General features: G+C 48.9%; 117 protein-coding genes, 16 pseudogenes, 1 riboswitch and 1 other annotated feature (1 of these 135 cut by a window edge). Of the genes and pseudogenes, 14 read left to right on the top strand and 119 right to left on the bottom strand.

Features of this window, described 5'->3' with window-relative positions:
- Window positions 1–157 precede the first annotated feature (157 nt).
- The 8 genes from JCM10914_RS03285 to JCM10914_RS03250 all read left to right on the top strand — a co-directional run bounded on the left by JCM10914_RS03285 (window position 158) and on the right by JCM10914_RS03250 (window position 7,934).
- Window positions 158–1,351, top strand: a complete 1,194-nt coding sequence (locus tag JCM10914_RS03285) for a pyridoxal phosphate-dependent aminotransferase (protein WP_036716829.1) — start codon at window positions 158–160, stop codon at window positions 1,349–1,351.
- Between the two features lie 345 nt (window positions 1,352–1,696).
- Window positions 1,697–2,800 carry a glutamate 5-kinase gene (gene proB / locus JCM10914_RS03280; protein ID WP_036716828.1) on the top strand — a complete coding sequence of 368 codons (1,104 nt, stop codon included), beginning with the start codon at window positions 1,697–1,699 and terminating at the stop codon, window positions 2,798–2,800.
- A gap of 12 nt (window positions 2,801–2,812) precedes the next feature.
- The gene (locus JCM10914_RS03275; protein WP_023957359.1) at window positions 2,813–4,060 is read left to right on the top strand and encodes a glutamate-5-semialdehyde dehydrogenase; all 1,248 of its coding nucleotides are present in this window, start codon (window positions 2,813–2,815) and stop codon (window positions 4,058–4,060) included.
- Between the two features lie 31 nt (window positions 4,061–4,091).
- The gene (proC, locus tag JCM10914_RS03270; RefSeq protein ID WP_023957357.1) at window positions 4,092–4,961 is read left to right on the top strand and encodes a pyrroline-5-carboxylate reductase; all 870 of its coding nucleotides are present in this window, start codon (window positions 4,092–4,094) and stop codon (window positions 4,959–4,961) included.
- On the top strand, window positions 4,958–6,172 hold the full coding sequence (locus tag JCM10914_RS03265) for a 2,3-diketo-5-methylthiopentyl-1-phosphate enolase (protein WP_023957355.1): 1,215 nt from the start codon (window positions 4,958–4,960) through the stop codon (window positions 6,170–6,172). Before proC ends, JCM10914_RS03265 begins: the two co-directional genes overlap by 4 nt.
- Window positions 6,169–6,849 carry a 2-hydroxy-3-keto-5-methylthiopentenyl-1-phosphate phosphatase gene (locus JCM10914_RS03260; protein WP_023957353.1) on the top strand — a complete coding sequence of 227 codons (681 nt, stop codon included), beginning with the start codon at window positions 6,169–6,171 and terminating at the stop codon, window positions 6,847–6,849. The genes JCM10914_RS03265 and JCM10914_RS03260 overlap by 4 nt, the downstream gene beginning before the upstream one ends.
- 1 nt (window position 6,850) lies before the next feature.
- Window positions 6,851–7,519 carry a methylthioribulose 1-phosphate dehydratase gene (locus tag JCM10914_RS03255; protein WP_023957351.1) on the top strand — a complete coding sequence of 223 codons (669 nt, stop codon included), beginning with the start codon at window positions 6,851–6,853 and terminating at the stop codon, window positions 7,517–7,519.
- Window positions 7,520–7,640: 121 nt separating this feature from the next.
- Window positions 7,641–7,934 (top strand): SdpI family protein, encoded by a 294-nt coding sequence (locus tag JCM10914_RS03250; protein WP_023957348.1) that lies wholly within the window; start codon window positions 7,641–7,643, stop codon window positions 7,932–7,934.
- A gap of 33 nt (window positions 7,935–7,967) precedes the next feature.
- Here JCM10914_RS03250 and JCM10914_RS29165 read toward each other — a convergent pair whose 3' ends face one another.
- The 30 genes and pseudogenes from JCM10914_RS29165 to JCM10914_RS03105 form a co-directional block, all read right to left on the bottom strand.
- Window positions 7,968–8,123, bottom strand: coding sequence for a hypothetical protein (locus JCM10914_RS29165; RefSeq protein ID WP_023957346.1), 156 nt, complete (start codon window positions 8,121–8,123; stop codon window positions 7,968–7,970).
- A gap of 48 nt (window positions 8,124–8,171) precedes the next feature.
- The gene (locus tag JCM10914_RS03245; RefSeq protein ID WP_023957344.1) at window positions 8,172–9,248 is read right to left on the bottom strand and encodes a hypothetical protein; all 1,077 of its coding nucleotides are present in this window, start codon (window positions 9,246–9,248) and stop codon (window positions 8,172–8,174) included.
- 32 nt (window positions 9,249–9,280) lie between these two features.
- A complete protein-coding gene (locus JCM10914_RS03240) occupies window positions 9,281–9,739 on the bottom strand; it encodes a hypothetical protein (RefSeq protein ID WP_023957342.1) in 459 nt (152 codons plus the stop codon).
- Window positions 9,736–10,311 carry an RNA polymerase sigma factor gene (locus JCM10914_RS03235; protein WP_023957341.1) on the bottom strand — a complete coding sequence of 192 codons (576 nt, stop codon included), beginning with the start codon at window positions 10,309–10,311 and terminating at the stop codon, window positions 9,736–9,738. The genes JCM10914_RS03240 and JCM10914_RS03235 overlap by 4 nt, the downstream gene beginning before the upstream one ends.
- A gap of 266 nt (window positions 10,312–10,577) precedes the next feature.
- A complete protein-coding gene (locus JCM10914_RS03230) occupies window positions 10,578–11,612 on the bottom strand; it encodes a phosphotransferase enzyme family protein (RefSeq protein ID WP_036716907.1) in 1,035 nt (344 codons plus the stop codon).
- A 196-nt stretch (window positions 11,613–11,808) separates the two neighbouring features.
- On the bottom strand, window positions 11,809–12,078 hold the full coding sequence (locus JCM10914_RS03225) for a CD3324 family protein (RefSeq protein ID WP_023957336.1): 270 nt from the start codon (window positions 12,076–12,078) through the stop codon (window positions 11,809–11,811).
- Window positions 12,079–12,371: 293 nt separating this feature from the next.
- Entirely contained in the window at window positions 12,372–13,028 is a 657-nt protein-coding gene (locus JCM10914_RS03220; RefSeq protein WP_023957334.1) for an HAD family hydrolase, read from the bottom strand.
- Between the two features lie 37 nt (window positions 13,029–13,065).
- Window positions 13,066–13,752, bottom strand: coding sequence for an HAD family hydrolase (locus JCM10914_RS03215; RefSeq protein WP_023957332.1), 687 nt, complete (start codon window positions 13,750–13,752; stop codon window positions 13,066–13,068).
- Between the two features lie 158 nt (window positions 13,753–13,910).
- A pseudogene (locus tag JCM10914_RS03210) lies at window positions 13,911–14,644 on the bottom strand (DnaD domain-containing protein).
- A 24-nt stretch (window positions 14,645–14,668) separates the two neighbouring features.
- Entirely contained in the window at window positions 14,669–15,964 is a 1,296-nt protein-coding gene (gene asnS / locus JCM10914_RS03205; protein ID WP_023957327.1) for an asparagine--tRNA ligase, read from the bottom strand.
- Window positions 15,965–15,993: 29 nt separating this feature from the next.
- On the bottom strand, window positions 15,994–17,202 hold the full coding sequence (locus tag JCM10914_RS03200) for an acetate/propionate family kinase (protein ID WP_023957325.1): 1,209 nt from the start codon (window positions 17,200–17,202) through the stop codon (window positions 15,994–15,996).
- Window positions 17,199–18,071 carry a 3-hydroxyacyl-CoA dehydrogenase family protein gene (locus JCM10914_RS03195; protein WP_023957323.1) on the bottom strand — a complete coding sequence of 291 codons (873 nt, stop codon included), beginning with the start codon at window positions 18,069–18,071 and terminating at the stop codon, window positions 17,199–17,201. Before JCM10914_RS03195 ends, JCM10914_RS03200 begins: the two co-directional genes overlap by 4 nt.
- A gap of 134 nt (window positions 18,072–18,205) precedes the next feature.
- The gene (locus tag JCM10914_RS03190; RefSeq protein ID WP_023957321.1) at window positions 18,206–19,708 is read right to left on the bottom strand and encodes an AAA family ATPase; all 1,503 of its coding nucleotides are present in this window, start codon (window positions 19,706–19,708) and stop codon (window positions 18,206–18,208) included.
- The gene (locus JCM10914_RS03185) at window positions 19,701–20,234 is read right to left on the bottom strand and encodes a hypothetical protein (RefSeq protein WP_023957319.1); all 534 of its coding nucleotides are present in this window, start codon (window positions 20,232–20,234) and stop codon (window positions 19,701–19,703) included. Before JCM10914_RS03185 ends, JCM10914_RS03190 begins: the two co-directional genes overlap by 8 nt.
- A 341-nt stretch (window positions 20,235–20,575) precedes the next feature.
- A complete protein-coding gene (locus JCM10914_RS03180) occupies window positions 20,576–21,094 on the bottom strand; it encodes a DUF5590 domain-containing protein (protein ID WP_036716823.1) in 519 nt (172 codons plus the stop codon).
- A gap of 40 nt (window positions 21,095–21,134) precedes the next feature.
- A pseudogene (locus JCM10914_RS03175) lies at window positions 21,135–22,419 on the bottom strand (amidohydrolase); the annotation flags it as partial.
- The gene (locus JCM10914_RS03170) at window positions 22,397–23,059 is read right to left on the bottom strand and encodes a redox-sensing transcriptional repressor Rex (protein ID WP_023957309.1); all 663 of its coding nucleotides are present in this window, start codon (window positions 23,057–23,059) and stop codon (window positions 22,397–22,399) included. The gene JCM10914_RS03170 and the pseudogene JCM10914_RS03175, both read right to left, overlap by 23 nt.
- A gap of 37 nt (window positions 23,060–23,096) precedes the next feature.
- Complete coding sequence (gene dinG / locus JCM10914_RS03165; protein WP_036716906.1) at window positions 23,097–25,958, bottom strand: ATP-dependent DNA helicase DinG; 2,862 nt, start codon at window positions 25,956–25,958, stop codon at window positions 23,097–23,099.
- A gap of 163 nt (window positions 25,959–26,121) precedes the next feature.
- Complete coding sequence (locus JCM10914_RS03160) at window positions 26,122–26,751, bottom strand: tetratricopeptide repeat protein (protein WP_023957305.1); 630 nt, start codon at window positions 26,749–26,751, stop codon at window positions 26,122–26,124.
- A gap of 110 nt (window positions 26,752–26,861) precedes the next feature.
- A complete protein-coding gene (panD, locus tag JCM10914_RS03155; RefSeq protein ID WP_023957302.1) occupies window positions 26,862–27,245 on the bottom strand; it encodes an aspartate 1-decarboxylase in 384 nt (127 codons plus the stop codon).
- Entirely contained in the window at window positions 27,238–28,128 is an 891-nt protein-coding gene (gene panC / locus JCM10914_RS03150; protein ID WP_023957300.1) for a pantoate--beta-alanine ligase, read from the bottom strand. Before panC ends, panD begins: the two co-directional genes overlap by 8 nt.
- Window positions 28,128–29,003, bottom strand: a complete 876-nt coding sequence (panB, locus tag JCM10914_RS03145) for a 3-methyl-2-oxobutanoate hydroxymethyltransferase (protein WP_023957298.1) — start codon at window positions 29,001–29,003, stop codon at window positions 28,128–28,130. The genes panC and panB overlap by 1 nt, the downstream gene beginning before the upstream one ends.
- A gap of 286 nt (window positions 29,004–29,289) precedes the next feature.
- The gene (locus JCM10914_RS03140) at window positions 29,290–30,276 is read right to left on the bottom strand and encodes a biotin--[acetyl-CoA-carboxylase] ligase (RefSeq protein WP_023957296.1); all 987 of its coding nucleotides are present in this window, start codon (window positions 30,274–30,276) and stop codon (window positions 29,290–29,292) included.
- Window positions 30,263–31,558 (bottom strand): CCA tRNA nucleotidyltransferase, encoded by a 1,296-nt coding sequence (locus JCM10914_RS03135; protein WP_023957294.1) that lies wholly within the window; start codon window positions 31,556–31,558, stop codon window positions 30,263–30,265. The genes JCM10914_RS03140 and JCM10914_RS03135 overlap by 14 nt, the downstream gene beginning before the upstream one ends.
- A gap of 43 nt (window positions 31,559–31,601) precedes the next feature.
- Window positions 31,602–32,765, bottom strand: a complete 1,164-nt coding sequence (gene bshA, locus JCM10914_RS03130) for an N-acetyl-alpha-D-glucosaminyl L-malate synthase BshA (RefSeq protein WP_023957286.1) — start codon at window positions 32,763–32,765, stop codon at window positions 31,602–31,604.
- A gap of 32 nt (window positions 32,766–32,797) precedes the next feature.
- Window positions 32,798–33,508, bottom strand: a complete 711-nt coding sequence (gene bshB1, locus JCM10914_RS03125) for a bacillithiol biosynthesis deacetylase BshB1 (RefSeq protein WP_023957284.1) — start codon at window positions 33,506–33,508, stop codon at window positions 32,798–32,800.
- Window positions 33,508–33,927: a methylglyoxal synthase gene (gene mgsA, locus JCM10914_RS03120; protein WP_023957282.1), complete on the bottom strand. Its 420-nt coding sequence runs from the start codon at window positions 33,925–33,927 to the stop codon at window positions 33,508–33,510. Before mgsA ends, bshB1 begins: the two co-directional genes overlap by 1 nt.
- 17 nt (window positions 33,928–33,944) lie before the next feature.
- The gene (dapB, locus tag JCM10914_RS03115) at window positions 33,945–34,748 is read right to left on the bottom strand and encodes a 4-hydroxy-tetrahydrodipicolinate reductase (protein WP_023957279.1); all 804 of its coding nucleotides are present in this window, start codon (window positions 34,746–34,748) and stop codon (window positions 33,945–33,947) included.
- A gap of 29 nt (window positions 34,749–34,777) precedes the next feature.
- Entirely contained in the window at window positions 34,778–35,305 is a 528-nt protein-coding gene (locus JCM10914_RS03110; RefSeq protein WP_023957277.1) for a tetratricopeptide repeat protein, read from the bottom strand.
- Window positions 35,306–35,355: 50 nt separating this feature from the next.
- Window positions 35,356–35,685 carry a nucleotide pyrophosphohydrolase gene (locus tag JCM10914_RS03105; RefSeq protein ID WP_036716820.1) on the bottom strand — a complete coding sequence of 110 codons (330 nt, stop codon included), beginning with the start codon at window positions 35,683–35,685 and terminating at the stop codon, window positions 35,356–35,358.
- Between the two features lie 195 nt (window positions 35,686–35,880).
- On the opposite strand from JCM10914_RS03105, the gene JCM10914_RS03100 reads away from it, so the two are divergent.
- Window positions 35,881–36,750, top strand: coding sequence for a YitT family protein (locus JCM10914_RS03100; RefSeq protein ID WP_023957273.1), 870 nt, complete (start codon window positions 35,881–35,883; stop codon window positions 36,748–36,750).
- A 90-nt stretch (window positions 36,751–36,840) separates the two neighbouring features.
- Here the strand turns inward: JCM10914_RS03100 and JCM10914_RS31225 are convergent, their stop codons facing one another.
- The 52 genes and pseudogenes from JCM10914_RS31225 to JCM10914_RS02850 form a co-directional block, all read right to left on the bottom strand.
- Window positions 36,841–36,942 carry a sporulation protein YpjB gene (locus tag JCM10914_RS31225; RefSeq protein ID WP_269433827.1) on the bottom strand — a complete coding sequence of 34 codons (102 nt, stop codon included), beginning with the start codon at window positions 36,940–36,942 and terminating at the stop codon, window positions 36,841–36,843.
- The gene (locus JCM10914_RS03095) at window positions 36,939–37,697 is read right to left on the bottom strand and encodes a sporulation protein YpjB (protein WP_023957271.1); all 759 of its coding nucleotides are present in this window, start codon (window positions 37,695–37,697) and stop codon (window positions 36,939–36,941) included. The genes JCM10914_RS31225 and JCM10914_RS03095 overlap by 4 nt, the downstream gene beginning before the upstream one ends.
- Window positions 37,698–37,760: 63 nt before the next feature.
- The gene (locus tag JCM10914_RS03090; protein WP_023957268.1) at window positions 37,761–38,393 is read right to left on the bottom strand and encodes a DUF1405 domain-containing protein; all 633 of its coding nucleotides are present in this window, start codon (window positions 38,391–38,393) and stop codon (window positions 37,761–37,763) included.
- Window positions 38,394–38,468: 75 nt separating this feature from the next.
- The gene (locus JCM10914_RS03085) at window positions 38,469–39,356 is read right to left on the bottom strand and encodes a menaquinol-cytochrome c reductase cytochrome b/c subunit (protein ID WP_023957266.1); all 888 of its coding nucleotides are present in this window, start codon (window positions 39,354–39,356) and stop codon (window positions 38,469–38,471) included.
- 21 nt (window positions 39,357–39,377) lie between these two features.
- Window positions 39,378–40,049, bottom strand: a complete 672-nt coding sequence (gene qcrB, locus JCM10914_RS03080) for a menaquinol-cytochrome c reductase cytochrome b subunit (RefSeq protein WP_023957264.1) — start codon at window positions 40,047–40,049, stop codon at window positions 39,378–39,380.
- Window positions 40,050–40,067: 18 nt separating this feature from the next.
- Window positions 40,068–40,610, bottom strand: a complete 543-nt coding sequence (locus JCM10914_RS03075; RefSeq protein ID WP_036716817.1) for a ubiquinol-cytochrome c reductase iron-sulfur subunit — start codon at window positions 40,608–40,610, stop codon at window positions 40,068–40,070.
- A 169-nt stretch (window positions 40,611–40,779) separates the two neighbouring features.
- Window positions 40,780–41,217, bottom strand: coding sequence for a DUF2487 family protein (locus tag JCM10914_RS03070; RefSeq protein ID WP_023957260.1), 438 nt, complete (start codon window positions 41,215–41,217; stop codon window positions 40,780–40,782).
- 105 nt (window positions 41,218–41,322) lie between these two features.
- Window positions 41,323–41,502 (bottom strand): IDEAL domain-containing protein, encoded by a 180-nt coding sequence (locus JCM10914_RS03065; RefSeq protein WP_006209497.1) that lies wholly within the window; start codon window positions 41,500–41,502, stop codon window positions 41,323–41,325.
- 78 nt (window positions 41,503–41,580) lie between these two features.
- On the bottom strand, window positions 41,581–42,732 hold the full coding sequence (locus JCM10914_RS03060) for a hypothetical protein (protein ID WP_023957258.1): 1,152 nt from the start codon (window positions 42,730–42,732) through the stop codon (window positions 41,581–41,583).
- Window positions 42,733–42,943: 211 nt separating this feature from the next.
- Window positions 42,944–43,527, bottom strand: a pseudogene (locus JCM10914_RS03055) (histidine phosphatase family protein).
- A 37-nt stretch (window positions 43,528–43,564) separates the two neighbouring features.
- Entirely contained in the window at window positions 43,565–44,167 is a 603-nt protein-coding gene (locus JCM10914_RS03050) for an anti-sigma factor (protein ID WP_023957254.1), read from the bottom strand.
- Window positions 44,164–44,757, bottom strand: coding sequence for an RNA polymerase sigma factor (locus tag JCM10914_RS03045; RefSeq protein WP_036716815.1), 594 nt, complete (start codon window positions 44,755–44,757; stop codon window positions 44,164–44,166). The genes JCM10914_RS03050 and JCM10914_RS03045 overlap by 4 nt, the downstream gene beginning before the upstream one ends.
- Before the next feature lie 408 nt (window positions 44,758–45,165).
- A pseudogene (locus JCM10914_RS03040) lies at window positions 45,166–46,272 on the bottom strand (prephenate dehydrogenase); the annotation flags it as partial.
- 36 nt (window positions 46,273–46,308) lie between these two features.
- Window positions 46,309–47,406, bottom strand: a complete 1,098-nt coding sequence (hisC, locus tag JCM10914_RS03035) for a histidinol-phosphate transaminase (protein ID WP_023957248.1) — start codon at window positions 47,404–47,406, stop codon at window positions 46,309–46,311.
- Window positions 47,407–47,441: 35 nt separating this feature from the next.
- Window positions 47,442–48,248, bottom strand: a complete 807-nt coding sequence (trpA, locus tag JCM10914_RS03030; RefSeq protein ID WP_023957246.1) for a tryptophan synthase subunit alpha — start codon at window positions 48,246–48,248, stop codon at window positions 47,442–47,444.
- The gene (gene trpB / locus JCM10914_RS03025) at window positions 48,245–49,441 is read right to left on the bottom strand and encodes a tryptophan synthase subunit beta (protein ID WP_023957244.1); all 1,197 of its coding nucleotides are present in this window, start codon (window positions 49,439–49,441) and stop codon (window positions 48,245–48,247) included. The genes trpA and trpB overlap by 4 nt, the downstream gene beginning before the upstream one ends.
- Window positions 49,438–50,112 carry a phosphoribosylanthranilate isomerase gene (locus JCM10914_RS03020; RefSeq protein ID WP_023957242.1) on the bottom strand — a complete coding sequence of 225 codons (675 nt, stop codon included), beginning with the start codon at window positions 50,110–50,112 and terminating at the stop codon, window positions 49,438–49,440. The genes trpB and JCM10914_RS03020 overlap by 4 nt, the downstream gene beginning before the upstream one ends.
- 13 nt (window positions 50,113–50,125) lie before the next feature.
- The gene (trpC, locus tag JCM10914_RS03015) at window positions 50,126–50,935 is read right to left on the bottom strand and encodes an indole-3-glycerol phosphate synthase TrpC (protein WP_023957240.1); all 810 of its coding nucleotides are present in this window, start codon (window positions 50,933–50,935) and stop codon (window positions 50,126–50,128) included.
- Window positions 50,925–51,965, bottom strand: a complete 1,041-nt coding sequence (trpD, locus tag JCM10914_RS03010) for an anthranilate phosphoribosyltransferase (RefSeq protein ID WP_023957238.1) — start codon at window positions 51,963–51,965, stop codon at window positions 50,925–50,927. The genes trpC and trpD overlap by 11 nt, the downstream gene beginning before the upstream one ends.
- A gap of 21 nt (window positions 51,966–51,986) precedes the next feature.
- A complete protein-coding gene (gene trpE, locus JCM10914_RS03005; RefSeq protein ID WP_023957236.1) occupies window positions 51,987–53,540 on the bottom strand; it encodes an anthranilate synthase component I in 1,554 nt (517 codons plus the stop codon).
- 377 nt (window positions 53,541–53,917) lie between these two features.
- Window positions 53,918–54,294 (bottom strand): annotated as a pseudogene (gene aroH / locus JCM10914_RS03000) (chorismate mutase).
- A gap of 3 nt (window positions 54,295–54,297) precedes the next feature.
- Window positions 54,298–55,392 (bottom strand): 3-dehydroquinate synthase, encoded by a 1,095-nt coding sequence (gene aroB / locus JCM10914_RS02995; RefSeq protein WP_023957232.1) that lies wholly within the window; start codon window positions 55,390–55,392, stop codon window positions 54,298–54,300.
- 1 nt (window position 55,393) lies between these two features.
- Complete coding sequence (gene aroC / locus JCM10914_RS02990; RefSeq protein ID WP_023957230.1) at window positions 55,394–56,563, bottom strand: chorismate synthase; 1,170 nt, start codon at window positions 56,561–56,563, stop codon at window positions 55,394–55,396.
- A gap of 168 nt (window positions 56,564–56,731) precedes the next feature.
- Window positions 56,732–57,538, bottom strand: a complete 807-nt coding sequence (locus tag JCM10914_RS02985; RefSeq protein ID WP_023957228.1) for a protein-glutamate O-methyltransferase CheR — start codon at window positions 57,536–57,538, stop codon at window positions 56,732–56,734.
- 4 nt (window positions 57,539–57,542) lie between these two features.
- Window positions 57,543–57,986, bottom strand: a complete 444-nt coding sequence (gene ndk, locus JCM10914_RS02980; RefSeq protein ID WP_023957226.1) for a nucleoside-diphosphate kinase — start codon at window positions 57,984–57,986, stop codon at window positions 57,543–57,545.
- 112 nt (window positions 57,987–58,098) lie between these two features.
- Entirely contained in the window at window positions 58,099–59,073 is a 975-nt protein-coding gene (locus tag JCM10914_RS02975) for a polyprenyl synthetase family protein (protein WP_036716905.1), read from the bottom strand.
- Between the two features lie 177 nt (window positions 59,074–59,250).
- Window positions 59,251–59,853, bottom strand: a complete 603-nt coding sequence (locus JCM10914_RS02970) for a UbiX family flavin prenyltransferase (RefSeq protein WP_023957220.1) — start codon at window positions 59,851–59,853, stop codon at window positions 59,251–59,253.
- The gene (locus JCM10914_RS02965; RefSeq protein WP_023957218.1) at window positions 59,853–60,725 is read right to left on the bottom strand and encodes a UbiA-like polyprenyltransferase; all 873 of its coding nucleotides are present in this window, start codon (window positions 60,723–60,725) and stop codon (window positions 59,853–59,855) included. Before JCM10914_RS02965 ends, JCM10914_RS02970 begins: the two co-directional genes overlap by 1 nt.
- Window positions 60,718–61,473 carry a demethylmenaquinone methyltransferase gene (locus JCM10914_RS02960; protein ID WP_023957216.1) on the bottom strand — a complete coding sequence of 252 codons (756 nt, stop codon included), beginning with the start codon at window positions 61,471–61,473 and terminating at the stop codon, window positions 60,718–60,720. Before JCM10914_RS02960 ends, JCM10914_RS02965 begins: the two co-directional genes overlap by 8 nt.
- A 10-nt stretch (window positions 61,474–61,483) precedes the next feature.
- On the bottom strand, window positions 61,484–62,344 hold the full coding sequence (locus JCM10914_RS02955; protein ID WP_023957213.1) for a heptaprenyl diphosphate synthase component 1: 861 nt from the start codon (window positions 62,342–62,344) through the stop codon (window positions 61,484–61,486).
- Between the two features lie 112 nt (window positions 62,345–62,456).
- Window positions 62,457–62,990, bottom strand: coding sequence for a hypothetical protein (locus tag JCM10914_RS02950; RefSeq protein ID WP_023957211.1), 534 nt, complete (start codon window positions 62,988–62,990; stop codon window positions 62,457–62,459).
- A 106-nt stretch (window positions 62,991–63,096) separates the two neighbouring features.
- The gene (gene mtrB / locus JCM10914_RS02945) at window positions 63,097–63,321 is read right to left on the bottom strand and encodes a trp RNA-binding attenuation protein MtrB (RefSeq protein ID WP_023957209.1); all 225 of its coding nucleotides are present in this window, start codon (window positions 63,319–63,321) and stop codon (window positions 63,097–63,099) included.
- Window positions 63,322–63,405: 84 nt separating this feature from the next.
- On the bottom strand, window positions 63,406–63,678 hold the full coding sequence (locus JCM10914_RS02940; protein WP_023957207.1) for an HU family DNA-binding protein: 273 nt from the start codon (window positions 63,676–63,678) through the stop codon (window positions 63,406–63,408).
- A 258-nt stretch (window positions 63,679–63,936) separates the two neighbouring features.
- Window positions 63,937–65,415 (bottom strand): stage IV sporulation protein A, encoded by a 1,479-nt coding sequence (gene spoIVA / locus JCM10914_RS02935; RefSeq protein WP_023957205.1) that lies wholly within the window; start codon window positions 65,413–65,415, stop codon window positions 63,937–63,939.
- Window positions 65,416–65,898: 483 nt separating this feature from the next.
- Window positions 65,899–66,645 (bottom strand): hypothetical protein, encoded by a 747-nt coding sequence (locus tag JCM10914_RS02930; RefSeq protein ID WP_148300175.1) that lies wholly within the window; start codon window positions 66,643–66,645, stop codon window positions 65,899–65,901.
- 25 nt (window positions 66,646–66,670) lie between these two features.
- Window positions 66,671–67,033 carry a 2Fe-2S iron-sulfur cluster-binding protein gene (locus tag JCM10914_RS02925; RefSeq protein ID WP_036716810.1) on the bottom strand — a complete coding sequence of 121 codons (363 nt, stop codon included), beginning with the start codon at window positions 67,031–67,033 and terminating at the stop codon, window positions 66,671–66,673.
- A 22-nt stretch (window positions 67,034–67,055) separates the two neighbouring features.
- Window positions 67,056–67,646: a hypothetical protein gene (locus JCM10914_RS02920; protein WP_023957199.1), complete on the bottom strand. Its 591-nt coding sequence runs from the start codon at window positions 67,644–67,646 to the stop codon at window positions 67,056–67,058.
- 44 nt (window positions 67,647–67,690) lie between these two features.
- On the bottom strand, window positions 67,691–67,870 hold the full coding sequence (locus tag JCM10914_RS02915) for a DUF2768 family protein (protein WP_023957197.1): 180 nt from the start codon (window positions 67,868–67,870) through the stop codon (window positions 67,691–67,693).
- Window positions 67,871–68,016: 146 nt separating this feature from the next.
- Complete coding sequence (locus tag JCM10914_RS02910) at window positions 68,017–68,292, bottom strand: stage VI sporulation protein F (RefSeq protein ID WP_023957195.1); 276 nt, start codon at window positions 68,290–68,292, stop codon at window positions 68,017–68,019.
- A 64-nt stretch (window positions 68,293–68,356) separates the two neighbouring features.
- On the bottom strand, window positions 68,357–69,397 hold the full coding sequence (locus JCM10914_RS02905; protein WP_023957193.1) for an NAD(P)H-dependent glycerol-3-phosphate dehydrogenase: 1,041 nt from the start codon (window positions 69,395–69,397) through the stop codon (window positions 68,357–68,359).
- Entirely contained in the window at window positions 69,390–70,016 is a 627-nt protein-coding gene (gene plsY, locus JCM10914_RS02900) for a glycerol-3-phosphate 1-O-acyltransferase PlsY (protein ID WP_023957191.1), read from the bottom strand. Before plsY ends, JCM10914_RS02905 begins: the two co-directional genes overlap by 8 nt.
- An 11-nt stretch (window positions 70,017–70,027) precedes the next feature.
- Window positions 70,028–71,350: a ribosome biogenesis GTPase Der gene (der, locus tag JCM10914_RS02895; protein ID WP_023957189.1), complete on the bottom strand. Its 1,323-nt coding sequence runs from the start codon at window positions 71,348–71,350 to the stop codon at window positions 70,028–70,030.
- A gap of 209 nt (window positions 71,351–71,559) precedes the next feature.
- The gene (gene rpsA / locus JCM10914_RS02890; protein ID WP_023957187.1) at window positions 71,560–72,783 is read right to left on the bottom strand and encodes a 30S ribosomal protein S1; all 1,224 of its coding nucleotides are present in this window, start codon (window positions 72,781–72,783) and stop codon (window positions 71,560–71,562) included.
- Window positions 72,784–72,896: 113 nt separating this feature from the next.
- Entirely contained in the window at window positions 72,897–73,490 is a 594-nt protein-coding gene (locus JCM10914_RS02885) for a 1-acyl-sn-glycerol-3-phosphate acyltransferase (RefSeq protein ID WP_023957185.1), read from the bottom strand.
- 21 nt (window positions 73,491–73,511) lie between these two features.
- The gene (cmk, locus tag JCM10914_RS02880; protein WP_023957183.1) at window positions 73,512–74,192 is read right to left on the bottom strand and encodes a (d)CMP kinase; all 681 of its coding nucleotides are present in this window, start codon (window positions 74,190–74,192) and stop codon (window positions 73,512–73,514) included.
- 97 nt (window positions 74,193–74,289) lie between these two features.
- Complete coding sequence (locus tag JCM10914_RS02875) at window positions 74,290–74,541, bottom strand: DUF5359 family protein (RefSeq protein ID WP_023957181.1); 252 nt, start codon at window positions 74,539–74,541, stop codon at window positions 74,290–74,292.
- A 75-nt stretch (window positions 74,542–74,616) separates the two neighbouring features.
- Window positions 74,617–75,270: a flagellar brake protein gene (locus JCM10914_RS02870; RefSeq protein WP_023957179.1), complete on the bottom strand. Its 654-nt coding sequence runs from the start codon at window positions 75,268–75,270 to the stop codon at window positions 74,617–74,619.
- Window positions 75,271–75,420: 150 nt separating this feature from the next.
- Window positions 75,421–76,769 (bottom strand): annotated as a pseudogene (gene ypeB, locus JCM10914_RS02865) (germination protein YpeB).
- Window positions 76,770–76,868: 99 nt separating this feature from the next.
- The gene (locus tag JCM10914_RS29160) at window positions 76,869–77,015 is read right to left on the bottom strand and encodes a hypothetical protein (protein WP_162834827.1); all 147 of its coding nucleotides are present in this window, start codon (window positions 77,013–77,015) and stop codon (window positions 76,869–76,871) included.
- Between the two features lie 65 nt (window positions 77,016–77,080).
- Window positions 77,081–77,779 carry a glutamic-type intramembrane protease PrsW gene (gene prsW, locus JCM10914_RS02860; RefSeq protein WP_023957174.1) on the bottom strand — a complete coding sequence of 233 codons (699 nt, stop codon included), beginning with the start codon at window positions 77,777–77,779 and terminating at the stop codon, window positions 77,081–77,083.
- A 57-nt stretch (window positions 77,780–77,836) separates the two neighbouring features.
- The gene (locus tag JCM10914_RS02855) at window positions 77,837–78,445 is read right to left on the bottom strand and encodes a genetic competence negative regulator (RefSeq protein WP_023957172.1); all 609 of its coding nucleotides are present in this window, start codon (window positions 78,443–78,445) and stop codon (window positions 77,837–77,839) included.
- 202 nt (window positions 78,446–78,647) lie between these two features.
- Entirely contained in the window at window positions 78,648–79,016 is a 369-nt protein-coding gene (locus tag JCM10914_RS02850) for a hypothetical protein (protein ID WP_036716804.1), read from the bottom strand.
- 93 nt (window positions 79,017–79,109) lie between these two features.
- Here JCM10914_RS02850 and JCM10914_RS02845 point away from each other — a divergent pair.
- A pseudogene (locus JCM10914_RS02845) lies at window positions 79,110–80,002 on the top strand (polysaccharide deacetylase family protein).
- Window positions 80,003–80,060: 58 nt separating this feature from the next.
- On the opposite strand, the gene JCM10914_RS02840 reads toward JCM10914_RS02845, so the two are convergent.
- Genes JCM10914_RS02840 through JCM10914_RS02830 form a run of 3 tightly spaced genes read right to left on the bottom strand, consistent with a single transcriptional unit; the run spans window position 80,061 to window position 81,872 of the window.
- Window positions 80,061–80,882: a metallophosphoesterase gene (locus tag JCM10914_RS02840; protein WP_023957164.1), complete on the bottom strand. Its 822-nt coding sequence runs from the start codon at window positions 80,880–80,882 to the stop codon at window positions 80,061–80,063.
- Entirely contained in the window at window positions 80,879–81,286 is a 408-nt protein-coding gene (locus tag JCM10914_RS02835; RefSeq protein ID WP_036716801.1) for a hypothetical protein, read from the bottom strand. The genes JCM10914_RS02840 and JCM10914_RS02835 overlap by 4 nt, the downstream gene beginning before the upstream one ends.
- Window positions 81,273–81,872, bottom strand: a complete 600-nt coding sequence (locus JCM10914_RS02830) for a CPBP family intramembrane glutamic endopeptidase (RefSeq protein ID WP_023957162.1) — start codon at window positions 81,870–81,872, stop codon at window positions 81,273–81,275. Before JCM10914_RS02830 ends, JCM10914_RS02835 begins: the two co-directional genes overlap by 14 nt.
- A gap of 228 nt (window positions 81,873–82,100) precedes the next feature.
- Window positions 82,101–82,329 (top strand) — a binding site (T-box leader).
- Window positions 82,330–82,520: 191 nt separating this feature from the next.
- Between JCM10914_RS02830 and serA the strand changes: the two genes are divergently transcribed.
- Complete coding sequence (gene serA / locus JCM10914_RS02825) at window positions 82,521–84,116, top strand: phosphoglycerate dehydrogenase (protein ID WP_023957160.1); 1,596 nt, start codon at window positions 82,521–82,523, stop codon at window positions 84,114–84,116.
- Window positions 84,117–84,225: 109 nt separating this feature from the next.
- On the opposite strand, the pseudogene JCM10914_RS02820 reads toward serA, so the two are convergent.
- The 18 genes and pseudogenes from JCM10914_RS02820 to ribD all read right to left on the bottom strand — a co-directional run bounded on the left by JCM10914_RS02820 (window position 84,226) and on the right by ribD (window position 100,419).
- Window positions 84,226–85,657: pseudogene (locus tag JCM10914_RS02820) on the bottom strand (ATP-binding protein).
- A gap of 1 nt (window position 85,658) precedes the next feature.
- Entirely contained in the window at window positions 85,659–86,375 is a 717-nt protein-coding gene (locus JCM10914_RS02815; protein ID WP_023957156.1) for a response regulator transcription factor, read from the bottom strand.
- Between the two features lie 99 nt (window positions 86,376–86,474).
- Window positions 86,475–87,733 (bottom strand): annotated as a pseudogene (gene ccsB / locus JCM10914_RS02810) (c-type cytochrome biogenesis protein CcsB).
- A 2-nt stretch (window positions 87,734–87,735) separates the two neighbouring features.
- Window positions 87,736–89,423 (bottom strand): annotated as a pseudogene (locus JCM10914_RS02805) (cytochrome c biogenesis protein ResB).
- Window positions 89,420–89,947, bottom strand: coding sequence for a redoxin domain-containing protein (locus tag JCM10914_RS02800; RefSeq protein WP_023957148.1), 528 nt, complete (start codon window positions 89,945–89,947; stop codon window positions 89,420–89,422). Before JCM10914_RS02800 ends, JCM10914_RS02805 begins: the two are co-directional and overlap by 4 nt.
- Before the next feature lie 125 nt (window positions 89,948–90,072).
- Window positions 90,073–90,827, bottom strand: a pseudogene (locus JCM10914_RS02795) (pseudouridine synthase).
- 21 nt (window positions 90,828–90,848) lie between these two features.
- Complete coding sequence (locus JCM10914_RS02790; protein WP_023957142.1) at window positions 90,849–91,190, bottom strand: hypothetical protein; 342 nt, start codon at window positions 91,188–91,190, stop codon at window positions 90,849–90,851.
- A gap of 124 nt (window positions 91,191–91,314) precedes the next feature.
- A complete protein-coding gene (locus JCM10914_RS02785) occupies window positions 91,315–91,848 on the bottom strand; it encodes a spore maturation protein (protein ID WP_023957140.1) in 534 nt (177 codons plus the stop codon).
- 6 nt (window positions 91,849–91,854) lie between these two features.
- Window positions 91,855–92,489, bottom strand: a pseudogene (locus tag JCM10914_RS02780) (nucleoside recognition domain-containing protein).
- 69 nt (window positions 92,490–92,558) lie between these two features.
- The gene (locus tag JCM10914_RS02775; RefSeq protein ID WP_023957135.1) at window positions 92,559–93,740 is read right to left on the bottom strand and encodes a D-alanyl-D-alanine carboxypeptidase family protein; all 1,182 of its coding nucleotides are present in this window, start codon (window positions 93,738–93,740) and stop codon (window positions 92,559–92,561) included.
- A gap of 123 nt (window positions 93,741–93,863) precedes the next feature.
- Complete coding sequence (ytfJ, locus tag JCM10914_RS02770) at window positions 93,864–94,322, bottom strand: GerW family sporulation protein (protein WP_023957133.1); 459 nt, start codon at window positions 94,320–94,322, stop codon at window positions 93,864–93,866.
- Entirely contained in the window at window positions 94,295–94,972 is a 678-nt protein-coding gene (locus JCM10914_RS02765) for a DUF2953 domain-containing protein (protein ID WP_023957130.1), read from the bottom strand. The genes ytfJ and JCM10914_RS02765 overlap by 28 nt, the downstream gene beginning before the upstream one ends.
- A gap of 198 nt (window positions 94,973–95,170) precedes the next feature.
- Complete coding sequence (scpB, locus tag JCM10914_RS02760; protein WP_023957128.1) at window positions 95,171–95,770, bottom strand: SMC-Scp complex subunit ScpB; 600 nt, start codon at window positions 95,768–95,770, stop codon at window positions 95,171–95,173.
- Window positions 95,739–96,530: a ScpA family protein gene (locus JCM10914_RS02755; RefSeq protein WP_023957126.1), complete on the bottom strand. Its 792-nt coding sequence runs from the start codon at window positions 96,528–96,530 to the stop codon at window positions 95,739–95,741. The genes scpB and JCM10914_RS02755 overlap by 32 nt, the downstream gene beginning before the upstream one ends.
- Before the next feature lie 65 nt (window positions 96,531–96,595).
- Window positions 96,596–97,062: pseudogene (gene ribE / locus JCM10914_RS02750) on the bottom strand (6,7-dimethyl-8-ribityllumazine synthase).
- Between the two features lie 252 nt (window positions 97,063–97,314).
- A pseudogene (locus JCM10914_RS02745) lies at window positions 97,315–98,561 on the bottom strand (bifunctional 3,4-dihydroxy-2-butanone-4-phosphate synthase/GTP cyclohydrolase II).
- A 53-nt stretch (window positions 98,562–98,614) separates the two neighbouring features.
- Complete coding sequence (gene ribE / locus JCM10914_RS02740; protein ID WP_023957116.1) at window positions 98,615–99,283, bottom strand: riboflavin synthase; 669 nt, start codon at window positions 99,281–99,283, stop codon at window positions 98,615–98,617.
- A gap of 32 nt (window positions 99,284–99,315) precedes the next feature.
- Window positions 99,316–100,419 (bottom strand): annotated as a pseudogene (ribD, locus tag JCM10914_RS02735) (bifunctional diaminohydroxyphosphoribosylaminopyrimidine deaminase/5-amino-6-(5-phosphoribosylamino)uracil reductase RibD).
- A gap of 307 nt (window positions 100,420–100,726) precedes the next feature.
- Window positions 100,727–100,904, bottom strand: a riboswitch (FMN riboswitch).
- A 204-nt stretch (window positions 100,905–101,108) separates the two neighbouring features.
- Between ribD and JCM10914_RS02730 the strand changes: the two are divergent.
- The gene (locus JCM10914_RS02730) at window positions 101,109–101,510 is read left to right on the top strand and encodes a thioesterase family protein (protein WP_023957109.1); all 402 of its coding nucleotides are present in this window, start codon (window positions 101,109–101,111) and stop codon (window positions 101,508–101,510) included.
- A 72-nt stretch (window positions 101,511–101,582) separates the two neighbouring features.
- Here JCM10914_RS02730 and JCM10914_RS02725 read toward each other — a convergent pair whose 3' ends face one another.
- The 16 genes and pseudogenes from JCM10914_RS02725 to JCM10914_RS02650 form a co-directional block, all read right to left on the bottom strand.
- Window positions 101,583–102,014, bottom strand: a complete 432-nt coding sequence (locus tag JCM10914_RS02725) for a peptidylprolyl isomerase (RefSeq protein WP_023957107.1) — start codon at window positions 102,012–102,014, stop codon at window positions 101,583–101,585.
- Between the two features lie 171 nt (window positions 102,015–102,185).
- Window positions 102,186–103,502 carry a diaminopimelate decarboxylase gene (gene lysA / locus JCM10914_RS02720; protein WP_023957105.1) on the bottom strand — a complete coding sequence of 439 codons (1,317 nt, stop codon included), beginning with the start codon at window positions 103,500–103,502 and terminating at the stop codon, window positions 102,186–102,188.
- A 118-nt stretch (window positions 103,503–103,620) separates the two neighbouring features.
- The gene (locus JCM10914_RS02715) at window positions 103,621–105,255 is read right to left on the bottom strand and encodes a spore germination protein (RefSeq protein WP_023957103.1); all 1,635 of its coding nucleotides are present in this window, start codon (window positions 105,253–105,255) and stop codon (window positions 103,621–103,623) included.
- A 19-nt stretch (window positions 105,256–105,274) separates the two neighbouring features.
- A complete protein-coding gene (locus JCM10914_RS02710; RefSeq protein WP_036716795.1) occupies window positions 105,275–105,703 on the bottom strand; it encodes a stage V sporulation protein AB in 429 nt (142 codons plus the stop codon).
- Window positions 105,700–106,344 carry a stage V sporulation protein AA gene (locus tag JCM10914_RS02705; protein ID WP_023957099.1) on the bottom strand — a complete coding sequence of 215 codons (645 nt, stop codon included), beginning with the start codon at window positions 106,342–106,344 and terminating at the stop codon, window positions 105,700–105,702. The genes JCM10914_RS02710 and JCM10914_RS02705 overlap by 4 nt, the downstream gene beginning before the upstream one ends.
- A gap of 158 nt (window positions 106,345–106,502) precedes the next feature.
- Window positions 106,503–107,258, bottom strand: a complete 756-nt coding sequence (gene sigF, locus JCM10914_RS02700; RefSeq protein WP_023957096.1) for an RNA polymerase sporulation sigma factor SigF — start codon at window positions 107,256–107,258, stop codon at window positions 106,503–106,505.
- 11 nt (window positions 107,259–107,269) lie between these two features.
- Window positions 107,270–107,728 carry an anti-sigma F factor gene (gene spoIIAB, locus JCM10914_RS02695; protein ID WP_023957094.1) on the bottom strand — a complete coding sequence of 153 codons (459 nt, stop codon included), beginning with the start codon at window positions 107,726–107,728 and terminating at the stop codon, window positions 107,270–107,272.
- Entirely contained in the window at window positions 107,725–108,078 is a 354-nt protein-coding gene (gene spoIIAA, locus JCM10914_RS02690; RefSeq protein WP_023957093.1) for an anti-sigma F factor antagonist, read from the bottom strand. The genes spoIIAB and spoIIAA overlap by 4 nt, the downstream gene beginning before the upstream one ends.
- A 90-nt stretch (window positions 108,079–108,168) precedes the next feature.
- Window positions 108,169–109,365, bottom strand: coding sequence for a D-alanyl-D-alanine carboxypeptidase family protein (locus JCM10914_RS02685; RefSeq protein WP_023957092.1), 1,197 nt, complete (start codon window positions 109,363–109,365; stop codon window positions 108,169–108,171).
- Window positions 109,366–109,530: 165 nt separating this feature from the next.
- On the bottom strand, window positions 109,531–110,361 hold the full coding sequence (locus tag JCM10914_RS02680; protein ID WP_036716794.1) for a purine-nucleoside phosphorylase: 831 nt from the start codon (window positions 110,359–110,361) through the stop codon (window positions 109,531–109,533).
- 48 nt (window positions 110,362–110,409) lie between these two features.
- Complete coding sequence (locus tag JCM10914_RS02675; protein WP_023957090.1) at window positions 110,410–111,294, bottom strand: tyrosine recombinase; 885 nt, start codon at window positions 111,292–111,294, stop codon at window positions 110,410–110,412.
- A 41-nt stretch (window positions 111,295–111,335) separates the two neighbouring features.
- Window positions 111,336–111,569, bottom strand: a complete 234-nt coding sequence (locus JCM10914_RS02670) for a DUF4227 family protein (protein WP_023957089.1) — start codon at window positions 111,567–111,569, stop codon at window positions 111,336–111,338.
- Window positions 111,570–111,791: 222 nt separating this feature from the next.
- Complete coding sequence (locus tag JCM10914_RS02665) at window positions 111,792–112,256, bottom strand: Fur family transcriptional regulator (protein WP_023957088.1); 465 nt, start codon at window positions 112,254–112,256, stop codon at window positions 111,792–111,794.
- Between the two features lie 88 nt (window positions 112,257–112,344).
- Window positions 112,345–112,989, bottom strand: a complete 645-nt coding sequence (gene spoIIM / locus JCM10914_RS02660; RefSeq protein WP_023957087.1) for a stage II sporulation protein M — start codon at window positions 112,987–112,989, stop codon at window positions 112,345–112,347.
- A 109-nt stretch (window positions 112,990–113,098) separates the two neighbouring features.
- Window positions 113,099–114,303, bottom strand: a pseudogene (locus JCM10914_RS02655) (endonuclease Q family protein).
- Entirely contained in the window at window positions 114,296–114,889 is a 594-nt protein-coding gene (locus JCM10914_RS02650) for an NUDIX domain-containing protein (RefSeq protein WP_023957084.1), read from the bottom strand. Before JCM10914_RS02650 ends, JCM10914_RS02655 begins: the two are co-directional and overlap by 8 nt.
- Before the next feature lie 93 nt (window positions 114,890–114,982).
- On the opposite strand from JCM10914_RS02650, the gene mciZ reads away from it, so the two are divergent.
- Together mciZ and JCM10914_RS02645 are read left to right on the top strand one after the other, a co-directional pair.
- Window positions 114,983–115,147: a Z-ring formation inhibitor MciZ gene (gene mciZ, locus JCM10914_RS28225; protein ID WP_023957083.1), complete on the top strand. Its 165-nt coding sequence runs from the start codon at window positions 114,983–114,985 to the stop codon at window positions 115,145–115,147.
- Between the two features lie 86 nt (window positions 115,148–115,233).
- On the top strand, window positions 115,234–115,343 hold the 5' end (the start) of the coding sequence (locus JCM10914_RS02645; RefSeq protein WP_023957082.1) for a hypothetical protein. 1,099 nt of this gene lie beyond the right edge of the window; the window shows 110 of its 1,209 coding nt (coding positions 1–110); the start codon lies at window positions 115,234–115,236; its stop codon lies off the right edge, out of view.

Raw genomic sequence — 115,343 nt, 5'->3', positions numbered from 1 at the left:
CTCCTTGTCGATATCATAGCCTCCAGAGGCCTGACGCCGCAACTCTCATGCTCTATTACCCTCTATACACCCCTGATAAATCGTGTTAAATTAATCCTAATTGTGATGAAGTCCTACTTCAACATGCCATTTAGATAACCGGAGTGATGAATTTATAATGAGCCGCACATTTGACCATTTCCACATAGAACCGTCTGACTTAATGCCCCAGCTGCCAACGCAATTTTTTGCGACCTTGGTATCCAAGGTCAACCGACAGATAGGCTCTGGGCATGATGTTATCAATCTTGGACAAGGCAATCCAGATCAACCGACACCGCCTCATATCGTGGCAAGTTTGAAAGAAGCAGCCGACAACCCGTTATATCACAAGTATTCACCGTTTACAGGCTTCCATTTTCTGAAGGAAGCCGTGGCACAGCGTTATAAAGAAGATTACGACGTGGATCTCGATCCAGAAACCGAGGTAGCCATTCTGTTCGGAGGCAAGACAGGGCTGGTTCAATTGCCGCAAATTCTGCTGAACCCCGGGGATGTCTGTCTTGTACCCGATCCGGGATATCCGGATTATTGGTCAGGCGTTGCACTGGCCCGTGCAGAAATGAAGTTCATGCCGCTGCTTGAAACGAATCGTTTCTTGCCGGATTACGATGCGATATCACAAGCCGATCGGGATAAAGCCAAGCTGATGTTTCTGAATTACCCGAACAACCCTACCTCTGCGGTAGCGCCGATATCCTTTTATAAGGACACGGTCAACTTTGCAGCCGAGAATGGCATTGTCGTTGCGAGTGATTTCGCCTACGGCGCCATCGGCTTTGACGGAGCTCGCCCTGTAAGCTTCTTGCAGGCAGAGGGAGCCAAAGAGATCGGCATTGAATTCTATACCCTGTCCAAAACCTACAACATGGCCGGATGGCGAGTTGGCTTTGCTCTGGGCAACTCCAACATCATTTCCTTGATCAATATGCTGCAAGATCATATTTACGTAAGCCTCTTCGGTGGAATTCAGGCAGCGGCTGCAACTGCACTAACTTCCTCGCAGGACTGTGTCCACGATCTGGTCGCCAAATATCAGTCAAGACGAGACGCCTTCTTCGGTTCGCTCGCTGAAATCGGTTGGGACGCCCAAAAACCCGCGGGTTCGTTCTTCAGCTGGCTGCCGGTTCCGCAAGGATTTACCTCCGTTTCCTTTGCCGATTTACTGCTAGAGGAAGCGAAGGTCGCCGTCGCGCCCGGTATCGGCTTTGGTCATCACGGCGAGGGCTATGTCCGTATCGGCCTGCTTAGCGACGAGGAACGAATGCGTGAAGCCGCCTATCGCATCGGCAAGCTGAACCTGTTTAAATGACCTTTTTCCTTTTGTAAAAAAGGCAGTGATATGATATTCTTGCTGTAGAAAATTGAATTGTGTATCGTTATTACTCCAAACGTTGAGACGGGACCAGTACGAAAGATTACGGCGCGAAGTATCAGAGAGCGAATTCCATGGGCTGAGAGAATTCGCCGCAATGCCTCTTTCCGAACCCTACCCCCGAGCGGCCTGCATCGCAGGACAGTGCCTTCTGTTACAGGGCTAAAGCCGGATGAGTCTACACTCATCAACAAAGGTGGTACCGCGGAAGCTAACTTTCGTCCTTTTATTATTAAGGACGGGAGTTTTTTTATTATTTTGTACATAAAGGAAGTGATGACCATGAGTTCTCGTATCGTCGTCAAAATCGGCAGCAGTTCCCTCACGACAGATGAAGGCGGATTAAGTATGGAGTCGATCCTGTTTTTTGCCGGGGAACTGGCACTTCTTCGCGCGCAGGGCCACGAGGTGCTGTTGGTGACTTCCGGTGCGGTAGCTGCGGGGTTTCGAGAGATTGGCTACGCCAGCAGACCGAAGCTGCTGCATGAGAAGCAAGCGGCAGCCGCACTAGGCCAGGCGCTGCTAATGAGAGCTTACCAGAACGCCCTGGCTGCCCATCGGCTGACTGCTGCGCAAATATTGCTGACCAGATCTGATTTCGCCAACCGCAAACGAATGAATAACGCCAATATGACGATTCAGGAACTGTTGAAGCTTGGTGTCATTCCGATCATTAACGAGAATGATACCGTCTCCGTCGATGAGTTGAAATTCGGGGATAACGATACCCTGTCCGCGCTCGTCGCGAATATGGTGCGAGCCCAGCAATTGATCATACTAACGGACATGGATGGCCTTTATACCGCAGATCCGCGTAAATCGCCGGACGCCGTCAAATACGAAGAGATTCTCGAGATTACCGACGAGATCTACAGAATGGCAGGCGGTGCCGGTTCTGATGTCGGCACTGGCGGCATGCGCTCCAAAATCGATGCAGCCAAAATCGCCACACGCGGCGGAGTTCCCGTCTTTATCGGAAGAGTCAACGAACCAGGAGACATGATGAAGGTATTACAACAGGCCGGGAGCGGAACATACTTCGCCACGCAGCTCTCCTCCCTCCCGATGAAAAAACAATGGCTTGGCTTCATGTCGTCTCCCCTCGGGCGGATCGTGGTCGATCCAGGCGCAGAAGAAGCGCTGCTGCACGGCGGGCACAGCCTGCTCCCCGTCGGCATCAAACGAATCGAAGGGAGCTTTCACGCGGGGGATGTCGTAGAGGTTATGAATAGCCATAACGAACGACTCGGAAGAGGGATTGTGAATTATGACGAGGACCAGTTGCAATCCGTAATCGGACTCCCGAGCAGCCAGGTTATCGGCATGATCGGTGAAGTCAACCGCTTGGAAGTCATTCACCGCGACGAATGGATTACTTTAAAATAAGGAGGAACGATCATGAGTGAAGTTCAAATCAAAGCACAACTAGCTAAAAATGCAGCTTCCCATCTCGCCAACCGGAGTACCGAGGAGAAGAATCAAGCACTCTTCAAGATGGCGGACGCACTCATCCGCCGCACATCCGACATCATAGAGGCCAACGCACAAGATCTTCAACGAGGGAGGGAGAACGGAACTTCGGATTCCTTGCTGGACCGACTCGCGTTAAATGCAACCCGCATAGCGGACATAGCGGAAGGATTGCGTCAAATCGCAACACTTCCTGATCCGATTGGCGATACCCTCGAGTCGTTGGAGCGGCCGAACGGATTACAAATCGTCAAGAAACGTGTGCCACTTGGTGTAATCGGCATTATCTATGAAGCGCGTCCGAATGTGACCGTTGATGCAGCCGGACTATGCCTGAAGACAGGTAATGCCGTCGTCTTAAGGGGAGGTTCCTCCGCCCTCTCCTCCAACCGTAAGATTATCGAGGTCCTGCATGAGGCTATGGAAGAGACGACCTTGCCTAAAGAAGCACTGCAACTGATCGAGGACCCTAACCGTTCTTCTGTGGACGAAATGCTGAAGCTAAACGGCTTGCTTGACGTGATTATTCCCCGCGGAGGAAGTTCGCTCATTCAGAACGTGGTCATGAACGCGACGGTTCCTGTTATCGAAACGGGTGCAGGCATCTGCCACACGTATTTGGATGAATCAGCCTCTCCAGCCATGGCAACTGCCATCGCCTTGAATGCCAAAGTCCAAAGGCCATCCGTCTGCAATTCGATGGAAACCTTAATCATTCACCAACACTATGCCGAGCAGCATTTGGCCGACTTGGCTGGCGTCTTTAGAGAGCGGAACGTGGAACTGCGCGGGTGCAGCCGCACCCTTCAGTATGTACCCTGGGTTACCCCAAGTTCGACCGAGGACTATGCCACCGAGTATAATGACTATATTCTAAACGTCATCATCGTCGATGATCTGGACCAGGCCTTAGCACATATTGCCAAGTATGGTACGCAGCATTCGGAGTGTATCGTTACGGAGAATCAAGGCAATGCCAAGCGTTTTCTCCAAGAGGTCGACGCCGCAGCGGTTTATCATAACGCATCTACCCGTTTTACCGACGGCTTTGAATTCGGCTTTGGCGCCGAGATCGGCATTAGTACACAAAAGCTGCATGCACGTGGCCCTATGGGGCTGCCAGCGCTTACTTCATCCAAATATGTTATTATCGGTAGTGGTCAAATACGCGAATAAACCTAATCCATCCTTGAAGGAGGAAACAACGATGTGTCATTCCCCTCAGAACAGACCTCTAATTGACAAAGAGATCACCTTCTATGGTGCAGGCTCTATGGCAGAGGCCATCGTACGGGGCTTAATTAGCCGTTCTGTCGTGCTCCCGGAGCATATTACGATGTTAAACCGCAGCAATACCGATCGTCTCGTGGAATTAAGCGAACGATACGGTGTGCGTATCAGCAATAATGAACCGGCCAAAATCGAGATTCTCAAATCCTCGCCTGTGATCGTACTGGCGATGAAACCGAAGGATGCAGCCAAGGCGCTGAAAGAATTGGGGCCCTTGTTATCGGCGGATCAACTGATTATCTCGGTGATCGCGGGATTGTCCATTTATACGACGCACACCTTACTCGGTAATGAGCAACCGCTGGCCCGTACGATGCCCAATACGTCGGCGTCCATCGGACTCGGTTCAACCGGCATCTCCTTCTCCAAAGGAATCAGCGATGAACATCGTCAACTCGTGCTTACCTTATTCGAAGCCGTTGGCAATGTGACCGTTATCGAAGAAGAGAAAATGGATATACTGACCGGCATTTCCGGCAGCGGTCCTGCTTATTTCTACTACATGATGGAAGCAATGACCGCAGCCGGTATCCGCGGTGGACTCACGCCGGAACAAAGCCATGATCTGACACTTCAGACGATACTTGGTGCTGCTCGTATGGTCCAGCAGACAGGTGAGTCGCCGGCAACCTTACGGGCCAAGATCACCTCGCCGAACGGCTCAACCCAAGCGGCACTGGAAACGCTGGATCAAGGGGATTTCTTTGAGACGGTCATCGCGGCCGTTAACCGATGCGCAGAACGCTCAAAGGAAATGGGCGCGATGCTAAAGGAGCAGATCTCATGAATCGTTGTATTGCAACTTATCGAATCTATGATGACCAAGTCGATTTCCACAAAAAAGCAACTTCGATCGCAGTGGGTATGACCGTTGGCAGCTGGACCGAGCTTCCGCAGACCAAGCGGGAATCCATGCAAAAGCATCTGGGCGAGGTCGTGGATATTCAGGTCAATGAAGGCTGGGAGCCGGGCAGCCGTTACGCGGACGTTCGCATCGCTTATCCTGATGTTAATTTCAGCCGTGACATTCCCGCGCTGCTTGTTACGGTATTCGGTAAAATCTCGATGGACGGCCGGATCAAGTTGACCGACCTTGAATTATCCAAAGACTTTCTTACATCCTTTCCCGGTCCGAAGTTTGGGATTGACGGCGTCAGAACGCTTCTCGGTGTCCACGATCGCCCACTATTAATGAGCATCTTCAAATCCGTTATTGGATTGAATGCAGACGAACTTCGCGCTCAATTCATTCGCCAGGCCCTTGGCGGCGTGGATCTGATCAAGGATGACGAGATTCTGTTCGAGAATGACTTAACTCCGATTGAGAAGCGCGTAAGTCTTTGCATGCAAGCAGCCGCAGAAGTGGAACAGAAGACCGGCAAGAAGCTGTTGTATGCCACTAATCTGACCGGCCGAACCTCGCAGCTGCGGGAGCAGGCTTTACGGGCGATTGATGCCGGTGCGAACGCTTTGCTCTTCAATGTCTTGTCCTACGGATATGATGTTTTGCAGGAGCTAAGCTCCGACCCGGAGATTACCGTGCCGATAGCAGCTCATCCTGCCCTGGCCGGTGCGATTTATCCATCACCGCACTATGGCATATCCGCCCCCGTCCTCTTGGGACAACTGATGCGTTTAGCCGGCGCGGATCTCGTGCTATTCCCGTCGCCTTATGGCTCGGTCACGATGCCAAGAGAAGAAAATCTGGCAATCCGCGACGAGCTGCACAGCGCTAAATTAGGCGTTGCGCGCAGTATGCCGGTTCCGTCGGCCGGGATTCATCCAGGGCTCGTCCCGCGCATCATTCGGGACTTCGGCACCGATGTCGTAGTCAATGCCGGCGGCGGTATCCATGGACATCCGATGGGAACAGAGGCTGGCGGTAACGCATTCGTACAAGCCATCGAAGCAACCATGAAGTCCGTACCACTGGCAGACTATGCGCAGGAACATGAAGAACTGAGAACTGCACTGGACACTTGGGGAGGAGAAGTATGACATCAAGAGAGAAACAGCCGATCATCTTCTGCGATTTTGACGGAACTATTACGAACAACGACAACATCGTAGCCATTATGAAACACTTTAAACCAGATGGCTTTGAGAACATCATGCAAGATACACTGGATAGACAAATTTCCATCAGGGAAGGCGTCGGCCGCATGTTCGCCCTCTTTCCTTCCTCCAAGCGGGAGGAGATTACGAAGTTCGTGCTCCAAACCGCGGGCATTCGCGAAGGATTTGCTGCCTTTCTGGATTACTTGAGAACAGAGGGTATCGAGTTCTATGTCACCAGCGGTGGCATTGATTTCTTCGTGGAACCTATTCTTGCGCCGTTCGACATACCGGAGGATCACATCTTCTGCAACGGCAGCACATTTGATGGCGACGCCATTGAGATCACCTGGCCTCATCCTTGTCATGCCAAATGCCAGAACGATTGCGGCATGTGCAAAGTGACCGTTATGGACCGTTTTCCAAGCGATCAATACTATCGAATCCTGATCGGTGACAGTCTGACCGATTTTGAAGGTGCGAAGCAAGCAGACCTTGTTTACTCGCGTTCAAGCCTAACTAAACAGTGCGAGCAGCTCGGGGTATTCCACGTCCCATTCGAGACGTTTACGGATATACAAAGTGACATGCAGGACAAGCAGAAACAGGGGGTACTGTAACATGGCTTTCACCGATATTCTATTGGAACAGAAGCAAGCAGCGCTTGCTGATCTTAAAGCAACCAAGGAATTGTTTGCGTCGCGCAACTGGTTCCCCGGTACGAGCGGTAATCTGTCGGTCCGTGTAGGCGACTACACGCCTGAGGCGTTCTATTTCGCCGTCACCGCCAGCGGTAAAGATAAATCCGTGCATACCCCGGAAGATTATCTCTTCGTGGATCAGAACGGCGCTCCGTGCGAGTCAACGGCACTGAAGCCAAGCGCGGAGACGCTAATCCATTGCGAAATTTATCGCAAGACCGGCTGTGGCGCGATCTTCCATGTCCATACGATCGACAACAATCTTATCAGTGAGTATTATGGTGAACAGGGTTATGTCCATGCTCAAGGCATCGAATTGATCAAAGCCTTTAACATCTGGGAAGAGGATGCCTCGATCCGAATTCCAATCTTACCGAATTATGCCGATATTCCGAAGATTGCGGAGCTGGTTCCAGACGCACTCGACCCTGCCGTACCGGGTATACTGTTGCGTAATCATGGCATTTACGCTTGGGGAAAAAATGCTTTCGAAGCCAAAAAACACCTTGAAGCTTTCGAATTCATATTTGAATATTCCTACCGTCGCCTACTCTTGAACGCAGCCGGCTCCGCTCACGGATCTCTGTAAGAACCTGAATATAGCCTATACCTGTACGACTCTTTTTCGTCTCTTTTGGGTTTGGAACCATCCTTCCCCGCAGAGACGGCTTGTATGAGTCGAGAGTTATCCATATGAAAGGTGTGACGTTGTGCTTGAAAGTCTGGCCATTGGTACCGTGTTCGTCTTGTACGGGTTGGTGCTGTTTCTGTTTCCACCCAAATCCATAAGCAGTTTCTATGCTTACAAGACGACCTCTTCCACGAGAAATGAACGAACCTTTAAAGTGGCGAACGCTTATGTCAGTTTACTGCTTATGATCTTTGGCGTTATTCTGCTGCTTATCGCCAGAATCTCGGGAAGCTTTATGACGACGGGTGTCGTTACTATCGTTGTCTTTGTTCTCATTTACATCATGGTGGAGCAAAAATTAAAAAACATGTAGGCGACTTTTGTCGTCCTACATGTTTTTTTTGCATTAGAAACGCTTCTGCTGTGGGTCTTGCTCCATGATTGAGATACGCGGCTCCGATCCGGGATCGGAAAGCACAGGCGAAGCATAGGTATGCACCATGAACAGGCACGTTCCGACGAATAGAGCAATATACAGTAAATAGTACAAGTTTTTAACCACGTGGTTTCCCCCTACTCCTTCATTGATCAGTCACAGCTTGCACACTAGTCACAACGAGCGTTTCTTTGAACCTCTCATTAATTGGATGCCGCCGCCGATCAACAGTACCGCAACCACGACTGTCTTCAGATAGGATATAAGATAATTGAGGTGTATATCAGGGAACATCGTATCAATGTACGGCATGATCACACTAGTAAATACAAAATAGATGCCCAGCACGATCAATCCAAGCCCCAGCCAGCGCTGTTGATAACTTAACCCTTCGATGATCGGCACATCTCGCAGCGGCTCACGGCCGTACCGGCTTACCTGCTGTAAACCATCAAAGAATGCATAAAACCAAATCAGTGGAATCAGGAACAGGAACAACGACAGCTTCAACACGTCGAGCACGTAAATGCTGCCCAGAAACAGAACCATTAATTGCAGACCGCGCTTCTGCAGCCCTAGATACATCTGACCCGCTCCTGGGAACGCGGATAACAAAGTAGCAAACACTTTACTACGGCGCCCGCTTTCCCTTCCACTCTCCAGCTCATCGAACAGGGTCCGGTCCAGAAGAAGCTCGCCAGCCTGTTTGCGATGAACCAACTGTACCACGTCAAACATGCAATACAGCCAGATAATCGGCAGCAAACCGAGAAATAGCAAGAATACCGATTCATTGGTCAGACCGGTGAGGAACAACAAGATCGTCCCCAGACCGAAGAACGCAATCAGAAATGACAGTCCACGCTGCATCAAGCCCAGTTGGAAATGCCCCAGACCCGGAATGAAAGAGAGCAGAATCGTATAGAACCGTTCCTGTTCATCGCTTTTGTCATAGCGTACTTCGCGCGGGATACCGAATTCATCATGCACGTAGGACACCGGCTGATACCGGATCAAGGCGATCAACAAATCGAGCATGCTGATTCCCCAGATGAATAGGGCGCCTAGTATACCCAGTATGAACAGAGGTTCGCTACCTGCCATGATGGCGAGCAAAAAGCCGCCGAACAGACTTCCGAAGAATAAGGTGGGATATAATAACGCCCGTCCCTTCCTCCCCCAATAATAATGACCTAACCCCGGGAGAATATTTAGTAAAAAGGCAAGGCCTTTGTTGCGCTGCGGTTGCACTGGACATCTTCCTTTCTTCAACATCACTTCGCTTATTTTGACAGTAGCTGGTCGAGCCAGCCTGTTGTTTTTTGCATCAATTGTTCACTGTAGGAAGGAGCTTCCTTAACGGCTACTACTTGTTCAATTTCCGCTGGAAGAAGTCGATCAAACGCCCCGGTAAACATAAACAGCAGCGTTATGGAAGCCGCAATCGTATAATGGAACATTGGACGCTCATACCAACGCTTCGAACGCTGTGGACTGAGGGTCGTTACGTTACTTCGATAAGGCTGAATATCCTCATGCTCCACCAATTCTGCGGCAAATGTTTCGGGATCTTGCAGTTCGGGCAGTTCGTGATCCACCTCGGCCAGTACTTGCATGTAGAGCTCCAGCACATAATCATCGTGAAGCAATCGTTCTTCGAATTCCGATCTTTCCGCCGTGGTTCCCTCTCCGCGTATAAACATCTGAATCCGTTGCATCTCATCATGATGATCTCGATTCATCTCCACTCCTCCTCCTTCCATGAACTTCGAATCCACTGTCTGGCACGGTACAATTTCGATTCGACTGTCTTGATCGTAACGTTCAATTCAGCGGCAATCTGCTCATAATTTTTCTCTTCCAAGTAAAAGGCGGTTATGATCTCCCGGTGATTGTTCGGGAGTTGATCGATTCTTGCACGCAATGCTTCGCGGCGCTCCTTATGTATGAGCACAGCGACCACATCTTCGTCCCGGGAAGGGAGTTTATCCAGTACGTCTTGTTCTTCGCCAGGCTGCTGCTCAGGCGGCTTACGGGAAAGCTTCCTTTTCATATCAATAGCCTTATTCAAGGCGATACGCGTAATCCATGTCTTAAATCCTTCGGATCGGTACTGGGGGAGAGCTTTATATACTTGAATAAACACTTCCTGTGACGCATCTTCCGCTTCTTTGGCATCCCGCAGCACCGAGTACACCGTATGAAACACATGTTGACTATACGCGTTCACCAGTTCCCGGAAAGCTTCTTGCTCTCCTTGCAGGATGCGTGCGATTAACGTTTCTGCATCAATAACTCTCCCCTCCTTCCCCATATCATTAGACGCTCGTCCTTACGAATACCCCTGCACTTTTTCATAAAAAAATAAAAAAGAACGCCTCCCGACGCTCTTCATCCATATGATTTCGGTTCAAAGCATTCATTTTTACAATATCATCCCACTCAGGACGAACAAAATATTCATCACACAATATGTAAAACAATGACCAGGGAGAAGTCCTTGCGTTCCTATGACTAAAGCCACACCATCATACCGAAACATGTCTGCTACCTTCATGATACTCTGAGCCAGATAAGAGTTCAACTGATCATTAGGTCATTCTTTTCATCTAACGGTGTTATCTTGTCAAGCAAGAATGATCTCCCTTCAAGGTACTCCTGTATATAAGCGAGCGCATAGATCTGTTCAGCCTTCAGCCCTTCCGTTTCGTTCGGATTGGACGAATGATGGCTATAATTCTCCATCAATGTCATGATGAAAAAGTCCTCCAAGTACTGAACATGATTGTCATCCAATTGCAGCACACGCTCATACCCTTCCATCACTTTCAAGCGAAGGTTTGGGTTAAGCCCCATCATGACCGCCACCAAATCGTACAGATAGTAACCGTAACCGCATCGATCGAAATCGATCGGATAAGGACAATCATCTTGGAATACGATATTGCCAAGGTGTAGATCCGCATGAATGAGGCCGAATGATACTTCGTTTTCCTGTATGGTGGCAAGCTTGGCGATCACTTTGTCTGATGCTTGTTGATACATAGCCCATGCTTGATCGGATAAGAAGGTCCCAGCGTTTTTTTCTAATTTGTTAAGAGCAATCTTATAGCTGTTCTCATCCCATGTCGGCCTTCTAAAATCAGGTGGCTCCCTAAAGCCCGACGCCGCTTCATGAAGCTTACCAATCATTTCGCCTATATGATAAGCCTGATCCTCTGTAATTCTCCCTTTGGCATGCTCACCGTCCATCCAGCTCATCAATGTGACGTAAGGAGCTTGGAATCCCTCCTCCGTATCGGTCTGCTGTACTTGGGAGCCATCCCGTGCAGTGATTCCTCTTGGTACATGTAGACCCTTGGTCACAAGGAAGTCCAGAAATTGAAGCTCGGAGTCAATCTCTTCCTTACTTCGTTGATCTGAATGAATTCGCAGTAGATACATTTTCCCGCTGGATGTTTTGATTTGATATGTGACGGTATCTGATAAGCCGATAAATTCGATGTGCTGCCATTCCAGGTCATATCGGTCAAGTGCGGATGAAGCGATTCTCTTAGCTCTACTAAGCAAGTCATGTCTTTGTGTTTCCGTTTCAAATCGAAATAAATCCATCATCTTATCCCCTGCCATCTGCATGAATATCATGGTCATTATACGGGGCAAACGGACTCACATCCTATATAATAATTGAATTGAGTTAAATTTTATACATCATGAAAATGTGCCACATAGCCTCACCTGCGAGGTAGAAACCACCCGATACAACACGAAAAAAAGTCACATCAGAATCATCATCTAATGTGACTTTGCATTACTTATTTTTGGTATAAACGATTTTCTTAATGGAATCGCAAGATAAACAGAACTGGGCAGACAACTGATCAATCGTCGAACCCGAGGCGAACTTTTGCCGGATGTCGGCGTTTCTCTGCTTCAAGTAGACCCGGCTGCCGGAGTTTTCTCCCCATTTCTTGCGCAACCCTTCAGGCTTCGGGATGTACACCATCCCGCCCTGTACATATTTCTGAACTTCCTTCAGTAGTTCTTCCGGAAGAACAATATCCGCGTTTATATATTTCATGGTCGCTCTGCTCCTTAAAATGAAAGTAAGGTTTTAAGGATGCAAAGTCCATTAGATAAACGTCCTCTGTCATTGAGGAAAATTAGGCGGTACCCTTGCTATCGCTCCATGCAAACAACCGCCGTTGTTTATCGTATAGACCTTGCATAGAGCTCTTCGTCAATCTTCCCTTGATCATGCCGTTCCCCCCTTTCCTACGAAATACTGTTCCGACTGATTATCAACATTATAACGGATATCCAATATGAAGTACATTTATACAGACCGTCATGAAAGTTGCGCAGCATGTCCTATCAGACTGCAACAGTGACAAAGGATTGTCTAAGTTCCTCAACAGTTTGAACGAAGATGGTTGGCTTGCATGCGCTAAGCTCGTCTTCCGAACCATATCCATACCCGACGGCGATGGAATCCATCTTGCAGTTATGAGCCCCAATCAGATCATGCTTGCGATCGCCGACCATGACGCATTGGGACGGATCAAGCTGATACGTATCGAGAACATGTTGAATGACGTCCGTTTTGTCCGATCTCGATCCATCTAATTCGCTGCCGCATACCATCGTGAAATACGATTCCAGCTCAAAATGCTCCAGAATACGCTGTGCGAATACCATAGGCTTGGACGTTGCCACATATAGCAGCTTGCCCTGGGATTTTAGAAGATCGAGAACTTCACGTATCCCCGCATACACTTCATTCTCGAATAAACCCGTCTCTTTAAAATATTCCCGGTAGCTCTGGACCGCATGCCAGGCCTTCTCTTCATTGAATTCATAGATCTCAGCGAAGGTAACCTGCAGCGGCGGCCCGATAAAGCATTCCAGCTTGGACAGATCCTCTTCCACGATGCCGTGCTTGCCCAGTGCGTATTGTACGGACTTGGTAATGCCCTCGCGCGGGTCTGTTAACGTTCCGTCCAAATCCAACAAAATGTGCTGGTAATTCATCCGATTTCTCCCCCAATCGTGAAACGTTTGCCTAATGCTATAGCAATTCCCGAAGTTCCAGTAGCTCCTGAACGATATAGGTCGGCTTACAGTCGTTCAATGACTGGTCCAAACGGTTGTACAAACAAAAATCAATCCCTGCCCGCTTGGCTCCGACGTAATCATCGGTCAACGAATCGCCCACATACAGCACCTCTTCCGGCTCTGCATCGAGCTCCTTAAGGGCCATCTGAAAAATGAGGGGATCGGGCTTCCAGCATGCCACTTCATCGGAAATAACCAATGTATCGAAGTAGGAGGACAAGCCGCCGGCGGCCAGTCGCTTGCGCTGGGCCTCTCCGATCCCGTTCGAGATCACGCCAAGGGCGTGGCGACCGTGCAGTTCCTTCAAGAGTTGATCTGCCCCCGGCTCCATGTGGTTGGAGCAGCAGAAAAGCTGCCAGTACGTTTCCGTGATGTCCCGGCTCTGGTTAAAATCCCGCTTCAATTGCACGAACGTATCGGTAAAAGAATGCTCCAGCACCTCCCGAATGCTGTGCTTACGCTCATTTCTATTCATCCAGTACGCAAAGTTGATCGGACCGAACGTCTCCCAAAATTCATCCCACGTCATCTCCTCGTGCAGACGGTACTGTTCCAGCGCCTGCTGCATACAAGTCCGTTCACTTAACGTGTAATCCAGTAAAGTATTGTCCAAATCGAAAATAATGGCTTTGTAAGTCACGGCCGTTCCCCTCGCATCCGACCTCATGGTCTTTTGGTACTATAATACAACAAAATGACGGTGCAAGGATAACCTGAGCACCGCCATACCATATTTATATTACACGAGTCGACTTATCGATAACGAAAAAGCACGTCCAAATTGGACGTGCTTTCCTTCTATCTTCCCATGTTCCTAAATTTTTGCGTATAAGCTTTCGCATCTGCCGCGGTACGCACGCGATTGCGGCTCCATTCGAGCAAGATGCGGTCGATGTAACGAAAATGCAGTTTTCCCGCGAATACGGCTTCCTTCAATGCAAGCAGGATCAGCTCATCAAGGTATTTGTCCGCATCAACCAGCCGGATATCGTCTCCAGCTCCATCGGGGACAGCGGTCTGCCAAATTCCTTCTCGAAGATCGTGAACAGATTTCGCTCTTCTTTAACAGATGTCGATGAATGAGCTGGTTTGGAAGACTTGCTGTGAGCAAGCGCCTGCTTGATTTCACCGGGTGCAGACGATTCACTGCTAATTCCGGTAGCCACACATCCGCCAAGTTTCGCATACAGTCCACTAAGATTGTAGCGCTCATAACTAATCCCTTGCACTTCATCCACATGCTCATCGATACCGAGCAGTCCGAGCTTGATCAGCTTCTGCAAAGTCATCGCGATGCCTTCAGCTGAGTTGCCCGTCACGTGCTGAAGCTCTTCGAGCGAGGGAAAGTCCTTGCGCTCAACCTGCTGGAAGCCTAACAGATGCACGAGCAGCATGCATTCGCTGCTATCCAAATTTAAGGATCGATAGTGCCGCAACAGTGTATAGGGAACAACGGCCATCCCTTGACTCATCCCTGCTGCTGCACCGGATTCCCAATCCGCCATGCCAGGGCTTACGGAATTATGGTCCATATTGGACTCGCCTCTTCTCACAGCTTAAGGATACAAGCGGTACAGGGTACGTGGGAACGGAATCGTCTCGCGCACATGATCCAGTCCGCAGATCCAAGCCACCGTGCGTTCCAGGCCCAGACCGAAGCCCGAATGAGGAACCGTGCCGTATTTACGCAGATCCATATACCACTGATACGTTTCCAGTGACAAGTTATGTTCTTTGAATCGCTCTTCAAGCAGCTGCGGATCGTCAATCCGCTGAGAGCCGCCGATGATCTCGCCATATCCTTCAGGTGCAATCATATCCGCGCACAGTACGACTTCTGGACGATTCGGGTCCGGTTTCATGTAGAATGACTTAATGCCTGCCGGATAATGGGTAATAAAAACCGGCTTGTCGTACTTCTCGGCGATTGCCGTTTCGTGTGGTGCACCGAAATCTTCTCCCCATGGTATATCGAAATCCTGTGTATGCAGGAAATCAATCGCCTCATCATACGTAATCCGTGGGAATGGCGCTTGAATCGCTTCCAGTTTGGAAATATCGCGGCCAATCGTCTCAAGCTCCTGACGGCAGTTCTTAACGACGGACTGAACCACATGACTAATGAACTGCTCCTGTACCTGAAGGCTCTCCTCGTGGTCCGTGAAGGCCATCTCAGGCTCAATCATCCAGAACTCGATCAGATGGCGCCGCGTCTTGGACTTCTCCGCACGGAATGTCGGTCCGAACGAATATACTTTACCGAGTGCCATCGCCGCGGCTTCCAAATACAGCTGTCCGCTTTGCGTCAGATAGGCATCCTCGTCGAAATACTTCGTGTGGAACAAATTCGTGGTTCCTTCTGCAGAAGTCGGCGTGAGGATCGGCGGATCGACTAACGTGAATCCGTTCGTATCAAAGTATTCTTGCACGGCTCGAATAATTTCGGCACGGATAACCATGATCGCGCGCTGCTTCTGGGTGCGCAGCCACAGATGGCGATGGTCCATCAAATAATCAACACCATGTTCCTTCGGTGTAATTGGATAGTTCTCGGTCAGGTGGATGATCTCAATGCCGGTTACGGTCATCTCAAATCCTGATTGACTGCGTGGTTCCTCACGAATGACGCCAGTTACATAGAGCGAGCTTTCTTGCGTCAAGCTCTTCGCGTCTTCCCATACTTGCTCCGCAACTTCGCTTTTGACAACTACGCCTTGAATATAGCCCGATCCGTCTCGAAGCTGCAAGAATTGAATCTTGCCGCTGGAACGCTTGTTATTGATCCAAGCGCCGATCGTTACCGTCTCACCGACGTGCTGGCTTACTTGGCGAATCACACTTTTGGTGGCCATGCTTAAATCTCTCCCTTTATCACTGCTATTTAACGACTAGAAGCTTGTACGATTCGATGCGTATCACGTGCGATAACCAATTCCTCATTCGTCGGAATGATTAGCACTTCTACCTTGGAATTGCTTGTAGAAATACGGCGTGGTTCGCCGGAACGAATCTGGTTCAGCTCCTCATCCAATTCTACTCCGAGATAGGTAAGCTGCTCAAGTACTCTTTGTCTGAGCACGACTGAATTTTCGCCTACGCCTGCTGTGAATACGATCACGTCAACACCGTTCATTGCTGCCGCGTATGCACCGATGTATTTGCGAACACGATATTCATACATCTCAAATGCCAAGGTTGAGCTCGCGTCTCCCTTCTGCATGCCCTCCGTAATCTCACGCATATCACTGCTGATACCCGAAATGGCAAGCAATCCGCTGTGCTTGTTCAGCATAGAGTTCACTTCGTTAACCGTCAGCTCTTCTTTGTTCATAACAAAAGGAACGATCGCGGGGTCCAGATCGCCGCTGCGAGTCCCCATCATAAGACCTTCCAGCGGCGTCATACCCATGGAGGTGTCAACGGATTTCCCGCCTTGAACAGCCGTCAGGGAAGCGCCGTTACCGATATGGCACGTGATGATCTTAAGCTCGTCCAGCGGGCGGTTTAGAAACTCGGCAGCAGCCTGGCTTACGAAGGCGTGTGATGTACCGTGGGCACCGTAACGACGGACTTTATACTTACTATAGAGAACCCTTGGAATGGCGTATAAATATGATTTTTCCGGCATCGTTTGATGAAACGCCGTATCAAATACAACGACCTGTGGCACGTCCGGCATATTCGTCTCCGTGGCCTTAATTCCCATCATGGAGGCTGGATTGTGGAGAGGTGCCAGATCAAACAGGCGACGAATTTCTGCCTTGGCATCACTGTCAACCAGTGCCGATTCTTTGAATGACTCTCCTCCGTGCACGACTCGGTGTCCTACCGCATCGATGCTGGCAACCGAATCAATCACACCATGCTCCTCGTTGGTCAGCACGCCGAGCACTTTGCGAATCGCCGTTGTGTGTTCCAGGATTTCGCTGACCTCGGTTACTTCCTGTTTACCCGTCGGTTTGTGTGTCAGGATGGAGGAATCCATACCGATACGTTCAACCAAGCCTTTAGCTAGAACAGATTCATCGGTCATATCGTATAGCTGATATTTCAACGAAGAACTACCTGCATTAATGACTAGAATATTCATAGACGATCACCGTCCTTATCGTATTTAAAGAAGCCTTCTCCTGTCTTCACGCCAAGCTGACCTGCACGTACCAGCTTCTTCAAGACGATGGAGGGACGGTATTTCAATTCGCCATACTCACGGAACATACGCTCAAGTGCAGCCAGAATCGAATCCAATCCGAAACGATCCGCCATCTCCAGCGGTCCATGCTGGAAGTTGTATCCGATCCGCATCGCATCGTCAATATCCTCGGCGGATGCAACACCCTCTTGCAGCAGATGCATCGCTTCATTGATCAACAATGTGATCATGCGGGTCGTCACGAAACCTGGAGATTCATACACCATGATCCCTTTTTTGTCAGAGACCTCTTCCACGAAACGCTTCGTTTCCGAGAATGTTTGATCCGATGTCTTCAATCCACGAATGATCTCGACCAGGTCCACCTTGGATACCGGATGAATAAAGTGCATGCCAATAACACGCTCGGGATATTTGGTGGAACTTGCAAGCTCCGTCAAACTCAGCGTGGAGGTGTTGCTGGCCAAAATAACGTTACTGGCACAGACTTGATCAAGCTGTTCGAATATTTCCTTCTTCGCATCCAGGTCTTCTATAATCGTCTCAATCACCATATCGCATGCGCTAAGCTCGGCGAAATGAGTGGCTTTTTGGATTCGGTTCAGTATGAGTTTCTTCTCGGCTTGGGTAATTCCCCACTTCTCCAGCTGTTTATCGAGACTGGCCTCGATCATTCGGTATGAATAGTCCAATTTCTCAGGTGTTTTCTCTACGAGCAGCACATCGAGCCCTTTGGCAGCAAGCATCTCTGCGATTCCTTGCCCCATAGTCCCGCCGCCGACAACGCCGATAGTTTTGAAGTACATTGTTTCTACTCCACCCTTTCCTTATCTCTATACTATATAGTACCCTGTTTGTCGAAAAATACATTTAAAGAGCACAAGGTATAATCATATCTTAGCACGGGAAAAAAGTAAAAAAAAATAACCAGCATAACAATTTATGCTGGTAAAAGCGTGTTTTCACGAAATTGACAACGAAATTGTTCTCCCGAGAGAATTTCTTCTTTCATCAAGATATCAAGAGAGTTGTCAAAGATGGGCCGATGTTGTTCCAGCATTGTTTGGGTCCGATTCATCAGCTCTTCCAAAATCATATTGTTCTCTCTCATTAATTCCTCAGTTGTGACCATATTCATATTAATAATCCCTAATGAAGTCAAGCCTGATTTCATCATGGTCTCCACGATATTAAGCGATTGTTCAAAATCATTGCTGGAGCCTGTGCTTCGCCCACCATAATACATCTCCTCGGCGGCTGCGCCTCCAAGCGCAATCATAATCTGCTCCTCCAGGAAGGATTTGGTGTACAGATACTGCTCTTGCTGAGGATTATGACGGACATATCCTAGCGCTTTGCCTCTCGGACTAAGAGCTACCTGCTTCACGCTGCCCGGTCGAACAATCTCCGCCATAATCGCGTGACCCAATTCATGAATGGCAACTCGCTTCTTCTCCTCATGATTCGATTCCCGATCAGAGCGCTCGCCCATCATGACCTTATCGATCGCCATGGATAGATGACGCTGATGAATAAACTGCTCGTCCTCACGCATCGTATATATTGCCGCTTCGTTCATCACGCTCTCGAGCTGTGCTCCGGAGAAGCCATAAGCTTCCTCCGCGATTTTCTCTAAGTCTACATCCTCGTGCAGCGGTTTATTGCTAGCGTGAAGATTCAAGATATGCGAACGCCCTTTCTTGTCTGGCAGATCAACCTGAATATGGCGATCAAACCGCCCAGGACGAAGCAGCGCGCTATCGAGCATCTCCTTACGGTTGGTAGCAGCGATCACGAGAATTCGCGGCGTATCTTGTGAATAAATCCCATCCATCTCGGTCAAAAGCTGATTGAGAGTCTGATCATACTCACGCTGTTGACCCCCTTCGCGCTTTCCACCGATGACATCGATTTCATCAATAAAAATAATGGCACTCTGTTTGTTTTCTTTGGTAGCTCGGTTTCGTGCATCCTTGAACAAATCCCGGATTCGTCCAGCACCAACACCTACATACATCTCGACAAATTCACTGCCCGCTGCACCGACAAACACCGAGTCGGTATAATGGGCCGCTGCCTTCGCCATCAAAGTCTTACCGGTTCCCGGAGGCCCGGTCAGGAGAATCCCCTTCAGTGGACGTATGCCGAACTTCTTTATGTCTTCGTGACGAATCAGAAAGTCCAGCGCCTCGCGCAGTTCCTGCTTGGCGTTGTCCTGGCCGCCAATTTCTTCAAAGGTCAATTTAGCCGGACCGCTCTTCTTACGCTTTCGTTCATTGCCAGCACCGACAGCGATGCCGCCCTTCATCTTGGCTACAAACAGTAAAGCTCCTACCAGAACCGTCGCAATTAACAGAGGCACGATATTCACGCCTACGAATACGAGAAACACGAGCAATACCGGTATAAAACCGATCATCATTTCTTTAGCCAACTTAGGCATGATTCCACACCTCCATTTTGCCAGGCTGACGCGGCAGGATGATGAACTTGCCAGACTTGCCATCAGAGAGACTTACATAAACGTTTGTATCATCAATTGTCGCTCTTGCTGTAAGATTCGAAGACTCTCCAGCCAACTGCTCAAGAGAGGACTGAATATTGGTGTATCGTTTCGTATCCATGGCCTCAGCAACAGACAACATCGCTTGCTCCCACCATAGGTCAAGCGCTTCAGATGAATGATCCTCAACCACAAACTTTAATTCTCGTTGACCAATGACAGCCTTGCCTTCCTCTTTAATATGCTGGACGAGACCTTGCAAATTCGTATTAGGTTCCAAATCAAGTTTCAAAGTGACGGTATCCTGTTTAATATCTATATGAGAACTCTTAACACCTTCGTATTGTGAGACAACGTTAGCTAGCGGATTCTGTAAGACCATGTGCCGGTAAATAAACCATCCGCCAAAGAGGACCGAGGCTGAAATAACGACTGTCAGCACGATAGGTACAATGCGTAGTTTCATGAAGTTCCTCCTTAAGATTGTATGCTATATTTACTTACATCACATTATCTGCAATATCATGCTATCATCGGCGATTTATTTATTTGCTCAAACAGTACAGTTACGAGTATATCATATTTTATATACTTTTTCATGCCTACGTGTGAAAATATTGCGAACACACTTTCCAATCCTTACCTGAATCCGTTTACTGAATGATAGGTACGAAAAAGAGGGCGTCTCAAAAGATCGCAGATCTTCCGAGACGCCCCTTTGCTGTTCGATACACAAAATGACGGCGCAGGGATTACGTCCCTTAGCGCCGTCATTTGTTAATTTCTGGAGACAGCCCCTTCTATTCACTACGAATGAGGCAGAATGATATCATCGCCGATGGCATTGCCGTCCTCAAACCGATAGAAGCGGTAGCCAAGCTGACCATTATGTCCATAATGCAATTGCCATGCATAGTCACCTTCATACATACCAGGCAACAAGCGCTTAATCGTCGCTCCTGGCAGCTCCTGATGAATCTGATCACGAATCTGGGCCTCTGACTTGCCGCTGCTCATCTTTACTTGCGCGACGGCATCTTCACCCGGAACAGGTAAATCTTCCTCGGTAAACTTCACCCACACCATAATCTCTTCCTGATTCTGATCCGTGCCCGAGATGACCCAATACTTATTGTCCTCGCCCCACACCGATTTATAGGTTTTGGCTGTTGTTACCAGGTCACCGTGCTGCTTGGAGGCTTGAATGGCAAGACGTTCCTCGTTCCAGATGCCGCTCATCACATACGAATAGTATAGCTGTGCGGCCAACAGCACCAACAATACACCCGACACACTAAGCAATATCCATTTGGTTCTCTTTTTCAAACCTTTCTACCTCCCACCCCGCAAAATTCCCTATAGTTGAAAGACGCTCGAAAGCACGCTGTGCTTCTCTGCGAATACGTTCCTCGTCCAATGTCAAACTTAACCCGTTCTTCACGACCTGCTTGCCATCTACCATACATGTTCTACATCCTTGGCAGACGCCGAATATATAGCATGCGAAATATAATCGGTACGCGGCAAGAAGTGTGCCTGGTCCGTATTCAATGCGATCATATCCGCCTTCATTCCTACGCAAGCTTGCCGATCTGGTCGAGGAAGATTGATTTTGCGCCGTACTCGGTTCCCATGCGCAACGCTTCCGAAGCCGGAATCGCAGTCGGATCTCCGCTCACTCCTTTATGAATCAAGGCAGCCAGTCTCATCTCTTCGAACATATCGAGGTTATTGTTACTCGCTGGCCCATCCGTTCCAAGTGATACCGTCACGCCGGCCTTAAGCAAATCAGGCACGCGCGCGATGCCACTAGCCAGTTTCAGGTTGCTGCCAGGATTATGGGAAACGGCAACTTGATGCCTAGCCAAGACTTCAATTTCTTCATCGGTCAGATGAACCGCGTGCGCAAGCAGCGTCGGCCTGCTAAATACGCCGAGTTTCTCCAGATGGGCGACGGGACGCAGCCCGTAGTCCTCTACATTTTGAGCAACCTCGGTCGTAGTTTCCGACATATGGGTATGAATCGGCAAATCTAAATCATGTGCAGCCTGTACGAACTTCTCGATAAAATCCGGCGGACACGTGTAAGGGGCATGCGGCGATATCATGGTGGTGATCCGGCCGCCCGCTTGTCCATGCCAGTCTTTTGCGAAAGCGATCGCGTCGGATAATTTCTGCATCTGCTCCTGAGCCGAACACAACCCGATCACCCCGCGAGTCAGAACCCCTCGCATGCCGGAATCCTGCACGACTTTAGCGACTTGATCCATATGATCGTACATATCGACAAAAGTCGTCGTGCCGCCTTTGATCATTTCCACTACGGACAGCGAGGCACCCCAATACACATCGTCTGCCGTGAATTTAGCCTCCATCGGCCACATTTTTTCTTGGAGCCAGACCTGCAGAGCCAGATCGTCGCCATACCCGCGCAACAAAGACATAGCAGCATGACCGTGCGTATTGACGAGTCCTGGCATGAAGAACAGATGAGTACCATCTATCGTATCGGCATCTTCCATCGATTCCGGCGCCTTCTCTCCCAGATATGTAATTCGGTCGTCCTCAACGACCATATAACCTTTCAAGACCGATCTGCCTTCCTCTAGAACAGCGAAGGTGCCGTTCTTAACGATCCATTTCTTCGTCATGCGCTGTATCCTCCTTGCCGTTATCCAAATAATAAGCCAAGCTCTGCAAATCCGTCGTGAAGTCCGCCGTATGAATGCGGATATGAGACGGTGCTTTCAGAATCGTTGGCGCGAAATTCAAAATGGCCTCGATGCCGGCCGAGATCAATTGATCCGCGACATGTTGTGCTTCAAAATCAGGTACGGTAATAATGCCGATCCGGATACCGTTCGCCTGAACGGTATCCACCAGTTCCTGCATCGGCTGTACGGTCAAGTTGTTGATCTTCTTGCCGACCTTCGGTGCGTAGGAATCAAAAATCGCCACGATCTTCATATTGTCCTTCAAAAACGCGTTGTAGTTAGACAAGGCATGTCCCAAGTTTCCTGCACCGACTAGCGCGACATTAATCTGTTGGTCCAGCTTGAGGATTTGTCGTATTTTCTCAATTAGATAGGAAACATCATAACCAATACCTTTACGTCCGAAATCACCAAAATACGCCAGGTCCTTACGAATCTGCGCAGGATTCAGATCAAGCTTCTGCCCGAGCTCCTGGGAGGACACCGTGGCGACCTCCCTCTTGCGAAGCTCATTCAAATAACGCAAATAGACAGGCAGTCTGCGGACCACAGCTTCCGAGATTTTTTCCGATTTCATGCATGCTCCCCCTAATCATAGGATATTTCACTTTATTTCAATGTTGCCCATCCGCTTGCAGCCATTCCGTTACCCGTGGCACAATTGCAGCTGTCGGCATATGCTCCATCTTCGGTCCAGGCAAGGAATACAAGAAATACTTGCCATAATAAGACTCAATGACCCGGGTATCATATACAATTACAATACCCTTATCTTGGGCTGTCCGCACCAAACGCCCAAAACCTTGTTTAAAGCGAATGACGGCTTGGGGAACTGACAGTTTCATAAAAGGGTTTTTCTTCTGCTGCTGCAGCAGCTCGCTCTTGGCCTCCACCAGTGGATGATTCGGCGGCTGGAACGGAAGTCTGACAATCGCCAGACAGGTTAAGGCGTCTCCGGGAATATCGACACCTTCCCAGAAGGAGCTTGTACCCAGCAGTACCGATGCACTGCTGTCCTGGAAGCGGCGAATCAGCTTGGTCCGGCTCGTGCCGTCCATTCCCTGCCCAAGCACGGCAATATCGCTATTGGATAGAGCTTCCTTCAGCGGTTCATGAACTTGTCTAAGCATGCGATAGGAAGTAAATAATACCAACATTCGGCCCTGAGTTGCGACGGCGGTATCCGCTAAAGATTGCACCAGCGTGTTCACGAAGAGCGCATCACCTACCGATCCTTTAACGCTCGGGAAATCACGAGGCACGACCAGCAGTGCTTGATCCCTGTAGTTGAAAGGGGACGGGAGCTGTGCTGTATGAAGATTACCAGCTTCGGCCGCCTCAGCCAAACCGAGGTTATCAATCATGAATTGGAACGATTTATCGACTGACAAAGTCGCGGACGTCAGGATGACACTGCGCTTCTTATCAAAAAACAGCTCTTTCAGATGCGAACTGACATCGACAGGGACCGCATAAAGCTGCAGCGATTTACTGCGGAAATTCCCGCTTGCTTCCATCCAGTACACCGTACCTTCGTCGTTCAAGGCCATAAAGGAACGCAGGTCTTCTCGATGCGCAGCCAGATCCTTGAATAATCCGGACAAATCCGTTATCAGACTATCGGCGCTATAATCGTCCAAGTCTTCCTTGATCTCTGCAATCAGCTTATCTCCCTTACGAACGACATCGCCAAGGGTGACATGAATCTGATGCTCGAGGTCCGTCAGCGCTTCCCAGCCTTTCGGTTTTTTTGAAGGAGATAGACGCAGCGAGAACTGGCCTGCATCCCCAGGCGAAGCATCGCCACGCTCAGGTAATAATCCGAATAACTGATCGCTCAGCCGATCCCATAGTTCCTTGACCGTAATCAAATCGGGGTAAATTTGATCAAGTACTGCTGCCCAATCAGCTGATTTCTCGTGCGGTGATACCTGCAGCAGCTGATGCAAGGCAGGGAGCTGCCCGTTCCGGCTATCCTTAAACATCCTCGTTAAGGTATGAACCACGGTGAAATACTTCATCTGCAGCCCCAGATGCTTGCCAGCCACATCTTCAAGATGATGTGCTTCATCGATAACGAGCCGCTCATAACTCGGCAGTAATTGGTGATTGGCTTTCACATCGGTAAACAGTTTCGAATGGTTCGTAATGACCACATCGGCTATTCCGGCTTCATGCTTCGCCCGGTGGTAGAAGCACTTTCTAAACCATGGGCATGCCCGGCCCAGACAAGAATCGGAATCGCTCGATATCGTCTCCCAGAAGTCGCCACCGCGTCCGCCCAGATTCAATTCTTCATCATCGCCGGTTTCTGTCTGAGTCAGCCAGACGAGCATTTGGGCTGCCGTAATGACATCTTCCTTCGGAGCTTGGAAATCTCTTCTGTTTATTTTATGTTCAAATTTTCTCAAACACAAATAGTGGCCTCTACCTTTAAATATAGCCGCCTTGAATGGAAACGGCACGACCTGGGTCAAGAGCGGGATATCGCGCTCTCGAAGCTGCTCTTGAAGGTTAATGGTATGCGTGCTCACCATGACCTTCTCCCCCTGCTTCACGCTCTGGTAAATGGAAGGCAGCAAATAGCCGAGCGATTTACCCGTGCCCGTGCCGGCTTCAATGAGTAAATGCTTATCCTCGTCCAATGCCTGCATGACTTCCTGAAACATAATATCCTGAGCATCCCGGCTCTCGTAATGGCTTAAAGTATTCTTCAGCCCTTCACGCACTTGATCCATATATTCTTCAAAACTGACTTGCGCCAGCGGATTATCGTCGGCTTCATCTCTTGGCGGAGCAATCTCAGTCCAGTCTTCAACAGACAGCGCAAACTGACGGTAATACGTGTGCGTATCCCCGTCTTGGACAGCTTGAAACTCCCGCTCTGCGCGAATCCCGTCGAAGAACCAAGCGAGGTCGCTATCCTCATCCGCGAACAGATCACTGAGGCGCTGAACAGTCAAGAGTGGCAGCTCGTCGATCTCCTCCAGGCATTTCAGCAGTGCATAAGCTGTAGCAAGTGCATCACTGTCCGCTTGATGCGGACGGTCATGCGCAAGGCCGAAATGGGAAGATACCATACCGAGCTGGTATGAAGGCAGCGAAGGAAAGCATATTTTTAAAAAGTGCATCGTGTCTAAAATGCGGCCTGCAAAAGGCAGGTACCCGCATCGATCCAACGCATTTTGCAAAAAGTTAAAATCAAATGCCACGTTGTGCCCAATGAGTACAACATCATCCAGCATGGGTACTAGCTCCATCATCATATCCTCTAGTGACGGTGCATCCGCAACATCACGATCACTAATCCCGGTCAGACCGGTAATAAATGGAGGAATAGGAATCCCGGGATTGACATAAGTGCCGTACACGCGGGAAATACTTCGATCTTCTTCGATGATGGCCAATCCAACCTGTATAATTTCATCAGCGGACTGGTTGCCCGTGGTTTCAAAATCCAATACGGCAAATTTCATCTTCTTAAAATCCCTTTCTTCCAGACTAATTAACAGCATACCAGAAGTTTCGTTATTTGAACATCCGCCTCGTCCTTTGTCCATCTGCAGTAGTCACAAACGAAGCGATGCCAAAGCCTCTTCTCGGAGAACTTCGGCATCGCTTCGTTTGAGCAGCGTATCACTACAGCAATGAAATCAATTGACTTCCATACTGAAGCTCTCCGCCATTTTGCTGACAGACCTTTAAATTCACGATGGGGTCAGGAAGAGTCGGATCGCAGTGAACGGCTAACGTGAAGACCTCAACCGCCTGTTCCGGACGTCCGTTCAACACTTCAATACATCCAAGTGCATTGTAAATCATTGCCCGAAGCTGTTTGTTGTCAGCCAGTGGCAAGATGGTCAATAACACTTCGGACGCTGCAGAGGTGTTCCCCTGGTACAGATGCGACATCGCGATGTACAACTTGATAAGCAGACTCTCGGGATATACAGCTGCCGCTGCTTCAAACTGCGATATAGCAGGCTGAAACATCAGCAGCTTGTAATATCCCTGCCCTCTTACGAAGGCATCAAGCTGTAATTCAGGCGCTTCAGTCGGTGGAAAAGCTGGAGCCGAAACAGCATGTTCACGGAAAACGGCCATTTTTTCTTCGAAATGCAGCCATTCCTCCATGATACTGTCACTCATGCTTTTCAGCATGTTCCAGTTTTGTACAAGCGCCTGTTTTTGCTGACCTTGGGCAGAAGGGTAATGCTTCACAATTTCATCTAACATGTTGTTCATTTCAGCGAATACATGTTGAAACATAGCGTGCATCCCACCCTTAGCGAGAAAATGAAATCAGTGCGTCCACCTGACTTCATTTTCTGTAGAAAGTGGTGTTTTCATCCCCGGGCAGTTCCGACACTTTTTGGCTCTTACAGCACGGCTGCATGAACCTCTTTGTACTCCGTTGTTACCGGTTTATTCAACTCATCGACGATCACGACCGTCGGCGTATGCTGTTCATATTCTTCCTTGGACATCATGGCATAAGAAATAATAATGACATTGTCTCCCGGCTGCACCAAACGGGCGGCTGCACCGTTCAGACAAATCACGCCGCTGCCTCGGCTGCCTTTGATGACGTACGTCTCAAGACGAGCTCCGTTATTATTGTTTACGATTTGAACTTTTTCATTCTCAAGCAGGTCGGCGGCTTCCATCAAATCTTCATCAATCGTAATGCTGCCCACATAATTCAGGTTCGCTTCGGTTACGGTTGCTCGGTGTATTTTGGATTTCATCATCGTTCTAAACATGAGAGTCCCCTACCTTTTGTAGTTGGAGTAACGCATTGTCGATCAGACGAGTGCGACCGAACTTTACCGCGAGCGCCATAATCAGGCTATCGCCTTCAACAATACGATGTGCAGCTTCGAGCGGAGTCAGCTCTGGAAAATGCAGCAGTTCCACATAATCAATTTCAGCCAAAGGCGAGCTTGTAATCTGCTCTTGCAACAACGCTCGAATCTCGGTTGCTGTTGTTAGCTGTCCTTGCAGAACTGCGCTCTGAGCCGCTCTTAACGAGGCGGATAAGACAAGCGCTTGCTGCCGCTCTTCTGGCGACAGATAGACGTTACGTGAACTGAGCGCAAGCCCGTCAGCTTCGCGAATAATTGGACATGGCACAATCTTAACATCCATGTTCAAGTCTCTTACCATCTGTTCGATGACGGCTACCTGCTGGGCATCTTTCATACCGAAGAAAGCATAATCCGGCTTAACGATATGAAACAGCTTGGATACGACCGTGGTTACGCCGTCGAAATGTCCTGGGCGCGAAGCACCGCACAACAGCGTTGTTATATCCGACACCGAGATTTTGGTTTTGGTTGGCGTAGGATACATCTCCGAAACGCTTGGCATAAACACAATATCCACGCCTTCGGCCTCAGCCAATGCCAAATCATGTGCTTCGTTGCGCGGATAAGTCTCATAATCTTCGCCAGGACCGAATTGGATCGGGTTGACAAAGATACTCACGACCACAACATCCGTCTGCTTGCGCGCCTCACGCATCAGGCTTGCATGTCCTTCGTGTAAATATCCCATCGTTGGTACTAGGCCCACCTTGTTATTGTGGTTGCTTTGAGCATTTCTCATCTCCGTTCTGATCTCGGAGATGGTACGAATAACTTTCATCAGGTTGCGTTCACCTTCTCCTTACCACCGTAAAGTGCGGCTTCGATTGCTGCTTTTTGGTCTGACTTGAATACGTGCTCTTCGGCCGGGAAGGATCGCTCCTTTACCTCTTTCACGTACTGCGAAATACCGTTTCGTATGATCGTGCCAACATCGGCATAGGTCTTGACGAATCGTTTGTCTCGATAAGGTGAGGCATATTTCAAAATATCGTGATACACCAACACCTGACCGTCGCAATGACGCCCCGCACCGATACCGATGGTCGGTATCGTTAGCGCTTTGGAGATTTCGGCAGCCGCTTCTTCCGTAACGAGTTCCAGTACAACGGCAAAAGCTCCTGCCGCCTCCAGCGCTTTAGCGTCCTCCATCAGACGCTGTGCGTCCTTTACATCCTTGCCTTGAATTCGATAACCACCGATTTGGTTCACCGATTGCGGTGTTAAGCCAATATGGCCCAGTACCGGTACGCCGGATTGCACGATCCGCTTTACCGTATCTGCAATTTCTGCGCCGCCTTCCAATTTTACCGCATGGGCATGACCTTCCTGCATGAGTCTGCGCACCCCGCGCAGCGTCTCGTCTATGCCGCCGTGATAAGTCATAAACGGCATATCGGCTACGATGAAAGTGCTCTCCGCTCCGCGAGCTACCGAACGGGTGTGGTACACCATATCATCCAGCGTAACCGGTATGGTAGAAGTGTAGCCCAATACGACGTTACCGAGCGAATCGCCCACCAGAATCATATCCATCCCCGCTTCTTCGGCCAATTTGGCGGATGGATAATCGTAAGCGGTTAACATCGTGAGCGGTTCGCCGCTTTGCTTCATATTTTTCATTTTGACAATGTTCAATGGTTGTTTCCCTGCCATGGTGACACAGCCTCCCTGTTTAAATGAATTAAACACAATAAAAAAACTTTTTAGCACAATCTTGCTAAAAAGTCCGAAAGGCAAAGAAGAGTCACTCGCGATCGTCCCTTCTGTCTCGGTCCTTTCGGCTCAGAGCAGAATCCAACGTAACCGACATAACAGTTATGAAGGTGTTCTTTAATCCTCAAACTCAAGATAGAAACCATCGAGTGCAGTTCACGTAATGGGATACCGCCTCTAATGATAGTATAACAAAGTTCAGCTTTTTTCACCATGCTTGATTCAACTAAGACCCGAGAATAATATCTCCTGAATATACAGGGATAACCTCGCCATCTGGATGGCGAACAAGCAGCGCACCGTCGTGATTCAGGCCAGTCGCTATCCCGGATGTCACGTCCCGAGAAGTGCGAACCTCAACTTCACGGCCAACCGTACCGGATAACGCTTCCCACAGCGCCGCGATTGGAGCCAACCCTTGTTCGTTATATAACTCATATAGTTGTTCCATCTCGGCCATGATGGTTTGGATCAAGATCGTACGATCGACGGTCTGGCCACCTGCTAAACGCACCGAAGTAGCCACCGAACGAATATTTTCCGGGAAATCCGTTTCTTTCAAGTTAGCGCTAATTCCAATGCCTGCAATACAATATCGTACTCGCTCGTCTTCCGTGGCGGATTCAAGTAAGATCCCGCATACTTTCTTACCCTGATACAGAATATCGTTCGGCCATTTGATGTCAGTCTTCACGTTACAGCATGTCATAATTGCGCGGCAGACAGCTACCCCGGTTAACAGCGTCAGTTGCTGCGTGAGATGCAGCGGCTGCTTCGGCTTAAGTATCAGACTCATCCAGATCCCTTTGCCGCGCGGCGAATGAAATTTACGTCCCATTCTGCCTCGGCCGCTGGTCTGTTCTTCAGCAATCACCAGTGTGCCTCCATCTGCCCCTTCTTCCGCAAGACGACGCGCATCTTCTTGAGTTGAAGTGGTAGTATTCATCACGTGGATTACTTGACCGAAGGTGCGGCTCTTCATTCCGTCGAGCAAATACTGTGGCTGCAGCTTGTCCGGCTGGTCCACCAGACGATAGCCAAGCCGCGGAAGCGCTTCGAATTCATAGCCAGCTGCTCTGAGTTTATTGATCTGTTTCCATACCGCCGATCGGCTGATCGATAACCTGCGACTAATCTCTTCACCCGAAAGATATTGGCCCGATTGTTCGTGAAACATCTCCAGTAATGTTATGTCCTGTTCAGGTTCCTTCATAATCTCTTAACACCCGCTTTGCCTCTTCAATCAACGATTCACGATCGTTGTTCATTTTGCCTGTTGCTACCTTATGAAGCAGCTGATTGAGCAGTGTCCCAAGCCATGGTCCACCGCGCATGCTCATTGCATGCAGTAGCTCGCTGCCGGTTATACTTAGGTCTTTCAAGCTTCGCACAGGCATCTCGTGCAGCCATCGTTCCATCAGCTGCAATTGTTCCTTACTAACTGTATGGGCACCGGCCGCCATAAGCGACCGCTGCATGATCAGCCAGCGCTCGGCAGCTTCGTCCCCATACGTCAATACGCTTTGAATCCAGCCCAACTGATCGTTGTCGACTTCTGCGCCCGGTGCATCGGTGAGGCTCTTTTCCTGAAATACCAACAGATCGAGAATAGCTGCGCGCTGTTTGTTAGAGAATGTCCAGGCCCTGAGTAAGGGATTCGCTGCTTCAGCCGTTATACCGCATGCCAATAATACGAGTGCCCACCGAACGGAGACGTGCTGATCGGGAACACACGGAATTGCATCCATGATCCGTTGATCATGCCCCGTGTAGGGAAACGGGCTCTTCATTCTGGCATACAAGCCACTGCGAATAAACATCTCGAAGCCGGCAAGTGGAGAAGGGCCTGTTATAATCTTGTCAAATTCGCTGCGAATCCGTTCCATAGCAATCCAAGAGAACGTGTCCCGCTCCGCGATGATTCCTCTCCACGTATTATGGGCGATGCTGAAACCGAATACCGAGGCGAATCGTATGCAGCGGACCATGCGCAGTGCGTCTTCCCGAAATCGAACGCGCGCTTGCCCGACACAACGGATAATGGATTGATCGATGTCCCGTCGTCCGTTGAAAGGATCAACCCATGTGCCGTCAAGACCTCGAGCCATTGCGTTCATCGTGAAGTCACGTCTGGTCAAATCTTGGTTCACATCGCTGACAAAAGCAACCTCGGTCGGATGACGATGGTCTTCGTACCCGCTCTCTACGCGATACGTCGTTACCTCGAACGCCTGCCCGTTCATCAGAACGGTGACGGTTCCATGCTTGATTCCCGTCGGAACCACTCTCTGGAATAATGCACACGTCTTTTCAGGCCGGGCTGAAGTCGTGATATCCATATCGTGAACCGGTCTTCTCATATACTCGTCGCGAACACAACCTCCAACCCAGTAGGCTTCATAGCCTGCCTGAAGGAGCCTACCAATCACGTTTGCGCTTTGGATGGCCATCTCCGGATCCGCATAGTGCCACTGTATAACTCGATTGTCTGTCATTGTCTTTATACCGTTCCTTTATCCGAAAACAACGAGAAGCCGCTTAGCCGCACACCGGCTTCAGCTCGCTTACCTCGCGTCCTAACACTCGGTAATAGATTTCCTCATACTTTCCTCGAATCAACTCATTGCAGAACATGCTGAGTGAGCGCTGTAAGCACGCTTTGCGCATACGTTCGCTGAGTCCCTCATCTTTAAGAATGCCGAGCACATATTCTGACATCGATGCGACATCACCGATCGGAGCCAAATATCCGGTCTCCCCGTGAGCTACAAGCTCCGGTATGCCGCCTGCGGTGGAGCCAACCGTGGGAACACCACACGCCATCGCTTCCAATGCTACCAAGCCGAAGCTTTCCTTCTCGGAAGGAAGCAGCAATACATCAGCCATGGAAATAACATGGGCAATCTCGTCTTGTTTACCTAGAAAGTGCACTTTCTCGCCTAGTCCAAGCTCATTGATACGACACTGTATTTTCGGAAGATCAGGTCCTTCCCCGACCAGAAGCAGCTTCGCGGGTAGATGAGCTTGCACTTTATTAAATATCTCGATCACATCACCTACACGCTTCACAGGCCGGAAATTGGAAATATGCATCAAGATCTTCTCGCTCGGGTCAGCATAATCCCTGCGCAGCGTCTTTGAATTTCGCGGGTAGTACACCCGAGGATCCACAAAATTGTAAGTCAGATCGATATTACGCGTGATATCGAGCAGTTCCTTGGTCTCCCGAATCAAGTCCTGCGATACGGCGGTAACCGCATCACTCTCATTAATCGCAAGTCTAATCAGATCTTTCAGCGACTCATCCTGCGCCAACACGGTAATGTCCGTACCATGCAACGTAGTCACAACCTTAAGTTGATCCCCAACCATCTGCTTTGCGAGAAACGCGCATACCGCATGCGGTACTGCATAGTGAACGTGAAGGACGTCCAGCTGTTGCATCTTGGCAACCTGGGCCATTTTGGTCGCAAGCGACAAATCGTATGGCGGGTAGCGGAATACGTAGTAATCGTTAACTTCTACCTCGTGATAGAATATATTTTTATGAAAAGTTCCTAATCGAAACGGTATGCTATGGGCAATAAAGTGAACCTGATGACCCTGTTCGGCAAGCAGCTTGCCGAGCTCTGTAGCGACAACGCCGGATCCCCCCAGGGAAGGGTAGCATGTAATTCCGATCTTTAATGGTTGCTGATTCATGTCAGGCCCTCCTTTATGTACATCTCTATATATTATGCCTGGCTGGAGCCGAATAGATGAACAACATACGGACTTTTAGTTGCAAATCCTTCTGCATACGGAATAAGCCTGCGCGCACCAAGCAATGAATCTCTGGCCCGCACACGCTCGATATACCCCTCGGTCAGGGGAGTAGCGACGGCATCTTGTTCGATTTTTTGAAACTGGGAACGGTAACAGGCAAGCGCTTGCTCCTTCACGCTGTATTGTTCGGACACATCTACCACAAGATCCGTTTGTCCCAAGTCGTTGATAAAATAAAAATAAAGCTCGTCCACCTTAATGGAAGGGGTATCCGGCATATAACGACGCAACTTGGCGTTGAAGACCGCTTCTTCCACGAGGCGACTGCAAGCCACATGATCCGGGTGGCGATCTTCCCAATAAGGTGCAAATACGATCGAAGGCGCATGCTTTCTAATCTCCGCGGTTATTCGTTCCACGTGTTCTGGCGTAACAAACAATCCACGATCCGGCAGACCGAGATTCGTCCTTACAGTGAGATCCAGTACCTTGGCCGCATGATTCGCTTCCTGCATACGATTATCAACGGTACCGTTAGACGACATTTCCGCTTGTGTCAGGTCGCATATCCCTACCGCTAGTCCGGCCGATACATGCTTGGCTATCGTACCGGCCATACCGATCTCGGCATCGTCCGCATGCGCTCCGAATATCAATATATCCAGCTTCTGATCGGCCATTAGCTATCCACACCCGGTTTATACTTATGAACAAGTTCCCGCCATGCAAAATCTCCCCGATCCAGGGCCTTGACGAGAATTTCTGCCGTTGCAACGTTCGTAGCTAATGGAATCCCTTGCACATCGCACAGCCGGAGCAAGGCATTAATATCAGGTTCATGTGGCTGAGCCATCAATGGATCTCTTAAAAAAACAATCAGATCCATCTCGTTATCCGCTACAAGTGCTCCAATCTGCTGATCGCCACCCAAGGGACCCGACGCAAAACGGTGAATACTTAGGGAAGTCTGCTCCATTATTCGTGTTCCGGTCGTCCCGGTCGAGTACAGCTTATGACCTGCAAATACGTTCTCGTAAGCAATAACAAAGTTGACTATTTCTTCTTTTTTTCGATCATGGGCAATAAATGCAATGTTCATCGTGATTCACCCCTATGTTAGTCGATAAAATGATCAAAACCATAGACCATGCCAGTATACCCCATAACTTTCTCCACGGCCATCTTCACTCCTGGCATATATGCGGCACGCTCGTATGAATCATGGCGAATCTTGAGACTCTGCCCGTAACCGCCGAAGATCACCTCTTGTTGGGCAAATACGCCTGGCAATCGCAAACTATGGATTCGAAAGCCGTTGTAATATCCTCCCCGTGCACCTTCAATAACCTCTTCTTCTTTCGGATTGCCTTGCCGAACTTCTTCACGATTCGCTGCGATCATTTCTGCTGTTTTAATTGAAGTACCGGACGGAGCGTCCAGCTTTTGATCTCCATGCGTTTCAATAATTTCAACATGAGGCATATATTTGGCCGCTTGGGCCGCAAATTTCATCATCAGGATTGCGCCAATCGAGAAATTCGGAGCGATCAGACCGCCGATATTTTGCTCGGTACACTGCTTGTCCAACTCTTCGATTTGTTCCGGCGTAAATCCTGTAGTGCCCATAACAGGGCGAACTCCATGCTTGATGGCGAGAGTCGTGTTGCTGTATGCGAACTGAGGCGTGGTGAAGTCTACCATAACATCTGGTTTTCCTTCCACCAGCGCCATCTCCAAATCCGACGTTACGGTAATGCCGCATGCAGGCAGACCCACCAGCGTGCCTGCATCCTTACCTGCGTCCGACAGCCCGACGGCAGCAGCCAACTCCAGCTCTTCATCCCCAAGCACTAGCTTAACAACCTCTTTGCCCATACGACCGCCTGCACCGACGACCGCCACCTTAATTACGTTTGACATCTTTAATTCCTCACTTTCCATGACCGATACTAATCTTGCATGTATGATTTCAGTCGCTGTTTTAGCTCCTCCATGATCTGTTGCAGACCGCTTTCTTGCGGATACAAGGCGATTACCTCTTTTAAGGTTGAGATCGCCTGCGCGTGCTCATTCAGTTCGCTATATACTAATGCCAGCCAGACATACGCTTGGGCATGAAGCGGATCCATACTCACAGCCGATTTCAGAAGAGTAACGGCCTGATACAGATCGGAAGGAGTGACATCCTGGCGGCTGTCGACCATTTTCCTAGCATTTCGCACCAGCTCTGCGGCCTTAATGTGCTGGAGATGAAGTCTGTATTCCGGTTTATCCGGCTGTAATCTTACCGCTTCTTCCGCGTGAAAGATCGCCATCTCCAGTCGATCACTTCTTCCATAGGTAATAGAACAGCGGTAATGTACTTCAGCATCCCCGGGATCTGCCTGTAGCGCTTGCTCAAACCAGCGTAGAGCTTCTTCGAAATCATTCTGAAGAATGCACCGATATGCTTTTTGAATATATGTTTCCGTACTCACTGGCTGTCCCTCCCCTATTTCAGGTTTGGTACAGCATATGTAACAACGGCCTAATCGGTGTTTATTTTGGTCCACCGATCCGCATCACGCGTCGAGAATTTATGCATCACTTTATTATGGGCTTCCTCCAGATCGATACCGAGGGAATTAGCGAAACACATCGTAATAAACAATATATCCCCGAGCTCCATCTCAATGGAGTTGTCCGCTTCGTCCGCCTTCTTCGGCTTCTCGCCAAATTGATGATTGACCTCTCTGGCCAGCTCTCCCACTTCCTCAGACATACGAGCCATCATGGACAACGGACTGAAGTACCCTTCTTTGAATTGTGAAATGTAACGATCGACTTCCCGCTGCATCTCAGCCATTGATTTCTCCACAACGATGATACTCCTTTCACTGCTTGAAACAGCCTCGCCTTGTAATTCAGGTGGTTGTTTTAAACCTATGTTATCGTAAAGCGGTTTTGAAAACAAATATTTTTTATGACACGCCTATCTTCTGCACATACTAACCAGGTATGACAGCATTACCATAATGACCGTCAGCACGACGAACTGAAATGTGAGGTCCTCATGAAAACATCGCGGATATTTATAGAACTTCGAACGGTAATTCCGATTATTGCGGGTTGTGCCATCTACGCCTTTGGTCTGCTCTATTTTATTATTCCGAACGAGCTTATGGAAGGCGGCGTTACCGGCATCACAGTCTTACTCAATTACGCCTTCAACATTTCACCGTCCGTCTCTACACTCGTGATCAACATTCCTTTGTTTCTTGTCGGGATGAAGATTCTGGGCAAGCGGCAATCGATTTATACCGGGCTGGGCATCGCCTCCCTGACCATATTTCTGTGGCTCTTCGAATTCCTGATCGACCGCGGGATGATTGTCCCGTTTCGCACGGAACACGACTATATTCTCGCCTCGCTTTACGCTGGAGTCACCCTCGGCGCCGGTCTCGGGATCGTGTTTCGGTTCGGAGGTACAACGGGAGGCTCGGATATCATAGCGCGGATCATCAACCGAAAATTCGGCTTTAGCATGGGCCAAATCATTCTGTCGCTGGATATTATCATTATTGCGATGTCCTTGTTCTTCATTCCGCTCGAACGTATCCTGTATACGCTGGTCGCTGTCTTCATCGCTTCCAAAGTGATCGATTTTATCCAAGAGGGCGCGTATGCTGCCAAATCAATCACGATTATAAGCGATAAGGCTGAACCGATTGCTGATCGAATCGCGATGGAGATGGAGCGAGGGGTAACCCTGATACCTGTGATCGGCGTATATTCCAAGCAAGCGAAGCACATGGTCTATTGCATTGTGTCCCGGCAGGAGATTCGGCGTCTGATTGGGCTGGCCAAATCCATGGATACGAGGGCGTTTATCATTATCAACGAAGTCAATGATGTGCATGGAGAAGGATTTAAGGAGGAATGATGCTCAAGCTATTTAGACGCAAAAAAACCGATCCCTGGCAAAATGGAGGTGCAACCCCAACCATTTACGTTAAGAACGGTTTCTTTGTAACTAGTTCTTTGGTGGAAATAACGGCTTGGACGTGTACAGCTGCCCACGATATTTACGGTAACCAACGAATGACAAGGCGGCCAGGATGAATGCACAAATCACGATCTGCCATGTCCAAGCTCCTTCACTTCGCCAAGTGGAGCTAGCGCCTGCTCATCCTTCTTCTTGCCGAATAACGTGTTCACCATTTCCTCACCTTGAGCAACCACTCGCTCTACAGCCGACATCTCTCCGGACGTCACCAATCCGCCTGCATAGGACAGCCATGATTCCAACATGTTAACTTCTTCAGGCTTACGCTGAATTACGATAGCAGGACGAATCAGCTCATAGTGCTGATCCAGGCTGTCATATGCTCTCTTCATGCCAGCTTTGTCTTGTTGAGACGCATACTGGCTCAACAGCTGCAGGTCCTCGCGTATGACTTTATAATATTGCAGCCACAGGGCATCTTTCGAACGGATCAGACTATCGGTTGCCAGGCGCAATTTGCCTGCCGATATCATCCAGTCCTGCGGCTCTTGTACGGCTCGTGTCGTCGCCTCTTTCATCTCCATAATGCTCTCCGCCAAAGCATGAATGCCTTCCACTCCCGTCAATCCTTGGAATGAAGCCGATTCGAATATCCCCGTCACCCGCCTCAAGTTGTCAAGCACGGCTTGTACGTTTCCTTCCTCAACATGACGGTACAATTGTTCCGCTTCATGGTTAAGTGCCTTCGCCTGAATGGAAGCAGCCGGTGACTGTTCCGGTTCTTTACTCCCGGGATCAGCCCAAACCTCCTCGTAACTGCCCGCGGCTACACATATCAAGACGGCTTGAAATATCAGTAGACGTCTGAATAAGGCTCGAAACATGGACATCCCTCCTACCGTTTATGTTATGGCAGAAGGGATGTCCGTAGAACCGTATAAAGATCCTTATATTCGTTTGTTTCGCGCGTACTTCATTGCAATCCACGCAGCCAGACCACTTAACAAAGTGAGCAAGTAAGTGTACATCTCTACCTTCGACAAGTGGTCATACAAGACTCCGGGTAGCCATGGGAATACGCCATACGTATAATCAACCGTGTCATTCAGTAGTGTCCAGGCAACCGCACCGGCCAATGCGGTCCAGCGATAATGGAACAACCGTACGAACAATAAGGCCTCAACTGCCATTGCTGTATGTGACACGATCAGCATCCAGTCTTGCCAGACCAGAATATCGCCTTGAGCTTGTCCTGCGAATATAATCGCTACCGCCCAAATACCGTATTTCACGGAAGTGACGACAGCCAGCGCTTCAATAAACTGCTGAAAGATTGCTGCGCCCAGGCTTTTCGGCGGGTAGAGCAGCATAAGCAGCGCCAAGCTGAAGAATAGGCTCGCCGTCGGACTATCCGGTACGAAGATGACTTGCCATATGTAGCCGTGCGATATCGTATCAACAATCTGATTGCCGTACCAGATATAGCCGTAGATCGTACCGAGCATGTTAACGACGAACAGCAGCCATAGGATCGATCGTTTACCTAGAAATTCGCGGCTCCAAAGATGTGACATTGACAACTCCCATCCTCCTCATATCCAACTTCAAAAAGAACCTGACCGCGGCTTGCGGTCAGGTTCTTAAAATTTCAATGTTTACTCGCCAGCTGCTTCCGCTTTCTGGCTTGCCAGCCATTCAGCCAGTTGGTCGAGTTCTTCTTCAGTAACACCGAGACCAAGAGCCTGATCTTTCATAGCAGGCATTGTTCCTTGCCCATTCTCGATAATTGCCATGATCTCTTCTTTCGTGTGAGTATCTCCCACTCCGCGAAGCGAAGGACCGGATGCACCTTTCAGGTCTGCCGCATGACAAGAGATACATGTAGCCAGCTTGTAAGTCTCCATTGCTGGATTATCCTTATCCACAAGCGCCACGACATTGTCTTCCGGCTGCTTCGCATTGGAAGTCGGAAGACCGGCCATATGCTTCTCATGCGCTTCTTCTTCACGCTGGATATGCTCAGGCTTCTGGCCCGTTGCTTCCAATTCATGCGTATAATGCGTCCAAGCGGCATTGGTCAAATATACAACCGCAAGAATCGACAGGATCATCAGGGAGGAAGTAATCGGCCTTCTATAGAAACGCCGCTCTTTCCCCGTGTCCAGGAATGGAACCAGGAGCAAAGCGCCGAACGCTACACCCGAAACACCAATCGTACCGAGTACGACATAATCACCGGAAGCGTAAGGAAGCTTCAAATACTCATACAGGAACAAGAAGTACCAGTCCGGCATCGGAATAACCGAAGCCCCTGGATCTGCCGGATAACCGAGCGGAGCCGGTTCCGAAATAGTCAGCACAAGAAAACCGACCAGAACTACTACACCAACCATCCATTCCTTCAACAAGAAGTTAGGAATGAACGCTTCTGATTTACCGGGATAAGCGGTGTAGTCCGGCGGTGTAATCCAGCCGCCGCCTTTTTTCACGCGCGAGTCACCGACATAAACGACTTTCTCATCAGATTTATGACCATGTGCCATAAATATGCGCCTCCCTTCTTCTTATAGTGGTCCGGAAATACCTTGTCTGCGAATCATGATAAAGTGTCCAACGAGCAATGCAAGCAAGACAGCCGGAAGGAAGAATACGTGAATCGCGAAGAAACGGGTTAGCGTTTCGGCACCTACGATAGTACCACCTTGCAGCAACTCTTTAATGATCGGTCCAAGATAAGGTACAGAGTTTGCAATCTCAAGTGTAACCTTTGTTGCGAAATAAGCTTTGTTATCCCAAGGCAACAGGTAGCCTGTAAGGCCAAGACCCAGCATAACAAAGAAAATGAGCATACCAACTACCCAGTTCATCTCACGAGGTGCTTTATAAGAACCCGTGAAGAACACGCGCATCGTATGCAAGAACATCATAACGATTACCAAGCTTGCGCCCCAGTGATGCATGCCGCGAACAATCTGTCCGAAGGCAACCTGTGTTTGCAGGTATTCAACACTGTTGTATGCGTTAATAATATCCGGAACATAATACATCGTCAGGAACATCCCCGACAAAATCTGGATGACTGTGATAAAAAACGTCAAGCCGCCGAAACAGTACACAAATGCGGAGAAATGGTGGGCCGGGTTAACGTGCTCCGGTACTTCATGGTCCGCAACGTCTCTCCAAATCGGCGTGATATCGAGACGTTCATCAATCCAGTTGTAGACATTCTTCAACATCTGAATCTACGCCTCCTATTAGACAACGGTATTTGGTACGATAGCGCCGAGGTAAATCCAGCCATTCTCGATTTTACTTTCGTACTGGTCGAGCGGATTCGGCGCGACGGACAAGTTCTTGCCGTCTGGCGTATAACGCGCACCATGGCAAGGGCAGTGGTATTCATCCGGGAAATTCTTGTTGTTATTCCACCCAACAAGACATCCCAAGTGCTTACAAATTGGTGATAGCGCTACAATCTCACCAGCATCATTCTTACGAATCCACGCCGTCAAAGTGGCTGTACTGTTATACCAGCCATCCTGCTGTTGGAGCTCAAAGTGAAATTCCTGTGGTTCATCCGTAATTTTACTTTCTTCCACGACCTTTACGAAAGATCCTTCTTCCTTATTCTGAAGAATCGGATCTACAGCAAAGCGGAGCATTGGCAAAACTACTCCAGCAGCCATATAAGCTGTGGCACCGCCCAACGTGTATGTAAGAAATTGTCTGCGGGACATCTCTTTTCGACGGGGTGGATTGTGCGATCCTTCATGCTCGTCATTGTGGTTGCTGCTCATTCTGTGTTCAACCCCCTTTGTCAACCGTTCTTAAGTGTCATCAATGATCAAAATCACACGACTTACTAGGACATACTAATAATATATTAGGCACCCAAGACCGTCAAGAATTTGAATCCCATATTTGGGTTCGCTTCCAACAGCCCTTTCATAAATTGTTGGTATTTTGTCACAATATCTCGTCGTGCGTCTGCTGCCACATTTCGCTAATCCGACCCGAGACGATGGATGACATCTTTTCATCCGTTGATCCTTCAAGCTTAACTTTGGACAACACGAGCGAGCTATCCGGTACATCCTCAACGCCAAGTTCAGCATCGGCCGTCATCACAATCACATGCGCAAAGCCGATTGCTTTAACGTTGCGGCATACCTCATTCAGAAGCTTGATATCTTCAGTCTTTCCATATTGTACGGCAGGATATGTAACCAATCTTCCCTTAAACGGAATTTCTGCCAAATCCATAAAATCCCGAAGCCTTTCCAGAGCCGACGTTGCTTCCCACGGCGCCTCCTTGCCGGTCAAGCCGGTATAGGGAATAAGGCAGGTGTCATAAAACGGTTTTAACTCTTCCCATGATTGCTCGTCCACTTCACTAAACTTCATGTAAATATACGTCCTTTCGTCCACTCATCCATTCTATTTCTACATTATACGAGTGAACGGTGCCGTAAAGCAAAAAAAAAAGAAGAAATGCGATCAAGCATTTCTTCAGTTCAACGTCCTCAGTTCATCCGTCAGGTTTCGGAAAGCCACTTCGTCCCCGGATGCCAGCGCTTCGTCGATCTCCTTGTACAATTCTTCACTCCGATGTTTACGCAATGCTTCGTCCCACACCATCTCAGCCGCCAAGCCTAGCATAACCTCGTAAGTAACCTTCATCTTATCCATTAGGATGCACCTCCAAACTAATTTTGCGTAATCCATGTTTCCCTATATCCAAGTTACTTTGTTCAATACGATTCTTTGTTATTGCAGCGTCATACCCTTGGCGTCATTGTCCTTGATATGTATACTGGTCTCGGCGATTTTCAGCCCGAGCGCCGTCATTCGATAACAGGTTCCCTGCGACTCACTTTCGCCAATCCTTAGCATGCCCAAATGCATCAACATCCTCACAATCCGCTGCACCAATATGTTCTGTGGGGAGTCATAGTAGAAGGGACGGATTAACCAACTCAGTGATTCCTGCAAGGATGCGGCAGTTACCCATTCATGACTGCACTGACTGATCCAGTATATAATCGAAGCAATATTGGGTATGGCACCTTTATAAAGTCTTAACCAAAAGCGGAATAACTGTACCACGCTAACTTGATTTCCTTCTTCCAGAACGGACGATCCTGCTTCGGTTAATAACAGTTTGCCGTTGCTTTCGCGTACCCATTGGCGCGCAAAGGCGTAGTCGTACAACATAGCGAACCGATCAGGATACTCAATGCAGGAGCGGCCATAACCAAATCGCCAAGCTCCTTTCGTTATCAGGGGTTCCGATATATGCAATGTGCTCATTAAGAGTTGTTGGTTTCTTCTATACATGAAACCTTCCTGATTGAGATCGATATCATGCCCTCGGACATATTTCAGTATGAGCAACAGATCTTCTACCGCAAGTCCTTGCTCGTCCCGATAGACCTCTGGATCCCTTGTCACCGGCTGAAGCCGGCTGTGGAGGCGTTCACGCAGTACATCGCGAAAACGTTCCTTCAAGTCTGACGGTACTTGAAACAAATACTTGGTAGAATGCGTGAAGCCGTTAAACAACCACCCGCTCCGTCGATAGCGCGCCACGATCTCTCGCGGACTTTCCGTCTTGATCGTCTTCTGTTTCTTAGACTTGTCCACTTCTTGCTCCATCTCTGATGACTGCCGAATGGCTGCCGTCAGTTCTTCCAGACTGTAACCTGTTCGAGTGTCAAAGACCAGATTGTTTAGGAAACGCATATCGCTTGGTGACAAACTCGCTACCAATTCCTCGAAGAATTCCCTGCGCCCGAGCTTGGACAGAATACTTTGAATCAATTCATGCTTCGAATTACGTTTGGCATCGCAATCATAATGATTCGCAATATTGCTAAGTTGTCCAATATCGGCATACGTGAGCATATCCGCTAGATTCATCTACATCGCCTCGCCGTTTTACAACCATTATGGGATGGTTTTGCGCATTTGATACCTGCTTAGCCACGTTTTTTCATAAAAAATATAATTTAGCTATACTTCATGACTATGCCCTTTCAATAAATGATAGAATCTATTCTTGTCGCCAATCCAAACACAAATAAGACCTTCCAGCGGAAGGTCTTAAACGTTTATTTACTTTCTCCAACCGTCACATCTGCTCGGTTAACAAGTGCTTTGTACAATTAAAGAGCAGCGGAGACCAATCGTCCTCTATGCGCTCAATAACCGTTAACGACAAATTACCGATACGTCCGTAGTGGCCCTTACAAACCAGTTTGTAGAGCTGTGCCAGGAACCCACCATGCTCACCACCAGAATGTTCGACTCTGGGTGCTTCCTCCACATATCATCCACAAAAACGAGTCCGCGTGACATTAACTCCAGATCCGATTCCTGTCCTAGATCTTGAAGATGCCACTCCGGGCCGAATTGGGATTCCCTTTCCTCAGCGGTAAGCCCCTCAACCTGACCGTACTTACGCTCACGCAGTCGGTCATCCGGAGAAGCTAAAGGAATGTGCAGCTCCGATGCTATGATTGTTGCGGTTTCTTCGGCGCGCGACAACCCACTACTAATAACAAAATCCCAATGATAAGGTTCTTGTTGCAGACGCTTGGCAAGTAAACGAGCCTGATGACGCCCTTCTTCGTTTAATGGGATATCCGTCTGACCTTGTATTTTGCCTAAAGCATTCCAATCGGTTAATCCATGGCGCACTAATCCGATCAGCATTCGACCCACCTCCTTGCATTCCTAAATCCTGTGCGGACTATCTACGAACTCGATTCAACCTCATGAGAAAGAACATCGCGAGCCCCACGCTTAATAGCGAGAGGATCATCCAATATTCTGGCTCAGTTGGACTCATATCAACCACAAACGGATCAATTATGCCACTGTTCGTCCGCGGAATTTTATAATCGTCCTGGGAGATCGGGGTTTGACCTGATCCAGCTACCCCTGTTGGAATAATGCCGGTAATGGTCTCTTCAACCTCTGGAGCAGGCTGTCCTCCCATAGCAGCAAAGTACACAAAGCTGCATACGAACAAGGCAAGAAAACCGGCAATCCATAATGTGAGCCGCTTCCGGAACATCCGACTCACGGACCTGCTCTTGGACGTCTCTTCCACCAGCCATGGGAAGTCGCGATAGATTCGATCCATCACATTGCGGTTCATCTGCTCTTCATCCATCTCCGGTACTTCATGGTCCAGAGCCTGAACCATTTCCAGACTATCCACCCACATCTCGTATTCTACCGCACATGAACTGCAGGTTTGAACATGTGCTTTCAGCCGTTGTCGCCGCAGATCATCGTCAGGCAAATCCCAGACACTTTCCATCAGCTCTTGGGCTTCATCACAGTTCATCTGACCTTCAACCCTCTCAGATCCTCAATGACCGGCTCATACATGTATGGTTCCAGCTGTAGTTTAACGCTGCCGCGGGCTCTGAACAACAATGACTTGACTGAGCTGACACTTTGTCCCAATATATCTGCAATCTCCTGATAATCCAGTTGATCATATTCCCGAAGGATCAACGCGGATCGTTGTTTCTCCGGTAAATTATTTATTGCTTCCCTGACCATATGTACTCTCTCGCTGCGTAAAATTGCTTGTTCGGGCGCTACATCCTGCGGTGCTATCGGCACGACCCCGCTCTCATCCAGCGGCAGTGTTCCGCTGCGCTGCTTGCGCAGTTCGCTTAACACCGTATTCCTTGCAATGGTGTATAGCCAGGTCGAGAATGAAGCATCCACCTCGCGAAAGGAGTGTAGGCTTCGAAAAGCCTTATAAAACGTCTCCGAGCATATATCCTCGGCCATCAGCTCCATATGCGAGCTCTTTAACATATGATAAACAAATGCCAGTATCTTTCGTTGATAACGCCTCATTAGTTCGGAATAAAGTTCGGTGTTGCCTTGTTTGATTTCTTGAATCAATTGGGAATCCGTCATATGATTTATCGTTCCTCCTTCACCCTCCGGTGCCTTTTCCGTGTCCTTCACCTGCACTTGGATCGTTCAACAGGATATGCAAAAAGTACCGTCAAACCATATATAGTTACGCCTCATGATGTCTGACTATTCTATGTATTTGGCATTTTCCCCAAATCTTCTACACTAGTACTCTAGCATTATAGCACAATTTGGGGAAAAGTTCAGTTTTGTGCCAATAGATTTGCCATAGAGAGGATAAAGAGCAAAAAAAATCCGCCTTCAATAATGAAGGCGGTTGCACAGAGTGCAATATTTTGGATAGGAGTGGAGAGAAACCATACTGTACTTTTATTATATGTATACGTTTTCATTTTGTCAATACAGTAAGCATAATTAAATACGGCTGTTTTTTAGACAGCCGCATTATTACTGATATACCGAATGCCCTTGGGACAATAATAACGATTTCGCCCGCTCCTGCTCCAATTCGTTGCGGAAAGAAAGCCGCATGACACCCGGTACATCTTCCCTGCTCTCAATAATTTGCATATTGCTCAAGTTGATGCTGTTCGTACCAAGCTCCGTTGCGATACGACCAATAATGCCGGGATGATCAGGCACATCGATATACAGATCATATTGCGACACGATCATACCCTTCCGTCTCTCCGGCAACTCACTGCGGAAACTGCCTGCGCTTCGGAAGGCTTCCTCGATTGCTGCGCCGTCTCCGCCCTGCAGCATCTCCATGAACGTCTGAATCCCGTCATTCCAATCGCGAAGCAAGGACAGCATAACGTTACGATTGTTCAGCAGAATGTCCCTCCATACAATCGGATCACTCGAAGCAATTCGGGTGATATCACGGAAGCCACCAGCGGCCAGCGTGCGATACAAAGGGTTCTCTTCATTATAATGGCTGATTTGATTGACCAATGCCACCGCAATTACATGCGGCAGATGACTGATGGCCCCTACAATCTCATCATGAAGTTTGGGTTCCACCTTCACGATATGAGCACGGGTGTAGGAGAGTAAATCCTCCAGCACATCGAGCTTCTCCTGTGGCACATGCGCTGACGGTGTCAGAACGTAATATGCGTTCTCGAACAAAACGGTTGAGGCCGCTCCGACTCCGGACCGTTCCGAGCCTGCCATAGGATGTCCGCCAATAAAGTATGCATCCTGCAGAACAAGCTGCGACGCACAGGCTGCGATGCTGGCTTTGGTACTGCCGACGTCTGTAATGATACAACCAGGCTTCAAGGTTAATTGACTAAGCCTGATCATGTACTCTTCCAGACTGCCTACCGGTACACATAAAAATATGACATCTGCGTTCTGAGCAGCTTCCTCCACGGAAAGCGTCACGTGATCTACGACATCCTTGGCGATGACCTGATCCGCATAGTCCTGGTTATGGGCATACCCGGTGACGGTTACGCCCGGCTTGCCTTTAAAGCATAGGGCCAGCGATCCACCGATCAAACCGACCCCGAATATGGATATATGTTTCGTCATGTTCTCACTCGTTTCAAGCTGCGATGATTTGTGATGATATTAGATGCTCTATACTGGTGTACTGACCTCACGGAGCGCCTGCTCCAATGATGCGATAAAGAACTTGTTCTGATCCACAGATCCGACCGTAACTCGAATATAATTCGGATAGAGATTGAAACCCGGACGGACAATGACCCCTTGAAGCAACAGCGATTGGAATACCTCTTTGCCCGGTCTATTAACGTCAACCATGATGAAATTACCATGCGCCGGAAAGTATGATAGGCCAAGACGATCAAATTCGGTCTGCAGATACTGAATGCCTTCAGCATTCAATTGACGACATTTGGCTACAAATTCCTGATCTCCAAGCGCTGCCTTTGCCGCAACCTGTGCCAGTCGACCGGTATTAAATGGTTCGCGCACCCGGTTAATTAATGAGATGACATCAGCCTGGGCAATACCATAGCCGATTCGAAGGGCTGCTAAACCATAGATTTTGGAGAAGGTTCGCAATACGACAAGGTTCGGATATGTCTTCAGCATCGAGATGCTGTTAGGGTAAGAAGCATCCGTTACATATTCATAATAAGCTTCATCCAACACAACCATTACATGGGCTGGCACCGAATTCATGAAGGATACAAGTTCCTGTTCAGACACGAGTGTGCCTGTAGGATTGTTTGGATTACATACCCATACGATTTTCGTCTTATCTGTAATAGCATCAGCCATTGCAGGAAGATCGTGCGTACCGTTGACTAACGGCACCTCGATGCTGATCGCTCCTTCAATATCAGCATTCGTCTTGTAGACCGAGAATGTCTGATCTGCCATGATTGTCTCATCGCCGGGTTGGAGGTAAGCCCGAATAATCAAAGCGATGATCTCGTCTGAACCACATCCGAATATCACTTGATTGCGCTCAATCCCGAGCATGCCGGCTAACTGAACCGTTAGGTCGACAGCACTTCCATCGGGGTACATACTTACGGATCCAAGTTCCGCTGTTATAGCTTCTAAGGCTCGCGGTGAACTTCCGTACGGATTCTCGTTAGAAGCAAGCTTGATGACTTGCTCGAGTCCCAGTTCCTTCTTCACTTCTTCTATCGGCTTCCCAGGTTGGTACACAGGAAGATTAACGATTTGCGTTTTCGGTTTCATAATGATTCGCTTCTCCTTTCATGACTTGCTCATACCTATCCTTTTAATTGTGCCACAAACTCTCTGATTTGCAAAAGTCCTTGCTGACGCGTCTCTTCTTGCTCAAGCAGCGGTATCTGCGATTCAATCTGCCGGACGATTGCACTCCCGACGACCACTCCGTCACAGATCTTGGAGAATCTGGCGACTTGTTCGCCTGAAGATATCCCAAAGCCGATGGCAATCGGCACATTACTGTAGCGCCTGACCGTTTCTAAGAACGAATCCACCCCAGCATAAAAATCGGTCCGCTCTCCGGTTACACCAAGCGAGGATACGCAATAGACAAACCCTGTAGCTTCCGATGCGATACTTGCGATCCGTTCATGTGAGGTCGGAGCTACTAATGGAATAAGATGAACATCTGCTGCCAATGCACGTCTGCGTACCTCCTCCGATTCTTCAACCGGCAGATCTGGAATGATGAGACCACTGATATCGTTCTTCACCACTTCCTCGAAGAAGGTATCAAGTCCCGTCTGCAGCACCGGATTGTAATACGTGAACAAAATAAACGGTAGCTTGCTGCCCCGTGCTCTGGCTTGTTGAGCGATTTCCATACACGTTCGAATGGTCACCTTGCCCTTAAGTGCACGTTCAGAGGCACGCTGGATAACAGGTCCATCGGCAAGCGGGTCGGAATACGGAACACCGAGTTCGATAATGTCGGCCCCAGCCACTTCCAATTCATGAATGATATCCAGCGTCGTTCGGGCATCGGGATCGCCTACGGTTAGATATGGAATAAGGGCGGTTTTATGGTCTTGCTTCAAAGATTGAAAAGTCTGGTCGATGCGGTTCACTGCACATTCCCTCCCGTGTATGCCATGATGGACTCGACGTCCTTATCCCCCCGGCCGGACAGATTAATGACCACGATATCATTTTCCGTCCAAGTCGATGCCATCTTCACGGCATGGGCTACAGCATGCGCAGATTCCAAGGCTGGAATGATGCCTTCCGTCCGGCATAATAACTGCAAGGCATCGAGTGCTTCCTGATCCGTGATTGGAACATACTCCACTCGTTCGATATCCTTTAGATAAGAATGCTCCGGTCCCACCCCTGGATAATCCAGCCCTGCAGAGATCGAATGAGCTTCTTGTACCTGCCCATACTCATCCTGCAACAAATAACTCATTGAACCTTGGAATACACCATGCGTTCCTTTCGACATCGTAGCTGCATGGAACTCGGTCTCCACCCCTTTACCGGCCGCTTCAACGCCGATTAGACGTACTTCCTGATCCTCAAGAAACGGGTAGAACATCCCGATCGCGTTACTGCCCCCGCCAATCGGAGCCAAAATCACATCAGGGAGCTTGCCTTCGGTCTCCAATATTTGCTTACGTGTCTCATCGCCTATAATCCGCTGGAAATTACGAACCATCATCGGATACGGATGCGGTCCAACCGCTGATCCAAGCACATAGAACGTATCCTCCACATGGCTCACCCAGTAACGAAGCGCTTCGTTGCCTGCATCCTTCAGTGTCCGGCTGCCAGAAGTTACCGGGACCACCTCGGCGCCGAGCATCTTCATCCGAAAGACATTCAGTTGCTGGCGCTTCGTATCTTCCTCTCCCATAAACACCTTGCATTCAAGACCAAGCAAGGCCGCTACCGTAGCCGTTGCAACCCCGTGCTGACCGGCGCCTGTCTCGGCAATGACTTTGCCTTTACCCATTCGCTTCGCCAGAACCCCTTGCGCGATCGCATTGTTGATCTTATGTGCTCCGGTATGATTCAAGTCTTCTCGCTTAAGATAGATCCTCGCCTTACCGAGATGTTGACTTAAGCGCTCCGCATAGTATAGTGGCGTCTCCCGGCCAGAATACTGCTTCAATAAGTAAGCAATCTCCTCTTGAAATTCCGGATCGGCAGAGAAACGGTTGTATTCTTGTTCAAGTTCGATTAATGCATTCATGAGCGTTTCCGGGACGAACCGTCCGCCAAACGCTCCGAAACGTCCGTTCTGATCTGGTAGTTGCGTCATTTCTCTTTCACCCTTTCTACGAATGCATTCACTTTATCAATATCCTTCACGCCAGGCTCGCTCTCCACGCCGCTCGATACATCCACGCCGTCAGGTGCGTACTGGTCGATTAATTGCGCTACATTATCAGCATCCAGACCACCGGCGACAAATAACGGAAGGCGATGCCGCGATGCCCACCGCTGATAGGCAGGGATCAAATCCCAGGCAAACGTCTTGCCTGAACCGCCGCCATATACCGGGTCGTAAGTATCCAGCAGGAGCCCGTCGATAGCCCCTGCATACGCGTCCAATTCGGATATACGATCCGTTTCGCTGCGACTTCCCTCGATCGATACCACTTTAAATACAGAAACCGGGAAGCGCTCCTTCACTTCCCGGCAAAATTGTGGCGATTCCTGACCGTGCAGCTGAATGACATCCAGCGCAGCGACATTGAGGAGTTCCTCCAGTTCATTCATGTCAGGGTTAACCAAGACACCGGCACTAGCAGGAATCTTGTCTTGATCCCATTCCTGCAATACGCCAATCAGCAACGCAGCCTGTTGCGGCGTAACCTGACGGCGGCTCTTGGCGAATACAAATCCGATATAATCCACAGGTAAGTTTACCATCGATTTTAGCACTTCAACGCTTTGAAGTCCACATATTTTTAGAGCCGTAGCTGGCATATTCTTCTCTCCCTTAATCCAAATCTGCTGCGACGGTCATGGGCCCCATCAGATCGTTAACAGCGCGGAACACGTCGTCCTGACGCATAAAATGCTCACCCACCAGAACCCCATGGGCTCCAACATAATGCAGGTACGAAATGTCCGCAGGACTCGCTATTCCACTCTCGCTGATCAACGTAACGCCTTTCGGAACACGTGCTGCGAGCTCTGCCGTTGTCTCCAGCGAAGTCTCGAACGTCCGTAGATTGCGGTTGTTGATTCCGATCAATGCCGCATGCTCAAGCTCCAAAACGCTCTCCAGCTCCTTACCGTCATGCACCTCAATCAAGCAATCCAGACCAATGGCCGATGCGATAGCGATAAACTCCGCGATCCGTTGTTTGTCAAGGATGCTGGCAATGAGCAGAATCGCATCAGCCCCAAGTAAGCGAGCTTCATAAATCTGAGCTTCATCAATAATGAAATCCTTGCGAAGCAGTGGAAGCTGAACCGCTTTGCGGATGTCCTGTAGATATTGTCCGCTTCCTTGAAAATACGTTTGATCTGTCAGCACCGATAAGCAGTCGGCATCAGCCGCTTCATAGGATCGTGCAATCATTACGGGATCGAAGTCCGGACGGATCAACCCTTTCGAAGGAGAAGCCTTCTTTACTTCAGCAATCAATCCCATGCTGCGCTTGCGACTTGCAGACAACGCACGTTCAAATCCCCGCGTCGGCGGCAGATCGGCGATCCGTTGTTCCGCATCGGATATGCGGAATGTTTCTCGCAGCTTCGCAACTTCTTGATGTTTGGTTTCAACGATACGATCAAGATACATAACTCATTTCCCCCGTTCTCGCGATCAACTGTTCGAGCTTAGACTTCGCGATTCCTGAATCTATGGCTTCCCCTGCGCGGCCTACTCCCTCAGCAAGGCTATCGGCAAGACCGGATACGTAGATGCAGGCACCCGCATTGGCAAGAACGATATCACGGTATGCGCTTCGTTCACCCGCAAGCACCGAACCGATGATCGCGGCATTCTCCTGCGCATCTCCTCCAAGAATCGCAGTCATCGGATGAAGTGACAGACCCAAATCTTGAGGATGGATATCATACGTACGGACGGTGCCGCCTCGCAGTTCTGACACACGTGTCGGGGCTGAGACGCTGATCTCATCGAGCCCATCGTGGCTCGTGACCACCATCGCTCGCTTCAGCCCAAGCTCCTTCAGCACCAGGGCAATCGTCTCCGTCTTCTCGATATCATATATACCCAGCATCTGACGATCCGCTCCTGCCGGATTCGTCAACGGCCCGAGCATATTGAATACGGTTCTGATCCCGAGTTCCTTCCTTGGGACAGCCGCATGCTTCATCGACGGATGATAGATCTGTGCGAACAGGAAGCAGATACCGATATCCTCAAGACAAGCCGTCGCCTGCTCTGCCGTTAGGTGAATATTCACGCCTAGTGCCTCCAGCACGTCCGCACTTCCGGCCCGGCCCGATGCCGACCGATTGCCGTGCTTCGCTACCCTGACCGATACCGAGGAGGAGATGATGGCCGATACGGTCGAGATGTTAAATTTGTGAATTCCCGATCCGCCCGTGCCACACGTATCGAGCAGCCGGTTGCGTTCCGTTACGACGCGCCCACCTGCACCTCTCATTGCTTCAGCGAAACCCGTGATTTCTTCTACTGTCTCTCCCTTGATTCTCAATGCGGTCAGCAGAGCGCCGATCTGCGAATGGGTTGCCCGACCATCCATGATCGCCTGCATGACTTCTCGCGCTTCTTCGCGATTCAAATCCAGACCTGTGATTAATTTCGAGATGCTGGCTTGCACTGGCTCCAATGTATTCATGCTATTCTCCTCCTCTTTGGCTTAAGGCGTGTATTGGTAAAGATAGTCCTGATTGATCATATCGTTCATGTCATTGTCAGGCAGGAACATTGCCTCTGCCACCCGAATCGATTTGAGCATGCCCATCGCTTTGTTGACAGTCTCTTCATATTCCTTCTCGGGTACGGAATCCCACACGATTCCCGCCCCTGCTTGCACATACGCTTTACCCTGCCGAAAAATAATCGTCCGAATCGTAATGCAGGAATCCATATTCCCGCCAAATCCGAGGTATCCAATTGCTCCTGCGTACGCCCCTCTGGCTTCTCTCTCTAATTCCGCGATGATCTCCATCGCTCTCAGTTTAGGAGCCCCCGACACGGTACCCGCCGGGAGACACGATAGAAAAGCATCGAAGAAATCCTTGTGTTCATCCAACTGGCCGGTTACTCCGGATACCATGTGCATAACGTGCGAATATTTCTCGATCTCCATAAACGACTCGCATTTTACCGTGCCGAATTCCGACACACGTCCCAGATCATTACGCCCCAGATCGACGAGCATCAAGTGCTCGGCACGCTCTTTCTCATCCTGGAGAAGATCTTCGGCGAGACGTGTGTCTTCGGCCTCATCAGCACCTCTTGGTCTTGTGCCTGCAATCGGCCTGGTTGAGACGCGTCTTCCGTCAACCTTTACCAATGCTTCCGGAGACGTCCCGACGATGATGTCGTCATCCATCTTGAGATAGTACATGTATGGCGAAGGGTTTAATGTCCGAAGGACTCGATATACCTGCAATGGCGAAACTTCCGTATCGATATGAAACCGCTGGGACAGTACGACCTGGAAAATATCGCCGGCACGGATATACTCTTTCGCCTGCTCGACATTCTTCATGTACTTCTCTTTGGTCATATTGGATTTAATGTCACCCATGTCCACATTAGCAGGTATCCCTCTGGAATTGACGTTCTCCTGCGGCCCTTGCTCCTGGAGTTGCTGTGCGGCTGCTTCCAGCTTACGGAGCACGTGAGCGTAGCTGGCACGAACATCATCATCGGAATCACCCGGTTTAACATGGACATTGCCAATCAACATGATCTGTTGCTTCACATGATCAAACACGATGATCTGATCACAGAACATGAAGCGGATGTCGTCCATCTCGAGATCATCCAGCGCGTGTGCCGGCAAATTCTCGTAATATTGCAGCAGGTCGTATCCGAAGAAGCCGATTGCTCCACCCGTGAAAGGCGGCATTTCCTTGAGCTGTGGGCTGCGATACGTCCGTAGCAGCGCCTTTAATTCTTCCACAGGCTTACCTTTCAATACGGAACGCTCACCGTTGCGCTCAACTTCAATCATGCCTCGTTTACCTTTAATCATTAAGAAGGGATCGGTTCCGATAAAGGAGTATCTTGCCCACTGGACCCCGCCCTCAACGCTCTCAAGTAAAAATGCCCGTGTCCGCTGTGCATATCGTTGGAAAATGCGGATCGGGGTCTCCATGTCGGCTAACAATCGGATAGCAACCGGAATCAGATTATATTCGCTTGCCATTGCTACCACTTGCTCCTTCGACGGATGTGCCATATGAATCCCTCCTTCATTCGTGTAGGTAAATACAAAAAAACCTCTACCGAAGTAGAGGTTGACGTTTCTAAACAAGAGATATGAAAAAAGAGCATGGATAAGAAAAGAGATATATCCTAACATGTGCACTTGCATCAGATGTCTTGGTTCGTCTAATCGTAACGTGCCTTGCACGAAAACAATCGAGATACCGACCTGATATATGCTGCACATAGGAAATACAATTTCCATTCCAATTCTGTCATGCCTAACTTGCCTCAGCTCTTCTCAACTCAACTCATCTAAAAAACCTAACTCTACTCTGCTATTCTGATATCACTATACAGGATTTCCCCTGCACTCTGCAACCCCGAATTTTAGCTCCGGCAACCAAAAACCTACCCGGCGTTCGATCCAGACAAATCCGGACGAAGTTTCTTGGCTTCATTCAGGTATACGTGCTTGATCTCGCTCTGGCTCTTGTCTGTGTTCACCTGAACCATGAATCGAATGCATCTTGCAAGCTGCCTTCTACTGGAATCTCGACTGAACACATCAGCGGGACCAAATCCCAACCTGCCAATTGGCGAATGACTTTAGCAGGAAAAGCTGCATTCAGATCCTGGGTCATCGTAATCCAGATGTTACTTATATACTCGGGCTGCAGTTCATTGCGTCTGATCATCTCTTCCATCAGCCGAAGCGTCTCCTGCAAAATCTCCTGTTCGTCGTTTTGGGTGACGGTTGTTGCCCCACGGATGCCGCGATTCATCATGAACTATCCCTCTCCTTTCAACTGCTCGACCACGGATCGCACAGCTTCTACCGGTACATCCTTAACAATGCTGACCGAACCGATGGCTTCCGGTACGATGAATACCATCTGACCTTCCGTAAATTTCTTGTCATGCTGCATCGCATCCATAATCTGATCAATCGATACATCTTGTGGCAGCTGTACCGGCAGGTTCACAGCTTTCAGCATGCGAATCGTCTCACCGTACAGACTCTCGTCCCTGCCAAGACGTTCGGCGAGCATCGCCGAGCCGGCCATACCGATCGCAATCGCTTCCCCATGCAGGAAACGACCGTATCCTCCAACCGCCTCGATCGCATGACCAATCGTATGACCAAGATTCAGAATGGCACGCAGGCCACCTTCCCGCTCATCCTTGGAGACGACATCTGCCTTAATAGCACAACCACGCTCTAAACCATGAATCAAGGTCTCGGCATCCAAAGCCAAAAGCTTGTGGCCATTCTCGCAGCACCAGTAAGCGAAATCCTTATCCAGGATTAAACCATGCTTTACCATCTCAGCCAGCCCAGAAGAGACTTCGCGGGCAGGAAGTGACTTTAACGTATCGACATCATACAGCACCATAACGGGCTGATGAAATGCACCGATCATATTCTTGGCTAGAGGATGATTGACGGCGACTTTGCCACCAACGCTACTATCGTGAGCCAAGATCGTCGTTGGAATTTGAACAAAGGTGATGCCGCGCATATATGTAGCAGCCACAAAACCGGCCAGGTCACCTACAACGCCTCCGCCTAGCGCGAACACGGCAGAACTGCGATCCAATTTGGCCTGAATTGCAGTCGTCATCACCTGTTCGTACACATCAAGCGACTTTGAGGACTCGCCAGACGGGACAACGTGCGTCAGCACATGATAACCTTCGGACTTCAACCTCGATACAACGCTATCCAGATAATGCGGCCCGACCTTATCATCGGTTACGATCAAATGCGGGCTTTTCTTCGATATACCGTGCTTGGCACATAATTCTCCAATGGAATCCAGAATGCCTGCGCCAATATAGATCGGGTATGACCGTTCTCCAAGTTCCACCTGAAGTGTTCTCATCTTAATAATTCCCCAGCTGCTTCAGGTAGTTCTGATAGTTCGCATGGATTTCCTCCATGGAATCGCCGCCGAACTTCTCTAGAAACGCCTTGGCTACTTCCCAGGTCACGACATGCTCCATGACCACGCTTGCGGCTGGAACTGCGCATGCATCAGAGCGTTCAACTTGTGCAGTAAACGCCTCTTTCGTGTCGATATCCACGCTTTGCAACGGCTTGTAAAGCGTCGGAATTGGTTTCATAACCCCACGAACGACAATCGGCATACCATTGGTCATCCCGCCTTCAAAGCCTCCAAGCCGATTCGTCGCCCGGTAGTAACCTCGTTCTTCGCTGTACATAATCTCATCGTGCACCTGAGAGCCGCGCAGTTCGCCTGCTTCGAAACCGATACCCACCTCAACGCCCTTGAAAGCGTTGATTGACATGACGCCTTGTGCGATACGACCATCAAGTTTGCGGTCATATTGCACATGGCTGCCCAATCCGACAGGCAGTCCTTCGATGATGCATTCCACGATTCCGCCGATCGAGTCGCCTTCCTTCTTGATCTGATCGATGTATGCTTCCATTTTCTTCTCGGTCTCTTCGTCCGTCACCCTGACAGATGAAGCTTCGGTACGCTCAATCAATTCATCAATCGGGAGATGATGAAGCGGAGCTTCAATCTCACCGATCCGTCTTACCTGACCCGCTACCTTCACACCGAATTGTGCTAGGAATTGTCTGGCAATCGCACCAACCGCCACACGAACCGTTGTCTCGCGCGCGCTGGATCGCTCCAAAACGTTACGCAGATCCTTCAGATTATATTTCAAGCCGCCATTCAGATCGGCATGGCCGGGGCGGGGACGATGTATCCGCCTCTTCGCTTCGTCATTGCCTTCAACCGGCTCTACGTTCATGATATTTTGCCAATGCTTCCAATCGTTGTTCTGGACGACGAGTGCGAGCGGTGCACCGGTCGTATATCCATGTCGCACACCGCCGAGGATCTCGGCCGTATCCTTCTCTATCTGCATCCGGCGTCCCCGTCCATACCCCTTCTGTCTCCGGTGAAGCTGGAAATTAAGTGCCTCGAAATCAAGCTCCAAATTACTTGGCAGGCCTTCGATGATGGTAGTCAACTGCGGACCGTGTGTCTCTCCAGCAGTTAAAAAGCGTAAACTCATGCTGTTTCTCCCCCTTATATACTTTTAAGCGTTAAACTGCTAAAATCCGTAAACATCTTCTGATCATTATAGTATAGGTCACACGCTTTGACAAGAACGTCATAAGACAAGCAAAAGCGCCTCTCATCCCAGGATGGAAAAGCGCTTTTAGGCTGAATATATCAGTGATTATTGAACTTTGCGATAGAAAAAAGTCTCATGGCTCTCCATCCCGTATTGCAATGGATTGAAGATCTGCTCCGTGCTTCCCACGAACAGAAATCCACCGGGTCTCAAGCTCGCGGCAAACTTCAAATACAGCTTATGCTTCGCTTCCTCTGTGAAATAGATCATCACGTTGCGACACACAATCAAGTCATAACCGGCCTCAAAGCGATCCGTAAGAAGATTCTGCTTCTGAAACAACACTTCCTTCTTCAAACTTTCACTGAAACGATAAAACGAGCCTTCTGCTCTAAAATAACGCTCAGCCACTTCAACCGGCACATCCTTCAAGGAACGTTCCACATATAGGCCTTCCTTCGCTTTATGTATCACGCCGTCATCGATATCGGTGGCCACGATTTGTGCCCGGCTTAACAACTGCTTGTCCGCCAGTATCATCGCCAATGTATACGGCTCCTCGCCAGTAGAACAAGCGGCGCTCCATATTTTCAACTTTCCGGGATTCTGCTCCATCAGCAAGGGCAGCACTTGATCCCGCAGCACTTCCCATCGGTTCGGATTACGCCAGAATTCCGAAACGTTAATGGTCATTCGGTCCAAGAACTCATGAAGGAGTTGTTTATCCTTCGCCATGACATCATAAAAATCAGCAAATGTGTTAAAACCCTTCTTCACGCGAAGGGTGGTCAGCCGCCGCTTCATCTGTGATTCCTTATAATCAGCCAGATTAATGCCGGTACTCCGTTCCACTTTACGAATGAAGTCGGTGTAGTCCGGATCCTCAAGCATCATTTCCTGTTCAGTCGTCATGCGGTTACAGCCAAGGGGAGAGGGTTCGATCATATTGAACCACTTCATGCTCCGCAAAAAAATTAGCAATCTCCCGTTCCGCACTTTCCGGGGAATCCGAGCCATGAATCAGATTATGTGGCGTATGTGAAGCGAAGTCTCCACGAATCGTCCCAGGCTGCGCCTCCTGTACGTTCGTCTTACCGATAACCTGACGAGACAGGGCGATAACATCGTCCCCCTCCCATACCATGGCGAATACAGGTCCCGATGTAATAAACCCGACCAGATTGGCAAAGAAATCTTTGCCCTCATGTTCTGCATAATGACGATGGGCAAGCTCGTCCGATATGTGCAGGAACTTGCCAGCAACCAGCTTAAACCCTTTATCCTCCAGACGGCCGACGATTCGGCCGATCAATCCACGCTGTACACCATCCGGTTTAATCATCAAAAAAGTACGTTCCATAGGCCTCATCACTCTTCCTCTCGCTTTTAGGATCTTGAACAATCATTCCATGCTCGCGTGATGTTACATGTTTGTACCCGTATTTTAACAGAAAGCCTCGGCGTCGGTAAGACTAATATGAACGCTTAGTAATAAAATTTGCGATGTCCCGGAGCTGTTTCTTGGTTTTGATGTCAGGCAAGGTCTCCAGCGCCTGCAGCGCTTTCGCAATATAACGATCCGCCAGCAACTCCGCTCGGCCAATGCCTTCGCTGCCCGTTACGAGCTTCACCGCTTCTGATACGTCACACTGTCCATTCAGCATATGAATCCGCTCTAGTTCCCCCAGCAGCGCTTCCCTACGGCTGCTATCCTCTAGCGCAAATATGACGGGAAGCGTGATGTTGCCTTGGCGCATGTCACTGCCTGGCGGTTTGCCGATTTGCTTCTCGGTGCCGCATAGATCAAGCAGATCATCCTGAATTTGAAAGGCCATCCCGACGTTATAACCGAAACGATACAGACTGCTCGCGACCTTGCGATCCGCCTCGGCAGCCAATGCACCTAGTTGGCAGCTCACCGCAATAAGTAGCGAGGTTTTACGGCGAATTCGCCGTAAATATCGTCTAATATTCTGCTCCGTATTAAAGAAGTCTCGAATTTGCTCCATTTCACCAATCGACATTTCCACCATGGCTTTAGCCAAAATCTGATGAATCTGTGGCTGCTTCAGATATGTCGTAAGCTCGAGGGCACGGCCATAAATATAATCACCGGTATACATGGCAATCCGATTGTCCCACTTGGCTTTTACGGTCGGCTTGCCGCGCCGAGTATCCGCATCGTCGATAACGTCATCATGAACGAGTGAAGCGCTATGGATTAGCTCCAACGGGACCGCCACATACTTGAGCTTATCAATATTATAATTCCCGAACTTGCCTCCCAGCAGCACGAAGACAGGCCGAAGGCGTTTGCCGCCTGCCCGCAGCAGATGTAGCGACGTCTCCGTCAATTCTGGACTATCACCCTCGATGCTCTGGTAGAGCTCCCGTTCGATGACGTCCATATCTTTTTTTAATGTTCCGAATATGTCAAATCGTTTCATCTCTTCACCCATATGCTTAGTTTCTCGTTTCACCGCTCGTTAAGGCAATCGTAGCGTACATCAATGGCCCGATCAGACTGCCGCAATCATCCCGCAGAAGTATCCAGTATTGACGTATTGACATAATGAAATACTGTCCAAGCGTTAGTATAACTCTTCCTAACTGACTCCAGCACATCAATCTCCCCATCTTTTGTACAGTTGATGTTCAATGCGCAAACTATCCAATACCTTGCCCACGAGAAAATTCACGATATCATCAATTGTCTTCGGTCCGTAATAGAACGCTGGCATTGCCGGAATGATCTTTACCCCAAGACGAGCCAGCGCGAGCATGTTCTCCAGATGGATCGCGTGCAGTGGCGTTTCTCGGGGAACGAGCACAAGCGGTCGACTTTCTTTCAGCATCACATCAGCAGCTCGTCCCATCAGATTGTCAGAGGAGCCATGTGCGACGGAGGATAGAGTCCCCATCGAACATGGCATAATGATCATCCCTTCAACGAGGTAAGAACCGCTCGCAATCGTTGCTCCGATATCAGCGATCGGGTGATAAATCAGGCTCCCCTCATATCCACCGAAATGTTCGGCCAATACCGCTTCGCGATTACCTGCTTGAAAGTCGAGTTCTTCCTTCAGCACACGCCAGCCCGCATTTGAAATAATTAAATGTACGTCATAGCCCAGCGAGAGCAGGCTTTCGGTAAGGCGAACACCGTAGATACTGCCGCTAGCCCCCGTTATACCGACAACCCAGCTTTTTCTGCGCGTGACTTCCATTAGCTATATCGCACCACCAAATCAATTAGAGTAAACACGAACAGAATAATGCTCAGTGTACTGTTCATGGTAAAGAAGGCGGTTTGCAGTCGGCTCATGTCGTTAGGCGACAAGATATAATGTTGATAGAACAATATTCCGCAGGCGATCATCATCCCGATCAGATACCACCAGCCTAGCGGAGTAACAAAGAATAGAAGAATAAAGCCGACGGCTGTTACGACGTGAAAGGCTCGTGCGAACCATAATGCCTTATGCAGGCCGAATCGGGAAGGGATGGAGTACAATTTCTCCTTCGCGTCAAACTTCTCGTCCTGGCAAGCATAAACGATATCAAATCCGGCTGTCCAGAACGCCAAAGCAACGTAGAACACAATCGCCTTCCAGTCGATTTGACCGGTTACCGCCACCCAGCCTCCAAGCGGAGCCAAGGCGGTCGTGAGTCCGAGCACTAAATGACAGAGCCAGGTAAAACGTTTCGTAAAGGAGTAAATAATAAGCATAAAAATAGCAAACGGCAGTAAACGAAACGCAAACGGATCCAACATATAAGTCGCCCAGAAAAAGACGGCAAACGAAAGGATGATGAATAATATCACTTCAAGCGGCTTAAGCAAGCCTGCCGGGATGGCCCGGCCCGCTGTACGAGGGTTCTTCGCATCGATATGCCGGTCCGTTAACCGATTAAGTCCAAAGGCTGCACTGCGTGCGCCGAACATAGCTAGAAAGATCCAGCCGATATCAGCCCAGGACGGTAATTGGTCAAATACGACCGCGGAGCCAACCAGCGCCCCCATAAATGCGAAAGGCAGAGCAAACAGCGTATGCTCTACTTTGATCATTTCAAGATAAGCACCAATTTTCTTAAACATCCAGATTCTCCTTGATCCCAATATGTAAGGCTGCGATGCCGCCAGTCAAGGGAAAGGCTTGAACCTGCTTCAATCCGGTCTGACGAAAAGCTTCTGCTAACTCTTCCCGCCCGGGAAATAGCGCAAGCGATTCTGGCAGCCATTTATATTGCTCATATCGCTTGGCGACCACCTTACCCATCAAGGGCAGCATCTGTTGGAAATAGAAATAATAAAGTCCTTTGAAAGGCTGCCAGGTAGGCTTGGACAATTCGAGACATACCACCATGCCCCCGGGCTTAACAACCCGCTTCATCTCATGAAGCACCTGCATGTAATCAGGTACGTTACGAAGTCCGAAGCCAATCGTAGCGTAATCGAACGTATCATTCTCGTACGGGAGGTTCATGGCATTACCCTGAACGAGGGTAATCTGCTGGTCGCGTCCGTCCTTGGCTACTTTTTCACGTCCCACATTCAGCATTCCTTCACTGAAATCAAGTCCAACTATGTGTCCAGTTTCACTTGCATGGGCCATGCTGATCGTCCAATCGCAAGTACCACAGCATAAGTCGATCGCCGTATGACCTTGACGCATGTTCATCTTCTTCATGGTAAACTTACGCCAAGCTTTGTGCCTGCGGAAGCTGAGAACATCGTTCATAATATCGTATTTACCGGCAATGCTCTCAAATACGGAATGAACGTACTGCTCTTTCGGATTCTTGCCATCATGTTTCGCGTTTACCTTGGTTGTTCGATTATCCACTTGTATCCCCCTAACCTTCACTCACGACAGACCGATACGTACTGAGCTGCTTCATAAACGGATCCAGCAAAGCAGCATATGGACTCTCACCGGCACGGCTTGCCAGCAGAATCTGTATGCTGCCAACCGATGCCCGGAGTTTGTCCAGCATATGCTCCGATACCTTGTACTTCAGGATCAGCTTCTTCCAATCCTTCATCTCGGATTTCTTGCCAAGCAGCATCGTGCGCTCGTCCTCGCTGCCCGTCTCCAATAAATACCAGTAACTGTAGCTCCATCTCCCGGATTCAGGTGTTGCTGAGCGGTCCATTTCATGCACGATCGTCTCACACTGGCTGAATTCACTAAGCAGCTTCTCCCACAGTTCTCGCGCCGGTCCGTCCATTAGTGGCGTAAAAGAAAGAAACAGCTGCATATTCAGCTGTACCATGTGGTGCAGGTATTCTTCAGAGGATATGACCGCTGCTTTCATTCTGCCATACAGCTTCATCTTCTTCACGTTCACGTCACTAACAGCCTTGCTAAGAATCGAGATGACATCGATATCGCCTTGAAGAGCTAAGAGCTGATAGAATCGACTGCTGAAATAATCCCCTGCCAGCACTTTGAGCTGCCTTGAGCGCATGACGGCTTCCCCTTGGTTACCTTCGGCAATATCAATGCTCTCATGTGTATCGAGCCCCACCTGTACCAGTGAAGTAACCAGCGCGTACAATTCTTCCCGTCCGGCCTCGTTACGCCCGGAATCCTTTAAAAATATGTATAACAAATGAACACGGGCGTCCGGAAAACCCGGTAGTTCCGTGTGATTCTGAATCATATCATAATTCATATATTTCTCTGCCAGTCCTGGTACGCGATACGATCTCATTCTCAGCCTCCGTGCACTTGATGTTCTATTATCCAATTGAGCCCTCAATCTTATCTATTATAACACATGTTCAGGGCACGTACATGCCCTGTCCATTACTAATTTACCCGTTTCACAGCCCGCTGAACTGCTTGTGCCAAAGTTTAGTAAGCGTCAGATGCAATTCGGCGGCAAGCGAAGGCGGCACGTCGCTGCCAGACAGTTCGGACAGCGCTTCGGCCGAAGCTGAATTCCATTCTGCTCTGCTCAAGCTACTGGCTAGCAGCATATAACGCTTTCCTCCCCAGCGGTCAATCGCAACGACACGCAGAAACAACTGCTGTACATTATCCGTTCCCTCAAAGCTGTAGGACATAATGGTAGCGACATCTTCATACACTTCCCGGGTCTGATTCGAAACATCGTTCAACTTGATATCTAACGTCAGTTCTCCATTATCATAATCCGCCCGGCTGATCGTCAAGTGAAGAGGAAGGCTCATTAATGCATCGACCAGGACATCATCGTTCAGTTCCTTCTGGTGATACGGCATCGCTGCCGTAACCGCACCATAGCCATAAGACGGAATGCGAATAATGAATGCCATCAATATGAATGAGATCATCGCTGGCACCAATACAGCCCGCCATGCTTTCCAATTTGTCATAGGTTGCCTCCTTCTCCCCCTAGTCTCTTCCGCAGCCACGCAGTCCATACCTCATTGTATAAAGAAAAAAAGCAGGCTATGCCTGCTTTACGTATACATGTCTTAATTAAATTCCGGACTCTACTTTTCCATGCTTGGTCATGATCTCGGCCTTGCCACGTATCTTCACGGCTGAGGTGTGGTCGGTAAACTGGGCTATGATCACTTCCCCTTTATCCAGCTTCTCCGTATGATGAAATCTGGTATCTTGTCCGCGCGTAAGTCCGATGACTTGCACGCCGTGATCCAGCGCCTTCACAATAAAATAGTCCCCATTCTGAACATTCTCCATAATGTGCCTCCCCGCTACATCTACTAAAGGAAAAGGCCGTGAACGAATTCACGACCTTTGCTCCTAGGTAATATGTAGAAATCTTTATTTGATTCCGTCTTTGAGCGCTTTACCAGGTTTAAATGCAGGAATTTTGCTCGCAGGGATTTCGATTTCTTCACCTGTTTGCGGGTTGCGGCCTTTACGTGCAGAGCGCTCGCGAACCTCGAAATTACCAAAGCCAACCAACTGTACCTTGTCACCACTTTGCAAGGCTTCGGAGATTGCATCGAATACAGCATCAACTGCTTTCGTTGCATCCTTCTTGGAAAGCTCGGTAGACTCAGCCACATGAGTAACCAGATCTGATTTGTTCATTCTTTCACCTCCTAACAAGAAATCAATTTCTACTTGCTATTCACTGTTTCCGATTTAACACAAATTATACGTGCAATCGGGTATTTTACCCTTATTTCGCGTAAGAAATGCATGACGCGGAACAAATTTATAGTAATACAGCCATCTTATAATTTCAAGCGTTTTGCTTCATTGGACTATAGAAATCAACAAAAACAGCCGCTAAACAGGACTTTTGACCTGCTAACGGCTGTTATCTTCACCTATTTTCGGTGCTAATTAGAGTATGATCGCAATTAATCCGCCAGAGCCCTCGTTGATGATGCGCCCGAGTGTTTCCTGCAATTTGTATCTCGCATTGTCAGGCATCATCGCAATCTTCCCTTGGATTCCTTCGCGGACGATCGAATGCAATGAGCGTCCAAAGATATCGGATTCCCAGATCTTGATCGGGTCATTCTCGAAGTCCTGCATCAGGTAGCGAACCAGTTCTTCACTCTGTTTCTCGGTTCCGATAATCGGTGAGAATTCGGATTCCACATCGACGCGAATCATATGAATCGAAGGCGCGGTAGCTTTCAACCGTACGCCAAAGCGCGTTCCTTGTCTGATTAATTCCGGTTCATCAAGCGCCATCTCGGCAAGGGAAGGTGCGGCAATGCCGTAGCCTGTCGTCTTCACCATCTCAAGCGCCTCTGCGAAGCGGTCGTATTCTCGTTTGGCGTGCGAGAAATCCTGCATCAACTGCAGCAGATGATCCTTGCCGCGGATTTCAACACCGACCACTTCCATCAGGATGCGATCGTACAATTCATCCGGAGCGAAGAGATCAATCTCTGCTACGCCTTGCCCCATATTCATGCCGCTGAGTCCTGCATGATTGATGAAGTCATACTCCATGAATTGACTGACTACCCGATCAACATCACGTAAGCGGCGGATATCCTGCACCGTATCTCGGACCGAGTTCTCGTAGTTGCTGCGCAGCCAGTGGTTCTCATTCAGTACCATCACCCAGCTAGGCAGATTTACATTCACCTCATGAACCGGGAATTCATACAATACTTCACGCAGTACGCCCGTAACGTCATCTTCGGTCATCGTCGCTGCACTGAGTGTCATCACTGGAATATCGTATTTCTCCGCCAGTTCGCTGCGGAGCTGGAGCGCTTCCTCGCTGCGTGGGCGAGTGGAGTTGATCACCACTACGAACGGCTTCCCAACTTCCTTCAGTTCCTCAATCACTCGCTCTTCCGCTTCAATGTAAGAACTGCGCGGAATTTCTGCGATACTGCCGTCCGTCGTCACTACCACGCCGAGTGTGGAGTGTTCCTGAATCACCTTGCGTGTTCCAATCTCAGCCGCTTCCTGGAACGGAATCGGTTCTTCAAACCATGGGGTCGATATCATTCTCGGCCCGTTCTCATCCTCGTAGCCTTTGGCACCATCCACCGCATAACCAACGCAGTCTACCATCCGGACGTTAACTTCAAGACCATCCGTTACCTTGATCTGTACCGCATTGTTCGGTACGAATTTCGGCTCGGTTGTCATGATGGTTTTCCCAGCAGCACTTTGAGGCAGCTCATCAACAGCTCTTACGCGATCCGCCTCGTTCGTAATGTTCGGAAGAACGACTGTCTCCATAAACCGCTTGATGAAAGTTGATTTTCCCGTACGGACGGCACCGACAACACCTAAGTAAATGTCCCCTCCGGTCCGTTCGGCAATGTCCTTAAAAATGTCCACTTTTTCCAAAAGAGATCCCCTCCTCAAATTACTCCGAAGGAAAAATGCTTTAAGAGCATCCGCTTCGTGTTCCACTCATAGTCAAAGCCATTGCAACAGATGAGCAGCCTTTACAATGTCGCCAGCATTCCGCCGCCGGTATTCCATGAGCTATTGATGGAAACGGCAAAGCGGTGTAACTCGTACATGCATTTGGACTAGTAACATCATATGTACCGGGAACAAAAATATGACGGTTGCCCTGAATGTCCGTCCAATTTTTTTTGAGATGCCAGATTTCATGGTTACTAGCTCTTACTGTGCCTGATATCTCATACAAGCCTTACTGGGCAGCCGTCTCTTGCCCGCACCACTACTCTTTCAGATTATGAATATGCACGGACTTTACTAGATATTCCTCAGAGATTTCACTTAACAAAAAAAAGACTTCACACGCGGCCATAGCAGACCGAATGTAAAGTCTTTCATATAACGGAAATCCTATCGTTGGGCTTACAACTGCGCCACTGGTTGGCCATCTTTCCATTCATAAGCTACTGATTTGACAGGGACGAAGTAGGATTCCTTCTCCAGATATACTCGCAGATCTTCACCTGTCTGTGGCTGCTCGCCATTCTTCTCCACGGCCTGCATAATATCAAACGCATAATCAGCATACACCGTGCCTGCCTCGTCCATCATAAAGCGCATTTCCTGTCCGGAGTATACACTCATCAGTTTGAGTGATTTGGCATCTGTCTTCGATAAATCCACGTTCATGTAACCAGGATACAGTTCCTCTCCCGCAGGCAGGGCGTTGTCATGAGACATCTTGTACAGATTGACGGCACGCTGTACATCGTTGACCTTCTGAGTCGTATTCAGATCCATTACTTTAACGGTAGGCTCCGTTTCCTCATTGATAATGAGGAAGTATCCGCTTCCACCTTTCTCAAAAGCCGTATTCGGAATCTGATCGATATATCCTCTATTGTGCAGCTGATCCAGATCTACTCTATATTTCTCATAACGAGGTACCTCGGGTCCTGCCGTAATAATAGGTAGAATGCTCTGTTCCTGATAGAAATCGTCTACGGCATCCTGTATTCTTCGTACACTTTCTTTATAGGATACCTTATTCTCCTGCATTTTCTCATCCGGATAGAGACATCCAGTCAATACAAACGGAACGATCGCCAGGATTATCGCTGCAGAAGTCCATCTAGCGGGACGTGCAGCCCGTTTCATCCAAGTGAACATACTCAAACTATCATCATCCTCCAGTTTATATAAAGTCGTCATGATCTGTCTTGTTTCTTGCCGCCTCCAGTTGCTTACGTATAGCGGCCTTTAGCGGGTCCTCAGGGATTGATACGGTGAGATTGCCAGTCACTCGGGTCTGGCAGGAGAGCCGGTAGCCTTGTTCGAGTAATAAGCCACCCAGCTTTCGTATCTCCTTGGCTTCCGGGGGCAGGCAATGCCGCTGCTCTTCTGTTGTTATTATAACTTTGCACATCAGACATCCAGCCTTCCCCCCGCAACGGGTCGGGATACGGACTCCAGCCCTCCGAGATGCGTCTAGAACGTTGGTGTAAGGCCGAACCTTGGTTTTTTTTAGATCAGGTTTAAAGAGTACTTCGAAGTCCAAGGTGTCGCCCTCCTTATCATGCTTATGTACTTATTCCCATCAATCGATGAATCAGTATGCGGTGCAGATCATGCAAGTCATATCGATCCATCATGTCAAACAGAAGGCTGCTATGTTGGTTCATCTCCTGCCTCATGGCCTTTGCAATCGCTTCATAACGATCAGGCCGATCACGCAGTATATTAAAAATAAGCTCATGTGATAACGGCATCAACCGCAATTCGAGCGGACCGATCTGTCGAACCGGCGCCGCCTGATATAACAGATCCTTAATCTCAACCACATAAACAGAGCCCGAGCTCGTTACTTCAAATCCACCCACCAGTTCTATGGGTACACCTTCCCACTCATAATGACTTAGCATCGACGAATACATGCCCTCTTGGTCCATATACGGTGAATCCAAGGCCAGGGTGATCAGTCTCTGATGAAGCAGTGGGATATCCAGTATATCCGCGTACAAGTCAATATCCCGTGGTGGTTTATCCAATGAAACGTTCTGGAGACGCAAGCTGCAGCTTCCCCCCAGTAACCATGGTACGTTGGACTGATGTAATTTAGATACGATGGAAGCAAGTCCATTGCCCAGCTTTGGCGTATCATGAAACGACACTTTGAACACTCCTTCTTACTATCCGCATCCATTGCGGCTTACCGCTAGATTATAGAGGCAAGTCCAAGAATAAATCCTATGATCATCATCATAAAAGCCATAAACGAAAGGATGCCTCTCAGAAAGCCCTTGGTCTTGTTGCGGGCTAACGTCACGACAATGACGGATACGGCCATAATGAGTAATGCGATCATGGACAGCCACATTTTTTGCATCGGATCCATGTCACGAAACGCTCCAATCTTTCATTAAATTATGTAGTTTATTATATCATGAAAATGAAAGCACCTCATCATACCTGTGACGAAAGCATGAACAAATAAGCCGCGTCCCGCAGGATACGGCTTATTGCTCAGCCTAATTAAAGGTCCTATTTGTTCATCATCATTTTCATTAAAGCTTCCATATTGCCTGCGTTCATGCCGCTTTTCTTCACTGCTGATACAATTTCCTGGATCGTATCTTCACTAACCGGTATGTTGGCCATGGAAGATACTTGCTTGATCAGTTGACGGAGCTGGGCTTCATTTTGCATTGTAGACGGTTTAACCGTACTAGCCAGCTTATTGACAGCCCCCGAAGAAATTTTCTTGCCGCTTTTTTTGTTGATCGCATTCAATACATCCTTGTGAAAGCTTTTGCTCATTTCCACCCCTCCTCCGACCATCCTCAACACAATATATGAGAAGAACGTCGGAATGGTGAATAAGCTAGGTGTGCCATTGCTCCCAAGTTTCAAGCGGCATAAGCTCCATCTCCGTCTTGGGGTCTCGGCCCATAAGTGCCTCTACAGCCGTTCGCGGATTACGATCCTGGAAGAGGACATGGTAAAGCTGATCAGCAATTGGCATTTGTACTCCGTACTTTTGCGATATGGCAAAGGCCGCTTTGGTGGTTCGTATGCCTTCGACCACCATCCCCATGGAATTCAGAACCTCATCGAGCGGCTTTCCCTGACCGAGCATGGAGCCTGCACGCCAGTTACGACTGTGCTGGCTTGTTGCCGTCACCACGAGGTCCCCGATACCGGCCAGCCCGGCAAACGTAAGCGGGTTTGCCCCCATCTCCATGCCGATACGGGTAATTTCCGCCAAGCCTCTCGTAATCAGCGCCGCTTTGGCATTATCACCAAAGCCGAGTCCATCTGACATCCCTGCGCCTAAAGCAATAATATTTTTCAGAGCTCCGGCCAGTTCCACCCCGATCATGTCTCGATTCGTATATACTCTAAAGTACGTATTCATAAACAGATCCTGGGCTCTGGAAGCAGCCTCATTGTTCGATGAGGCGACCACAACCGTCGTCGGATTGCGCCGGATCACTTCCTCGGCATGGCTTGGACCCGAAAGAACCACGACTTGCGCTTCCTCGCAGCCAAGTTCCTCGGAAATCACGGTGGACATCCGTTTCAAGGATTCGATTTCAAACCCCTTCGTGGCATGAATGACAAGTTGGTCCTTGTTCCAATGGTGTTTAAGTTGACTGGCAACCACTCGCATGGCAGATGATGGAGCCACAATGAGAATCGCCGCGGCCCCGGTTACCGCTGCTTTCATATCCGTTGTAGCATGAATGTTGGAAGGCAGTGCAACATCAGGCAAATAACGTTGATTTGTGTGGGTTTCGTTGATTTCACGCGCTTGATCCCCAGTTCTTGTCCATACGACAACATTCAACTTATTCGCAGCAAGAACACTTGCCAAAGCGGTTCCCCAACTTCCTGCCACCAATACAGCGACTTTGTCAGACAACGCGCTTCCCTCCTTTTTCCTTACCTTTTCCAGACCCCAACTTGTTCTCACGACCCTGTACGATTTTCACAATGTTACTACGATGTCGCCAGAAAGCGAAGATGCATATGACTAAGCTTGTCCAAAAAGTAGGCCAAGGATAGCCGGCTATGAGTAAAAATACAGGCGTCAATGCGACAAAAATCAAAGAACCAAGGGATACATAACGGGTAAAGACGATAGATAAGATCGCTATGATTCCTGCATAAAGCGCGGGCAGGAAAGATAGAGTTGCCAATACACCAATCGCCGTCGCAATGCCCTTCCCGCCACGGAACTTGAAATACAGCGGCCAGTTATGACCCATGATCGCGGCGATTCCGCATAAACCTGGCAGCCACTCACTGTCACCGCCAAGCCAGCGGCCGATCCAGACAGCAGCGATGCCTTTGATTACATCCAAAGCAAGTACAAGGATGGCCGGACCCTTCCCCAAAACCCGGAGTGTGTTGGTAGCACCCGCATTGCCGCTGCCATGTTGGCGAATATCAATCCCTCTCAACATCTTAGCAAGCAGTACGCTAAAACTCACAGATCCGAGTAAATAACACAATACAATCGCTATGATCTCCAGAATCAAGCTACTCTCCCCTAACTCTCATCAGACTTTCTTCGAGTAAATATCCTGATGGGTGTACCTTTAAAGTCAAACGCCGCCCGGATTTTGTTCTCCAAATATCGCTCGTAGGAGAAATGCATTAATTCAGGATCGTTGACAAACACAACCATGGTCGGCGGTTTCACCGCTACCTGAGTTGAATAGTTGATGCGCAATCTTCTGCCTTTATCCGTTGGTGGTGGATTAATTGCAATCGCATCCGAAATCACGTCATTGAGCAGATGAGTCTGCACACGGAGTGAATGTTGATCTGCCACATGTTTCACAATGGGAAGCAGTTTGTGTAAGCGCTGTTTGGTCTTCGCCGACAGGAATACGACAGGTGCATATGTCATGAACAAGAAATGATCCCTGATCTTGTTCTCGAACTGCTGCATCGTCTTATCGTCCTTGTCCACGACATCCCACTTGTTTACGACAAATACAGAAGCTTTGCCTGCCTCATAAGCATAACCGGCGATATGCTTGTCCTGCTCAATGATACCCTCTTCCCCATTGATAAGCACTAATACAACATCAGCACGCTCGATGGCACGCATGGCACGCATGACACTGTATTTCTCCGTGGTCTCGTATACCTTACCCCGTTTGCGCATACCTGCCGTATCAATGAGCACATAGCGCTGTCCGTCCTTCTCAAATGGCGTATCGATCGCATCACGGGTAGTCCCTGCAACGTCACTAACAATAACGCGTTCTTCCCCTAATATAGCATTGACAAGGGAAGACTTGCCCACATTTGGTCTGCCGATCAAAGCGACGCGAATAACATCCTCATCATACCCGTCATCTTCAAGCTCTGGCAGGTTCTCAACGACAACGTCAAGCAGATCTCCGATTCCGGTGCCGTGGCTGCCTGATATTCCAACCGGATCACCAAATCCTAAAGAATAGAATTCATAAATATCGTCCGCACGTTTTAAATTGTCTACTTTGTTCACAGACAGAATGACTGGCTTGCCAGAACGGAATAAGATTTGTGCAACTTCTTCATCGGACTGGGTGACACCAGTCTTGGCATCGCACATGAAAACGATAACATCCGCTTCCTCAATCGCTAACTCGGCCTGCATCCGGATAGACTTGAGGATCATATCATCACCATCTATTTCGATACCACCGGTATCGATGACGCTAAACGCCTTTCCATTCCATTCCGCGCTTCCATAAATCCTGTCACGGGTAATTCCCGGTTTATCTTCAACGATGGCTAATCTGTCGCCGATCAATCGGTTAAATATCGTCGATTTACCGACATTAGGTCGCCCGACGATAGCCACTACGGGTCTTGCCATAGTCACTCCTCCTGTCAATTCTTACGATTATCATCATAGCAAAAAACGTTTCAATTGGCTAACTTTTCATTTGAATTCTATTATGCTCATCCCCATGATACCGCATCCCTGAGCGGCATCCTATAGAAAAACAAAAGGCGAACCCAGAAATCTGGCTCGCCAACTTCGTAAAGGTAGGTCCTTGGACCGTACAAAACGGTTCCCCGGGCTTACTTGAATTTGCTCAGTTTATCGCCGAAACGCTCGCCGAGCGTTACGCTCATGCCTTGGTTGTTCAAAGAAACGTTCGGGTTGTCTTTCAGGTCGATCTTAGGACCTTTGGACGGTTTCTCAGCTCTTGGAGCCTGCGCTGGTGCTTCTTCAGTTTCTTTGATGCTAAGGCTAACGCGCTGCTCCGATGTGTTAATATCGAGGACTTTGACTTGTACTTCTTGACCCTCTTTCAACACTTCTTGAGGCGTACCGATATGTTTGTGGGAGATTTGGGAAATATGAACCAACCCCTCCACGCCAGGTGCCAATTCAACAAATGCACCGAAGGTAACCAGACGCTTAACAACACCTGTAACGATGTCGCCTGTGTTAAATTGTTGGCCTGCAGATTCCCAAGGTCCAGGACCAGCAGCCTTAATGCTGAGGCTGATCTTGCCTTTCTCTGGATCTACCTTCAGCACCTTCACGTTGACTTTGTCGCCTTCGGACAATACATCCGCTGGCTTCTCCACATGATTCCAAGCGATCTCGGACACGTGTACCAGTCCGTCAACACCGCCTACATCAACGAATGCACCGAATTGCGTCAGACGCTGCACAGTACCTTCCAGTACTTGACCGTCTTGCAATTGCACCATAACCTGTTGCTTATTGGCTTCGAATTCCTCTTCCAGAACATCTTTCTGGGACAGGATCACTTTGTTGTTCTCACGATCCAGTTCTTTCACCTTCACGCGGAGCGTGCGGCCCTTGTAATCACTGAAATCTTCAACAAAATGACGCTCTACCATGGAAGCAGGAATAAAGCCACGTGCGCCAACGTCGGCCACGAGACCACCTTTAACCACGTCCGCCACCGTTACTTCGAATACATCCTGAACCTCGAAGTGCTTCTCGAGATCTTCCCATGAATTCTCGGTGTCGATCGCGCGCTTTGATAATACAAGGCTCTCTTTGTCATCGTTGATGCTGACAACCTTGCATTCCACTTCTTGCCCAACTTGAACCGCTTCAGATGCATTGTCAAGCTGAACCGAAGACAGTTCGCGAACAGGAATTACACCGTCATATTTATATCCAATGCTTACATAAGCTTGGTTATCCTCCAGTTTGACGATCGTCCCTTTCACGGTGTCCCCTTTTTTCAAGGATACGATTTGGTCCAGCTGCTCTTGGCTTTGCACTTCGGCAGCCTCTTGATTTCTTGTTTCTTCCGACATGTCAATAACCTCCTCAATTCAAACCCCATTTATTTAAACTCGCGTTGGCGAAGTTCAAAACATAATTGCTGTAGTATCTTTCCTATATTCCCATGTTTTATACATAAGAATATTCAACCTGATACGGTCGGATTGCCGCTAGCACGCATTTCATGAATTTTCGTCATGATTTTTTCGGTTGCGGCGTCCAATGCTTCAGGTGATTTGTTCCCTTCGAACTCAGACATGTCAACGGGTGCACCGTAGATAATCTTGACTTTGCGGAACGGCTTGTAATCCCCGATAATCGCTGCCGGGATTACCGTTGCACCGCTTCTTAGAGCAAAGCTTGCTGCCCCACGCTTGGCGGCAGTAGAATCCGAATTCCGGGTCCCCTCAGGAAAAATCCCCATGATCTCTCCCTGGCGCAAAATCGTAAGCGCCGTCTTGATGGCATCCTTACTTACCCCGCCGCGCTTGACGGGAAATGCTCCAAGCTTGTGAACCAACCATCCAAAGCCAGGAATTTTGAACAATTCTGCCTTCGCCATGAATTTCACCTGGCGTTTGACATGAATTCCGACAGATATCGGATCCCTGACGCTGATGTGATTGCTGCAAATGAGCACGCCGCCTTCTGAAGGAATGTTATGTACACCGTCAGATTCGAATCTGTAAAGGATAGCGAACACCCCTCGAACAACCGCTCTGCAAAAAATATAAATCATGCCTATTTCTCCCCATCCTACTTAAGTTTCGCAATATGAAAGAATCGCGTCCACAACCTGATTGATATCCATATGTGTCGTATCGAGCACAATAGCATCCTCTGCGCATCGCAGCGGAGACACCTCGCGTTCCTGATCCAATCGGTCACGCTGTGCGATATCTCGTTCCAGTTGTTCCAGCGTTATGCCTTCATCACGAAGCTCATTGAAGCGGCGGAGAGCCCGTTCCTTAACTGTGGCTGTCATGAAGATTTTGACTTCGGCATCCGGCAAGACCGTTGTACCGATATCTCGTCCATCCATGACCACGCCCTTGCCCAAAGCCATTTCCTGTTGCAATCGGACAAGCTTGGTCCGCAGACCTTCGATTCGCGCGTATTGAGATACGGCTGCACTAACCTGGTGTGAACGAATGAAAGGCGTAACATCCTCCCCGTTAACCAAGACCATCTGGCCTTGCTCATGCGGTTTCAATTCGATCGTCATGTTCTGTGCAAGTTGAAGCACTAGCTCCGGGCTTTCCGAAGAAACCCCTTGGTTCAGCATATACCAGGTAACTGCCCTGTACATAGCGCCGGTATCCACATAGATGAATTGCAGCCTGTTCGCTACCATTCTTGCTACGGTGCTCTTACCCGCTCCTGCAGGGCCGTCGATGGCAATGTTCATTCTGTCGCGATAACCTGTCCCCTGCGTAACCAACGGGGCATTCCTCCTCAAACATATCCCTCTGAATCACAAACATCATTCATTCAAGAAAAAAGCAGGCGCCCGCCTGCGACGTGAAAATTATACCACACTAGCTAGAGTGATGCAAAAGTAAGGAGAAGTCTTCTCCCATCCAATCGTTTACATTTCGCTCATTGAGCGGCACACCCTCCATCTGTTGCACAGGCGAAATATAATGCCTCGAAGGCTCGTAATGCAAGAGGAGCTGTGTGATAACCAAGACGATGCCAAGGCCGATAATCAGCTTTAGCAGCATCGTTCCAAACCATTCTCCAGGAGCTTGTCCCTCATCTTCTTTCCATTCGCGCTCTTGATCTGACATATGGGCCATTATCCTTTTCGACACTAAATTTCCCGCTAGTTTACCCAAGGCAAACTCTAATTATGCATTATCAAACTAGCGATTTCGGAAATCGAACTGCCGTTCAAAACAATATCGGATCAACTTCTGCCGCTCCATGTCCAGAATCTGATTGAACTTCAGCATTACAATGCTACGACTCGTAGGCAGCTGCTTAATTCGGACCACTTCCCCTTCGAACGGCACGTGCTCTACCGACCCATTCTTATACGGAATCAAAATCCAGCAGGAAAGTACTTCTCCCTCCGTAATCGTCTGATCATGCCGCAAATGGAACGATATGCCACCACCGCCCACATCATCGGTCCTAGCCAGAAAGCGGGCTCCTTCCTTGGTGGTGACCGACAATTCGAGATCGGCCTGCACTCGAAGGAAGCTTCTACGCTGAACTTTAGTAATGTGCTCAGGTTCCGGCAGCTTGATGCGAACCAGACGAATCACGTCTTCATGATGGCTCAGCACATAGGAATTGAAATAATTCTTAACACCGCCTTCCGTCAAGAAATAGGCTGACAGCTCGTCTCCGACATAAAGCTTCTTCAATCTTCCGGTGCCTTCTTGCAGTGGAACTTCCATAAAGATGGAATCGTCATTCATGTCGGAAATACGGGATTTATAGATGATTTTCGCTTCGGTTTCATCTCCCGTATCCAGTTGAATATAGAGAACATCATTGATTTTTGGATACAAAGCCCTCACCCACTCGTTCTTCATGATAATCAATATTTACCATTATATCACGGGATCCGGCACTGATTGAGACAAAATCTTCATTTGTGCATAACGAAAAGCCGAATAGGGATGCCCCTACTCGGCTCTTATATGAATTGTCGCTATTTGTTATTTAATCCCGGCTTGCGCGTCTTTAACGACTTCTACCGTCTCTTCAAGCCCGGTATCCGCATTGAGGTATATCCGGTACTGAGCACCGTTAATGCGTCCTCCAAATTCGTAGCACAGTACATCTTCCGATTGGTCGTTCTTGATCAACGCCTTGCATGATAGAGCACTTTGTAATCCTTATTGAGCATTTTCTCCGCTTCAGCAAGGCTCAACTTAGGCTGTGGGATGTCACGCTTCATTTGATGCTCGTATACAAAGTCACTCGCCTGGAATCCGATGACATCGCCGTTGTCCATAGCGGAACGCACCGTAATCTTCTCCGGATAGATCAGAACCCCATCCTGTTCGCGCACGAATGAGAAGTTAGCCAGATTGTCATACTGGTCGGCTGAGACCACGGTCATATCCGAGTACCCTTTATGGTTCAAAAATTCCTGTGCTTTATCGATCACTTGCTGCACAGAAACTTTTTTCGAACCAACCTCACGCTCATCGGTATATGAGATTAACTGACCGCCCTTTTCCGTGAAATCCATGCTGAGTAGATGCCCGTTCTGATGCTTTACTTTTGCCGTATAAGAGACCCATTCGGTACCTTTACCGTTCATCGTCACTTCAACTTTGGCTTGGTCATTTGCATCGGAGAATTTCAGCGCTTTTCGCTTAACATCCTCTTCCGAGATCGGCATACCGGCTAATTGCTTAACTGATCGACGTGTGTATATGCTGCTAACCGATGGACCCCAATCCAGTTCCGGATAAGACTCCACTTTTTTGTCTACGGTCTTGAAACCATCGATTATGGAATTATCCTTCACCTTGTTGGTGGCTAATGCCGTTTCCACATCCATCCAGCGCAGATGGTTGGCAATGACTTTGTCCTGTACAGCCTGAAGATCCTTCGTGATATCACCGGAATTCGCGTACAGGCTCTTAAGGGTTTTCATTTCATTGTCGCTCAGCGGTTCCTTCGTTAAGTCGCGCACCCCTGTCTTGTATGCAAAATTGGAAATACGGGAGAGAAAGTCTTCCGTTTGGCTAAACGGCAACATCACGAGCGGCAACTGACTGATTTCGTTCTGAGCCTCACTCGTTAAGCGCCATACATTCATCAAACCTTTACGATGCATCCCCTGTGAAGTCGAGCTAACCGCAAGGGTGTTACCGAGTTCGGCATGAATCCTGTCCATGTTGTAGGACAAGTCGTGAAATGCCCGTTGATATTGGTTCTCCGCATTAATCAGGATCGCGTTTTTCTCTTTATTCTCTTGATATCCCCACACCAAAGCTCCGATTAGTAAAATGGTAGCCAGCGGGAACAGTATAGCACTCAAGCGTTTATACATGATGCGATAGTCTCCTTTCTTTTCGTCAACTGACGTTAGTTTGACTAGAAGAAAGAAGTCTTATGCATATCTGTATAATTACTTGCTTACTTCATACTTTTAGAAATTCTCTTCAATTTCGAAGTGATCACGGTTGTTGCACAAACATTGCTTAAACCCGGTTTCAATCCGGCCATGCTCCTTCTTGCCGCGGAGAATGAAACGTTCACCGCAATCCTTGCATAAAATCTTTACTTTGACACGCAAAAAAGGCACCTCCCTCATTCTAATTCCTGTCTGACAGACAAGGTCTTTAGAATGAAGTGTGCCCATTATTTGCTAATATTAACCTCTTCGTCACGCTTGATGAAACGGAATGGCGATCGATTATTGGCGCGTGTGATCTTGCCCATACCACCATACCAGAGAAGAACCATCAGCGGTACGATGAACCAAACCCATGTATGAGTGAACAAATTCAAGATCAAATCATACAAGCCATGCCACATCCACGGAACTGCGAGGGACAAGAACAGAAAGAACCTTCGTCTTCCTTGGTTGAATCTTGCATGTCCCAAGTAGTAGCCCATAATGACACCGAACATGGCGTGTCCTGACACTGGAAGTAATGCTCGCAGGAACATCGCGCCAAACGCAGCCTGACTGTACCAGGCATACAGCAGATTCTCCACCGTAGCAAACCCGAGGGAAATCGCCGTTGCGTAAAGAATGCCGTCGTAGGGTTCGTCAAAATCCTTATGCTTAAAAATAATGTGATAGAGGACAAACCATTTCAGGAACTCCTCAACGCCAGCCGAGACAAGCAGCGACTCAATAACCGGATGTTCGCCAAGCCAAAGTATTATTCCCCGCTGCAGAATCATCACCGGGAAAACGATCAGAACCCCTAACATAAATACCTTGACTACCATATGCAGAGGTTCTTGATCATACCTGTCTTTCAGGTAAAAATACGTGAGCAATGCGAGTCCCGGAGCCACAGCCGACGCAATAACTGAGAACACCAGCACTATAATTCCCCTTCCGTTAGTAGCGGGCCTGAATTCCGGCACGCACGCCCACAATCATTATTGCCCACGCTGGAAATGGGTGCATATGACTTCAACCGCTTGTTGAGGCATAACCTTCTTCCCGTATTCTTCCAGCATAGCTTCCGTTACCGAAGATGATTCACCGAATTCTGCCAGAACGGCGATAATCGCCGGCAGCTTCTCGCTGACCAATTCCTCCGGATCGAAATGTAAAAACCATTTATCTCGATAGTGATAGAGCTTGCCTGCTCCGCCTACAAGTTCTTTCAACATATGGGATGCTTCAATAAGCACTTCAAAATCCTGAAATACATAGACGATCGTATCACTTTGGTCCAGTGTAAGTTCCATCTCATAAATCTCATCCGGCATTTCTTCTTCGGACAAGCTTCCGAAATGATCGTATTTTCCTCTCGTCACGATAACCACCATGCCTTGGGCGGGCAGTGCGAACACCTCAACGGCAAGCGGTCCGGTGGCATCAAACCCGAGTTCACTGTATGCCTGATCCATCATCTCCGTAAACAGGTCATAAACTTTCGGTATTTCCTGCCACATCTCTTCCTTCTGGATCCCTCGCTCACTCAGATCGTCAAACGTGAGGAAAATCCGTATCTTATCTTGACTCAAACGTTCTATTTTCATGACAGGATCCTCCTTACGTAAACAAAAGTTTATAACACATTATGATGACTGGATTATGACGTGATAAAAATGGTTTTATATAATTGATTTTATCATTTAATACCCACAAATGCACGTAAATATGTAGCCGAAGAAAAAAGAATCATTCTTAGGGAAACGTGCTCTTCCTCCCCGAGAATGATTCAAAATGGTTCGAAGTCGTTTACAAACCCGGTATGACGCTGTGAGTTTCTTTTAATATTTGTTCAACTTCTGCTTTTACGTCAGGGTTGTTACGAATAAAGTCCTTCACCTGTTTTAAGTTGGCAGCCTTCGTATGACTCGATGCCTGGCTTCCTGCATTCCCTCCGCGGGACTGATGTCCGCCTGAACTGGGAAACACGCTTTCTTGGCTCGAGCCATAAGAGTGGCGTTCTTTTGCCCCATTAATCTTACTCATTGCACTATCGGCAAAACGTCCTAAGTTAACATCTTTCATCATCGAGGAGAATGGCATGCTGCCTTTTCGGGAAATCATACGACATGCAACTGCACCGATGATGACACCATACAGAAATGACGAAGTCTTCACAAATGATACCTCCTTCTATGATAAACTCGTCCTTATCATTCACGTATAACCAGCAACTCATGCTACATAAATACAGGAAAGTGAGATGGAATCATGAATAGAATACGAACCGTACTTCTACTCGGCTGTTGTCTGCTTCTGGCTGCTTGCAGTCAAGGCATAGGAGATCAGCAGCAAGGAACAACACCGGAAGTCGGTAACACACCAAGTGGACAAAGCCAACAGGCGGAAGAGCAACAAAGCCCAGCGGAACCGTCTGACACTACAATGGAAGATCCAGATCCGGAGAGCTCAGAAGAAGATCCTGATCATGAATCCTCACCTTCTGACGAGGAAGAAATAAATGCAGAACCTCAGTATCACATGAACCAGGTGTATCGAATCGTACCTAACAACGAATCCGTCTCCGAGAAGGTCGTTCTACTGACGTTTGACGATGGCCCCAAGGACGAGACCATGATCAACAATATGATTGACGTACTGGATAAACATGATGCCAAAGCTATTTTTTTCGTTAACGGTTATCGGGTCAAACAGAATCCTGATCTGTTAAAGATCATCGATGATCGCGGACAAATCATTGGCAATCATGCCTGGGATCATATTGATCTGAAGAAGGAAGGTCCGGAGAGCGCGAGACAACAAATTGAGGATGTACAGGAAATCGTGATGGATACGGTAGCAAACGGCCGAGATTCTTCCGCCCTCCGTTCGGTTCGGGTGGAGATACGGTGAAGAAGATTGTCGCGGATCAAGATATGCTGTTTATGACCTGGTCCAACGGCTCGCTGGATTGGGAGAGCAAGAATAAAAATAAACCAGACGCTGTTGTGAATAATGTACTGGAACAGCTTCATCCCGGCAGCAACATCCTCATGCATGAGCTTCCCTGGACCGTTGAAGCCTTGGACTCGTTGCTGACGAAGCTCGACTCGGAAGGTTATGGCTTTGTTGATCCTAACTTGATTGAGACCGAGATCAGATGATAATCTCGTTCCAATCCCAAATAAAAAACCTTAGCTGTTCACCTCCAGGTGATAGCAGCTAAGGTTTTTGGCGTAACGTAATGACATGGTACTCTGCTGGACAATTGAGCCGAAGTGGTATATGCGAGGTACCGAACCCGCGGCTAATCAGCATCCGGCAAGTACTTCGGCTCATGTCCGCCAATCGACGAAGCGAATACCACCCGGACTTGTATGTATGATAGAATCGTTCAAGTTGAAACGCACCGACCAGCGGCAGCACGATCTGCCCTCCGTGCGTATGTCCTGCAAGCAGCAGATCGCAGCAGGTTTCCTTCCTTCCTTGCAGCCAAATCGGATCATGAACGACGAGAATATGGTACATATCCAAACTGATTTGACCTTGAAAATTGGTGTATGGACGGTTTTTACTTGCCGGTTGCTTAATTCCGGTTAACCCGACGCTGTCATTGCCTTTATGCAATATTACGGTTTGATCGCGCAGCGCAATTACCCCCGCGTCCTTCATCGCCTCTAACACGGCATCTTGCCCGGCATACAGATCATGATTACCGAGAACGGCATATGAGGGAGCAATACGTTGCAGCAAGTTCAGATTGTGTCTCAATCGCTCGATCGGAACGCCTTTCTCCGTTACATCTCCCCCGAGTACGATACAATCGATCTCCGGGAGCGTTCTGCGCAAGGACTCTTCGGATAACTTTCTTCGATGAATATCGGATATGAACAAAATGCGATACCCATCAAATGACAACGGAACACGTTCGGAAACCACTTCTTCCTCCCGTGGCCGATATCCCGACGCTTCAGCACGCATCCACCCCATCGCTGCCAAAACACAACTCACGAACAATCCTGCTCCCCATAACCACACACTCATATAAGACCCCTTAACAGTTCATTTATAGGAGGGGCGCCTTTTAGTCCCCACCACAGCAGGCCAATCATAAGCAGGACAAATATAATAATTAAAGAGTTCACGAACCATTTGCTAACCCGAAGCCGATATGAGGAGTATGTATCTCTCCGCTTCGGCGCCGTCGATTCCTCCGTGGAATCGGAATAGGCAGGCGATTGCGAAGCAGCACTCGACCTAGAGCGGCGCAGCTCCTTGGTAGTTCCTGTGTTATCGTTAGCGCTTGAATGACTGCCGGATTGCTCCTCGAAATGATTAGTCGTTCGTTTACGTTGCTCTTCTGCAGCAGTTGGCTTCTTGCTCTGTGTCTTGTTTTTCCGGCCTTTGTTACGGCTCTGGTGTCGATCCATTCTGCTAAGTTGACTCATGTTCCTCTTTCCTCCGAAATCGTATCATCATCCCCGATATGAAATCAATCAGGAAGTGGCATATTATTGGAGCCCACAAGGTGCCTGTATAAATATAGATATAGCCCAGTCCATAACTGCTTAAGAATACCCAGCCTGTAGGAAGCCAATGTTTTAGGTACCGTACATGAATAAGTGCGAATAATATGCTGGTCCAATAAGGCCCGAAGGCATGTTGAATCGCGCCGCGAAACAATAGTTCCTCACATATTGAGACGACCAAGGCAATGACAAAGATATGCCAGACGGGCCGCTTGCGAAACAGCATCTCGTTAATCCCGCCGTCATCCATGCTTTCATCCGACACGAACCGGGAGAGTACGAAATCGACGATCAGCATAATGCCGGCCAGACCCAGTCCCCAGTATACGAACTGAAGTTCATTCGGAATCGCCAGCAGGCCAAACGGGTTACGTCCCTGGAATAAAATCCAGATCAGTCCAACGATAAGAGTTAAAGCTTGTGTAAGATACAGATTGATTAAGAGCAGCCTGTCATTCAATTGATGGGCTTCGATTCGTTTCACGCGAATTTTAAACTTCTTCATAAAGGATGTGCCTGTCTTTCATCTTGGTTTTGATCGATCATTATATCCGGAACAACCTTCGACCTCTATCTTAAAACTTAACATAGGCGGCATATGAATCATAGCAAATTCCCTGTATGACATTCAAGGCTGCACGATTTTATTCACAATTGTAGAGCCGTTTTGACAAAACACTTCAGCTATTGACACAATGTTAGAGCCGTGATACATTATGAAAAAATTAATCTGTTAAAACCGATGATGGAAACAAGGAGCTTTAGACATCCTCAGAGAGCCGATGGTTGGTGTAAATCGGCGATGAATAAGCTGGCTTGAGCGTTCCTGAGATATTTCGCTGAACGATAGAGTAGGCGTAAATCGGATGATATCCGTTACCAATCATGGTCTATACAGACCGTTTGAGGCTGCTCCCGGGCAGCGAATAAGGGTGGTACCACGAATAACTCTCGTCCCTTACTACGGAAGTAGTATGCGGATTGGGGTTTTTTTTATGTTCTTAGTCCTTTGATGCATCAACGCGTTAGATGTACGAAGATGTTCTGCGTTCTGATCTCAATAACGCCGGATTAACGGATTTCGCGCGCCACAGCGCGAACCTTATTCAATATTATTGCACTTGTATAGAGAAACTAAGGAGGAAGAGAAACCATGTTTAAAGTATTGGTATCGGATCCAATCAGCGATTTGGGGATTCAACAGTTAATGGATGCAAAAGATGTGCAGGTAGACAAAAAAACCGGGCTCAGCGAAGATGAGCTTACTGCCATTATTGCAGAGTATGACGGATTGCTAGTCCGCAGTCAGACACGCGTCACAGAACGAATCATGAAAGCAGGCACGAACCTGAAAGTCGTTGGTAGAGCCGGCGTTGGTGTGGATAACATTGATCTTGAAGCAGCAACCAAACGCGGGATCGTGGTTATTAACGCTCCTGATGGTAATACGATTACGACGGCCGAACATACCTTTGCTATGATGATCGCCTTGGCGCGGCACATCCCGCAAGCTTATGCCAAAACCGTCGGCGGTACTTGGGATCGTAAATCTTTCCTTGGTGTAGAGCTTCGCAACAAAACGCTTGGCGTGATGGGGATGGGACGCATCGGAAGCGAAGTGGCCAAGCGAGCTAAAGCATTCGGTATGAGCATCCTCGCCTTCGATCCATTCCTGACGGAAGAACGTGCGGATAAACTGGGCGTCAGGCTGTCTTCGGTAGATTACATTATCCGCAATGCGGACTTTATTACGGTGCATACTCCTTTGACGCCGGATACACGCCATATGATCGCTCGTCCACAATTTGAAGTAATGAAACGCGGCATGCGCATCGTCAACTGCGCACGCGGCGGCATTATCGATGAGCTTGCGCTTGTGGAAGCGATCGATGAAGGGATCGTGGCCGGTGCTGCCTTTGACGTATTCGAACACGAACCGCCGGCAATGGATCATCCATTCCTTAGCCATCCTAAGGTAATTGTTACACCTCATCTCGGCGCGTCTACTGTTGAGGCTCAAGAGAACGTAGCGATCGACGTGTCCGAACAGGTGCTTCACATTCTTCGTAACGAACCGTTCAAGAATGCAGTCAACTTCCCGCTCGTTGCTGCTACGGTTATGAACAAGCTGCAGCCATACTTCTCCCTCGGAGAGAAGCTCGGCAGCGTTGCTGCCCAAATTACGGCACATGCCGTAAGGGAGATTCATGTGGATTATGCGGGAGAGCTGGCTGAAGTTGATACACAAGCATTAACCCGCTATATCGTAAAGGGTGTTCTGGAGCGCCATCTTGGCAGTGAAGTAAACATCGTCAACTCCATGCACCTCGCCAAGAGTCGCGACTTGCATGTTGTCGTCTCCCAAACGCCAAAAACAAAGGATTTCACGAACCTGGTTACCGTGACACTGAAGACCCAGAACGGGTTAGAACGAATCGTGGCAGGTACCCTGCTGCTTGGCTATGGTGAGCGCATTGTTCGTCTGGATCATTTCCCGGTCGATATCTCGCCTGAGGGTCATCTAATTCTAATCTCACATAACGATAAGCCAGGCATCATCGGACGCGTCGGAACGCTCCTTGGCGAGAACAATGTCAATATCGCCTCCATGCAGGTTGGACGAAAAGTGATTGGCGGCGAAGCGATTATGTTCCTGACCGTGGATAAAGATGTACCGAAAGAGGTACTCATTAAGCTCACCGGCTTGTCTGAGCTGAATACCGCGCAACAGATTGTGTTGAGCAAGTAATCGTGTATACCGTTTAATCTTGTTCCACGTAGAACAAGATTAAACGCATAAATTCAACAAAAAAACACGCTCATTTCTGAGCGTGTTTTGTCTTTTTGAGGATCATTCTCTATAATTCTGCCGTTTTTACAGGGATACTCATCTTGAACACCGTCCCAATCCCCACTTCACTTGTGGCACTAATCGTGCATGGTGCGCGCTAACGATATTTTTGACGATCGCCAGACCGATCCCCGTCCCCACGGTCTCGCCCCTTACACGGGCCTTATCGGCCTTGTAGAACCGTTCGAATACAAACGGCAGGTCATCCGGCGGGATGCCCACGCCTGATCACTGATTTTAACCTCGACTGCTTCACCCTCGCCCTGCCAGATACGATTGGCTGAAATTTTGATCTGTTTGCCCGACGGGGTATGCCGGAAGGCATTGTCCAACAGATTCGTGAGTACTTGCTCCAATTTATCTTCATCCGCCGCTTCCAGCTCCAGATTGTGGTCAGGCTTGCTCCAATTCAGATCGATCTCGCGCTCCTTGGCGCGAACCATAAATTTGCGATAAACCCTGTCACACAGGTCGCCTACATCAACCAGTCTAAGCGACATCTCGGCATGTCCAGCTTCCATGCGCGTCAAATCCAGCAGATCCTTAACGAGGCGACCCATTCGCAGCGACTCTTCATGAATGACTTGAATCAGTTCTCTGCTCTCTTCCGGTGATGGAGCCATACCATCCAGCAGCGCTTCGCTGTAGCCTTGCATCATAGACAGCGGTGTTCGTATTTCATGGGAGACGTTCGCAATAAAGTCTGTGCGCATTTTCTCCAAAGTCACCTGTTCCGTTATATCTCGCAGGACAACAACGGCACCGCGAATCATGTCCTCGGAATAGAGAGGCGCCATATGGGCAGACCATATTCCCTGCTTTACGTGCAGCTCTGCGGTCTGATCCTTGCCTTCATCCACGGTGGTGTAATATAGCTCGCTCAGCGGCTTGGGCATGACGTCCGCGGCCCAACCACCGCCTTGCAGCTCCTCATCCCATTCCAGCCCCTTCCAGGTCTTCATGATCTCCTGGCCTGGAGGGTTCACCAAGATAACCTGGCCGTTATTGTCAAACGTGATGACGGCATCACTCATACTCCGCAGCACGCTAGATAGATGTTCTTTTTCGTGGTTCAAATTCCGGATGTTGGTCTCAAGCTCGGCGGCCATATGATTGAATGTATTGGCTAGCTCACCGATCTCATCGCTCGTTACAAGGTCAAGCCTCGTCCCGTATTTTCCTCGCCGAATGTCATTGGCAGCTTCGATTAACTGCTGCATCGGTTGCGTAATCTTGGTCAACAGGAACAAGCCGAAAAACGTAGTCATCGAAAAGCCAATGATAGCCACATAAGTAAACAGACGCTTAATGGCGTCCGAGTTCGCGAAGGTGGTGTCAATGTAAGGAAGCAGAAATAAGCCAAGGGTCAACAGGACACATGCGACCAGACCCGTAATCGTGATCCACAGCTTGCCAACGAGTGATCTCCAGAAATTCACCTTACTTCGGAACCTCCAGTTTGTATCCTACTCCCCACACGGTCGTTATCATAGCTGCGGCTTCTGCTGATACCTTGTTTAACTTCTCGCGCAGTCTCTTCACATGAGTGTCCACTGTGCGCAAATCGCCAAAAAACTCATAGTTCCACACGTCTTTGAGCAGTTCCTCGCGTGAGAACACCTTATCCGGCGAAGAAGCCAGATAGTGCAGCAGCTCGTACTCTTTGGGAGTTAGGCTGATCTCATGACCACCTGCCGTTACACGATGGGCGTCATGTTCTATGACGAGATGTGGAAACACAATACTGTTACTTGTGTTGGATTCCTTACTTAGATAGGCGGTTGCCGATGACCGGCGCAGAATCGCCTTCACGCGGAAGATAACTTCTCGCGGGCTGAACGGCTTCACAACATAATCATCCGCACCGACTTCAAATCCCTGGACACGATTAATTTCCTCGCCCTTGGCGGTCAGCATCAGGATCGGCGTAGACTTGATCTGGCGAAGTCGCGTACATACCTCGACGCCGTCCATGCCTGGCAGCATGACATCAAGGATGACAAGACCATATTCTTCGGAGCTGGCCATGCGAAGCGCGGTTTCGCCATCCTCCGCTTCTTCGATTTCGTAGCCTTCTTTCTCCAGATACATTTTGAGCAATCGACGGATCCGTTCTTCGTCATCCACAACCAGAATACGATTACCATGCTCTGACATTGTGCAGCAACTCCTTCATTCAAGATAGGGAAAATCAGAAGCAGTCCCCCGCTAGAAGGGACTCTTCTGATTATCATTAAACTGCTATTAAGTTAACCATTAATCCGTTCCGGCATAAGAATGCAGACCAGCAATAATCAGGTTGACACCTACCAGCGTAAACATGACTACGATAAAGCCGATAACCGCCAGCCACGACGAGTATTTCCCTTGCCAGCCGCGCGACAGCCGCAAATGCAGGTACACACTATAGAAGAGCCAAGTAATTAGTGCCCACACTTCCTTCGGATCCCAGCCCCAGAAGCGGCCCCAGGCGATCTCGGCCCATATCATCGCAAAGATCAGACCACCAAGCGTGAAGATCGGGAACCCGATCGCAATAGCGCGGTAACTGATTTCATCCAGATCATCCGGGTCAAGCTTGTTCAGAGCGGGCTGTATCAACTTCGCAAGTGGTTTGCGCAGAATCAGGCGCATTACACCATACAGAATCAAACCACTCACGATTGACCAGATCACCGTGTTCAGCTTACGTCCGGCGTTAACACCGTGCATCCACGAAGGAGCCTCGAACAACGGTTCCTTCATCCCTAGGAAGGAATGCATACTCTGTGTCTCACTCTGATAAGGAGCTACAATGGGAGGCATGAAGTATTCAACTTGCTGAACACGGCTGGTTTCTGTATCAGCATCAACGATTGTCTGCTGGAATTCAGCTTGATATCCGCCAACGCGGAAACCGTATACCGATATGATAAACCCGAGCAGGACCACGATCCCGAACAAGCAAAGTTCCAGCCAGCGCTGTTCTCTGCGGTCGCTCTTCGTCGTTCCGCTGAAGTTCACCGTGCGCAGCAGGTGCATCAGGCCGGCAATAAATCCGACGATGAAGAAGCGTCGCCGAGGGATGCCAGCGTTACGTGGATACCGAGCCAATACGATTGCAGGGAGGGTATCAGCGGTTGGACCTGCTGCGGGAATACAGCCGCATACGCCATGATGAGTATGGTCATCGGAAGTGCGAATAACCCAAGCATCGATTTTTTGTAAAGAAAGTAAAGAACAAGAAAAGCAATCATGATCGTCATCGATAAGAACGACATGAATTCATACATGTTGCTGACAGGCACATGACCGGAGCCGGCCCATCTTGTAAAGAAATACACCAGGTGACCGGCTAGCCCGATCGTCGCTGTAACAAAGGCGATCTTCCCCCATTTTGCCATATGCACTTCCGGGTCCCGTTTACGGAAACGACGCCCCATTACTGCGAATGCATACATGATAAATGATACACAGTATAGGAGAAAGGACACAATAAAGGCATTGCTACTAAAATCTATTAACCAATTCGACATGCTTAACTCCCCCTGTTATTCTCCAATGACTTCTCATCCACTTCGATATCCATCTGCTTCAGGATGGCGGAGATCTCCTTGCGTATAGCAAACCAGTTCTTGTTCGTATGCGCTCCTAAGGTTAACTTCCCGTTATCAATACGCAGCCAGATTCGGCGGTGGGTGAAATAAAAGCCCATGACGAGGCCAATCATTCCGATGAACGAGCCTACCCAAATGAAAGGCATTGCCTTGTCCACGCGAATGTTCAAATATGTCGTGGATTCCGAAAAATCCACATCATCCATGCTCAGCACGTCCAACTGGACAAGGAGCTCTCCTCCGGCCAGTTGGGCATTAATAGAATCCTGCTGAAAGCGCTCTTTATCAATTTGCTTCGGGAAGTAGAAATATTGAACCCCTTCGCTCGGCAGTTCAGGACCCTTAATCAAGAATAAAAATGCAGGCGCTTTCGGATTCGGTGACAGATTCACCGGTGCTCCATCATCACCAAGCCCGAAATCAGTAAACGTCTTATTCAGCGTTAAACTGTAATCCCCTGCTTCATATTCTCGTTGCGGATCGTTAATGGAGAGCATGATCTTGCCATATTCCTCGCCGTTTTTACTGTTAATCAGTACTGGAGAAACCGAACGGAGAATCGGAGTCAGATCATAATCGAACTGATACGCCTTAAGTCCATGATAGTTAAGCGGATGATTCACCCGGATATTATGCCGCATCACTTCCGTTAGTTGAGGTTCCTGGCCAAGCTCATTGCAGTTCGCTTCACAGCTATACAAAATAGCTTGTGTCTCAAAGTCTTTAGGCAGTACTTTATTCTTGCCTTTAAACTCATCGGGCATATCCTCTTCGGTATAGAACTCCACCTTGAAACCATCGTTCATTAAGTAATAACTCGTGTTCTTGATGTGCACAGGCTCATCCTGCGGGAACGCCATATGCTCGTCCATATGCAGACCGGGAAGATTCCGTCCCAGAACCGCCAGCAGGAAAATAATCAAGCCAATATGAAGAACATAAGGCCCCCAGCGGCTAAAGCGCTGTTTCTCTGCCAGCAACGTGCCACCGTCTGTACGGACCCGGTAGCCTTTCTTCTTGATAATCGGCTTGATCCGTTCGACCCAAGCTTCCCCGTCTCCCTCGATCTGCCCTTGATAGACGACCTTTTGACGAGTAAGAAACGTCATATGTTTCGGGATGCGCTGCCTGCTTAACGCTTTATAGAGGGGAAGCACACGGTCCAAACTGCAGATAACGAGCGACGCACCGATCATAATTAGCAGCGATACGAACCACCATGACGTATATGTATGGGAAAGTCCAAGCAGATAATAAACGTGACCCAACTGTCCATACTCTTCCTTGTAATAGACAGAAGGATCAATATTGAGAAATGTGCTCTCCTGCGGAAGATGGTTCCGAGCGTAGAACCGAGCAGAGTCAATACTATCAAATAGATTGCGACTTTTACCGAGGAGAAGAAATTCCAGACCCGGTCGATGATACCCGGGTTTGCCTTCTGTGATCGACGGGCAACCCCGTCGTAGCGCATTTCCAGAACCGGTTGAGCCTTGGCTTCCTCGGTCAAAGGTTTGCCGCATGCTTCACATAGCACCGTCCCGATCGGATTCTGGTGTCCACATTCACATTTCGTGTTCTCGATCAAAGGTTTTGAACCTTGACTCATTTCGCATTCACCAACTGTTCGATTTGTTTATCAAGGGTGCTCAGTTCCAGTTTGCCAATACTAATATGGTCAATCTTACCAGATGAGGATACGAAGAAAGTGGTCGGCATCGGCCCAACGCCAAAGCTCTTGACCGCATCACGATGCGGGTCCATCAGAATGGGGAACTCCACCCCGGTCTGCGCCACAAAATTCTCTACGGTCATCTTGTTCTCCGCTACGTTGATGCCGATAATCTCAACGCCCTGGCTGCTCCATTTCTCCCACTGGGCCTGAAGCGCTGGCATTTCCTGGACGCAAGGTGGACAATACGTCCCCCAGAAATTGATTACTCTGGCTTTACCCTCATATTCACTCATGGTATGCACATTACCATCCGTGCCTAGTAATTCGAAATTCGCTGCCTTCTCCCCGACCTTCGGCACCTTATCTGAACCGAAGACGACTGTCGCGACGGCATACGCCCCGATCAGGACAATGGCAAGCAGGATAACGATCTGTATGCTTTTCTTAGATTTGCCCATCGTGCAGCAGCTTCCTTTCTATGACATTCATCATATTTGTATGCTATGGGTGTGAACATCCTATGAACAATTATAACGAAGTTTGTCATAAATGCCGCTCGCCATTTTGAATATTATGTGTCGAGTTAACGTTTTTTCCGCGGTTTGCCACCTGGCTTCGCAGCTTTTGCCATCTGCAGGAGTTGGTTGATTTCGTCGGCCGTCAGATGTCGATACAGTCCTCTTTTAAGATTTTGCAGCAGCAAATCACCATAAGAGATGCGCTTGAGCCGAGTGACTGGATGATTGATCGACTCGAACATTCTCCGCACTTGGCGGTTGCGTCCTTCATGGATCGTAATCGAAATCACCGACTGCTTCGCATCAGGGTCTACATCCTTGTATTCCACTTCAGCAGGGGCTGTCATACCATCCTCCAGCATAATTCCTTGACGCAGCTTGTCCAGTTCCGTGCCGTGCGGCACCCCTTTTACCGTTGCCAAGTAGGTTTTGGGCACGTGGTATTTGGGGTGGCTGAGCAGATTGGCAAATTCGCCATCATTGGTCAACAGCAGTAATCCTTCTGTATCATAATCCAATCGGCCGATTGGATAGACTCGCTCGTTCACACCTTTAAGATAATCGGATACGATCTTGCGGCCTTCCGGATCCGAGGCACTCGTAATAACCCCTTTGGTTTATTGAGCATCACGTATACCTTCTTCTCATTCTTGATCGGCTTGCCCGATACGGTAATTAGATCCTGGGCTGGGTCCGCCTTCGTTCCGAGTTCGGTTACGGTCTCCCCGTTCACCTGCACTTTGCCTTGAAGAATCAATTCCTCGCACTTGCGGCGAGAAGCTATTCCGGCCTGTGCCATAATTTTCTGTAATCTCTCCATGTTCAATAGGTCACCTCATCCCTAATGATAACCATCGACAGGATAAATCACAAGCGAGTTCCATGGAAAATGTACTCCCGGGCAGGAGTCGGAGTGAGGAAACAAATATAAAGGGGATATTTCATGAAGCCTGGACAGCTCTAAAATGATCTTAGCTGCCATGAAGAGCTGTGATTTTTGTTGCAAGTCCATCCCTTCGTACGGACGGTTAAAGTCGCCTTCCAGACAGATATGAATCTGACGGGGTTCGATCAGCATCGAAGAACATCTAACCGATCCGTCCAGATGAATCTTAAAGTCCCATGCTGCCTCTTCTCCGCATTCGCCTTCCGTATGATGTATGACAAAACCCTCGAACTCCATCCCATCACCCCTGCATCAAGTTCATTGCTGCAGTATATGAAAGAATGGATTCGAGGGTATAGGCATGCAACCAGTATTATGAAAAACGCCTATGAAGCTGTATCATTACCTTTCGTTTGTTCTTCTATCCAAAAACAAGAAGGCAAATCGCAATCGCTGCGACGAAGCCAACCAAGTCGGAAAAAAGCCCAACCTTTAGTGCATAACGACCATTTCGGATACCCACCGCACCAAAATAAACGGTTAGTACGTACAAGGTCGTATCTGTACTGCCTTGAATCGTGGATGCGATTCGGCCAATCATGGAATCGGGCCCGTATACCCGAATCAATTCAGTTGTATATGCAAGAGAGCCTGTGCCTGTTAGTGGACGTAGCAGTCCGAGCGGTAAAATCTCACTAGGAACCCCCAACGATTGCAAAAACGGGCCTGTCCACCCTACAAAGAACTCCAGCGCACCTGACGCACGGAATATGCTGATCGCCACCATCATTCCCACCAGATGAGGTATGATCCCGATGGCTGTGGAGAAGCCGTCTTTGGCTCCGTCCACAAATGAATCATATACGGGAACCTTGCGTGTATAAGCATAAAGTGGAATGAAGGCAATAATGACGGGGATGGCCCAGGCGGAAATGAGACTAATCCAGGAAAGCAATGTGCATCACCCCCTCACTTCCGGCTGCTTAATTCCTGTCCCGAGTCCTGGCGGCTTCCCGCGCCCGATATCTCGCTTTCTGTACCATCGATCCGCCATAATGGCAGCGGCAGTAGCGACGGCAGTAGCCAATAGGGTCGTCCCCACAATCTCCGCCGGATTCGCCGAATCATAATTCAGCCTTATCGCGATTAAGGTCGTTGGAATCAAAGTGATGCTTGCCGTATTCAATGCAAGCAGTGTGCACATCGCAGCGGATGCAGTTTCCTTGTCCGGGTTCAGCTTCTGCAACTCCTGCATCGCTTTGATCCCCATCGGTGTGGCCGCATTGCCCAATCCAAACAGATTAGCGCTCATATTGGACAAGATGTAACCCATGGCGGATGATTCTTCGGTACGTCAGGGAACAGAAAGCGGACGATGGGTCCAAGCAGCTTGGCTACCTTGCCCAGTAGTCCGGAATCCTCCGCAAGACGCATCAATCCAAGCCAGAACACCAGGATACTGATTAATCCGAATGAGACCGTCACTCCCGTCTGTGCACCGTCAAACGCGGCCTTCGTCACCACCTCAATGTTCCCGTTAAAAGCCGCGAAACCAAATCCGATCACAATCATCCCCAGCCAAATCAAATGTATCATCACGTTTGCCCCCGTTTATTCCCCGCCAGTGAAGAGTAAAAGTGTGCGCATCTCAATTTCCAAGCGAGGCTAATTATGATTGGCCCTGAACAAATGACGGATGACCTCGCCAGCCGATTGCCATAATGAGCGTGAACCGATCGAGCCCATCGTGTTCGTCGTTTTCTGTAGCGCCGCCGATGGTTCCGGAAGCTTGCTTCCTTCCTCGTAAACCGGAACTTTGCCGATAGTTACATTATCGAGCAACAACTCGATATGGCCGCGCAAGCCAAACGAGAAGTCCGGAGCTGTCGGTTTATGCAGCACGAGTCGTTTGACAAGGCGAGCATCTTCGTCATGAGCAAACGCATAAATGAATGTACTTCCGGTAACGAGCGTGTGCCCCTGAATCTTTTGTCCTTTCTCGGTAACCTGTTTCAAGGGAAAGTGGGCAAAGCCGTAATCCAGCATCGTGGAATGATCATTCCAGTCATTGCCATCGTTAAGCGTTACCGCTGCGATCTGCTGACCATCGCGGGTGGCTGAGCTGACAAGACAACGGAAAGCCTTCTTGGTGTAACCGGTCTTAACTCCATCCGCCCCTTCGTAGAAACGCAGCATTTTGTTCTTGTTGTCCCACTTGTAGTCCCAGGATTCATTTGGATTTGGCGCCTTCTTGGTTGGGGTCTTCACGATTTCGCTGAACACGGGATTCTGGAGGGCATAAGCTGTCAGTACAGCCACATCGTTAGCCGAAGAATAATGCTCATCATGATCCAATCCATGCGGGTTCATAAAGTGCGAATTGCTCATGCCAAGCTCCTGCGCTTTCTCGTTCATCAACATAACGAAACCTTCCTCGGTTCCGCCGACATGCTCCGCCACAGCAGTTGCTGCATCATTGCCAGAGCGCAGCATTAACCCATAGAGCAAATTCTCCAGCGTCATCTCTTCCCCAAGCTTCAGAAACAACGATGACCCTTCTTTGGCAAAAGCGTTCTTCGATACAGTCACTTGGTCATCAAGCTTGCCATGCTCAATGGCAACGATAGCTGTCATGATTTTGGTCAGACTGGCAATACGCATACGCTCGTCGCCATTCTTACTGTAAAGCAATCTACCTGACGTAACATCGATCAGCGCAGCGGATTGCGCGTGATTGGGCGGTCCTCCCTCATGATCCCCGTAAACAGGGACCATTACGCAGAATAGGCAACATATCGCGATGAAGGTGGAAAACAGCCGCTTGCGTTTCATCCATCTCATTTTCATTATTTTAGCCTCCGGTGTTCAGAAATCTTGTACAAGTATATGTTGGCCAGGCCTAAGGTATGTCCATTTCATCACAGTAAAAAATCCCTTCCGTATAAACGGAAGGGATGCCTCGCTTCAACATTAGTATGAAGGAGTGGTGTCTTCATGTTCATGATCGTGATGGTGGTGAGAACCCGATTGGAACATCGACTGAATCTGTTCAAGAATGAACGGGGTGGAATCGATGATTCGTTCAAACAGGTGGGTCTGGTTATCCAACGGCACGATATGCACGCCATCCTTACCAACGACTAGGAACGCGATCGGACGAATGGATACGCCGCCACCGCTGCCACCGCCAAAAGGATGAGAAATGCCGCTGTGCGAGCCCTCAGTGGAGTGTGTGGAGCCATGATGGCCGCCCTCGATGTTGTAGTCACTGCCGCCAGCCGCGAAACCGAAAGCTACTTTGCTGATTGGCAAAATGACGCTGCCATCCGGCGTGTTCACGGGGTCGCCTACAATCGTATTGACATCCACCATTCCCTTGATATTCTCCATAGCGGTCTGCATCAAGCCTTGAATAGGGTGCTCTGCCATGATCTTACTCCTCCTTTCACCTTTAACACGCGAACTATAAGTACCAGTCCAGCATATATAGCTTTACCGCAGGAGATTTTCGCTATACAGTAAACTTCCGTGGAAATTTGCGGCGGTCCGTTAAATATTGGGTAGACATCCACTTGAGGCGGTTCCTCCATGATCAAGCGATGCGACATCCAGCCAAGCAGCGTATGCTTAAGACCGTGCAACAAACCAGTGGCTACCGCAGTGTCTGCTGCATGATCCAGTGCAATACGTGTTGACCATCGGATATTCTCAAGATGGATCGAAGCCAACGTTTGGCGAACCCATTTCTTGAACCCTTTGGTATACCATAGAGCCCTTATATAGTCGCTATATCGAATCGTCTTACTTGATGAATCTTGATTATGGCTTGAAGGGGAATCGGACTCGCTGTTGGCAACCGGTTCCGTTTTATATTCAATGCCGCCGTTCGCCATATGAAAAGGCATATCCCACGTTCGTTTAACCATGCCAAATAACATTTTGATCTCCACGATTACATGCTGCTTACCTTTGCGAAGCACCACATCGAGCTTGGTCGTAATGGTAGAGCTCAGGATTACCGTGATCAGCACGATAAACAACACTACAAAGCCAAGCAGTATATACAGCCATATTCTCACACTAGAAACCCCCACAACGAGCCATAGTTACAGTCACTCCATTGCCTTAGTATGGCAGAAGCAGGACAGAAAGATACGAACGCTCTCGATCATAGGTTCTAACTCTTTAGGGGTATAACAAAAAAACAAGCCACGAGCGAGATTCGCGGCTTGAAATGATCTGTAACGATATGATATCTATCAATCATTGCTGTATTCTTATTCTATTTCATCAAAGGTAAGTTGTCGTTCATCCAGCTTATCAAACAGCATCTGCGTCTCTTCTTCCAGATTATCGTTGTCTTCGAATTGGGACGGTTCAGGTAAATCCTTAATGCTGGCCAACCCGAAATATTCCAGAAACGACTTCGTCGTTCCGTATAAAATGGGTCTGCCGATCGCTTCCGCTCTGCCCACCTCTTCAATCAAGCCTTTGCTTACCAGTGTATGAATAGCCCGTTCGGACTTGACTCCGCGAATGTCCTCGATCTCCACTCGGGTAATCGGTTGCCGATATGCCACAATCGATAAGGTCTCCAGCGCTGCTTGGGAGAGGGATGACCTTGACGGTGAATAAGCCAAACGCTCAAAGTAGGGGGCATGCTCGGCCAATGTAGCAATCTTATAGCTGCCCGCGATTTGAACGATCTGGATGCCCCGCTCGTGCCGCTCCCACTCCTCTTTCATATCCTCCAGCGCCTCTCCAACCAGACCGTCTGACTGCTCGGTTATCTCGGCAATCTGCCGAACCGATAGACCTTCCTCGCCTGACAGAAAGAGAAGCCCCTCAATAATCGATTTCAGCTTCGGATAATCCATCAATACGTTCTTCCCCTCTCCACTCCATCACAATGTCTTCAAATAATTGTTCCTGATAACAAAAAATCTGCTTCATCTTCATGAGCTCGAGTATCGCTAGAAAAGTAACGACAATTTCCTGGCGATCCATCTCTTCATGAAGCAGTTTGGAAAACAGCACACGTCCACCCGGACCTAATTGCTCCAGCGCACCAAGCACCTCACGAATCCGGTCTTTAACGGAAATTTCATCTCGCTGAATCCGCGCATACGATGTCCGCTTTACCGCCTTGCTTAACGCTTTCTGAAAGGCGCTGATTAAATCTGTAATATGTAACCCTTCTACCGGGTTCTCCTCGACCTCCGGCATATAAGGAGATAGATCTTCTGCTTCTTTCGAATACATCTGGCTGCGCTCCCATTCCTTCTCATGGAGATGCTGAGCGATACCTTTGTACTTGCGATACTCGATCAATCGCTGAATGAGCTCAGCCCGCGGATCCAACTCATCCTCATCATAAAAATCGAACTCGTCCATTTCGATGACCGGCGGCTTAGGTAGCAAAAGTTTGCTCTTAATGGACAGCAGTGTTGCAGCCATTACGAGAAATTCACTCGTAATTTCCAGCTCCAGTTCCTGCATATTGTGCAGATAAGCCATATATTGTTCGGTAATTTCGCTGACGGGGATATTCTGGATATCGATTTCCGCTTTGTCAATCAAATGCAGCAGCAGATCGAGCGGTCCTTCAAACGTCTCCAGCTTGTATAATACGGTCACGGTGAATCCTCCCGCCAAAAATAAAATGCAGTGCTCCGTAAAAAGAGCACTACATTAAATAAGCACTATTTTAAGCTTTTCGTCAAGTTCGCCATTTCGATCGCCGCCATGGCCGAATCCCAACCTTTATTGCCTGCTTTCGTTCCGGCACGTTCAACAGCTTGCTCGATGTTCTCGGTGGTTACCACCCCGAAAATCGTTGGTACACCGGTCTTCAGGTTAATCGCCGATACCCCTTTGGCTACTTCGTTGCACACATAATCATAATGCGTGGTCGAGCCTCTAATAACGGTTCCGAGTGTAATAATGGCATCATACTTGCCGCTCTCTGCCATCTTCTGGGCGATCAGCGGAATCTCGAATGCGCCTGGCACCCAGGCCACGTCACTTCGTCCTCCTGTGCACCGTGACGCTTTAATGCATCAAGTGCACCGCTCAATAGCTTGCTTGTTATGAATTCATTGAATCGTCCAACCACAATACCATATTTTAATCCTTCGGATACGAGTTTTCCTTCAAAAATATTGGCCATGATAAGTTCATCCTTTCGGGTGGGAGTTTAGATAAGGTCACTCGTTGAGCCGGCTACAACTGTAAAGACCGCTACGCTGACGGATACGGCTTCCGATCGCTGTTAAATCCTGATTTCTTGAACTCGAGATTATGATGTGGAAATCAGGATTTAAAGGCGAACGCTTCGCTTCTCCAGCCGTATTCCGTCCACTTCGCTCTGCCATTTCGGGAAGCAGCTCTTCTCAAAAATTGATCTTATATTAATGGGGTGTTACTGGTTAGAATTCGCGCTCTCATTCTGTTCGATATCGTTGAATTTCAGCATATGTCCGAGCTTCGCCTGCTTCGTATGCAGATATCCGGTGTTGTCCTCGTTCTCCGGCATCTGGATCGGCACGCGCTCGACTACCTCCAGGCCATAACCCTCCAGGCCTCTGATCTTACGTGGATTGTTGGTCAACAGACGAATCTGTTGCACGCCCAGATCCTTCAGGATTTGCGCGCTATCCCGTAATCGCGCAAGTCGGCTGCAAATCCGAGTTTCAGGTTCGCATCAACGGTATCCAAGCCCTCCTCCTGCAGCTTGTAAGCCTTCAGCTTGTTAATCAAGCCGATACCGCGGCCCTCTTGACGCATATAAAGGAGTACGCCTTTGCCCGCTTCATTAATCTGTCGCAGCGCTGCTTCGAACTGTGGACCGCAGTCGCACCGATGGGAATGAAACACATCCCCGGTCAAACATTCGGAATGCACGCGGACGAGAACAGGCTCACTGCCATCGATCTCACCTTTTACCAGAGCGACATGCTCTTTATTGTCCACATCATTCGTATAGGCCACCGCCTGGAACACACCGTAATCGGTCGGCATTCTGACAGCAACTTCGCGTTGTACGAGTTTCTCCTTCTCATTGCGGTAATGAATCAGGTCCTTGATGCAGATCAGCTTGAGGTCAAATTTCTTTGCCATTTCCACCAGATCCGGCAACCGCGCCATCGTTCCGTCTTCCTTGATCACCTCACAGATAACACCCGCCGGATAGGAACCGCACAACCTTGCTAAATCTACCGCGGCTTCCGTATGGCCGGCACGCCGAAGTACGCCGCCATCCTTCGCTATCAATGGAAACATATGGCCCGGTCTGCGGAAGTCGGCAGCCGTAGCGTTTGGGTCCATAATGCCGCGTACGGATATCGAACGTTCATAGGCCGATATGCCGGTTGTCGTGTCCTTATGATCAATCGACACCGTAAAAGCGGTACCGTGATAATCCGTATTTTGCGAGACCATCGGTTTCAGATCGAGCTCTTGTGCGCGTGCTTGCGTGATCGGCAGGCATACCAAACCGCGGCCTTCGGTAATCATGAAATTGATTACTTCTGGTGTTGCCTTATCGGCAAGCGCTATGAAATCTCCTTCGTTCTCACGGTCTTCATCATCGACCACAATCACCACTTTGCCAGCTTTCAGGTCGGATAACGCCTCTTCAATCGTATGAAATGCGATCTGCTCTTCCATAGCTATCCCTCCTCTTGTTGATCGGGTCATTACCGTCCCTTTCCGATCGTTTCTCAGACAAAACCATGCTCTGCCAAGTAATCCTGACTAATGCCAGGCTTTGTTCCTTTTTTGTCCCGAGTCTTGCCTGAACTGTAATGGAGCAGATGATCCACGTACTTCCCTAGAATATCGCATTCAATATTGACACTGTCCCCCGCCTTCTTGTGGGCAAGGACGGTCTCCGCCAGCGTATGCGGGATGATCGATACGGTAAAGGAAGCTTCCGTCGTTCTTACGACGGTAAGACTAATGCCATCCAGCGTAATCGACCCCTTAGGGATAATATATTGAAACAGATCAGCTTGTTCCGGGGCAATTTCGTAAACGACGGCATTCTGGTCGGTACTTAAACTGCGTATCGTTCCCACACCGTCCACATGCCCTTGAACGATATGGCCTCCGAATCTCCCGCCGGCTGCCATGGCGCGTTCCAGATTCACTTTGCTGCCGGGCTGCAATTCTCTGAGATTGGTGTTTCTGTAGGTTTCAGGCATAACATCCACGGTGAACATCCCTTGGTGGATTGTTGTTGCCGTAAGACATACACCGTTAACAGCTACGCTGTCGCCCAGCTTCAGATCGTCCATGATCCGATGAGCCGAGATGCTTAACAGCATCGCCTCACCCTGACGTCCAATCCTTCTCATCTCTCCGATCTCTTCGACCAATCCGGTAAACAATGGCTCTCCTCCTCTCTGACAACCTCACATCTTCACTCACACTTCCAGACCGGAATGCCGGTAATGCAAATATTATCCCCGATCATTTGCGTATCGAGTTGTTCCAGAACGATTGCCTGATTCATCTTGGCATATCCGGCAAACTCATAGTTTCCCGGAGCGTTCTGACCTCCAATAATCTTCGGAGCGATAATCTGAACGATGCGGTCCACCAGTCGCGCCTCCAGCATCGAACCGTTGAGACTGCCTCCGCCTTCCAACAGAATCGAGCAATCTCCAACTGACCGAGCTGAACCATCGCTTCTTGCATATCCACGCGGGGACCATCGCCGCATACGATCACCTTGACACCTTGCTCCTCCAGCAAGGATTGCTTGGAAGCATCTCTCTGCGTAGTAGTCAGCACGATCGTTGGCGTCAAGCCGTCTGCAATGACTTGGGAGTCAAGGGGGATCCTCAATCCAGAATCGACAACGATGCGAATAGGATGAATGCCCTTGACTGGCAGCCTGGTCGTCAGACTCGGATCATCGGCGACTACGGTCGCGACGCCTACCATGATCGCTTGATGGCGATGGCGAAGCGTATGGACGTATGCCCTGGATTCCTCATTCGATATCCAGCGACTGTCGCCGGTTCTCGAACCGATCTTCCGTCTAACGTGCTGGCATTCTTAAGCGTGACGAACGGCCTGCCTGTCGTGATGTACTTGATAAATGCCTCATTTAAACGGAGGGCCCGCTCCCTAAGAATCCCCGTCTCTACCTCAATGCCTGCTGCTCTCAGCATGGCAACCCCTCTGCCCGCGACGAGTGGATTCGGGTCCTCGCACGCGATGACGACTCGCTTCACGCCATCGGCAATCAACCGCTCGCTGCATGGCGGCGTGATGCATAATGACTGCACGGCTCCAGCGTTACATAGACGGTGCTTCCCGCGGTATGATCCCCCGCCATATTCAGCGCATGTACTTCCGCGTGCGGTGTTCCCCGCTTCAGATGCGTGCCCACACCGGCAAGCGCCCCGTCCTTCACGACAACGCATCCTACCACCGGATTAATACCTGTCTGGCCTTGCGCTCGCTCAGCCATATCCAGCGCAAGCGACATATAGTACTCATCATTGATGATATCCAAGATTATGCAGCCTCCTTAACGCAACAAAGCCCTGCTGCTGGATTCAAGATCCTGCACAGGGCTGATGGAAGTTTATTCATGGTAAGTTAAATAAACGTATATGTATACCAAGTCTTAACAGAATAACCCAAGCGGCACATGGCAAAGGCACGATAAACATCAGCAAGGCAGCATGAAAAGACTTGCGCTTGTAGATGAATTACGCAACCATGCCATTCACTATGAGTTCCCATGTGAAAACCAGCACATAACGAATGTCACCATTTGTGTACAGACACGGGTGCCATATATTGGCTCCTTGTGTCTCTCACTCCTTCTCCCATCCAGACTATACTGTCGGTCCCGGATTTGCACCAGGTCCACCGTCTATGAATACATGACTCATATCCGGGTCACGGACTAAGACACAACAATCTGCCGTTGTATGGCTCGATAGCTGCATCATCACCGCCGGTAGGGAATTTCACCCAACCCCGAAGGATATTGCTTATGAAATTAGATGTTGCTTAGTTTGAATCTTATCATTCCGATTTCAAAAAAGCAACATCATTCTACTAACTTTTACTTAGCATATAACTTATTCCTTGCAATGAGTAGAACCGTCCGACTGGTGTTAAACCGTTGGGAAGAGTATTCTGATAAGAGGAATCCATGTGCCCAACTAGAATCAGTTAAAGGAGTCTATTGTCATGCAAACCGTATTGGATATTATCGTCCGTCCGACAGAAATCGATGTGAACGGCCATGTGAACAACGCCAAATACCTGGAGTATCTGGAATGGGGAAGAGAAGAGTGGTACGAAGCGGGAGAGCTTCACTATGAAGTGCTAAAGGCTCTTGGCGTGCAAACTGTCACCGTCAATATCAATGTCAATTATCGCAAGGAGTGCGGTCAAGGGGAGCGTCTGCGGATCACGACCGAGCCATTATCTGTAGGTCGTACGAGTTATGTTCTGCTCCAGCAGATTTACAACGAACAGAACGAACGCTGCGCCGATGCAACCGTGACAAGTGTCGCCATGGACGTGCTCACGAGAAAAAGCAGACCGGTTCCCGACAAATTGCGAAGCTTCTTTCCAGCCACCCCGTAGTTACTTCGTTGACGTATGACATAATAAAAATCCCCCCAATGCCTACGGTCAACCTGGCATTGGGGGATGATATTAAGCTTCGTATACTTCGACTTTTTCCATTTTATCGCGGCCTTTGAATGCATCTACATGCTCCATGCCCTCTAACACTTTACCGAATACGGTGTGTTGACCATCCAGATGCGGTTGTGGCTCGTAGCACACGTAGAATTGGCTTCCGCCTGTATTGCGGCCCGCGTGAGCCATGGCCAAGCTGCCGCGCTCATGTTTGTTCGGGTTGATCTCACAGTTGATGTTGTAACCGGGACCTCCGGTGCCTGTCCCTTGCGGGCAGCCGCCTTGAGCCACAAAGCCAGGGATAACACGGTGGAACACAAGTCCGTTGTAGAAGCCGGAATTCGCCAACTTCTCAAAATTACCCACAGTGTTAGGTGCGTCGTTCTCGAACAGGTCCAGCAATACCTCTTTACCGTTCTCTAGTGTGATTTTCGCTTTTTTTGCCATATGTGATTTCTCCTTCCGTTATGGAAACGTATCCATTGCTATGTTTAGACAATGCAAGTTCTAGTGTACTATGAAACGCATCGCGAAGCAAAGTCAACCGAACATAACAAGAAGTCCTCCAAACCATGACCGGCATGGATATCGGAGGACTCTCCTGCAATCATTGGCGAATTAACCCAGAACGCGTGCAGTCACGACATCGTTGCTGATGATGTCCTGCAAAGATTCACGGCGCACGACCAGTTGGCTCTGTCCGTCCTTAACGAACACCACGGCAGGCTTGCGAATTCGGTTATAGTTACTTGCCATGGAGTAGTTATAGGCACCTGTGCAAGCCACGGCTAGCAAGTCGCCGGTCTTCACGGTTGGAAGCTCCAAATCCCAGATCAGCATATCACCGCTCTCGCAGCATTTACCTGCGATCGACACGGTTTCTTCTGCTTTATCATTGGCACGGTTAGCCAGTACAGCTTCATATTTCGATTCGTACAGTGCTGGACGCGGATTGTCCGTCATCCCTCCGTCCACTGCAACGTACTTGCGGACTCCAGGAATATCCTTGCTAGTGCCGACCGTGTACAGCGTTGTACCGGCGTCACCCACAATGCTCCGGCCCGGCTCAACCCAAATTTCCGGAAGTTCTGTACCGATTGCGGCAAAATGCGTTTTCACCGCATCTGTGATTGCTTTAACGTATTGGGATACCTGAAGTGGCGTGTCTCCATCCACATAACGGATTCCGAATCCGCCGCCAAGATTGACTACTTTGAATACGACACCAAGTCCTTCTTTAACGGAAGCAGCAAACTCAGCTACACGCTGTACAGCCATCTGGAAGCCTTCCACCTCAAAAATTTGGGAACCGATGTGAGAATGAACGCCGAGCAGGGTAATGTTAGCTTGTGCTTCAGCCAGTTTCACGGCTTCATAGGCGGAACCGTTGCCAATATCAAAACCGAACTTCGAGTCTGTCTGACCCGTCGAGATATACTCATGCGTATGTGCCTCAACCCCTGGGGTTACACGCAGCAGGATGTTGACCGTACGATTCTTCTCGGCTGCGATCGCTTGCAGCATGTGCAGCTCGATCACATTATCCACTACAAAACAACCGATCTCAGCGTCAAGCGCCATTTCGATTTCTTCTGTTGTTTTGTTATTGCCATGAAAATGGATGCGTCCTGCCGGGAAGCCTGCTTGCAGAGCCGTGTAAAGTTCACCGTCCGAAACGACGTCCAGTGACATTCCTTCCTCTTCAGCCAATTGGCACATGGCCATCACGCAGAATGCTTTGCTGGCATAAGCCACTTGAAAGTTCAGTCCGGAAGCCTTAAAAGCTTCGATATATTCCCGACAGCGGTTGCGCACCGACTGCTCGTCTACAATATACAAAGGTGTTCCATATTGAGCTTTTAGATCAGCCGTATCGCAACCGCCGATTTCCAGATGCCCCTCTTCGTTAATCTTACTTGTACCGTGTAAAAACATATTTTTACAATTCCTCCGATCCAATGGTCAAAAATAAATAATCGAATAATTGTTCACAGTATAGCAGACAACGAATGAGAATCAAAATGGATTTTTCAACAGAACATTTGTGTTATTGCTATTGCTCCCCACCTGGATTCATATCCGATCCCATCTTCGTATTATCCCGCGTCTTGTTGATTGACGGGCGTCTCGTTGAGGTCAGTAATGGTTTACGGAACAAAACCTCCCCCATCGCTTTTGCACTAAATGGTATAAATGGCCACAGATAGGAAGAGTTATAGGAGCGGTGAGTCGTCAACCCGAGAATCAGGAGAGTTGTGCCTATAACCAGACCCTTGACGCCGAACATGGCGGTCACGATTAACAGCAGTAAACGAACCATCCGATTAGCAAGCCCCAACTCATAGCTAGGTGTCGCGAACATCCCGATAGCCGCTACTGCCATATAGAGCACGACTTCATTCACGAATAATCCCGTCTTCACAGCGATATCCCCGATGAGAATGGCTGCAATCAAACCCATGGCAGAGGCAAGCGGCGTTGGCGTATGAACGGCGGCAAGCCGCAGTAGATCGACCCCGAACTCAACGATAAGAAACTGGGCGATAATCGGGAGTTTGACATTTTCCTGCGGGCCGATGATATCCAGCGCGGGCGGTTTCAGCTCAGGATGAATAACGAGCAGCATCCAGAGCGGCAGCAGGAACATCGACGCGAATATGCCGGCAAAGCGAACCCAGCGCAAATACGTTCCCATAAACGGAGTCTGGCGATTCTCCTCGGCGTGCATGCATAGATCGAAAAAGGTGGTTGGCATAATCATAACGCTGGGCGAGGTATCCACCATAACCACGACCCGGCCTTCCAACAAGTGCGATGACACAACATCGGGACGTTCTGAATACCGAACCAGTGGATATGGATGCCACCCCTTATTCACTATCGCTTCCTCCAGCTGTTTATCGCCAAGCGGCAAGCCCTCAATGTTCAGCTGCTCGATTTTTCTGCGAATCGCTTCGACTTGGGTCCGATCGACGATATCGTCGATGAACATCAGGCATACGTCCGTACGGGTACGGTTCCCTACCTTCATAATCTCAACATGGAGGCCCGGATCGCGCAGTCTTCTGCGCACCAGATTAATGTTGGTTACGATAGTCTCCGTAAACCCATCCCGGGCACCGCGTACAACCTTTTCCACAGCCGGTTCTTCTAAACCGCGGACAGGATACTGCCTCGTATCCAGGATAATGGCGGAGTTGGCTCCCTCGATAAACAAGGCGCATAACCCTGACAGCACCTCATCTACAACCTTGCTGAGCCTGGCATCCTCCTCGACCTGGACGTGAGGAATATATCGGGTCATGATCTCCCCCAGTGCGTGATTGCTTACGTCCTCCGGAGTAAGGTAGGTCAGTCGGCTTAGAATTTCGGACACAACGATATCGTTAGTGAATCCATTTAGAAACAACAGCGCAGCCTTCTTGCCGCCAAAGGTCATCTCTCGCATGACCACGTCGAACGAGACGCCAAGACCGATCACTTCGGTCATTGTTTTTTTCAATACTTTTAAACTCCCGGGTACCCGATCATCACCCTGCCAATAGATAATGGACTCTTTGGTGCTGTCCGACGTTTCCGCCTCCCGCTTCTGCTTCAGCGCTTCCGCTTCTACTCGTTTAATCTCAGAAGGGGGGACGTTTGGTATGCGTGGTTGATCCACACGGTCTTGTTTCGTGTTCTCGTCCATAACTGCCTCCTACCATCGTTCATTTACTGAATACAAACCAGTCGAATAATGAGCCCGCAACTTTACCAAATACCATCGCCATCAGCAGGCCGAATAAATACCCATTGAGACGAAGCCGCTTCGCCAGAATCGGCAATACGTTCAGCACCTCTGTCAAGGCCGCAGCAAGCATTCCGATAAATATGCCGCACATGAGGCCGATGATTGTGCTTACAACAGGTCCGAGCGGGACGGACCAGCGCCAAAAATCGGCAACCGTGCCAACGAAAGAACCTGTGATTAGCGCTCCTTCATACCAGTGCACCCGATGATATGTGTCCGTAAGCTGGGACAACCGCGGGATAATATCGAGCACGATGATAAGGGCAATCACCCCACCACCGACAGCAATGCCGCCAGCGACACCTAATAAGCAGATGAATACGATCTGAAAGATCGAGCCCATCATGGCTTCTTACCTGGCAGCTTCGCATCGGTATTCAGCTTGCGATATTCCTCTGCGACAACGAACTGATCCAGGTTCTCTTGGTACAAGTACATCTCAACCTCAAGCGGAGTCGGCTCTTCGTTCCATTTCTTTTTGAACAGATGGTTGAAGAACACGGTCATCCCAAACCCGAGACCGAGCGAATACGCAACTTGAAACAAGTAAGGATGCTCGTCCCTCTTGCCGGTTACCATCTCGACGATTCTTATCTGCACTTCGAGCATATTTACGTCCGCATGAAAATTCATAATGGTCAGGGCCGATCCGAAGAACAGCAACAGCCAAATCAGCGGAAACCAAAATCTGGAGCGTTTGCTGCCGGGACCGAGCAGTTCCACGAGCGTATGATGATTACCTACCGGCTCGATATGAACACCCGGCATAAACTTCTGAACCTTCGGAATGATCTGAATCAGATCCATAACGAGCCGGTTCCCATCCACATCCTTCGGATAGGCAAGCGGCAGATCTTGCAATTGTTTCTCCCACTTGGGTTCAGTAACGATGAAAGCAACGTCGCCTAATTTGACGGTTTGATCTCTCGGCAAGCGGATTCGGCTCCGGAGTTGGAGAAATACCGTCGGAGTGGGATTAACCTTCATCCGAAACACTCCTTTACTGCTAAATTACCGTTAGTATGGGAAATGCCGTAGCTTTCTACTCTGATTTACCATAACTTCTTTTTGAACACAGCAAAAAAAGCGATGGCAAGGAAGATTCCCTGGATCGCTTTTCGTGTTACACCATTTGAAATAAAGCTCTACTGCGCAATTTCATTTCGTATACTCTGCAATATTTTCTTCTCCAGCCTGGACACCTGTACTTGCGATATCCCGAGCCGGTTGGCAACCTCTGATTGTGTCTGGTCGCGATAATATCGTAAATATACGATAAGTCGTTCGCGCTCCGTCAAACCGCCGATCGCTTCGTTTAAGGCAAGCTTGTCAAACCAGCGTTCCTGCGATTCGTCTGCGATTTGGTCCATCAGCGTTATAGGGTCGCCGTCATTCTCAAATACGGTTTCGTGAATCGATGTAGGCGGCTTGTTCGCTTCCTGGGCAAACACCACTTCCTCCGGCGTAACGCCAAGCTCTTCGGCTACCTCTTTGATCGTTGGTAACCGATCCAGTTGCTTGGACAGCTCATCGCGCTTCTTGCGAACCTTGTTCGCCATTTCTTTAAGCGAGCGGCTGACTTTGAGCGTGCCATCGTCCCGCAAGAATCGCTGAATCTCTCCGATAATCATCGGTACGGCATAGGTTGAGAACTTCACGTCATAGCTAAGATCGAACTTGTCCACCGACTTTAAGAGCCCGATACAGCCGATCTGAAACAGATCATCCGGCTCGTAACCTCGATTCATAAACCGCTGTACGACCGACCAGACAAGTCGAATATTACAATTGACGAGTGTATCACGGGCAACATGGTCCCCGCTTTGGCTAAGTGCAATGAGTCGTTTGACCTCCGCGTCGTCCAAATAAGTCTGCGAAGTTTTCTTCACATCGGCATCCATTTGTCCAACCCCTAATTATACAAAGCTTTCTTGGATTCGATCCTCTTCTTCATTCGGATAGACGTACCGTTACCCGGTTCGCTGATGACTTCGAACTCATCCATGAAATTCTCCATGATGGTAAATCCCATTCCAGATCGTTCTAGCTCCGGCTTGGAGGTATAAAGCGGCTGCTTCGCCATCTCTAAATCTTCAATTCCATGCCCGGCATCTTCAATGCACAGCGCGATCACATCCCCGTCAATCACCGCTTCAATCGTGACAATCCCCTCCGGGTTGCTGTCATAACCATGAATAATACTATTGGTTACAGCTTCCGATACAACCGTCTTCAAATCGCTGAGTTCATCCATCGTCGGATCCAACTGGGAGATGAATGCCGCTACGGCGACGCGGGCAAAGGATTCGTTCTCCGACTTTGCGGCAAACTGCAGGGTCATAAAATTTTGCTGTGCTTTTCCTTCACTCATGACACTACCTCCAAACCCGAGAGTGCCGTGCCCTCGTTCTCATATATCGGCATGATCTTAAATAGCCCCGACATTTCCAGCAAACGGTACACTTGAGGTTTAACATCGCATACGGCCATTTTTCCGCCTTTTTGCTTGATGAATTTATAGCGGCCCAGAATGACCCCAAGACCGGAGCTATCCATGAAATCCAACTCTTTCAGGCTTAGCACCAGATGTTCGGTTTGCCGTCTCTGGATGGCTTCATCGAGCTGCATTCTTACATGATCGGCCGTATGGTGATCCAATTCCCCGGACAGCCTAACGATCAGTACGTGCCTGTGATGCTCCAACTCAACATGCAGATTCATGTTTGTCACTCTCCTCCCTTACATGCACAAACATTTCTACATTACAAAATCACATTCCTGCCCCACGACAAAACTAGAAGAAAACCCCCATCAATCTACATGAAATAACTTGCCTGTGGTCCGTTTGAACAATCTCCAGAACCCAGCCTTCTTCACTTCGACCGGAGACTTCAGTTCAAACTCCTTCACCAACAAATCTCCTTGGTAGACAGACAGCTTTCCGATCACTTGTCCTTCTTCGATTGGAGCCTTCACATTCTCAGACATCTGAACCTCATGTCGAATATCCGGATTCTTGACACCCTTCTTGACGAGTACGCTGTATTCCTTGTCCGCCTGGAACGTCAATTCAGGCATGATCCCTTTTTGAACCTTCACGATGCCCATCACTTCGCCCGGTTTGTAAATCGAGTGCATCGTATATTGTGCGAAGGCATAATCGAACATGCTGGCAATTTCGTTGTTTCTGGTCTTGGTATCCGGTGCACCCATCACGACGGCAACGGCACGAAGTCCATCGCGTTTGGCGGTAGCCGACAAGCAATATTTGGCCTCGGATGTGTAGCCTGTCTTCAATCCGTCGGCACCGGAGTAGAAGCGAACAAGCTTGTTTGTATTGACCAGCCAGAACGGTTTTGACGTTTCTTTCCTCAAGTAGTCCTGGTAGGCGCCCGTGTATTTCGTAATATGTTCATACTTGAGCAGTTCCCTGCTCATCAACGCAATATCGTGTGCTGAGGTATAGTGGTTCTCGGCAGGAAGGCCGTTGCAATTAACAAAATGAGTATCGTTCATGCCAAGCTCCGCTGCCTTCTCGTTCATCATCTTTACAAACGCTTGTTCCGAGCCAGCGATCTTCTCCGCCATCGCAACGGAAGCGTCATTGCCTGATGCCATGGCAATTCCTTTGAGCATATCATCAACGGTCATCTCTTCCCCTGGCTCAAGGAAGATCTGTGATCCGCCCATTGAGGCCGCGTATTCGCTTGTGCGAACCTTATCGGTCAGTTGTAATTGGCCTTGATCGATGGCCTCCATGGTGAGCAGCATCGTCATGATTTTCGTAATACTCGCTGGAGGCAGCTTATCATGGCTATTTTTCTCATAGATAATGGTTCCGGTATCCGCATCCAATAAAATGGCGGAACGAGCACTTGGAGCAAGCTGCGCTTGTGAAGAACTTCCACTTTCATCAGCCTTACTCTTTTCCTCGGCATACGTTGGGGCTGCCGCGCTAGAGAACCCGACAAACAGAGCGAGCAATCCAGCTATGAACGCTTTTTTCAATTCCGTCCCCTCCAAACAATCATTATGGTCCCGCGAATATACGGGTCTGGTATTCATTGTCGTCAGGTTGGAAGTAAATTATTCCAGTCTTTTACAAGCCGATACAAAAAATGCGCACAAGCAGGTCAAAACCCGCTCGTGCGCAGCTTAATTTAACGTATAGATCTACATTTGAGGGATAATCGCCAAGACGAGACCGAGGAATTTCTCCCGTACCTTCTCCGCCGTCTCCATCACTTCATCATGAGAAAGCGGTTGGTCCAGAATACCTGCAGCCATGTTGCTGATACAAGAAATACCCAGCACTTCAATACCGGCATGTCTGGCTACGATAACCTCAGACACCGTGGACATGCCTACGGCATCAGCGCCAAGGGTGCGCAGCATAACGATTTCAGCAGGCGTTTCGTATGTTGGTCCAAGCAGTCCTACATATACGCCTTCTCGTAATTCAATGCTCTGGCCTACCGCTACTTCCTTGGCCAATTGACGAAGCCTGCGGCTGTAAGCCACGGACATATCCGGAAACCGCACACCAAGCTCGGGATCGTTAGGTCCGATGAGTGGATTCGTGCCGGTCATGTTCAGATGATCCGATATCAGCATCAAGTCTCCAGGCTCGTAAGATAGATTAACGCCGCCCGCCGCGTTTGTAACGAGCAAGCTGGTTACCCCTAGCTCTTTCATTACGCGTACCGGGAACGCCGTTAGTTCCGGACCGTAGCCTTCATACATATGAAAGCGCCCCTTCATCATAACGACCGGACGCTCATGGATCGTACCTAACAGCAGTTCTCCTTCGTGGCCTTCAACCGTAGAAACCGGAAAGTGCGGGATATCGGCATAAGGGATCGACACCGCGTTCTGAATGAGCTCAGCCAATACCCCGAGTCCTGAACCTAGTATCAAGCCAACCTCTGGTTGAACTACGTTCTGCTGGCGTATGTATGCTGCCGCTTCTTTAATCTGTTGCTGAATTCCTGTTCCTGCACTCATCATATATCTCTCCTTAACCTCGTTTATTTGCCCACCGTACATCAAACTTCATGACCTTGGGTGGTAATGATCATAGACTTCCTTCATGCTGCGCTTGGCTGACTGGTAGACCCCGGTAGTAGAAAGTGCGGAATGCCCCAGCAGCTCTTGCACTGACCGTAGGTCTGCTCCATTCTCAAGCAGATGAATCGCGAACGAATGACGCAGCGTATGCGGCGTAATTTGCGCATCTATTTCAGCCAGCTGTCCATACTTTTTAATGATTTTCCAAAAGCCCTGTCTTGTCAAGCGTGTGCCTAACGAATTGAGAAACAAGGCCTTCTCAGCTGGATCTTTCTGCAATTTGTCCCTGATTTCATCTAAATAATACCCAACGCACTGTGCAGCGGTCTGACTGATCGGCAGGATGCGTTCCTTCCCCCCGTCAACGGAACAGCGCATGAAGCGCATACCCAGATCGATATCACCTACGTTCAGCGACATCAATTCAGAAACCTTGATGCCTGACGCATACAGCAGCTCAAGCATTGCTTTGTCTCTGGCACCGTGCCCCGTAGCAGCGTCTGGTGCAGACAGCAGCTTGTCCACTTGCTCAACGGTTAAAGCCTGGGGCGGCTTCCGCTCTGCCTTCGGCCGATCCAGCAGTTGAGTTGGATCTTGCGGAATTACGGTTTGTCTTACTAAATGTTGAAAAAAAGAATGCAGGGAAGCCGTAGCGCGCAATACCGTTGAAGCGGCCTTTCCCTGCTGTCTCAGGCTCGCCAAATACAAGCCGATCAGCGTTCGGCTTACATCCTGCGGCTTGTCTACTTGTCGCTCTGCAGCATATTGAACAAAGCTCTGAATATCTGCCTCGTATGAATCTATCGTACTCGGGGTCAACTGTTTGACTTCATCTAAGTAGGTTACGTAGTTGTCGATATATGAATTCATGAACATTCACTCCTATCCCCGCACCCTGACTATACCCGGCATTATTCCCCATACCAGTAATACAAAAGAAGACGCTCTACAGGTGAGTATTGGGAATCAAGCGTACTCTCGGGTTGAAATACTTTTACCGCCTGGCCCATCGGTGCGCGGTAAGGGTCAAGCGGGACCAGCTTCCCCCCTACCCAGCCCAGCATATAATAGAAAAACATGGTCAGCACGGCAAACATCGTAATGAACCGAATAAAAGACCCGACCTTGCGAATCGATATGATCACTGTCAAACGCCTCGCTTTCGTGAATCAATGGCTAAGTTGTCCTAGTTGTTATCACGTAAAGCCTATGAGGTTAACTTGATAATTATGTCAAATGTTTCGCCAACGACGATAAAAGATGAAGATCAGGTCAAACACCATAAAAAAAGCCCTCCCGGCCTGATGCCGGAGGAAGGGCTTGCCGTGATCATATCACTGCTGACTTGTATTCAAAATTTTATGAAATTATGAGTTCTCCTGATCATTCTTGCCCTTATCTTTGCAACGGTAGCAGATCCCGTGGAAATCAAGCCGGTGGTCATAAACGGTGAAGTTGAATTCTCGCTCCAATCGTTCTTCCAACGGACCGAGCCAATCCTCGCGTATTTCATCCATGCTGCCACATTGAGTACATATCAAATGGTGATGGTGATGTTTCGAAGTATCCGTCCTCAAGTCATAACGGGCGACACCATCGCCGAAATTAATCTTCTCTACGACGTGAAGCTCACTGAGCAGCTCTAGGGTACGGTACACAGTTGCCAGACCGATCTCTGGAGCCTTCTCTTTCACGAGCATAAATACATCCTCTGCGCTAAGGTGGTCGTCTTCATTCTCGAGCAATACGCTTACCGTGGCTTCCCGCTGGGGCGTTAATTTATATCCTTGGGATTGTAGCTGCTGCTTTATTTTGTCGATCCGCGCTTCCATCGTTTCCCTCCCCCTTGGAAATCACTGCACGATATTGTTCACTTCTCTCATTATAGGGGGATTTGACAAACAAAGTCAAACGGTTTTGCTATATGGAAAAATCCGCGGCTTGGAGCAACATTGGTGTAACCCACCGCATCATAGCCGGAGACACCCAGGTTTCGAATGAAGCCACACCCAGCGTAAGAAGAACCATGAATAATGTCATGAGCGAATAGGAGACAAATGGTTTCACGATACTACCGCCTTTATTCATGATCAAGCGAGTTCTAATAATATATAGAGAAAAGCTGATAGCAGCAACACTGCATATCATAAGCACGGGAATGATCAGCAAATTTTGAGGGGCAATGGAAACCAGTGCGAACAGAAGACCCTTCCAGGAATACTGCCCAACCAAATAACCGACCGTGAATCCGATCAGCACGCCTTTTAAGAAATCAAGGATCAGGATGCCGGGCAGACCGATTACAGACATTCCCAATATCCAGATCAGCCCCACCCACTTCATATGCAGCGCAGCGATGCTCCAGAAAGAAGACTGACTCATGGCTTCGCCACCATCCTGCACATTAACAAAAAAATGGTTCAAGTATCGGGCCATCTCCTGCTGCTGCTCCAATGAGAGAGCATTAACCATCAATGCCCCGAACAGAACGCCCACGAGGAACAGGACGGCTACAAATACATAGAGCGTTGTCTGATCTTTAAATGCCTGTCTGAATGATGTCATAGAAAGAGTCTCCCTTCCTTGTCTCTACCCTAATCTATGACATCACTTCCAATTCTATGACCTTTCTTGGTTATGTGAAAGAGTCTTTGTGCACCCGCTATATCAGCACTTAACGCAGTACCTTGCCATAGGAACCGCCGCCGCCATCCGACAGATGGAGCGTTCCGTTTCGAGCCATCATAATGCTCTGAGCCAGCTTGTCGCCTGCAACCGCAGCCAAGTCCTCCGCGGTTGCCTGGTGGAGAATTCTCATCTCCGTTCCGAACTCACCCAGCAGCTTGGACATCGCCGATTTCCCAAGCCCGGGAATGAACTCTAGCGGAACCTGATAGTAGTATGGTGGCCGCGAATCCGGGATAAAGGCTCGTCTCGATCTGCTATGTGCAAGATATGATCGAACACGCCTTGTACCAGCTTCGTACTGCCGCAATACGGACATCGCTTCATCTCATGGATCGAACTACCCTCTTCCAGATTACTCTGGCACGAGCTGCAATAGCTTCGATGATACTTTCCTAACCTCGGGTTAAGGCCATAGTTAGCGCTGATGCCCCGTCCCTCACTGCCTGCAAGCGCTCGTCTGAATTCATGAAAGGATGGCCGGGCCATGTCGAGCCGGTTATATTCCCGGCCGATTTTGCCTAGTGAGTGTGCATCGGAGTTCGTCAGAAAAGCATACGAATCCAGTTCACTAATCCGACCTGCCATAGCAGAGTCAGCGCTTAACCCAAGTTCGATACCGGCAATGCCATTAAGCGAAAACACATCACGCATTCGATCAGCCATGTTGCCGTATAACCCTTTATGTGGCGTAAATACATGGGCTGGGATCAGCAAACCGCCGCGGTCCAATATTTCCTGCTGCAGCTCAAGCGGAGCAGCGTAGATGCGCTGGGAGCTGAGCTCTATATTTTTCATGAACCGGTTCATCCACTGCGTAAAGTCCTGCATGGTGGACAGGTCAGGGAAATATGCAAGAACGTGAGCAGCACCACTCCCCGGTTCGCGAATCTCGATCTCACTACCCAGTACGATCGTCGTATCCCGATAAGCGATTCCTCCGCCATCGATCTCCTGCATTACTCCGCGGTCAAGCAACTGCACTATGTCTTGTTGTACGGAAGGAGAATGGCAATCAATGATACCGATCATTTGAATGCCTTTTCGTTCGGAAGCTTCTACGGCAATATTTTCGAACGTCAAGTTGTCGCTTGCGCTAATCTTTACTGCTTGTCCCGAGCTGGCACGCCCGATATGAATATGCATATCACAATAATAGGAGCTTAGCTCCGCGCGTCCATTGTTGTTAACCATCGTAACCAAACTTCCCTGTTAACTTATACGCTTGCCAGGCGTATACCGCCAGAATCGTCTTCGCGTCACTAATTCTCGTTTCGCGGATTAGAGCGTTAGCCTCATCCAGCGTAATCTCCATAAGCTCCAAAAATTCATCCTCGTCAGGATTCATTTCACCCTTGCTAAGATCTTCTGCCACGTACAGGTGGATGATTTCGTCGGCAAAGCCGGGGGATGTATAAAAAGCGTGCAGTTTGCGAATCGAGCCACACGTGTATCCCGTCTCTTCCTCCAACTCGCGTTTTGCCGCTTCCAGCGGATCTTCCCCTCGCTCCAGCTTCCCGGCCGGTATCTCAACTTCGCAGCGTCCAAGCGGCTGTCTAAACTGGTCAACCATCAATATTTTATCGTCCTTGATCGCAAGTATCGCCACGGCACCGGGATGTCGTACCACCTCACGGGTAGCAGTCTGTCCGTCCGGCAGTCTAACGGTGTCGACCTGTAATGATATGATTTTTCCTTCAAATACAGATGTCGTAGACAGTGTCGTTTCGTTCAGCATATGTTCCGAAGATTCTCGATTGTAACTGCCGGAATGGCTCATATTATGACCTCCTTAGTGTAAAAACGGCATGAATGATCAAACTAATGCATAGGGTGTATTATATCAAAATTCTCATGAAAGTAGGAATAGACCATGAAAAGCTATAAAGGGGATCATTCAATCCATTTCGTTGGACAAGCGTGGCAAATTCGGATCATGTTGAATCAGTGGCAACAGCAGTGGGGACCGGAGACCTTAATCAAGGATGTAATCCTGAATCGCACCACCACCAATTGCGAAAACACACCAAAGAACTAGTTCTAAAGAACTATTTTCGACTTTTTTCGAATATCGACCATGACCTTTTCACCTATAGCGGTGTTATATCATTGGGAGGCTTCGACATGAGACATATACCTATTACTGAATCCGAACCATTTCAACATCCACCATCATCTAAATATGAACTCGCCAAGTGGTACGAAAGACGAGGTTACCTGACCGAGGCGCTAGA

Source organism: Paenibacillus sp. JCM 10914 (assembly GCF_001315105.1).
Taxonomy (GTDB): Bacteria; Bacillota; Bacilli; order Paenibacillales; family Paenibacillaceae; genus Paenibacillus_AQ.
This window is presented reverse-complemented; position numbering and strand designations above follow the sequence as displayed.

Excerpts from the sequence above, each read along its gene's own strand:
- JCM10914_RS03065 (WP_006209497.1), bottom strand. The coding sequence starts at position 41,502 with ATGGATAAGATGAAGGTTACTTACGAGGTTATGCTAGGCTTGGCGGCT.
- ytfJ (WP_023957133.1), bottom strand. The coding sequence starts at position 94,322 with ATGGCAGAGCACCCTATTCAAGGCTTGATGCAGACCGCTATGGAGAAT.
- JCM10914_RS02665 (WP_023957088.1), bottom strand. The coding sequence starts at position 112,256 with ATGGAAGCGCGGATCGACAAAATAAAGCAGCAGCTACAATCCCAAGGA.
- dinG (WP_036716906.1), bottom strand. The coding sequence starts at position 25,958 with ATGAAATTTGCCGTATTGGATTTTGAAACCACGGGCAACCAGTCCGCT.
- spoIIM (WP_023957087.1), bottom strand. The coding sequence starts at position 112,989 with ATGACATCATTCAGACAGGCATTTAAAGATCAGACAACGCTCTATGTA.
- JCM10914_RS03260 (WP_023957353.1), top strand. The coding sequence starts at position 6,169 with ATGACATCAAGAGAGAAACAGCCGATCATCTTCTGCGATTTTGACGGA.
- JCM10914_RS02885 (WP_023957185.1), bottom strand. The coding sequence starts at position 73,490 with ATGATTTATATTTTTTGCAGAGCGGTTGTTCGAGGGGTGTTCGCTATC.
- JCM10914_RS03140 (WP_023957296.1), bottom strand. The coding sequence starts at position 30,276 with ATGAAGGAACCTGAACAGGACATAACATTACTGGAGATGTTTCACGAA.
- qcrB (WP_023957264.1), bottom strand. The coding sequence starts at position 40,049 with ATGTTGAAGAATGTCTACAACTGGATTGATGAACGTCTCGATATCACG.
- JCM10914_RS03170 (WP_023957309.1), bottom strand. The coding sequence starts at position 23,059 with ATGAAATCGGAAAAAATCTCGGAAGCTGTGGTCCGCAGACTGCCTGTC.
- JCM10914_RS03095 (WP_023957271.1), bottom strand. The coding sequence starts at position 37,697 with ATGTTTCGAGCCTTATTCAGACGTCTACTGATATTTCAAGCCGTCTTG.
- JCM10914_RS02840 (WP_023957164.1), bottom strand. The coding sequence starts at position 80,882 with ATGAGTGTGTGGTTATGGGGAGCAGGATTGTTCGTGAGTTGTGTTTTG.
- JCM10914_RS03060 (WP_023957258.1), bottom strand. The coding sequence starts at position 42,732 with ATGAATCTAGCGGATATGCTCACGTATGCCGATATTGGACAACTTAGC.
- JCM10914_RS02815 (WP_023957156.1), bottom strand. The coding sequence starts at position 86,375 with ATGTCAGAGCATGGTAATCGTATTCTGGTTGTGGATGACGAAGAACGG.
- JCM10914_RS02950 (WP_023957211.1), bottom strand. The coding sequence starts at position 62,990 with ATGACAAATTGGAAAGCATGGCGGGCTGTATTGGTGCCAGCGATGATC.
- JCM10914_RS02965 (WP_023957218.1), bottom strand. The coding sequence starts at position 60,725 with ATGTTTAAGAAAATTGGTGCTTATCTTGAAATGATCAAAGTAGAGCAT.
- JCM10914_RS02915 (WP_023957197.1), bottom strand. The coding sequence starts at position 67,870 with ATGGATCCGATGCAAAAAATGTGGCTGTCCATGATCGCATTACTCATT.
- JCM10914_RS02830 (WP_023957162.1), bottom strand. The coding sequence starts at position 81,872 with ATGAAGAAGTTTAAAATTCGCGTGAAACGAATCGAAGCCCATCAATTG.
- asnS (WP_023957327.1), bottom strand. The coding sequence starts at position 15,964 with ATGGCCACCAAAAGTGTGATTCGCCAAGTAAGCCAGCACGTCGGTGAG.
- JCM10914_RS03285 (WP_036716829.1), top strand. The coding sequence starts at position 158 with ATGAGCCGCACATTTGACCATTTCCACATAGAACCGTCTGACTTAATG.
- JCM10914_RS03265 (WP_023957355.1), top strand. The coding sequence starts at position 4,958 with ATGAATCGTTGTATTGCAACTTATCGAATCTATGATGACCAAGTCGAT.
- JCM10914_RS02955 (WP_023957213.1), bottom strand. The coding sequence starts at position 62,344 with ATGAGATCGTATCGCGTACCAGGACTGGCAGAGAAATATATGAATTAT.
- proB (WP_036716828.1), top strand. The coding sequence starts at position 1,697 with ATGAGTTCTCGTATCGTCGTCAAAATCGGCAGCAGTTCCCTCACGACA.
- lysA (WP_023957105.1), bottom strand. The coding sequence starts at position 103,502 with ATGTTTTTACACGGTACAAGTAAGATTAACGAAGAGGGGCATCTGGAA.
- spoIIAB (WP_023957094.1), bottom strand. The coding sequence starts at position 107,728 with ATGAGTGAAGGAAAAGCACAGCAAAATTTTATGACCCTGCAGTTTGCC.
- JCM10914_RS03185 (WP_023957319.1), bottom strand. The coding sequence starts at position 20,234 with ATGAAACTACGCATTGTACCTATCGTGCTGACAGTCGTTATTTCAGCC.
- JCM10914_RS03085 (WP_023957266.1), bottom strand. The coding sequence starts at position 39,356 with ATGGCACATGGTCATAAATCTGATGAGAAAGTCGTTTATGTCGGTGAC.
- mgsA (WP_023957282.1), bottom strand. The coding sequence starts at position 33,927 with ATGAACATTGCATTTATTGCCCATGATCGAAAAAAAGAAGAAATAGTC.
- JCM10914_RS03200 (WP_023957325.1), bottom strand. The coding sequence starts at position 17,202 with ATGAATATTCTAGTCATTAATGCAGGTAGTTCTTCGTTGAAATATCAG.
- JCM10914_RS02985 (WP_023957228.1), bottom strand. The coding sequence starts at position 57,538 with ATGACGACTGAACAGGAAATGATGCTTGAGGATCCGGACTACACCGAC.
- JCM10914_RS02680 (WP_036716794.1), bottom strand. The coding sequence starts at position 110,361 with ATGAGTGCAGGAACAGGAATTCAGCAACAGATTAAAGAAGCGGCAGCA.
- scpB (WP_023957128.1), bottom strand. The coding sequence starts at position 95,770 with ATGGATTATCCGAAGCTGAAATCGATTATTGAGGGGCTTCTCTTTCTG.
- JCM10914_RS02730 (WP_023957109.1), top strand. The coding sequence starts at position 101,109 with ATGCAAACCGTATTGGATATTATCGTCCGTCCGACAGAAATCGATGTG.
- JCM10914_RS02970 (WP_023957220.1), bottom strand. The coding sequence starts at position 59,853 with ATGGAAGTCACGCGCAGAAAAAGCTGGGTTGTCGGTATAACGGGGGCT.
- JCM10914_RS03070 (WP_023957260.1), bottom strand. The coding sequence starts at position 41,217 with ATGAAGTTTAGTGAAGTGGACGAGCAATCATGGGAAGAGTTAAAACCG.
- JCM10914_RS03230 (WP_036716907.1), bottom strand. The coding sequence starts at position 11,612 with ATGATGGATTTATTTCGATTTGAAACGGAAACACAAAGACATGACTTG.
- JCM10914_RS02650 (WP_023957084.1), bottom strand. The coding sequence starts at position 114,889 with ATGAGCCATTCCGGCAGTTACAATCGAGAATCTTCGGAACATATGCTG.
- JCM10914_RS02910 (WP_023957195.1), bottom strand. The coding sequence starts at position 68,292 with ATGAGCAAAAGCTTTCACAAGGATGTATTGAATGCGATCAACAAAAAA.
- panB (WP_023957298.1), bottom strand. The coding sequence starts at position 29,003 with ATGGCAGGGAAACAACCATTGAACATTGTCAAAATGAAAAATATGAAG.
- trpB (WP_023957244.1), bottom strand. The coding sequence starts at position 49,441 with ATGACGCAACTACCAGATCAGAACGGACGTTTCGGAGCGTTTGGCGGA.
- proC (WP_023957357.1), top strand. The coding sequence starts at position 4,092 with ATGTGTCATTCCCCTCAGAACAGACCTCTAATTGACAAAGAGATCACC.
- ndk (WP_023957226.1), bottom strand. The coding sequence starts at position 57,986 with ATGGAACGTACTTTTTTGATGATTAAACCGGATGGTGTACAGCGTGGA.
- JCM10914_RS03160 (WP_023957305.1), bottom strand. The coding sequence starts at position 26,751 with ATGTTTCAACATGTATTCGCTGAAATGAACAACATGTTAGATGAAATT.
- trpD (WP_023957238.1), bottom strand. The coding sequence starts at position 51,965 with ATGAATACATTGGAGCCAGTGCAAGCCAGCATCTCGAAATTAATCACA.
- JCM10914_RS03235 (WP_023957341.1), bottom strand. The coding sequence starts at position 10,311 with ATGGGGAAGGAGGGGAGAGTTATTGATGCAGAAACGTTAATCGCACGC.
- JCM10914_RS03275 (WP_023957359.1), top strand. The coding sequence starts at position 2,813 with ATGAGTGAAGTTCAAATCAAAGCACAACTAGCTAAAAATGCAGCTTCC.
- JCM10914_RS02975 (WP_036716905.1), bottom strand. The coding sequence starts at position 59,073 with ATGAAACGATTTGACATATTCGGAACATTAAAAAAAGATATGGACGTC.
- panC (WP_023957300.1), bottom strand. The coding sequence starts at position 28,128 with ATGAAAGTTATTCGTACCATCTCCGAGATCAGAACGGAGATGAGAAAT.
- JCM10914_RS02835 (WP_036716801.1), bottom strand. The coding sequence starts at position 81,286 with ATGAGTCAACTTAGCAGAATGGATCGACACCAGAGCCGTAACAAAGGC.
- JCM10914_RS02855 (WP_023957172.1), bottom strand. The coding sequence starts at position 78,445 with ATGAAAATAGAACGTTTGAGTCAAGATAAGATACGGATTTTCCTCACG.
- aroB (WP_023957232.1), bottom strand. The coding sequence starts at position 55,392 with ATGAGAACACTTCAGGTGGAACTTGGAGAACGGTCATACCCGATCTAT.
- sigF (WP_023957096.1), bottom strand. The coding sequence starts at position 107,258 with ATGGATGCCGATGTGAAGAAAACTTCGCAGACTTATTTGGACGACGCG.
- mciZ (WP_023957083.1), top strand. The coding sequence starts at position 114,983 with ATGAAAAGCTATAAAGGGGATCATTCAATCCATTTCGTTGGACAAGCG.
- mtrB (WP_023957209.1), bottom strand. The coding sequence starts at position 63,321 with ATGGAGAATGTTCAGAATGGGGACTATTTTATTGTGAAGGCGCTGGAT.
- JCM10914_RS03135 (WP_023957294.1), bottom strand. The coding sequence starts at position 31,558 with ATGACAGACAATCGAGTTATACAGTGGCACTATGCGGATCCGGAGATG.
- JCM10914_RS02710 (WP_036716795.1), bottom strand. The coding sequence starts at position 105,703 with ATGATGGGCTCGATCTTTCAGATCGTATTCATCTGCTTATTAGGTGTC.
- bshA (WP_023957286.1), bottom strand. The coding sequence starts at position 32,765 with ATGAATCAGCAACCATTAAAGATCGGAATTACATGCTACCCTTCCCTG.
- der (WP_023957189.1), bottom strand. The coding sequence starts at position 71,350 with ATGGCAAGACCCGTAGTGGCTATCGTCGGGCGACCTAATGTCGGTAAA.
- aroC (WP_023957230.1), bottom strand. The coding sequence starts at position 56,563 with ATGAGTTTACGCTTTTTAACTGCTGGAGAGACACACGGTCCGCAGTTG.
- JCM10914_RS03100 (WP_023957273.1), top strand. The coding sequence starts at position 35,881 with ATGAAAACATCGCGGATATTTATAGAACTTCGAACGGTAATTCCGATT.
- JCM10914_RS02790 (WP_023957142.1), bottom strand. The coding sequence starts at position 91,190 with ATGGAGTTCGAGGGTTTTGTCATACATCATACGGAAGGCGAATGCGGA.
- JCM10914_RS02875 (WP_023957181.1), bottom strand. The coding sequence starts at position 74,541 with ATGTCAGATCAAGAGCGCGAATGGAAAGAAGATGAGGGACAAGCTCCT.
- JCM10914_RS03240 (WP_023957342.1), bottom strand. The coding sequence starts at position 9,739 with ATGAATCGAGATCATCATGATGAGATGCAACGGATTCAGATGTTTATA.
- JCM10914_RS03075 (WP_036716817.1), bottom strand. The coding sequence starts at position 40,610 with ATGAGCAGCAACCACAATGACGAGCATGAAGGATCGCACAATCCACCC.
- hisC (WP_023957248.1), bottom strand. The coding sequence starts at position 47,406 with ATGAAACCGAAAACGCAAATCGTTAATCTTCCTGTGTACCAACCTGGG.
- serA (WP_023957160.1), top strand. The coding sequence starts at position 82,521 with ATGTTTAAAGTATTGGTATCGGATCCAATCAGCGATTTGGGGATTCAA.
- trpE (WP_023957236.1), bottom strand. The coding sequence starts at position 53,540 with ATGGCACATCCGTCGAAGGAGCAAGTGGTAGCAATGGCAAGCGAATAT.
- JCM10914_RS03195 (WP_023957323.1), bottom strand. The coding sequence starts at position 18,071 with ATGTACTTCAAAACTATCGGCGTTGTCGGCGGCGGGACTATGGGGCAA.
- dapB (WP_023957279.1), bottom strand. The coding sequence starts at position 34,748 with ATGTCAAACGTAATTAAGGTGGCGGTCGTCGGTGCAGGCGGTCGTATG.
- JCM10914_RS03225 (WP_023957336.1), bottom strand. The coding sequence starts at position 12,078 with ATGAAATATATAAACGCGGATATTGTTCTTCCGGAAGAACTACTGAAG.
- JCM10914_RS02715 (WP_023957103.1), bottom strand. The coding sequence starts at position 105,255 with ATGGACGAGAACACGAAACAAGACCGTGTGGATCAACCACGCATACCA.
- JCM10914_RS03045 (WP_036716815.1), bottom strand. The coding sequence starts at position 44,757 with ATGACGGATTCCCAATTGATTCAAGAAATCAAACAAGGCAACACCGAA.
- JCM10914_RS03255 (WP_023957351.1), top strand. The coding sequence starts at position 6,851 with ATGGCTTTCACCGATATTCTATTGGAACAGAAGCAAGCAGCGCTTGCT.
- JCM10914_RS02675 (WP_023957090.1), bottom strand. The coding sequence starts at position 111,294 with ATGAATTCATATATCGACAACTACGTAACCTACTTAGATGAAGTCAAA.
- rpsA (WP_023957187.1), bottom strand. The coding sequence starts at position 72,783 with ATGTCGGAAGAAACAAGAAATCAAGAGGCTGCCGAAGTGCAAAGCCAA.
- bshB1 (WP_023957284.1), bottom strand. The coding sequence starts at position 33,508 with ATGGCCGATCAGAAGCTGGATATATTGATATTCGGAGCGCATGCGGAC.
- JCM10914_RS02800 (WP_023957148.1), bottom strand. The coding sequence starts at position 89,947 with ATGGGCAAATCTAAGAAAAGCATACAGATCGTTATCCTGCTTGCCATT.
- JCM10914_RS03050 (WP_023957254.1), bottom strand. The coding sequence starts at position 44,167 with ATGAACTGTGATGAAGCCCAAGAGCTGATGGAAAGTGTCTGGGATTTG.
- JCM10914_RS03020 (WP_023957242.1), bottom strand. The coding sequence starts at position 50,112 with ATGCCAGCTACGGCTCTAAAAATATGTGGACTTCAAAGCGTTGAAGTG.
- JCM10914_RS02725 (WP_023957107.1), bottom strand. The coding sequence starts at position 102,014 with ATGGCAAAAAAAGCGAAAATCACACTAGAGAACGGTAAAGAGGTATTG.
- JCM10914_RS03220 (WP_023957334.1), bottom strand. The coding sequence starts at position 13,028 with ATGAATTACCAGCACATTTTGTTGGATTTGGACGGAACGTTAACAGAC.
- trpC (WP_023957240.1), bottom strand. The coding sequence starts at position 50,935 with ATGTATCTTGATCGTATCGTTGAAACCAAACATCAAGAAGTTGCGAAG.
- JCM10914_RS02705 (WP_023957099.1), bottom strand. The coding sequence starts at position 106,344 with ATGAAGGTTAATCCCACTCCGACGGTATTTCTCCAACTCCGGAGCCGA.
- JCM10914_RS02940 (WP_023957207.1), bottom strand. The coding sequence starts at position 63,678 with ATGAACAAATCAGATCTGGTTACTCATGTGGCTGAGTCTACCGAGCTT.
- JCM10914_RS02775 (WP_023957135.1), bottom strand. The coding sequence starts at position 93,740 with ATGAAAATGAGATGGATGAAACGCAAGCGGCTGTTTTCCACCTTCATC.
- JCM10914_RS03190 (WP_023957321.1), bottom strand. The coding sequence starts at position 19,708 with ATGCCTAAGTTGGCTAAAGAAATGATGATCGGTTTTATACCGGTATTG.
- panD (WP_023957302.1), bottom strand. The coding sequence starts at position 27,245 with ATGTTTAGAACGATGATGAAATCCAAAATACACCGAGCAACCGTAACC.
- JCM10914_RS02930 (WP_148300175.1), bottom strand. The coding sequence starts at position 66,645 with ATGTTCACTTGGATGAAACGGGCTGCACGTCCCGCTAGATGGACTTCT.
- spoIIAA (WP_023957093.1), bottom strand. The coding sequence starts at position 108,078 with ATGAATCTGCATGTTGAGTTGGAGCATCACAGGCACGTACTGATCGTT.